The following is a 115,343-nucleotide window of genomic DNA, read 5'->3' on the forward strand; positions in this document are numbered from 1 at the left end:
GCCGGTACGTAGACGGTGTGGACCGGCTGCCAGGCGATCTCCCTGACCGGGAAACGCGCCTGCTGGGTCCGGTGGACGTTGTCGAAGCCCGCGACGTTGATCTCCACGAACCGACCCTAACCCCGGCCGATCACCCCCGGCCCATCGCCTCCAGCATGGCCGCCCGCCCCACCAGCTTGACCCGCTCGCCCCGGTCGAGGGTGCGGGCCAGCTTCTCCTCGGCCTGCTCGATCGCCAGCCAGTCGGGATAGGTGATCGGCCGCACGCCGCGCTCCCGCAGCAGGTCGTCGACCCGCGTCTGCCGAGGGCTCTCGGCCACCGAGGCCAGCAGGGTGCGCACGGTCTCGGCCGCGTCGGACTTGTTGGTGCCGATCACCCCGGTCGGGCCGCGCTTCAGCCAGCCCGCCACGAACTCGCGGTCGCGGACCCGCCCGGCCACGTTGGGCACGGTCATGGTCTCCTCGGAGAACGGCACGCTCGGCAGCGCCACGCTCTGGTAGCCGACCGAGCGCAGCACCATGTCGGCGGGGATCGTCTCGAACTCGCCCGTGCCCACGACGCGCCTGCCGTCGAGGCGGGTGCGCTCCAGGCGTACCCCCTCGACGTGGGAGACGCCGAGGATCTCGACGGGCCGCAACCAGAAGCGGACCTCCAGGCGGCGGGGCCGGTTCTCCGGCACCCGCGCCGACCACGACTGGAGCACGTCGACGTTGCCCCTGATCTGGCGGCTGAGCTCGGTCAGGTCTTCGCAGGCCACCTCGTCGGGGAAGGTCAGGATGTCGGCGTTCAGCAGGTCGCCGAGCTCGCGCAGCTCCTTCAGGGTGAACTTGGCGTGCTGGGCGCCCCGCCGGCCCACCATGTGGACCCGCTTGACCTTCGACTCGGCCAGCGCGGTCAGCACGTTGTGGGGCACGTCGGTGGCGCGCAGCTCGTCGGCGGTCTTGGCCAGGATCCGGACCACGTCGACCGCGACGTTGCCCACCCCGATCACCACGACGTCTTCGGCGTCGAGGGTGAACTCGGGGGCGTCGGGGTGGCCGCAGTACCAGTTCACGAAGTCGGTGGCCGCCACGCTGCCGGGAAGATCCTCCCCCGGTACGCCCATCCTCCGGTCGACCATCGCCCCGGTGCAGTAGACCACCGCGTCGTAGCAGGTCAGCAGGTCGTCGACGGACAGGTCGAGGCCGAGCTCGACGCCGCCGAGGAACCGCACGCCCGGGGCCTCCAGGACCCGGCGCAGGTAGGACGCGATCGACTTGATCGACGTGTGGTCGGGCGCCACCCCGTACCGGACCAGCCCGTAGGGCGTGGGCAGGCGCTCCAGGACGTCGACCTCGACCGGGCCGGGGGACTGCTTGACCAGAGCTTCGGCGGTGTAGATCCCGGCCGGGCCGGAGCCCACCACAGCCACACGCAGCGCCACGGGGATGCCTCCTTGCAAAGAAGCCGCTCTCCGGATTCTTTACCCATCCGGGGCCGGGTAGCCAGTGCGATATTGGGGGTTGCGCCACATCTGTTCCGCGATCACAGTTGGACCTCGTGGGCGGAGCGGGGAAACGGCGACGGCGCACCGGCGAAAATCCGGGTGCGGATGGCACGGGAGATGAAACGCTCCCCGACATGAGATTCCACCGCGACGAGATCGGCGCGCGGCGCTACGAGGCCTTCGGCCGCGTGATGGCCGCCTTCGCGACCGAGCCCGAGATGATGGAGACCTGCCGCGACCTGGGCTGGTGGCCCGGGACCGACGGCTGGGAGATCGAGTGGCGCGAGGGCCCCTTCGCGACCGAGGTCGCCGACCTGCTCATCGAGCGGGTGCGCGAGCCCGGCTTCCCCGGCCCCCTGGTCGGCCCGCTCGCTCCCGTGACCCAGCTCTGCGCCCGCCTCGACGTGATGGGCGTCAGCTTCGACCTGCGGGCCATCGACCCGCTCGGGCTCGACCGGATGCGGGCCCGTCCCGGCGTGTGGCGGTTGTCCGAGGCCCTCGACCCCTCCCGGCGCACCGGATCGCGCCAGCCCTGGGAAGAGCTCCTGGGCGGGTGATCCTTTTTGTCCGCTTATAAACTGAAAGTGCTGTACGCGGACATCGCTCGGGGGAATCGATGGTCTGGGCTTTCAGTCGGAGCAAACACGGCCCACTAGGCCCTGAACAGGAATTCATCGCACTCGACCGGCGCGATCGGCGCAGCCAGTGGTACCTGCTGGCGGCGCTGGCCGGCGGCGCCCTGGTGGGTTTCATCGGCGCCGGCCTCTCCGGCTCGGCGCCCTTCTGGCTCATGGCCGTGTACGACCCGTACATGATCATGGTGCTGGCCGTCGTCGTCGGCTCGGGCGCAGCCGGGTTCGGCTGGGCCTTCCTCAACAGCTGCCTGGCCGCGTTCGGGGCGCTGATCGGCCAGATCACCGCCGGCTCGGCGATCCACCACGACGCGCCCTTCGCCGGGCTCGGCTCCGCGCCCGGCGGCCTGGTCGTGGGCCTGGGCATCATCGCCGCGCTGGGCCCCCTCGGCTACGGCGCGACGCGGTGCGACCGCATCGGCGGCATCTGCTACGGCCTCACGGCGGGCGTGTTGTTGTCGATGACCGCCGAGGAACTGCTGGCCCTCTCGGACGAGTGGCCCTACGCCCTGACCACCTCGGCGGTGTTGTGGGCGGGCTTCCTGGTGCTCTTCCGCCGCCGCATCGGCGACCGCGTCTACGGGGCCGTGATCGGACTCGCCTACAGCGCCGGATACGGGTTGGTGCTTCAGGCGCTCTGATTCTCGGTAGCCTTTTACGACTACAGCAGCCCTATCGAGGAGTAGCCGTGCTTCTGCGGATGTCGACCCTGTTCCTGCGCACCCTGCGTGAGGATCCGGCGGACGCCGAAGTCCCGAGCCACAAGCTCCTGGTCAGGGCCGGGTACGTCCGCCGCGTCGCGCCCGGCATCTACTCGTGGCTGCCCCTCGGCAAGATCGTCCTGGAGAACGTCGCCAAGGTCGTGCGCGAGGAGATGAACGCCATGGGCGGCCAGGAGGTGCTCTTCCCCGCCCTGCTGCCCCGCGACTTCTACGAGGCCACCGGCCGCTGGACCGAATACGGCGACACGCTGTTCCGGCTGAAGGACCGCAAGGGCAACGACTACCTCCTCGGGCCCACCCACGAGGAGATGTTCACCGACATGGTGAAGGGCGAATACTCCTCCTACAAGGACTATCCGGTCACGCTCTACCAGATCCAGACCAAGTACCGCGACGAGGCCCGTCCCCGCGCCGGCATCCTGCGCGGCCGCGAGTTCGTCATGAAGGACTCCTACTCCTTCGACCTCGACGACGAGGGCCTCAAGCGCAGCTACGAGAACCATCGGGCGGCGTACATCAGGATCTTCGAGCGCCTCGGCATCGACGTGAAGATCTGCTTCGCGACCTCCGGCGCCATGGGCGGCTCGGCCTCCGAGGAGTTCCTCGCCCCCGCCCCCACCGGCGAGGACACGTTCGTGGCCTGCCGCACCTGCGGCTACGCCGCCAACGCCGAGGCCGTCACCACCCCCGCCCCCGCCGCCTTCACCGGCGAGCGCGCGGCCCTGACGGTGCTCGACACCCCCGACACGCCGACCATCGACACGCTCGTCTCCTACATGAACGAGCACCACGGTTTGCGGATCACCGCCGCCGACACGCTCAAGAACGTGGTCGTCAAGGTCGTCACGCCCGGCGCGAAGGAGCCCGAGACCCTGGTCATCGGCGTGCCCGGCGACCGCGAGGTCGACTTCAAGCGCCTGGAGGCCGCGCTGGCCCCCGGCGAGCCGGCCATCTTCGAGGCGGGCGACTTCGCCAGGCACCCCGGCCTGGTGCGGGGCTACATCGGCCCGCAGGTTCTCAAGGAGCTCGGCATCCGCTACCTCGTCGACCCCCGCGTGGTCGACGGCAGCGAGTGGGTGACCGGCGCCAACGAGCCCGGCAAGCACGCCGCCCACGTGGTCGCCGGCCGCGACTTCGTCGCCGACGGCACGATCGAGGCCGCCGAGATCCGCGCCGGCGACGCCTGCCCCGTCTGCGGCAGCGACCTGTCGATCGACCGCGGCATCGAGATCGGCCACATCTTCCAGCTCGGCCGCAAGTACGCCGACGCCGCCCAGCTCGACGCCCTCGGCCCCGACGGCAAGCCGATCCGGATCACCATGGGCTCCTACGGCGTGGGCGTCTCCCGCGCCGTGGCCGTCATGGCCGAACAGCGCCACGACGCCCTCGGCCTGGCCTGGCCCCGCGAGGTCGCGCCCGCCGACGTGCACATCGTCGGCACCGGCAAGGAGAACCAGATCGAGATCGCCACGAAGATCGCCGAAGAGCTGGAGGCCAGGGGCCTGCGCGTGCTCCTCGACGACCGCCCCCAGGTCTCCCCGGGCGTCAAGTTCAAGGACAGCGAGCTCCTCGGCCTCCCGACCGTGCTGATCGTCGGCCGAGGCGTCGCGAACGGCGTGGCCGAACTCCGCGACCGCGCATCGGGCGAACGAGCCGAAATCCCGCTCGACGAGGCCGTAGAGAAGGTCATCGCAGCCTGCGCCTAGCGCACACCGCCGCAGACTTGACGGCGGACGTGGCCACCGCCGAAGGTGCGGCCCTCCGACACAGCGAGGGGCGGCTCGTCACTATGGGGGGAGTGTGACGAACCGCCCGCTCACGCCCCCTTCCGCCTGAGCGGAGGGGGAGCTATCCGATCTAGCGGCGCCTCAGCGACCGCCGCCAGGAGAACCCACCAGGCAGGTCGACGCTGACCTGCTTTCCACCGTCGGCGCGCTTCGTGTACCGCACGCCACCCTTGCCGACGCTGTGGCCGACTCCGCCGCGCGAGAAATTGATCCGGAACGGACCGATCTTGATCGTTTTTCGGAAGCCCCAACTCATGACGTCCTGAACTACCCAAGAAATCGGGAATAAACGAGAACCGTCCCGAATCGCGAGAGCGGCACGACCGTCAGACTGAACTTTTCAGCCCGCCACGATCGACGCTCATCGGCCCCTCAAGCCGCCCAGCGTCAAGCCGCTCAGCCTCAGGGCGCTCAGCGTCAAGCCGCTCAGCCTCAGGGCGCTCAAGGGCGCCGGGCCTCAGGCGTCGGCCTCAGGCGTCGGCCTCAGGCGTCGGCCTCAGGCGTCGGCCTCAGGGCGCGTCGGACCTCAGGGCGCGTCGGACCTCAGGGCGCGTCGGACCTGAGGGCGCGTCGGACCTCAGGGCGTCGGGCCGGCTCCGGGGGCCGGGAGCATGGCCGGAGCCGTCGACTCCTGGGGTGGCGCCACCGGCTCGCCCGAGCTCGGTTTCATGGGCGTCGGTTCTGACACGGCGGGGCTGGAGACGGCGTGGTCGAGGCCCGGCATGCCCGGGAACGCGGTGATCTGCGGCTGCCAGCCGAAACCACGCACGGCGGCCTCCTGGGTCGCCAGCACCGCCAGCCGCCGCAGCCCGGGGTCGGTGTCGGCCGACAGTTCCACGTAGGCGGCGCAGACCCGCTCCTCGATGTAGGCCGCCAGCCGGGCCGCCTGGGCGGCGGTGGTGACCTCGAAGGGCAGCTGGTAGGTGCCCGGCTCGGCCGGGGTCTCGCCCCGGCGGCGCATCAGGGCGCGCAGTTGGTCGCGGCGGGCCCGGTGGGCGTCGAACCCGGTCGTGGCGCGGACCCGGAGCGCACCGCTCGTCTTGGCGCCGATGACACCGTAGGCGTACACGGCGGCGTGCTCGGCGGCCAGCGCCTTCGAGAGCGCGACGGAGGCGCTCACTTCAGCCGCCCGAGCGCCTGGGCGTGGACGGCCTCACAGGCCCCCATGCTGGCCACCAGCTGCGCCACGACGGGCTTGGCGGCGGCGGCCTGCTCGGGCCGCGCGGCCGCCGCGGCCCTCTCGGCCTCTTTCAGCGCTTCCACGGTCACCTCCGGGTTGACCACGGGGGTCGGGGTCGCGGCGGGGGAACCGGGTTCGGTCAGATGTCTGCGCAACGCGGCAAGGTGGGCCAGATGGCGCTGCTGGAACGGCAGCAGCACGGCCGCGATCGTGGGATCGGACAGGGCGGCCTGCTGATAGAGCGCGACCAGCTTCTCCTTGCCGCCGATGAGCCCGGCCAGCAGCGCCGCGTGTGGATCGGGCGAGGGCGAAGCCGCCGGTGACGCGGCCTCCTGCCCCTTCGCGCAACCCACCAGCACCAGGCCGGCCCCGGCACCCAGAAGGGTACGCCGGGACAGGTTCATACCGGACTCTCCCACAGGCACCCGCCCATGGTAGAGCGCTCCAGCAGGCACCCGACCCGAGCCACGCTGACGGGCCCGCGCTCTCGCGATGCGCAGACCGCTCCCGACGAGGCCGGACCAGAGCTACGGGTGACAGCCCGTATGGAGGACACTCCGGCGAGGACCCGCTGACGGGCCCGCGCTCTCGCGATACGCAGACCGCTCCCGACGAGGCCGGACCGGAGCCACGGTGACAGCGCGTGCGGAGGACACTCCGGCGAGGACTTGATGACGGGCCTGCGCTCTCGCGATGCGCAGACTGCTCCCGACTGGGCCGGACCGGAGCCACGGTGACAGCTTGTGCGGAGGACTCTTCGGCGAGGACTTGATGACGGGCCTGCGCTCTCGCCATGCGGAGACTGCTCCCGACCATAGCCACGGGTGACAGCCCGTGCGGGGACAACCTGTTGAGGACCCGATGACGGGTCCGCGCTCTTACGATGCGCAGACCGCTCCCGATGAGGCCCCACCCGAGCCACGGTGACAGGCCCGTGCGGAGGACACTCCGGCGCGGGCCCGGCCCGCGCGCGCCTGCGGGTGATCGTCACTGGGCCCGAGGGAGTAGACCGGTCCAGAGGAGACCCGGCCGTGTATGCGTTCGCGCGGCGCGGCGAGCGGTGCCGGTCTGTCGATAGGCTGTGGGCACGTTGGGCGAGGTACGCCCCCGATGGCCATTGGTAAGGAGGTCACCATGGGCGAATCCGCCCGACGCGACCGCCTCGTGGCGCTGCTCGCCCCGGTCGTCGAGGCCGAAGGTCTCGACCTGGAAGACGTGACGGTCACCCCCGCCGGCAAGCGCCGGCTGGTGCGCGTGGTCGTCGACCGTGACGGCGGCATCAGCCTCGACGACGTCTCAGAAGTCAGCCGTTCGGTCTCCGAGAAGCTCGACGCGAGCGACGCGCTCGGCAACAGCCCCTACGTGCTGGAGGTCACCTCTCCCGGCGTCGACCGACCGCTGACCGAGCCGCGCCACTGGCGGCGCGCGCGAGGCAGATTGGTGAAGGCGGCGCTGACCGACGGCGCCGCCGTCGAGGGCCGGATCGTCGAGGCCGACGACGACGGCGTCGAGATCGAGGCCGCCGGCCGTTTCGCGTACGCGGATCTGGCAAAGGGCAAGGTCCAGGTGGAGTTCCGCCATCTGGACGACGAGGACGAAGATGAAGAAGACATCGCAGACGGCGATGAGGGCTGAGGGGGAGCCTTGTGGACATTGACATGAGCGTCCTGCGCAGCCTGGAGCGGGAGAAGGACATCTCGTTCGACCTGGTCGTCAAGGCCATCGAGGACGCGCTGCTGATCGCCTACTTCCGCACCGAGGGCGCCGCGCAGAAGGCCCGCGCCCAGCTCGACCGCGTCTCCGGGCACGTGTCGATCCTGGCCGCCGAGATCGGCGAAGACGGCGAGATCCTCCGGGAGTACGACGACACCCCGGGCAACTTCAGCCGCATCGCCGCGACCACCGCCAAGCAGGTCATCCTGCAGCAGCTCCGCGACGCCGAAGACGAGATCAACTTCGGGGAGTTCGCGAGCCGCGAGGGCGAGCTGGTGGCGGGGGTGATCCAGCAGGGCAAGGATCCCCGCGTCGTGCTGGTCGACCTCGGCAAGATCGAGGCCATCCTGCCGCACAACGAGCAGGTCCCCGGGGAGGAGTACGTCCACGGGGAGCGCATCCGCTGCTACGTGGTCCAGGTGAAGAAGGGCAACAAGGGCCCTTCGGTGACCCTGAGCCGCACCCACCCGAACCTGGTGAAGAAGCTGTTCGCGCTGGAGGTCCCGGAGATCGCCGACGGCACCGTCGAGATCGCCGCCATCGCCCGCGAGGCCGGCCACCGCACCAAGATCGCGGTCCGCTCCCGCAAGCCCGGCGTCAACGCCAAGGGCGCCTGCATCGGCCCGATGGGCTCCCGGGTGCGCAACGTGATGACCGAGCTCCACGGCGAGAAGATCGACATCATCGACTGGTCGGAGGACCCCGCCGACTTCGTCGGGAATGCGCTGTCGCCGGCGCGGGTTTCCCGAGTCGAGGTCGTCGACGCCGACGGCCGGGTCGCCCGGGTGACCGTCCCCGACTACCAGCTGTCGCTGGCGATCGGGAAAGAAGGGCAGAACGCCCGGCTGGCCGCGCGGCTGACCGGGTGGCGCATCGACATCAAGCCGGATACTCATGAGGCACCGGCCGATCCCGCAGATGCGTCGGCAAGGTAAGCTGGAATACGGTGACCAGGCCGCCCCGCTGAGAACGTGCGTGGGCTGCCGGGTTCGCACGGCCAAGTCCGAGCTACTCCGACTGGTGGTGGCCGGGGATGTGATCATCCCTGACCTGCAGAAACGGCTCCCGGGACGCGGTGCATCACTGCACCCCTCCCTGACCTGCCTGCAGCTCGCAGATCGTCGCCGGGCGTTCACCCGCGCTTTCCGTGCGGAGGGAACGCTCGATCAGACGCGCTTGCGGGCCTACTTGTCGGACTTGACGAGGAAAGCCGCCGGGTGAATGGTTACCAACTGTTTCGTAGGACGCCGAGTTGATGGGCGGAGTCAGATTGCTATGAGCGCCTGATGAGCACGCGGCAATGAGTACGTCCAGGTAGCGACGGTCCGGCGGCACAGCCTCCCGGGCCGAGTTAGGGAGTGCAGTGGCGAAGGTCCGGGTATACGAGCTCGCCAAGGAGTTCGGTGTTGAGAGCAAGGTCGTCATGGCCAAGCTCACCGAGATGGGCGAGTTCGTTCGATCGGCGTCTTCAACGATTGAAGCGCCGGTTGTCCGCAAACTGACGGAGGCGTTCGGTAAGGGCGACTCCAAGGGGGGCAAGTCCCCTCGTCCGGCCCCACGGCCGGCACCCCGGCCGGTCGGCAACGACCAGGCCGGCAACGGCGCTCCGGCGCCCGCATCGCCTTCGGACTTCGGCAACCGGCCGATTCCGAAGCCGGGTCCGCGGCCGGCGCCGCGTCCCGTTCCCATGCCGCATCCGGCGCCGCAGCCCGCTCCCCAGAGCGAGGCCGCCCCGCGTCCCGCGGCTCCGCCCGCCCCGGCTCCGCGTCCTGAGACGCCCCGTCCGGCGGCTCCGAGTGCGCCCGCGGCCAGTGGCGGCCCCGGCGGCGGCCAGTCCGCGCCGTCCGGCCCGCGTCCCGGTCCGGGCCCGAAGCCGGGTCCCCGTCCGGCTCCCGGTCCGCGCCCGACCCCCGGCCCCGCTGCCGGCGGCGGTCGCGACGGGCAGCGTCCGGGTGGTTCCGGCGGTCCCAAGCCGGGTCCCCGCGGCCCGCGTCCGGGTAACAACCCGTTCTCTTCCAACGCCAGCGGCATGGGCCAGCGGCCCGCGCGTCCCGGCGACCGTCCCGACCGTGGTGACCGTCCCGACCGGGGCGACCACGCCGGTCCGCGCGGCGACCACGCCGGTCACCGCGGTGACCGGCCCGACCGCGGTCCTCGTGAAGACCGCGGCGACCGCGGGCCCCGCGAGCCGCGCCGTGAGGGCGGTCCGCGTCCGGGTCCCGGCGGTCCGCGTCCCGGTCCCGCCGGTGCGGGCGGTCCTCGTCCGGCCGGTGCCGGTCCTCGCCCGGGTCCGCCCGGCGCGGGTGGCCCGCGTCCGCCGGCGGGCGCCGGCGGTCCTCGTCCGGGTGGTCCCCGGCCGAACCCGTCGATGATGCCGCAGGGTCGTCCTGCCGGTCCCGGTGGCGGGCCCGGCGGCGGCGGTCGCGGTCCTGGTGGCGGCGGCGGTCGTCCCGGTGGCGGCGGTGGCCGTCCCGGTGGCGGCGGTGGCGGTCGTCCTGGTGGCGGCGGCTTCGCGCCGCGCGCCGGTGCCGCCGGTGGCGGTGGCGGCGGTCGTCCGGGTGGCGGCGGTCCCGGTGGTGGCGGCGGCGGCTTCGGCGGCGGTCGTCCCGGTCCCGGTGGCCGTGGTCGCGGCGGCGGCACGGCGGGCGCCTTCGGTCGTCCGGGTGGCCGTCCGACGCGTGGCCGCAAGTCCAAGCGCCAGAGGCGCCAGGAGTTCGACAACATGTCGGCGCCGGCGATCGGCGGCGTGCAGGCTCCCCGTGGCGGCGGTCAGACGATCCGTCTCCCGCGCGGCGCCTCGCTGTCCGACTTCGCCGACCGCATCGGCGCGAACCCGGCGGCGCTGGTCCAGATCATGCTCCACCTCGGTGAGATGGTGACCGCGACCCAGTCGGTGAACGAGGAGACGTTGCAGCTCCTCGGCGCCGAGCTCGACTACGTCGTGCAGGTCGTCTCGCCCGAGGAGGAGGACCGCGAGCTGCTCGAGTCCTTCAAGATCGAGTTCGGTGAAGACGAGGGCGACGAGGCCGACCTCGCGCCGCGTCCGCCGGTCGTGACCGTCATGGGTCACGTCGACCACGGTAAGACCAAGCTCCTCGACGCCATCAGGAACACCAACGTGGTGGCGCGGGAGGCCGGTGGCATCACCCAGCACATCGGCGCCTACCAGGTCCACGCGACCCACGAGGGCGAAGACCGGAAGATCACCTTCATCGACACCCCGGGTCACGAGGCGTTCACCGCCATGCGTGCCCGTGGTGCGCAGGCCACCGACATCGCCGTCCTGGTGGTCGCGGCCGACGACGGTGTGAAGCCGCAGACGATCGAGGCGCTGAACCACGCCCAGGCGGCCGAGGTGCCGATCGTGGTCGCGGTCAACAAGATCGACAAGGAGGGCGCCGACCCCACCAAGGTCCGCGCCCAGCTGACCGAATACGGCCTGGTGGCCGAGGAGTTCGGTGGCTCGACCCTGTTCGTCGACATCTCGGCGAAGCAGGGCCTGGGCATCGACAACCTGCTCGAGGCGATCATCCTGACGGCCGACGCGGAGCTCGACCTCCGCGCCAACCCCGACATGGACGCCCAGGGCCTGGCGATCGAAGCCCACCTCGACAAGGGCCGCGGCCCGGTGGCGACCGTGCTGGTCCAGCGCGGCACCCTGCGGGTCGGCGAGTCGATCGTCTGTGGCGAGGCCTTCGGCCGCGTCCGGGCGATGCTCGACGACAACATGCAGCCGGTCGAAGAGGCCGACCCGTCGCGTCCGGTCCGGGTGCTCGGCCTCACGGCCGTGCCCCGCGCGGGTGACAACTTCCTGGTCGTCAGCGACGACCGGATGGCCCGCCAGATCGCCCAGGAGCGGGCGGCTCGTCAGCGCATCGCGGAGATGGCCAAGGCCGGTCGCCGCCGTACGCTCGAAGAGCTGTTCAGCGACTACGAGAAGGGCAAGATCGACGAGCTCAAGCTCATCATCAAGGGTGACGTGTCCGGTTCGGTGGAAGCACTGGAAGACGCGCTGCTCAAGATCGATGTGGGCGAGGAGGTCAACCTCCGCGTGCTGCACCGCGCCGTCGGTGCGATCACGGAGTACGACGTCAACCTGGCGATCGCCGACGACAACGCGGTGATCATCGGCTTCAACGTGCGGCCGGAAGTCCGGGCGCGCGACCTGGCCGAGCGCGAGGGCGTCGACATCCGCTACTACTCGGTCATCTACCAGGCGATCGAGGAGATCGAGGCGGCCCTCAAGGGCATGCTCAAGCCGGAGTTCGAGGAGATCCAGACCGGCACCGCCGAGGTCCGCGAGGTCTTCAAGGTTCCGAAGATCGGCAACGTCGCGGGTACCCTGGTCCGCTCGGGTGTCATCACCCGGAACAGCAAGGCCCGGATCATCCGCGAGGGCGTCGTCATCGCCGACAACCTCACCGTCTCGTCGCTGCGCCGGTTCAAGGACGACGCGACCGAGGTCCGCGAGGGCTTCGAGTGCGGTATCGGCGTCGGTTACAACGACATCAAGATCGACGACGTCATCGAGACGTTCGAGATGCGGGAGAAGCCCCGCGACTAGGGGCTCGATCGACCCGGTTCCCGGCCTGTTCGCAGGCCGGGGACCGGTTTCCCTTAAGCAGACCTGCACACGACCCACGCGCCAGGGTCTATTGGCGCCACAACAACACATGTATGTCGGTGCTCTGACGTTGGACATCCTTCTCGGCGACGTTCACTCGCTGAAGGAGAAACGGTCCGTTGTCCGTCCCCTCATCGCCGAGCTGCGCCGGCGGTTCCCCGCGGTCGCGGTGGCCGAGACCGGCCATCACGAGCTGCACCGAAGAGCCGAGATCGGCGTCGCCGTCGTCTCCGGCTCGGCCGGGAACGTCGATGAGGTCATGAACGCGTGCGAGCGGGCCGTCGCCTTCCGCCCGGAGATCGAGCTGCTGTCGGCTCGGCATCGTTTGTTCAACGACGAGGAATAGACCGCCAGGTCGCAGCGTCAGCCGTACATCCGGAAGAAGGGGGAGCGCGCCCATGGACGCCGCGCGAGCCAGGAAACTGGCGGACCGAATCCAGCAGATCGTCGCCGAGATGCTGGAACGGCGGATCAAGGATCCGCGACTGGGGTTCGTCACCATCACCGACACCCGGGTCACCAACGACCTGGGCGAGGCGACGGTCTTCTACACCGTCTTCGGGTCGGACGCCGAGCGCAAGGACACCGCCGCCGCTCTGGAGAGCGCCAAGGGCATCATCCGCTCGGAGGTCGGCCGGCAGACCGGGTTGCGGCACACGCCCACCCTGACGTTCACCCACGACCCCCTGCCCGACTCGGCCCGGCACCTGGACGGCCTGCTCGCCGAGGCCAAGGCGCGCGATGCCGAGATCGCCAAGAAGGCCGAAGGCGCCGAGTACGCGGGCGACGCCGACCCGTACAAGAAGGACGACGACGAGCTCGACGACGAGTTCGAGGACGACACCGACGAGGTGTCCGAGCGAAGCGCGAAGTGACGCTCCCTGCCGAGGCCGAATGGGCGCGCGCGGTCGCGCTCATCGGTTCGCATGACTCGATCGCCCTGGCCTGTCACGTCATCCCCGACGGCGACGCCCTGGGCTCGATGCTGGCCTTCGGCCAGGCGCTGCGGCGGTCCGGCCGGCGCGTGGTCGCCTCCTTCGGCGACCACGGGCTGACCGTGCCCCGGCTGCTGCGTTTCCTCCCCGGCCAGGACCTCCTGGTCGACTCCGCGCGCTTCCCGGCCGAGCCGGACCTGATGATCACCTTCGACGCCGCCACGATCGAGCGGCTCGGCCTGCTCGTCCCGTCGGCCAAGGCGGCGCGGGAACTGGTGGTGCTCGACCACCACGCGTCCAACACCGGGTTCGGGACCGTCCAGCTCGTCGATCCCACGGCGGCGGCCACGGCCGTGCTGGCCGAGGAGCTGATCCAGCGGCTGGGGCTCCCGATCGACCGGGACATCGCGACCTGCCTGTACACCGCCCTGGTGACCGACACCGGGTCGTTCCGCTACAGCTCGACCACGCCCGCCGTCCACGCCCTGGCCGGGCGGCTGCTCGACGCGGGCCTGAACCCCGACGCCATCGCGCGTGAGCTGTGGGACCGGTCGCCGTTCGGCTACCTGCGGGCGCTCGGCGCCGCGTTGTCGCGGGCCGAGCTCGACCGGTCGGCCGTCGGCGGCGCCGGGCTGGTCTGGACGACCGTGACCCGGGAGGACCGGGCCCTGAACGCGCTGCCCTACGACGAGGTCGAAGGGATCATCGACGTCCTGCGCAAGGTCGACGACGCCGAGGTCGCCGTGGTCTTCAAGGAAGACGACGAGGGCGCCTGGAACGTGTCGACCCGATCGAAGGGCACGGCCGACGTGGGCCGTGCCTGCACCGCCCTGGGGGGTGGCGGGCACCCCGGCGCGGCCGGGTTCTCCTCCCGCGAGACCCCGCAGGAGACCGTCGCCCGCCTCACGGAGCTGCTCGCGTGACCAGACGCCCCCCGCCGCCGAGCGGGATCATCATCGTCGACAAGCCCTCGGGCTGGACCTCCCACGACGTCGTCGGCAAGATGCGCGGCATCGCCGGCACCCGCAAGGTCGGCCACGCCGGCACCCTCGACCCGATGGCGACCGGCGTGCTGGTCGTCGGGGTCGAGAAGGCGACCCGCCTGCTGGGCCACCTGGCGCTGACCGAGAAGGTCTACGAGGCGACCATGCGCCTCGGCGTCTCGACCAACACCGACGACGCCGAGGGCGAGGAGACCGGGCGGGCGTCCGCCGCCCACGTCACGGCCGACGACGTCCACAAGGGCGTCGAGGCGTTGACCGGGCTGATCATGCAGGTCCCGCCGCAGGTCAGCGCGATCAAGGTGAACGGCGAGCGGGCCTACAAGCTGGCGCGCCAGGGCGAGGAGGTGGCGCTCCAGGCTCGGCCGATCACGGTCCACGCCTTCGAGGTGACCTCCGTCGCCCTGGGCGAGTCCGTCGACGTGACGGCCGTGATCACCTGCTCCTCGGGCACCTACATCCGCTCCCTGGCCCGTGACCTCGGCGACGGCCTGGGCGTCGGCGGCCACCTGACGGCGCTGCGCCGCACCCGCGTCGGCCCCTACGCCGTCGAGAACGCCCTGACCATCGAGGCGCTCCAGAAGGAGTGCGTCATCCTGCCCATCGCCGACGCCGTCTCCCAGGCCTTCCCCCGCCGCGACGTCACGGAGGAAGAGGCCAAGCTGGTCTCCCACGGCGGCCGGTTGAAGGCCGCCGGCCTGGGCGAGGGCCCGATCGGCGTCTTCGCCCCGGGCGGCGAACTGCTGGCCCTGGTCGAGGAGAAGGGCGGAGCCGCCAAACCTCTGGCCGTCTTCGTCGGCTGATCTCTCATTCGTCACGGCGCCGCCCCGCCCTGGGCGCCTTCGTCGGCTGATGTCCTTACTTTCCGTTACGGCTCCGCCCACCCCGGCGCCGACCGCCGTCCCCGGTGCGCGCCGCATCCGGCGCTCCCCGGGCGCTCCCGCCCGCCGGGGGCGACGGCGTCCCGGGCGGCCATGCCGCCGCCCAGGTGTGCCGGGGGGTGTGGGACGCTTAGGACGACTTAGCTTCTCGCCTGCTGGGGGTCGACGTGCGTGGCTGGCTCGGACTTGACGACGTGCCCGCGGACTGGGGCCGGTCCGTCGTCACGATCGGGGTGTTCGACGGCGTCCACCGGGGTCACCAGACGCTGGTGCGCCAGGCCGTCGACCTGGCCCAGGAGCTCGGGGTCGCCTCGGTCGCGGTGACCTTCGACCCCCACCCCGACGAGGTGGTGCGGCCCGGCAGCCACCCCTCCCAGCTCTCCACCCCCCACCGGCGCATCGAGCTGCTCGGCGCCCTCGGGGTCGACGCGGTGCTGATCCTGCCGTTCACGCTGGAGTTCTCGCGCACCTCGCCCGAGGAGTTCGTGCAGATCGCCCTGGTCGACCGGCTCCACGCCGCCGGGGTCGTGGTGGGGGAGAACTTCCGGTTCGGCCACAAGGCCGCCGGCAACCTCGCCACCCTGCGTGAGCTCGGCGAGAAGTACGACTTCGTCGCCGTCGGGGTCCCGCTGGTCAGCAGCCTCGAAGACATCACGTCCTCGCTGATCCGCCAGCACCTGACCGACGGCGACGTGGCCGCCGCCGCCGACGAGCTGGGCCGCCTCCACCGGGTCGAGGGCGTCGTGGTCCGGGGCCACCAGCGCGGCAAGGCGCTCGGCTTCCCGACCGCCAACGTCGAGTCGGCCCCCCACACGGCGATCCCGGCCGACGGCGTCTACGCCGGCTGGCTCGAGTCGCCCGAGGAGCGCTGGCCCGCCGCGATCTCCATCGGCACCAACCCGACCTTCGAGGGCGCCGTCCGGACCGTCGAGGCCTACGCCCTCGACCGCGACGATCTCGATCTCTACGGCCTCCACGTCTCGGTCGACTTCCTCGCCCGGCTGCGCGACACCCTGAAGTTCGACTCGGTCGAGGCGCTGATCGAACAGATGCGCGCAGACGTCGACGAGGCCCGGAGACTGACCGTCTCGGCTGGTTAACGGGCGATGGTAGCCTTGTATGTCGGCTGAGTAATCACCGGCTTCTCGTCACGGCGACTGTAGGCACGCACGGTCGTTCGCGGGATCGCAATGGCTACGCGTGCCCAGGGAACAAAGGAGAAGCAGTGTCGCTCGACACCGCCACGACCAAGGCCATCGTCGCCGAATACGGCGCCAGCGAGGGCGACACCGGGTCCCCCGAGGTGCAGATCGCGCTGCTGAGCAAGCGCATCAGCGACCTGACGGAGCACCTCAAGACCCACAAGCACGACCACCACAGCCGCCGCGGCCTGCTCCTGCTGGTCGGCCGTCGTCGCCGTCTGCTGAAGTACCTGCAGGCGAAGGACATCACCCGCTACCGCTCGCTGATCGAGCGGCTGGGTCTGCGCCGATAAGGCGTCGGGAAGGGAGCGGCGACACACACGCCGCTCCCTTCCGCGTAACGACAACTGAATAACCACACACCACCCGTGAAACCAGTGCCCCGCGTCATTCCGCGGAAAAAGAGGGCCGGTCCTCGGTAGTGGCCCCCGGTCGACGCGACCGGGCGCTTCGATCGAAGACCGGCGCCGCACCTCCGGGAGCCGGCGACGTGGGGTGACCGACCCGACAAAGGAGGTCCCCCGTGGAGGGTGTCCACAGCACGGAAGCCGTCATCGACAACGGCTCCTTCGGCACGCGGACGATCCGGTTCGAGACCGGCCGTCTCGCGCGCCAGGCGGCTGGGTCCGCCGTCGTCTATCTCGACGACGAGACGATGATCCTTTCTGCGACCACCGCCTCGAAGAACCCCAAGGAGAACCTCGACTTCTTCCCGCTCACGGTCGACGTCGAGGAGCGCATGTACGCCGCGGGCCGCATCCCCGGCTCGTTCTTCCGCCGTGAGGGCCGTCCGTCCGAAGACGCGGTCCTGACCTGCCGGCTCATCGACCGGCCGCTGCGCCCCTCGTTCGTCAAGGGCCTGCGCAACGAGATCCAGATCGTCGCCACCGTCATGGCGCTCAACCCCGAGCACCTCTACGACGTCGTCGCGATCAACGCCGCCAGCCTCTCGACCCAGCTCGCCGGGCTGCCCTTCTCGGGCCCCATCGGCGGCGTCCGGGTCGCGCTGATCAGCGGCCAGTGGGTGGCGTTCCCGACCCACACCGAGCTTGAGGGCGCGACCTTCGACATGGTCGTGGCCGGCCGCGTGCTCGCCGACGGCGACGTCGCGATCATGATGGTCGAGGCCGAGTCGACCAAGGACACGTTGAAGCTGGTCGCCGAGGGCGCGGTCGCGCCCACCGAGGAGACCATCGCCCAGGGTCTCGAGGCGGCCAAGCCGTTCATCAAGGTCCTGTGCGAGGCGCAGTCGAAGGTGGCGCAGGTCGCCGCCAAGGAGACCGGCGAGTTCCCGATCTTCCTCGACTACCAGGAAGACGCGCTGGCCGCCGTCGAGGGCGCGGTGCGCAGCGAGCTCGCCGCCGCCCTGACCATCGCCGGCAAGCAGGACCGCGAGGCCGAGATCGACCGGGTCAAGGGCCTGGTCGGCGAGAAGCTGCTGGCCGACTTCGAGGGCCGCGAGAAGGAACTGTCGGCCGCCTACCGCAGCCTGACCAAGAAGCTGATGCGCGAGCGCGTCATCAACGAGGGCGTCCGCATCGACGGCCGCGGCCCGAAGGACATCCGGGAGCTCAACGCCGACGTCCACGTCGTGCCCCGCGTCCACGGCTCGGCCCTGTTCGAGCGCGGTGAGACCCAGATCCTGGGCATCACCACGCTGAACATGCTCCGCATGGAGCAGATGATCGACACGCTCAACCCCGAGCGCACCAAGCGCTACATGCACAACTACAACTTCCCGCCCTACTCGACCGGTGAGACCGGCCGCGTGGGCTCGCCCAAGCGCCGCGAGATCGGTCACGGCGCGCTGGCCGAGCGGGCGCTCATCCCGGTTCTGCCGAGCCGCGAGGAGTTCCCCTACGCCATCCGCCAGGTCTCCGAGGCCCTGGGCTCCAACGGCTCGACCTCGATGGGCTCGGTCTGCGCGTCCACGATGGCGCTGCTCGACGCCGGCGTGCCGCTCAAGGAGATGGTGGCCGGCATCGCGATGGGCCTGATCGGCGAGGGCGACCAGTACGTCACCCTGACCGACATCCTGGGCGCCGAAGACGCCATGGGCGACATGGACTTCAAGGTCGCCGGCACCAAGGACGTCATCACCGCCCTGCAGCTCGACACCAAGCTCGACGGCATCCCCGCCTCGGTCCTGGCCGCCGCGCTGAAGCAGGCGCGCGGCGCCCGCCTGGCCATCCTCGACGTGATGCAGGAGGCGATCGACTCCCCGGCGGAGATGAACCCGACCGCGCCGCGCATCATCACGATCAAGGTCCCCGTAGACAAGATCGGCGAGGTCATCGGCCCGAAGGGCAAGATGATCAACCAGATCCAGGACGACACGGGCGCCGAGATCACCATCGAGGACGACGGCACGATCTACATCGGCGCCACCGACGGCCCCTCGGCCGAGGCGGCCCGGAGCGCGATCAACGCCATCGCCAACCCGCACATGCCGGAGGTCGGCGAGCGCTACCTGGGCACGGTCGTCAAGATCGCCGCCTTCGGCGCGTTCATCAGCCTGATGCCCGGCAAGGACGGCCTCCTCCACGTCTCCCAGATCCGCAAGCTGCACGGCGGCAAGCGCATCGAGAACGTGGAAGACGTGATGGGCGTCGGCGAGAAGGTCCAGGTGGAGATCGCCGAGATCGACTCCCGCGGCAAGCTCTCCCTGGTCCCGGTCGAGGTCGTGGAGAAGGAGGCCGCCGAGAAGGCGGCCCGCGCCGAGGCCGGCGAGCCCGAGCCCGAGGCGGCCCCGGCCGAGCAGTCCGAAGGCCGTGGCGGCGACGACGAGCCGCGCCGCCGCCGCACCCGCAGCCGTTCCGGACGGGACGACCGCAACTCGTGATCACGACGACCCTGTTCGACGGAAAGGACGGTGCGGGGGTCATCCGCCGCACCGTCCTGCCCGGTGGGCTCCGCGTGGTGACCGAGACCATGCCGACCGTGCGTTCCGTCGCGGTCGGCGCGTGGGTCGGCATCGGCTCGCGCGACGAGGACCCGGAGCACACCGGAGCCACCCACTTCCTTGAGCACCTGCTGTTCAAGGGCACGCCCACGCGCGACGCGATGGAGATCTCCGCGTCGATCGAGGGCATCGGCGGCGAGATCAACGCGTTCACCGCCAAGGAGTACACCTGCTACTACGCGCGGGTCCTCGACGAGGACCTGCCGCTGGCGATCGACGTGCTGGCCGACGTGGTCACCTCGTCGCTGATCACGCCCGACGACGTCGAGTCGGAGCGGGGCGTGATCCTCGAGGAGATCGCCATGCACGACGACGACCCGTCCGACGTGGTCCACGAGGCGTTCTCCGAGCAGCTCTACGGCGACACCCCGATCGGGCGGCCGATCCTCGGCAACGACGACACGATCAACGCCCTCACGCGCGACCGCATCCACGAGTACTACCAGCGCTTCTACCTGCCGACCCACACCGTGATCTCGGTGGCCGGCAACGTCTCCCACGAGCACGTGGTGGAGCTGGTGGCCCGCGCCTACGAGCGCGCCGGGGCCCTGGGCGGCGACGCCGCCCCGATCCCGCCCCGCGTCGGCGGCGAGGGCCTGCCCGGCAACCGCGGCGTGAAGGTGGTCGACCGGCCGACCGAGCAGGCCAACCTCGTGCTGGGCACGACCGGCGTCAGCCGTACCGACGACCGCAGGTTCGCCCTCGGGGTGCTCAACGCGGCGCTCGGCGGCGGCATGTCCTCCCGCCTGTTCCAGGAGATCCGGGAGAAGCGCGGCCTGGCCTACAGCGCCTACAGCTACACCTCGCAGTACGCCGACACCGGCCAGTTCGGGGTGTACGTCGGCTGCCTCCCCTCGAAGATCGACGACGTCCTCAAGATCTGCCGCGACGAGATCGGGCGGGTCGTCTCCGGGGGCTTCACCGAGGAGGAGATCATGCGCGGCAAGGGCCAGATGCGCGGCGGTCTCGTGCTCGGCCTCGAAGACACCGGCTCCCGCATGTCCCGGATCGGCAAGAGCGAGCTCGTCTACGACCGGCTGATGTCCGTCGACGAGGTCCTCCAGCGCATCGAGGCCGTGACCGCGGCCGACATCGCCGAGGTCGCCGCCGACGTGCTCACCCGTCCGCTGACCCTGGCGGTCATCGGCCCGTTCGCCGGGAAGGACTTCTCGGCCGCGGTGAGCTGACCGCTAGCCTTAGCACGTGATCAAAGTAGGTGTGCTGGGCGCGCGTGGCCGCGTCGGGGTGGAAGTGTGCAAGGCCGTCCACGCGGCCGACGATCTGGAGCTCGTGGCGGCCGTCGACAAGGACGACGCCCTCGACCCGATCGCCGAGGCCGAGGTGGTGGTCGACTTCACCCACCCCGACGTGGTGATGGGCAACCTCCGCTGGTGCATCGAGCGGGGCGTCCACCCCGTCGTCGGCACGACCGGCTTCGACCCCGCCCGCCTCGACGAGGTCAGAGCCCTGCTCGCGGCCAACCCCGGCACCAACGCCCTGATCGCCCCCAACTTCGGCATCGCGGCCGTGCTGATGATGCACTTCGCCCAGCAGGCGGCCCGGTTCTTCGAGTCGGCCGAGATCGTCGAGCTGCACCACCCGAACAAGGCCGACGCCCCCTCGGGCACCGCCCGGCGCACCGCCGAGCTGATCGCCGCCGCCCGCGCCGAGGCCGGGGTGGGCCCGATGCCCGACGCGACCTCCCAGGAGCTCCCGGGCGCACGCGGGGCCGACGTCGACGGCGTCCGCGTCCACGCGGTCCGGCTGGCCGGCCTGATCGCCCACCAGGAGGTCATCCTGGGCGGCGACGGCGAGATCCTGACGATCCGCCACGACACCATGAACCGCTCGTCGTTCACGCCGGGCGTGCTGCTGGGGGTGCGGCGGGTGCGCGAGCTGCCCGCCGGGCTCACGGTTGGCCTCGACGCGCTGCTCGATCTCTAGGAGAGGCCACCGCGACCGGCTGGCGCCGGTCGCGGTGCTCCGCCCGGTGCGGCGGTCGGTGCCGGGGTAGGCGGAGCCGTAACGGAGAGAACGGCTTTTCAGGCCAGATTGACCGACAGGCCGATCGCGAAGAGCAGACCGAAGACGATCTGGAGGCGGCCGGTCTGCTGGAGGGTGGCGATGAGCGCGCGCCCTTCGAGGCCGTTCACGACCTCGCGGACCGGGCGGATGGCCAGCGGCAGCGCGAGCAGGCCCAGGGCCGCGAACGGGTGGGCGAAGGCCAGCGGGACCAGGCACGCGAACGGGACCAGCAGGCACGTCGCGTAGAGGAGCCTGGTGCGGCGTTCGCCCAGCACCACGGCGAGGGTGCGTTTCCCGGCGGGTTCGTCGGTGTGGATGTCGCGCAGGTTGTTCACCACGAGCAGCGCCATCGCCAGCAGCCCGACCGGCACGGCGACCCACACGGCGGTCCAGGTCCAGCCGGCCTGCACGTAGGCGGTGCCGATGACCGCCACCAGGCCGAAGAAGAAGAACACCGACAACTCGCCGAGCGCCCGGTAGCCGTAGGGGCGGGAGCCGCCCGTGTAGAACCAGGCCGCCAGGATCGACAGCGCCCCGAACGCCAGCATCCACCAGGCCGAGGTCGCCACGACGAGGGCCAGGCCGACCACGGCGGCGGCGGCGAAACAGGCCAGCGCGGCCGTCAGCACCGCCTTCGGGGTGGCCGCCTTCGAGCCGACGAGCCGCATCGGGCCGACGCGGCCGTCGTCGGTGCCCTTGACGCCGTCGCTGTAGTCGTTGGCGTAGTTGACGCCGACCTGGAGGACCAGCGCGACGAAGAGGGCGGCCAGGGCCGCCCACCAGACGAAGTGACCGGCGCCGATCGCGACGCCGGTGCCGGCCGCGACCGGGACGACCGCTGCGGGGAGAGTGCGGGGCCGCGCGCCGGCGACCCATTGAGCCGGGGTGGTCACGCGCGTGAGATGTCCGTCGTCATGCGGACCATCCGGATCGGACGGCCCATGTCGAGCACCCGTTCGGCCATGTCCTCGCCCCAGCCGGCCGACTCGAGGAAGCCGAGCATCGCGTAGTTCTCGGCGAACACCCAGGTCACCACCGAGCTGTAGCCGTCGTCGCGCAGGTGGTCGACGGTCGCGTTGAGCAGCCGGCTGCCGTGGCCGCGCCGGATGTGGTTGGGGTCGACCAGCAGCGTGAGCAGCTCGGCCGTGAACCCCGGATGCAGATCAGGGTCTTCCGCGGGCCCGTGGGAGGCGAGCCCGACGACCCGGTCGCTGGCCCGCTCGGCCGCCGTCGGCAGCGCCGCGAGAACTCCGCCGGGACCCAGCGCGTGCCACTCTTCGGTGTCGGGGACGACGCGTTCCACGGCGACGAGCACCCGGTGCCGGGGGGAGGGCGGCGACAGGATCGCCTCGTCCCACTGGCGCCGCCACATCTTCTCGGCGGCCTGACCGGTCATCTGCTCCAGCGGGCCGGGGGGCAGGAAATCGCGGTAACCGTGCTTCCACGCCCTGATCTGGGTGCTCGTCACCGCGTCGACATCTTCGAGACGGGCAGGTCTGACACCCATTTGGCCGGCTCCTTTCTGTGCCTATGACACCGTACTGGTCAGGCGGACATCCCCGGACCTTCAGCCTGACGTCGTGCCCTATATGTCCGGGTTTTCGTGCGATTTCCACACACGCGCATCGAGCACCAGGCGCGTGACCGGTTCTTCGACGCGTCGATGAAGGCCGCCTGGCAGGTGCTCTCGACGCACACCTTAAGGCGTGGCCAGGTCCCGTCGGCGTGCGCCGCAGCGATCATGGCCGCGAGTTCCGCCAGGCCGCGGTGGGCCGCGCCGTCGGCCGGCACGAGCCGGGGCGTGCCGCCGTCGAGGGCGACGCGCAGCGACAGCGCTACCAGCGCCGCCTCCAGAGGTTCGGGGGTCGTGTACGCCACCGCGTCGTGGTTGTGCCGCAGCCCCGCCCTCAGACCCTCTCGCAGGTTCCTGGCGAGCGCGAGATCGTCGGCGGGCTGGAGGCCGTGGCTCTCCAGCCACGCGCGCAGCGCCCGCGGGGAGGTCAGGTCGTCGGTATCGGTCTCGACGTCGTAGGTGTTGACGAAGTCGCGCAGCAGTTCGGCCGGGCCGGACACGGTGATCACCCCTTCCGGGGAACTCTAGCCGGGAATAAGAAGACACCCCCGTAACGCTTTAGCTGGTGTCACGAATTCCTGAAGGAGAAAGCCATGCATGTCAGCTACCTCGCCTACCTGGCCTTCCAGCAGAAGAAGCGGCGGGAGCGTCAGGCGCGAGTTCCCCGTAAGCCCTCGCGAGCCGAATGACCCCCTCGGCCAGCTCCGCACGATGGGAGGCGGCCGTGTGGGTGAGCCGCAACCACGGCCCCGGCGGCTCGGCCGCGTGGTAGATCCGCCCGGGGCTGACCAGCACGCCCGCCCGCTGGGCGCGTTCGACCAGCGCCGCCTCGTCGAGGGCGGGCGGGAGCCGTACCCACACGTGCAGCCCTCCCTTCGGCGCGAGCTCCACCCGCGCCCCGGGCAGATGCCGCGTCAGGCTCGCCAGCAGGATGCCCCGGCGCTCGTCGATCTCCGCCGCGACGGCGGCCCGGTGCCGCCGCCAGGCCGGGGCCGACACGAACTCCAGCGCCGTCTCCTGGAGCGGCCGGGCGACGAAGAACGACTCGACGATCTGCGCGGCGCGCAGCCGCGCGGCGGCCGGCCCCCGCGCGACCAGCCCGGCGACCCGGACGCTGGGCGCGGTGATCTTGCTGAGCGACAACACGTGCACGACCGTGCCGTGGGTGTCGAGCGCCACCAGCGGAGGCGGCGGGGGAGTGGTGGTCAGGTAGCGGGCGAAGTCGTCCTCGACGACGAACGCGCCCGCCGCCCGCGCGACGGCGAGCACCTGCCGCCGCCGCTCCAGTGACAACGTCGCCCCCGTCGGGTTCTGCAGCGTCGGCTGGCAGTAGAAGACCCTCGCCCCGGTGCGCGCGAACGCCTCGGCGAGCTGGTCGGGCCGCACCCCGCCCTCGTCGGCCGGCACCGGCACGACCCGCAGCCCCGCCGCCCGCGCGGTCGCCAGCGCCCCCGGATAGGTCGGCGTCTCCACCAGCACCGGATCGCCCGGCGCGGCCAGCCCGCGGAAGGCGTGGGTCAGCGCGGCCTGCCCGCCGCTGACGACGAGCACGTCGTTCTGCGTCGTCTCGGTCTCACCGGCGAACCAGGTGCGCAACTCGGGCACCCCCGCGCGCGGCGGCATCGACCAGGCGTCGGGCCGCTTCACCGCCCTGATGGCGGCGGCGCCGAGCTCCTTGGTCGGCCGCAGCACCGGGTTGAGGTATCCGCCGGTGAGCGGGATCACCCCCTCCTCGGGCTGCTGCAGGATCGACGTCAGCGGCGCCTCGTCGACGACCCGCTCGCCCAGCGCGACGGTCTGCCACGACGGATCGGTCTCCCGTGGACGCGGCGGCGAGGCCACGAACGCCCCGGCGCCCGGCCGGGTGGTGACCACCCCTTCGGCGACCAGCCGCGCGACCGCCTTGGAGACGGTGACGGGCGAGACCCCGTGGGCCTGGACGATCTCCCGGCTGGAGGGAAGCCGGTCACCCGGCCGCAGCGTGGCGGCCTGGGCTTTGAGGCTGTCGACGAGACGAGCGATACTGCTATCGTCGTTCATGAGAACCAAGAGTAGCGCTATCGCTCCGACTAAGGTAGCCAGTAGCAGATCCACTGAGCGGCTTGATAGCGCTGGTCTCGGCACCGCCCTCGCCGCCGTCGGCGTGCTCGCCTTCTCCGGCTCGATGCCCGCCACCGTGTACGCCATGCGCGGCCTCGACCCCTTCCTGGTCGCCATCGGCCGCGCCGTGCTCGCCCTGGTGGTGGCCCTGGGCTTCCTCCTGATCGCGCGGGCCCCGCTGCTGCCGCCCCGCCGCGACCTCGGGTCCTACGCCGTCATCGCCCTCGGCGTCGTCTTCGGCTTCCCCGTCTTCAGCGGCCTGGCCCTCTACGGGGGCGCGTCCACCTCCCACTCGGCCGTGGTCATCGGCCTGCTCCCGGCCGCCACCGCCGTCGTCGCGGTGCTGCGCGCCGGGGAACGCCCCCGGGCGGCCTTCTGGCTCGCCAGCGCCCTGGGGGCGTCGTCGATCACCGTCTTCACGCTGTCGCGCGGCGGCGGCCATTTCACCACGGCCGACCTGCTGCTCGTGCTGGCCCTCGGCTCGGCCGCCGTCGGCTACACCGAGGGGGCCCGGCTGACCCGGACCACCCCCGGCTGGCGGGTCATCTCCTACGCGCTCGTCGTGGCCGCCCCGCTGACGGTCCCGCTGACCGGCTGGCTCGCCCTCACGACGCAGCCGGTCTTCACGGGCGAGTCGGTCTCCGGCCTCCTCTACACCGGCCTCGTCTCCATGTACCTCGGCTTCATCCCCTGGTACGCCGGCCTCGCCCGGGGCGGGATCGCCCGAGCGGGCCAGACCCAGCTCGCTCAGCCGCTGCTGACGCTGGCCTGGGCGGTCCTGCTGCTGGGCGAACCCTTCGACCCCTGGACGATCGTGGCGGCCATGGCCGTGCTGGTCTGCGTGGCCGCCACCCAGCGCACCCGCGCTATTCGAGCGTGAACGTGGCGCTGCTCTGGAAGGCCGACGTGCCGTCGTTCTGCTCGACCCAGACCAGGCCCGACCGGTGGCGCAGGTAGTAGCCGGGGAAGTTGACCGACTCGTAGGAGACCCCGCCGCCGGTCAGCCCGGTGCGCCGGTAGAACGACGCGTCGGAGCGGAACAGCGAGGAGTTGTCGTTGCGCTCCACCCAGGCCTCGTGGTTGCGGTGCCGCAGGAAGTAACCGGGGAAGTTGGTCGACTCCAGCGACACCGTGCCCGACCCGGTCAGCCCGGTGACCTGCCGGAACTGGCTGTCGGCCAGCGGCGTCACGTTGGTCTCCAGCCTGACCCGGTACTCCCAGTGGCGAACCGCGTAGTTGCCCGACATGAGCCGCACCGGGGTGGCGCCGTCCGGTACGGGAATGCCGAAGTCGGGCGTGCCGTCGGCCCGCCAGTAGATCTTCTGCACCCGCGTCCGCCGGTTCGGGTCGTTCAGCGGATCGCCGGAGATGTTCTGGTACGACCGGTCGTGGTAGACGAGCAGGTCGCTCTGGCCGTCCTCCGAGACGGTGAAGGAGTTGTGGCCGGGGCCGTACTGGCTGGTCTGCGAGCTCGACACGAAGACCGGGTTGGCGCTCTTCGTCCACGACGCGGCGTTGAGGGGGTCGGCCGACGCCGAGGCGGTCAGCAGGCCGAGACAGTAGTTCGCGTCGGTGGCGCTGGCCGAATAGGTCATGAACAACCGCCCGTTGCGCTGGATCACCGACGGCCCCTCGGCCACCCGGTAGCCCCGGGTCTCCCACGACAGGGTCGGGATCGTCAGCCGGGTGGTGTTCCCGGTGATCTGCCACGGGTTGCTGCCCATGCGGGCGATGTACAGGTTGGAGTTGGTCGAGATGCCCGGCTCCGCCTGCGCCCAGATCAGGTAGCGGATGTTGTTGTGGACGAAGGTCGAGGCGTCGAGCGAGAAGGTGTCCCACGGAGTGTAGATGCGGCCGCGTTCGGTCCACGAGCCGGTCAGCGGGTTGGCCGCGGTGCTCTCCAGGACGTACATGCGGATGCGCCAGACGTCGTCGGTGCGGCCGGCGGCGAAGTAGACGTACCAGCGGCCGTTGATGAAGTGGATCTCGGGCGCCCAGATGTGCGCGCCCATCTCACCCGAGCTGTGCTTGCGCCAGATGACCGTCTCCGGCGCGCTCGCCAGCCCCTGGATGGTGGTCGCGCGGCGCAGCACGATGCGGTCGTACTCGGGCGCCGTCGCGGTGAAGTAGTAGTAGCCGTCGGTGTGCTTGAAGATGTGCGGGTCGGCGCGCTGCGCCGCGATCGGGTTGGAGTACTGCACGGCCGGGCTGGCCTGCGCCGGCAACGGCATCAGGAGCAGCAGCGTCGCCACGGCGACGACCAGGCGTAACAGGCGCATGACGGGTCCTCTCAGGCCAGCGGGCTGGTCACGGTGAACGCCGTGCCGGTCGAATCGAGCCGCAGGCTGCCGTTCAGGAACTTCCCAGGCAGGTTGTACGACTCCAGCAGCGCCCCCCGCGCGCAGAAGGTGGCGTCGCCGCGGAAGATCGCCGAGCCGTCGTTCCGCTGCAGGACCAGCTGCATGTTGTAGTGGCGCAGGTAGTAGCCCGGGAAGTTGATCGCCTGGAACGAGTAGCACCCGGAATGCGCCAGCCCGGATCCGACCGTGAACGTGGAGTCCTGCCGCGCCAGCAGCGCACTGCTGGAGGAGACGTTCTCCAGATAGGCGACGTAGTCGCGGTGCCGCACGTAGAGCGACCCCGCCCGCAGCGACCGGTTGCCGGTCGGCAGCGCGGTCGTGTCACCGGAGTCCTCCCGCAGCACGGTGAAGTGCCGGGCCGTCCCGGAGAGCCCGGACAGTTCGGTCCGGGACGAGAAACTCGACAGGTTGGAGCTGTCGGCGTAGTAGTAACGCCCGCCCGAATAGTTGTCGAAGTAGAGCCGCCACCGGTTGTCCGGCAACCGCACCAGCGCGGGCCCTTCGAGCCCCGACCCCCACCCGGCCCAGTTGCCTGTGCCGACGAACGTCCAAGGCCCGTTGAGACTGGTGGACGTGGCATGCTCGATGTACTTGGTCGTCTCGTTCTTCAGGAAATTGTGATAAACACCGTCGACCTTGACGATGAAACTGTCGATGTAATTGGCCGGAATTCCGAGCGCCGTCGCCGACGACCACGATGACAACGCCGAATTGGTGGCCGTGATGCGATAGGGCCGGAACTGGCCCGCCGTCCCGGTCGTCGACGCCGAGAAGACGACATGCACACTCCCGTCGGAGTCGCGGAACCACTCGGGCGCCCAGGTGCTGCCCGTCGACCCGTTCAGGCCCACGACGACGTTGCGCTGGAACGTCCAGGTCACGGCGTCGGCACTGCGCGCGAACCCGATCGTGTTGCCCGTCCAGCCGGTCGTGTAGACGAGGTGGTAGTAGCCGTCGGTGTGCTTGATGACGCTCGGGTCGCGGATCAGGCCTGACGGGGGTGTGTAGGCGTTGGCCCTGATCAGGTTGTAGTTGGCGGCGTTGTTGGAGTCGTAGACGTACATGTTCGACTCACTGGCGTTGGTGAAGGCCGTCATCAGGTAGTGCGGGGCGGGGCCGGCGGCGTTGGCCGGGGTGGGCTGGAGGACGACGGCGATGAGGAGGAGGGGGAGCAGCACTCTTCTGAGCATGTGGGGTCCATCTGTTATCGCTAACATTCGGATCTCATGGCTAACCCGGAGGGGCGGGCCTGTCAACGGGGACCTTGTGTATTTGCAGGTGGCGGGTGGGGTGGGCTTGAAACTTTCGCTGCGTGGTGTTGTCTGGGTGACATGTGCTGGATTTGAGGGGCGGTTTTCTCTTTGTGTGGCGGAATTGTTTCGTGCTGGGGTTTGGATCATTGGCGTTGTCGATAGTCGGAATATCGGTGGTGGCGATGCTTGGAGAGCGCGAACGGGGTGGGCGGCATTGTCGGCCCTGTGGCAGTTGTCAGGGGGGCACGCGCCCGCCGGGATGGGCGGTGCGGTTGCGATTCGCCCAATGGGGCTGTGCGGTCAGTGGCCCGCTGGATAGCTGGAAGGAACCCCCTGGCCCACCGCCCGGAACGGGCCTGCGCTTTCGATGAGTTCGGACTTCGGGCATCGGCCCCATCGCCGGAGCAAGCTGAGCCGAGCGGGGGCCGTTCGGGCCGGTGGTCGGCCACTTACCGGCGCACCCAGGGGATCACCTATTTCCGCGGCTGCTCCTCCGCTGGCGATGACCTGCTCGGGGTGTCAACTGGCGATGCTGAGGCACGATCACACCTGGGTCGCGCTCCGGTCGATCCCTGCGGCCAGCCCGGACGGCGTCTCCTTCTACGTGGTCCCGGATAAGGGGTCCTGGATAATTCGTCCGCGCACAAGAACTGGCGCATCCGCACCGGGGCCAGGCGCAACAAGGTCAAGTTGCTTCACCCCGACCCACGCCTCCGGGGCCAAGCCCATCGAGGCACACTTCGGGCCGCTACGCCAGTTCACCATCGCCGGCTCCGACCACAGCGTCCAGAGCCGGGCGCCGCACGCCTACCTGCGCCGGCGCAACGCCAACGCCCGCCACCCCGATGTCTTGGCCGCCCCACGCCGCGAACGCGCCCGCGTCCGCAGCGAGAAACGCATGCGATGAGGCAGCCGGCCACTGTCACCTGACCGCACGACTCCGGCCGACCTCTCCGGTCACGACACTGGCGGTGATGCCGTTGACCCTGCTCCGGCCCCAGGCCGTCAGGCGCGGTCGTGGAGGGTGACCTGGTAGCCGTCGGGGTCGGCGAAGGTGAACGTTCGGCCGAAGGGGCCGTCGATCGGCGCGGAGACGATGGTGTGACCGTCGGCGGCCAGAGCGTCGTGAATGGCCTGGACGTCGGTGGCGTGGAGCCAGATGGCGGCACCGATGCCGGGCTGGGCCACGGAGGCGAGATCGGTACCGGGAACGACGTCGCGGAGGGCGAACGCGATCGGCCTGGTCTCGAAGACGACGGCGTGCGGAGGCCCGGCCGGTGAGCGGACGAGGCCGAGGTATCGCTCGTAGAACGCCTGCGAGGCGCTGAGGTCGCGTGCTTGGAGCGAGATGAAATCGGGTCCGGTGACGGGCATGACGATGCTCCTCCATGTGTGTCAGTTTTCTGACACACGCCAATCTATGTCAGAATACTGACATGGGTCAAAACGGTGCCGGCGTCAACCTGGAGACGTCACTGGGCTACCTGCTGAAAGAGGCGTCGAATGCCCTCCGCGTAGCCATGGAAGAGGTGCTGCGGCCGCTCGGGATGAGCGTGACCCACTACTCCTGCCTCGAACTGCTGGCTCAACGACCGGGCCTGTCCAACTCCGAGCTCGCGCGCGGCGCGTTCGTGACACGGCAATCGATGAACGTGCTGCTCCAGGCCCTGGAACGAGATGGCTACGTGACCAGGCCCGCCGAGGCCCCCATCGGGAAGGCGCTCCCCGCGCGACTCACGCCCCGAGGCCGCCGGAGCCTCGAGAAGGCGACCGCGGCGGTCCGGGCGGTCGAGCTCAGAATGCTGGCCGGCATGACCGAGACCCAGCAGTCGGACGCATCCCGGCTCCTGAAGAGCATGATCGACTCTCTGCACAGCAGCGACGAGGCTACCTAGTGCGATGACGCAAACCTGTGCCGTGTCGTAGAAGCCGCTGCCGGCTCGTGACGATCAGGATCTAACTCGGCGAACCTTTCCGGTCACAGCTCTAGGAACAGGTCGTGCCGTCACACGCCCGCTGGGATAAGCGCGTGGTCACGCATCTGCCAGAGCGGGTTGCGCAGTCGCGTGCCCGTTGGGGTGAGCGGCGTGGTCATTCATCAGCGGAGGCTGGCCGTGTGGATGGCGACCCGCTGGGATGAGCGGCGTGGTCACTCATCTGCCAAGGCGGGCTGCGTGGTCGCGCGGCGGCTTGGGTGAGCGGCGTGGTCGTTCATCGGCCGAGGCGGGCCATGTAGATGGCGACCCGCTCGGATAAGCGGCGCGGTCACTCATCTGGCAAGCCGGCTTGAGCGGTCGCACGCACCCTGATCACTGGTGCGTTCGCTCATCTGCCAAGGCTGGCTGCGCGGTCGCGCGCCGCTTTGGTAAGCGGCGCGGTCGCTCATCTGCCAGAGCGGGTTGCGCGGTCGCGTGGCCGTTGGGGTGAGCGGCGTGGTCGTTCATCGGCCGAGGCGGGTCGTGTGGATCGCGACCCGCGAGGATAAGCGCGCGGTCGCTCATTTGCCAAGGGGGCTGCACGGTCGCGCGGCCGCTTGGGTAAACGGCGCGTCGACTCATCTGGCAAGCCGGCTTCAGCGGTCGCACACCAGCCTGATGACCGGTGCGTTCACTCACCCACCTGGGCAGGCGATGGAGACACCCGCCCAGGGTTGCTCGGCCGGTGCCGGTATCCGGAAACGCGTCTGTGAGCGTCCTGTTGTCACAAGCCGTTCTGGCGGGAGGCTGGAGTCGAGCGCTTCGGTTTGGGCCACTTCTCGCGGGCCGTCGCGTACGTCCCTCGATAGGGCACCGTGAACACGTACCCCTGTTTGCGCAGGGTCGCGATCGCCTGCCGCACGGTCGCCTTGGCCACGCCGTGTTCGGCCATCAGGGCTTTCTCGCTCGGCAGGGCGCGGTTGGCCGGGAACTCGCCTGAGCGGATCTTCTCCGACAGGACCTTCGCGATCAGCTGGTAGACGGGGAGCTCCGACCGCGGGGTGTCGGGCGTGCCCACGAAGGTGCCCTCTCCCTGGATCGTGTAGGCGAGGCCCTGGTCGCGCAGTTCGCGGGCCACCCGGCGGGCGGTCATGCGGGCGACGTTGTATTCGGCTTCGAGTTCCGCCTCGCTGGGGATGGCGTCGCCGGGGCTCAGCTCGCCTTCGGCGATCTTCCGCCGGAGCTCCTCGGCTATCTGCTTGTAGACCGGCACGGGTCCCTCTCGGTCGAGCATCTTCGTATCGTAGACCAAACAGTACGTATACCCACGAACCAGACACTTACTAAGTCTCTATAGACGGTGACTAGACCTATATGTAGATTGGAGATTAAGAAACACGGCGCCACTTGGTGTCGGTGACCACGAGGTGATCGAGGAAGGTGAGGCCAACGATGTCGGAAGCGTGCCGCAGGTGGTCGGTCGAGGCCACGTCGGCGGGGCTGGGCTCGATGGAGCCGCTCGGGTGGTTGTGTGCGACCCCGAACGCCGCCCCTCCCGAGGTCAGCACCGCCGTGATCACGTCGCGGACAGGCAGCGAGGTGTGGTCGCTCCCGCCCTCGGTGAGCACCAGCTGGCGGAGCACCCCGCCGGCGGCGTCGCACACGACCAGGACCAGGCGCTCCTTCGTCTGCTCCCGCAGGAGCGGGGCCACCAGGGCGGCGAGGTCGGCGGAGGAGGTGATGCGCAATGGGCCGGGGCCGGTTTGCGAGCGACGTACAAGATGAAAGGCGGCGGCGACCCGGGCGGCCTTGGCGGGCCCGACCCCCGGAACGCTGAGCAGCCGATGCGGCTCCGAACGCGCGAGTTCGCCGAGATCGCCGCAGTGGGAGATCACCCGCGAGGCGAGCTCGACGGCGCTCATGCCGCGGCTGCCTGATCCGAGAAGTATGGCCAGTAGTTCACGATCGGCCAGAGCGTTTCCTCCCTTCTCCAGCAAACGCTCACGTGGCTGATCGCCAGCCGCCATGTCCTTGACCCGCAACCCCATGACGCTCGTTTTACCATCACCCACCGACGTTCTTGCGGTGCCCGCATTTGTCCATCCGATTTGTGGCTGGAAGTGGTTGATGTCCCGGGCGTGGATGTGACGCGATTTCCCTGATTAGAACGACATTGTTCTACCAGGACGCCCTGTTGCCTCGTTCGCGATAGTATGTCTGCGTCACTACCGGCTGGGTCTGTTTGCGCTGTTCTCTGGGTGTTTCTGTACGACCTGGCTGAGGCCGGGAAGCTTGTCGCGCGCCGGCGTTGAGGGCATGAAGATGCTCTCCGCAAGGCTGAATTGACCGCCGAACCCCGTTATGTGGCGCTTTGGTTGAGTCTCGAGCGACGGGATCTATCGCCTGCAGAAAATGGACGCCGCCTTCGGTTCCCCTGCCTACTTCGGATGACTTTGCGCCTCTTTCGGGAAAATCGTATTTGTCGGTCTTCGTGAGCCACCTGCACAAAATCGTCAACCGCCTGTGTCGAATCGCCCCAAAGCACTCGCCGCCCCACATCGCCCCCACTCGTGGAGCGGCGAGCGGCCGGTCGCTGGAACGCACGAGGGATAGTTCCAGCGACCGGCACACCTCTTGCGACATCGGCGCAGGCTCGATGACGCTCGCTCGGTGCCGCCGAGTTGCTCGGCGGTGCCGAAGAGGAGGTCCTTCAGGCGCTCACCACCTGCCCTGCCTTGCCGGGTGGTGAGAGGGCCGGCCGCTGGAACGCAACGGCAGCTTCCAGCGGCCGGTTGACCTTCGGGTGGGGCCGTGGCTGAGGATCGATGGGTTCGCTGCGGCTCGGGGACTGGTGAGGAACTGGGTGGCCGGTTGTTGCTGAAGGTCCGAGGCGAACTGTCTGGAAGCTGAGAGCGCGGGTTAGAAGGGCGCACTGTAGAGGACGTCAACGGCCGGGCTCTGCTTTGTGGCGACACGTGCGTTCTGACGCCTGAGCTCACATTTCTCCGAAGCCCGCAACATCCGCAGCCATACGATCGACATCGGACACCGTGCTCTCGGCGGGAAGGTTCGGTAGGCGTGTAGTGCCTGCCAGAAGGCTCGACAGGCATGTCAGAAGCGGGTCGACGTGCACGCAGCTGCGCCCGGCTGGTTTGTAATGCCCGCGTGCTAGCTCGACCGGCAAGTCGAGGGGCTACGTGACAGACATGTGGGGGGTACCGTCGGGAGCGTCCCGCAGGCATGCATGACAGGGATGCAGCACAAGCGCACACGCTCGACAAAGGCGCTCGCCAGCCGTGCAGAACAGGTATGCGACGCCTGCACGCATGCTTGGTGAGATGCACGACTGGCATGCGTAGATCGCAGGGCCTTCCATGTGCCTATCGGCGGTATGGCCTGCACCATCCCTGGCGAGGCCGATGTGCGTGAGGGAGCAGCTCTGGCGATTAGGCCAGAGAAACTCGCTGCGGCTTCCCACGCCGCAGGCTTTCAGTTGCGACAGATGGCCAGGGTGAGGGGCTGGGGAACGCTCCGATCTGTTCGGCCTGGACCAGCGCGCCGCTTGTTGGAGCTTTCCTGTCGTTCGCTGGCGCTACATGCAGCCCCGTCGACGTGAAGGACTTCTTCTACGTCAGTTCCAAGCCCGGTGCTCCACCACAAGCTCTCACCGCTCGTGACTCCGTGCACTTGAGCGGTGAGGGGCCGGTCCCTGGTACCTATCGGGAGGTTCCGGCGACCGGCCGCATCAGCACACCTGGGCACGCTCGGCTGGGCCGATGAGGATGACAGTGCTTGCTCGGCGTGTCTCGATGCCGAAGTCTTCGAAGATCTGTTGACGGTTGTCATCCAGACCGACGAGGACTCACTGACGAATCGAACGGGACCATCCACTCGCGGCGTGCATCAACCGGAGATGCGGCCTCGAAGGAACAGATTGCGGCTGAGTTCGAACACGACTGCGCGGGCGGGTTGCGGTCTGCCAGCCATGATGTGAGCGAAGCCGCCATGCCTCAGTGTGCGGCTGGCCTTACCTGCACCCGCTACAGAGAGACCAAAGTCGCCTTGGGACGTCGAGTCTGTTGGCCGGTGCTGCCGAACGAATGGATCACGCGACCAAGGGCCCCGCGCGCTGAATCGCGCCACCCACCGACCGGCGTGCCAGCCCGCTCACGTTCGGCGAACCCACTCCCGTCCAAGCCGCCGAGATGCATCACCTCAAGAGAGGAGCACAACGAAGTCGCGGGAACCCCACCGAAGCAGGTCCCCGCGACCCCGTCGTACACATCCCCGAAACCCGTTGGAAGGAGGGCCTCAGCGGCTCGGTTGTTCCCCGTAAGGAGCAGGAAGGGTGTAGACAAGCCGGAACTGGTCGCACGGAATGATCACGTCGCTGGTCTCCACGGGTTTGTCGCCCGCCCAGTGGGTGCGTTCCACGTGAAGTACGTGGACGCCGGCCGGAAGGTCCAGGACGTCGCTTTCCACGGGCTGAGGGACCCGTGCGTACACGTGCTCGGTCACCTCGGTCAGCTTCAGGCCGTTGCCGCCTAGGCGGTGGGCGACCTGGGTGATGTCGTCGGTGCCGTCGTTGTAGACGATGGGTTCGTACGACACCGCGAGCTGCACGGGTTTGCCGTCGCTGCGATAGACGATGCGCGTTCTCGTGACGGGGGATTGGGCGGCGATGCGCAGGCGTACGGCGATGTCTGGCCTGGCCTCGGCGGAATCGGTCTTGACGTCACACGTCGGGCGGCGCCCGACGGCGTGCATGTCGGTCGAGAAGTGGGCCTGTGCACGGTGGAGCGGGAGCAGGTCCGGCCGTTGACGGACCCGATGGCCCGACCCGACGCGGCCGATGATCAGCCCTTCTTGGGCCAGCACTCGAAGCGCGTGGCGGGCGGCGGTTTCGCCGACGCCGTACTTCCGGGTGATCTGGTGCCGTGAGGGAATCGGCGCTCCGGGTTGCAACAGGCCTTCCGTTATCTGACGGCGGAGGTCTTCGACAACACGCAGGTAAACCGGATCGGAGTTGGCCACTTATCCATCCTTGGACTGTAAAGCGTTAATTCCGATCCTCCCGTATCCGATGCACAACCCAGAGTAATGGCCATCAGTTGTGATTCCAACTTTACTCTTGACCTGTGGAGGATCCTGTCGTGGATCGTCATACTTTGTCCCTGCCTGGACGCGCTTCGATGACCGCCGTGGCCAGGCTATTCGTCCGCCGCTACCTCGATGGGCACCCGCTCGCCGCCGATGCCGAGGTGGTCGTTTCCGAGTTCTTCTCGAATGCCATTCGCCATAGCAGAATCCCTAATGGCGGTATTGTCCGCATATGCGTTATTAAGCTGGAACGCTCCATTCGTATAGAGGTGACGGATCCTGGCGGCGGGGCGACCGTGCCGCACGAAAAACGCCCTTCGTCCGGAGACGAGCACGGCCGCGGTCTCGGGATCGTCCGCACGATGGCCACGGCGTGGGGTCACGAGGGTCTGGGAGATGTGTACGTCACCTCCTGGGCCCAGCTCGACGACCCCGACGCCCGGCTCCGTCCACTTCCGGAGATCGGGCCCGGCTGGTGCCTGCCCCTCTCGGTGCCCGTGGGGCCGATCTCCCCGGGAGACCCACAAGCCAGCACTGTCCATCGGATCCCGTCATGGGAGCCGTAGGGCAAAGGGGCGATCCGCGTCGCACCCCCGCGAGCTCACGCCAGGGTGGGCAGGGTTTCGCCCGTTTCCAGGTACGTCTTGAGGTTCGACAGGATCGCCGGCCACCCCTGGCTGATCTCCGGGAGGATCGCCGAGCCCTCCATGAAGTCGTCGTGGATCACCGTCAGCTTCACCAGTTCGCCCATCGGCTCCAGGCTGAACGTCACCTTCGACCTCGGCTCCGCCCGCCACGCCGTCAGCTTGTCTCCCGTCAGGCCGACCGCCGCCGCGAACTCGTCGGTCAGGGTGTGCCACGTGTAGGCCAGTCGCTCATGGGGCTTCGACTCCAGCACCACCTGCTGGGCGGGGTCGTCCATGCGCACCTCGCCCATGGCCCACGTCACCGGCGCGCCGACCTCCCAGGTCGACTCCAGTGACACACCCCAGTACCGGCGGGTGAACTCCGGGGTGGTCAGGGCCTCCCAGAGGCGTTCGGGGGTCGTCTTGATGTACGTCGTGTAGGCGAACGCGGTCGGGCTCATGGGGCGGTGCTCCAATGCGGTCTTGAGGTCGGCCAGGGCGCTCGCCCGGGCCCGGGTGTAGCGGCCGAGCCAGCGGTCGGCGATGGCGTTGATCGGTTCGGCGTTCAGGTAGTGGAGTTTTTCGCGGCCGCGCCGGGTCGTGGTGATCAGGCCGGCCGACTCCAGGACGGCCAGGTGCTTGCTCACCGACTGGCGGGCCATCGTCAGGCCGTCACACAGCTGACGCAGGGTCTGGCCGTTGGCGGCGTTCAGCCGGTCGAGCAACTGACGGCGGCTGGGGTCGGCCAGCGCACGGAAAACCTCGTCGTCCACGCCATCGCACGATAGGCAGCCAAACGGCTGCATGTCAACGCGGGAAAATAAGTTCCAAGAGTCTGTAACGCGGCCGTAAGACGGCTCGATTGAGGGATAGAGGCCGCTGATGTGTGTACCCCCGAGCACATATCGGCGGCCTCTTTCGTGCCTGCGGGCCCACCCGGTTATCCACAGGCGGGGTGGCGGGGTCCACCGTTTGGGCGGATCCGGGTACCGTTCGGTCTATGGCATCGCCAACTGGAACCTCTGACGCCCCCTTCGGCCGCATGCTGACCGCGATGGTGACCCCTTTCACCGTCGACGGAGCCGTCGACTACGACGCGGCGCAGCGCCTGGCCGGCTTCCTCGTCGACGAGCAGCGGAATGACGGCCTCGTCGTGAGCGGGACCACGGGTGAGAGCCCCACGACCACCGGCGAGGAGAAAGAGCTCCTCGTGCGCGCCGTGGTCGAGGCGGTCGGAGACCGGGCCTTCGTGGTCGCGGGTGTCGGCACCTACGACACCGCCCACAGCGTGAAGGCGGCGAAGGCGGCAGAGCGGGCCGGCGCCCACGGTCTGCTGGCGGTCACGCCTTATTACAGCCGTCCCCCGCAGGAGGGGCTCTATCGCCACTTCGCCTCGATCGCCGACGCGACCGGGCTGCCGGTGATGCTCTACGACATCCCCGGGCGGTCGGTCATCCCCATCGGGCGTGAGACGCTGATACGGCTGGCGCAGCATCCGCGCATCGTCGCGGTGAAGGACGCCAAGGGCGACTTCCACACCACGTCCGAGGTCATGCTCGCGACCGACCTGGCCGTCTACTCGGGCGACGACGCGGTCAACCTGCCGTGGTTGTCGGTCGGCGCGGCCGGGTTCGTGAGCGTCATCGGGCACGTCGCGGGGGTCGACCTCGCAGAGATGATCAAGCGGTATCGCCAGGGTGACGTCGCGGGAGCCCGCGAGATCCACCTGCGCCTGACCCCCGTCATTTCGGGGATCATGAACCAGGCCGGTGGGGCGATCATGGCGAAGGCCGCACTGAGACTTGTCGGCCAGGAAGCCGGTCCCATGCGGCTGCCGCTGGTCGAGGCAACACCTGAACAGATCGCGCTGCTCCGCGCCGACCTCGTCGCGGGCGGCCTGAAGGTCATAGGAGATTGAGTGCTGCTGGCAACACCCCATGATCACGGGGTGCGCGCATGAGTCATCCCCATCCGGAACTCGGTCCGCCTCCGCGGCTGCCCGAAGGAGGCTTGCGGATCGTCGCCCTGGGCGGGCTCGGGGAGATCGGCCGGAACATGGCGGTCTTCGAATTCGAAGGCCGTCTGCTGATCGTCGACTGCGGGGTGCTGTTCCCCGAGGTCGACCAGCCCGGGGTCGACCTGATCCTGCCCGACTTCGAATACATCCGCGATCGGCTCGACCACGTCGAGGCCGTCGTGCTCACGCACGCCCATGAAGACCACATCGGCGCGGTGCCCTACCTGCTGCGCGAGCGGCGCGACATCCCGCTCGTCGGCGCGAGGCTGACGCTCGGGCTGATCGAGGCCAAGCTCACCGAGCACCGCATCCAGCCGACGACCGTCGAGGTCATCGAGGGCGAGCGGCGCCGGTTCGGGCCGTTCGAGCTCGAGTTCTTCGCGGTCAACCACTCGATCCCCGACGCGCTCGCGGTCGCCGTGCGCACGCCCGCCGGGATCGTCCTGCACACCGGCGACTTCAAGATGGACCAGCTGCCGATGGACGGCCGGCTGACCGACCTGGGCGGTTTCGCCCGGCTCGGCGCCGAGGGCGTCGACCTGCTGATGTCCGACTCGACCAACGCCGAGGTGCCCGGGTTCGTCACCAGCGAGCGCGACATCGCGCCGGTGATCGACGACGTGATCCGGGTGGCCGACAAGCGCATCATCGTGGCGTGCTTCGCCTCGCACATCCACCGCGTGCAGCAGGTGGTCGACTCGGCCCAGAAGCACGGCCGCAAGATCGCCCTCATCGGGCGGTCGATGGTCCGCAACATGGGCGTGGCGCGCGAACTCGGTTATCTCAAGGTGCCGGCCGGGATCCTGGTCGACTCGCGCGAGATCGAGGAGTGGCCGCCGGAAGACGTCGTGCTCATCTGCACCGGTTCGCAGGGTGAGCCGATGGCGGCGCTGTCGCGCATGGCCAACCGCGACCACCCGATCCGCATCGCCGAGGGCGACACGGTGCTGCTGGCCTCGTCGCTGGTCCCGGGCAACGAGACCGCGGTCAACAAGGTCATCAACGGGCTGACCCGGTGGGGGGCTAAGGTCGTCCACAAGGGCAACGCGCTGGTCCACGTGTCGGGTCACGCCGCCGCGGGCGAGCTGCTCTACGTCCTCAACGCCACCAAGCCGTCGAACTTCATGCCTGTTCACGGTGAATGGCGGCACCTGCGGGCCCACGCGCGGCTCGCGCGGCTCACCGGGGTGCCCGACGAGAACGTCGTCATCGCCGAAGACGGGGTCGTGGTCGACCTGGTCGACGGGCAGGCGAAGGTTGTCGGCGCGGTCCCGGCCGGCTACGTCTTCGTCGACGGCACCTCCGTCGGCGACATCACCGAGGTGGCGCTGAAAGACCGGCGCATCCTCGGCGACGAGGGCTTCATCTCGATCGTGGTGGTCGTCGACTCGACCACCGGCCGTCTCACCGGCGGCCCCGAGATCACCGCGCGCGGATCGGGCATCGACCCCGACTCGCTCGACGCGGTGATCCCCCAGATCGAGAAGGCGCTCCAGGAGTCGGCCGCGGCGGGCGTGGCCGACGTGATGCAGATCCGCCGCGTCGTCCGCCGCACCGTCGGCCGCTGGGTGAGCGACACCTACCGCCGCCGCCCGATGATCATCCCGGTCGTCGTCGAAGCCTGACCTCCCCGCACAAGGCAAGGCCCTTCCCTCGGGAAGGGCCTTTCTTTTTCTCCGTTACGGCTCCGCCCACCCAACCCCGCCCACCGCCCCGGCACCCGCCGCACCCGGCGCCAAGCACCGCTCCACCTCGGCCCCCGCAACGACCGAACCATGGCCACACGAACACCCCGGCCGCCCACCGCGACTGGCACCCGCTCCTCGATGATCGAACTGGGGTCGTACACGAAGAAACGGCCCTTCCCCCGTGGGAGGGCCGTTGCTCCTGGTGTGTCAGCCGACCGGTTCCTCGACTCGGCCGGTGTCGTCGAGGATGACCTCGGGGATCTCCTTCGGGGTGCCGCGTAGCGACCAGAGGCAGGCGCCCGCCCGGACGATCATCGAGACGCCGCCCACGACGAGGGTCGCGTGCATCGAGTCGACGAAGGTGTGGCGGGCGGAGTCCAGGAGCTGGGCGCCTAGTGGGGTGGGGAGCTGGGAGGCCACGTGGAAGGCGCCGCCCAGGGACTCGCCGGCCACGTGGGCGGCCTCGGCCGGGACTCCGGCGGGTACGGCGAGGTTGGTGGTGTAGAGGCCGCCGAGCACGCTGCCCAGCACGGCGATGCCGAGGGCGCCGCCGACCTCGGTCGCGGTTTCGGAGATGGCCGAGGCGGCGCCGGCGCGTTCGCGGGGGACCGAGGCGATGATGGTGTCGTTGGTGACGGCGAAGGTGAAGCCCATGCCGAGGCCGGCGACGATCATCGGCATCAGCATGAAGGCGTAGCTGGTGTCGACGCCGATGAGGCCGTAGAGGAAGAAGCCGACCGAGGTCAGGAACAGGCCCAGGGCGACCGTCTTGGCCCGGCCGATCGCCATGATCAGGATGCCCGACAGGCCGCCGGCGATGGCCGCGCCGACGCCGCCGGGCAGGCCCGCCAGGCCCGAGATCAGCGGTGACCAGCCCCGCACGAGCTGGAAGTACTGGGCGAAGGCCACCGAGATCGACAACGTGCCGAAGATGACGGCCACGTTGGCGCCGACGGCTCCGGAGAAGGTGCGCACCCGGAACAGCCGCACGTCGATCAGGGGTTCGGCCAGCCGGGTCTGCCGGCGCACGAACGCCACCATCGTGATCAGGCCGAGCACGGCGGCGATCCAGACGGCGGGTTCGGCGATGCCGTCGTGGGCGGCGACCTTGACGGCGTACACGAAGGAGATGACGCCGACGATCGACAGGGGGACGCTGACGACGTCGAGGCGGCCCGGGTATGGGTTGCGCGACTCCGGCAGGACGAACGCGCCGAAGACGACCAGCGCGACCGTGATGGGGACGTTGATCAGGAAGACCGAGCCCCACCAGAAGTGGTCGAGCAGGGCGCCGCCGACCACCGGGCCGATGGCGAAACCGAGGGCCGAGACGCTGCTCCAGATGCCGACGGCGGTGGTGCGCTCCTTCGGATCGGTGAACACGTTCCGGATGATCGACAAGGTCGACGGCATGATCGTCGCCCCGGCCACGCCCAGCAGCGCCCGCGCGGCGATCAGCAGTTCGGGGGTCGGCGCGTAGGCGGTCAGCGCGGAGGCGGCGCCGAACGCCACCGTGCCGATCAGCAGGAGCTTCTTGCGCCCGACGCGGTCGCCGATGTTGCCGAAGGTGATCAGCAGACCGGCCAGGGCGAAGCCGTAGACGTCCAGGATCCAGAGCAGTTGGGTCGCGGACGGGGTCATGTCCTCGACCAGCTTCGGGGTGGCCAGGTGGAGAACGGTGACGTCAAGGGCGAGCAGCAGCATCGCGAGGCACGAGATGACCAGCGTGCCCCACTTCTTCCCGGCGGCGGCGGGGGTGGTGGAAGTCATGACCCCAGGCTGGGCCGGGCCGCTGACCCGCTGCTGACCACCCGCTGACGGCGCTGACGGCGCGCTGACCGGCCGCTGACGGCTCAGCCGGGCGGGGCGAGTTCCAGCACGACCGGGATCAGCCGGTCGCGCGGCATCAGCAGGCCGCGCGTGTGGGCGGCCGTGTAGCCGGCCTCGCCGAGGGCGGCCCGGCAGCGGGCGGCCAGGCGGATGGGGTCGGGTTCGTCGCTGGGCAGGCCCTCGCGCAGGGCGGTGCTGATGCCGAGCAGGGCCGCCGCGCCGACCGGGTCGTCGCGGAGGAAGACCGCGCCGGCCAGGCCCGCGGTCACGCGGGCGGCCTGGAGGCGGTTGCGCTGGACGTACACCGACGACAGGGCCTGGCGGTGGTGGTGTTCGGCGCGGTCGGGGTCGCCTTCGGCGTAGGCGACCCAGCCCAGGGTGAGGTGGGCGGCGACGCGGATCTCGTCGAGGCTGAACCAGTCGCCGCCGCAGTCGGCCAGGACCTGTTCGGCCAGTTCGCGGGCCTCGTCGAGAGAGCCGTGGAGGCGGGCCAGGTCGGCCAGGCCGATGCGGGCCCGGCCGATCATCTCGATCGCGCCGGCCTCGCGGGCCAGGTCGCCGGCGCGGGTGAAGTCGGCGTGGATCTCGGCGTGCGGGGCCGGGCCCGAACGTTCGGACAACACGAGCCGGTTCTGGGCCCGGCGGCACAGCAGTTCGGCGATGTCGACGGTGGTGCCGAGTGTCTTGAGGAGGTCGAGGGAGCGGTCGACGAGGTCGAGGGCCTCGGTGCGGCGGCCGGTCCACTCGGCGATCTCGGCCAGCCCGGTCGTCGCCATCGACATGCCCCAGCGGTCGCCGATCGCGGTGAAACCGGCCAGGGCCGGGCGGAGGCTCTGCTCGGCCCGCACGTGGTCGCCCTCGAACAGGGCCAGCAGGCCCCAGCCGAACCGCGACAGGGAGCGGGTCCACGGGTCGAGTTCGAGGGTCGCCTGGACGGCGATCAGGTCGTCGGCCAGCGCCGGGTCGGGCGGGCCCACGGCCTGCGACCAGAGCACCCAGAGCAGCGGCTGCCGGTGCGGCGCCCGGAAGCCGTCGAGCCAGTCGCCGACGCGGTCGAGGTGGGCGCGCAGCAGGGGGTCGTCGACGCCGCCGACGACCGCGCTCAGCACGCACACGGCGAACTCCTCGGACATCTCCGGCCGCGGGCCGAGCCGGGCCAGGAGTTCGAGGGCGGAGGCGATCGACTCGCTGCGCAGGCCGCGCAGCCACCAGTAGCCGGTCAGGCCGGAGTAGAGCAGCAGCGCGTCGGCGGGGTCGGCGTGGCGCAGGGCGGCCAGCATGTTCTCGTGGTCGGCGTCCATGCGGCGCAGCCATTCGAGCTGGTCGCCGGTGCGCAGGTGGGGGTCGGCGGTCAGCGCGAAGTCGCGGAACCAGGCGGCGTGGGCCTGCCGGAAACGCTCCTCCTCGCCCGCCTCGGCCAGCTGTTCGGCGCAGAACGCCCGGATCGTGTCGAGCATCCGGTAGTGGGTGCCGGCGACCTCGATGAGCGACTTGTCGGTCAGGCCCGCGAGCAGGTCGAGGACGTCGTGCCGGGGCAGCCCGCAGACCTCCTGCGCCGCCTTGAGCGTCGCGCCGCCGCGGAAGACGGTCAGGCGGCGGGCGAGGGTGCGTTCGTCGTCGTCGAGCAGGTCCCAGCTCCAGGCGATCACGGCCCGGAGGGTGCGGTGGCGCGGCTCGGCGGTCCGGTTCCCGCGCGCCAGCACCGCGAACGGGTCGGTGGCGTCGGCGATGTCGGTCACCGGCAGGGTGCGGACCCGGGCCGCGGCCAGCTCGATGGCCAGCGGCAGGCCGTCGAGGGCGCGGCAGATCCTGATGACGGCGTCGAGCTCGGCCGCCTCCGCCGACGCCCAGAAGCCCGGCCGCACGGCGGCGGCGCGGTCGGCGAACAGGCGTACGGAAGGGTAGGAGAGGGCGTCGGCGGGGTCGACCCCCGACGGCGGGAGGGCCAGCGGCGGGATCGGGCACAACCGTTCGGCGGCGATGGCCAGGGGCTCGCGGCTGGTGGCCAGGATGCGCAACCCCGGGCAGGCGGCCAGCAGCCGCGCGGCGAAGGCGGCGGCGGCCTCGACGAGGTGCTCGCAATTGTCGAGCACGATGAGCATCGGGCGGTCGCCGATCGCGGCCGCGATGCGGTCGGCCGGGTCGGCGACGGGCTGGGCGTCCTGCTTGAGCAGCCGGCCCTCGCGCAGGCCCAGCGTGCTGAGCACGGCCTGCGGCACCTCGCCCGCGTCGGCCAGCGGGGCGAGCTCGACGAAGTAGACGGGCCGGTCGGCGTGGGCGCACGCCTCGGCGGCCAGCCGCGTCTTGCCGGTGCCGCCGGGACCGGTCAGGGTGACCAGGCGGGCGGTCGCCATCATCTCCCTGATGGCGGCGAGCTCCGCTTCCCGGCCGACCAGCTCGGTGTACAACACGGGCACCCCGACGCGCTCGGGAATCGGGTCGTGAGAAGCCGTTTCAACGCGGGCCGCCGCTGAGAAACCCGCAGTTGAGTCCGCCGGCGTTCCTGGGGCCGCCGGTGGGGCGCCGCCGCGCAGCACCGACAGGTAGGCCGCCGTCAGTTCGGCCGACGGGGTCGCGCCGAGTTCCTCGTCGAGGAGGCGGCGGGCCTCTTCGTAGGCGGTCAGCGCCTCGGCCGGGCGGCCCGTGGCGGCCAGGGCCGTGATGTGGCGGGCCCGCAGGCCCTCGTGGAGAGGGTGGCGGGCGATCATCTCGGGCAGGCCCGGGACGGTGGCGGTGCCGGTCAGCAGGGCGGGGGAGCCGGGCTCGGCGTCGACCAGGCCCAGGTAGGCCGTCAGGTGGAGTTCCGTCAGCCGGGCGGCGGCGGTGCGCAGGGTCTCGGGGAGGCCGTCGAGGGCCGGGCCGCGCCACAACGCCAGGGCCTCGGTGAAGCGGTGTTCGGCGGTGAGGCGTTCGAAGCGGTGGGCGTCGACGTCGCCGGGGTCGGTGTCGAGGCGGTAGCCCGCGGGGGTGTGGGTGATGTGGCCGCCCAGGGCGGTGCGGAGCCTGCTGACCTGGGCCTGGAGGGCGTTGGCGGCCCCCGCTGGGGGTGTGGCGCCGTAGAGGACGTCGATGAGGCGGGAGGTCGGCACGACCCGGCCGGCGTCGAGGGCGAGGGCGGCGAGGAGGGTGCGTCCGCGCGGGCCGGTCAGCTCGACGGGCGTGCCGTCGTCGCGGCGCACGTCGAGGGGGCCCAGAATGGCGAAACGCATACCTCCGATTCTGTCGCACCTTCGGTTAGGGTCGGATGACGTGACGGACCTGGCGATCGTTTACCGCAAGTACGACGAATCCCTCCACTGGAACTTCCCCGGCGTCCTCCTCGGCGAAGACGAGCACGGCGTCTGGACGGGCCACCAGAAGGGGATCGTGGGCCGCAAGGGGCACGAACCGAAGTTCGTCTACGAGTTCCCGTTCGTCATGCTGTTCCCCCGTGACGCGTGGTGGGTGGCCTCGTTCAACGCCCACCCCCACGAGACCGAGGTCTACGTCGACGTGACGACCGTGCCGGTCGTCTCCGACGTCGACATCACCATGATCGACCTCGACCTCGACGTGATCCGCAAGACCAACGGGCGCATCTTCCTCGACGACGCCGACGAGTTCGAGGACCACCAGGTCCGGTTCGGCTACCCGCCCGACGTCGTCGAGCAGGCCGAACGGGCCGCCGAATGGCTCATGAAGGCGGTCACCGAACGGCGCGAGCCCTTCGGGCGCGTCCATCAGGGGTGGCTCGACAAGCTGGAGGGGCTCGTCACCCGCTGACCTCGGCGAGCCGCGATTCGAGGAACTCCCGCTCGGCCTCGTTGTCGGCCAGGGCGATGGCGGCGCGGTAGGCGTCGGCGGCCTCGCCGAACCGCGACAGGCGGCGCAGCAGGTCGGCCCGGACCGCCGGGAGGTAGTGGTATCCGGCCAGCCGGTCGTCGGCGGCGAGCCGGGCGACCTCGGCCAGCGCCTTCTCCGGGCCCTCCACCATGGCGACCGCGACCGCCCGGTTGAGGGCCACCACGGGGGAGGGCCAGATCCGCAGCAGGAGGTCGTACAGGCCGACCACCTGCGGCCAGTCGGTCGGGGTGACGGCGTGCAGGGAGGCGATGGCGGCCTGGACGGCGTACCGGCCCACCCGGCCGGTCCGGAAGGCGGCCACGGCCAGGTCGCGGCCCTCGGCGATGGCGGCGCGATCCCAGAGCGAGCGGTCCTGGTCTTCCAGGAGGACGAGCCGCCCCTCGGCGTCGGTCCGGGCGGCCCGCCGGGCGTCGGTGAGTAGCAGCAGCGCCAGCAGCCCGCGCACCTCCGGCTCGTCGGGCATCAGCGCCAGCAGCATGCGGGCCAGCTCGACGGCGCGGTCGACCAGGTCGGCGCGGACCAGCCCGGCGCCCGAGGGGGCGGTGTGGCCGGTCGTGTAGAGCAGGTGGATCACCGACAACACGGCGTCGAGGCGCTCGGGCAGGTCGGCCGCGCCCGGCACCCGGTAGGGGATGCGGGCCGCGGCGATCTTCTTCTTGGCGCGGGTCAGCCGGGCGGCCATGGTCGTCTCGGAGACCAGAAACGCGCGGGAGATGTCGGGCGTGGCGACCCCGCACACCAGCCGCAGGGTCAGCGCGACCTGGGCCTCGCGGGCCAGCGCCGGATGGCAGCAGGTGAAGATCAGCCGGAGCCGGTCGTCGGGGATCTCGTCGGGTTCGTCGGTCAGGCTCATGTCCGGGTCCGGTTCGACGTCCAGTTCGACAAGGAGGGGCAGCTTCGCGCGGAAGACCCTGTCCCTGCGCAGCAGGTCGAGGGCCTTGCGGGTGGCCGTCCGGGTCAGCCAGGCGCCCGGTTTCCCCGGTACGCCGTCGCGCGTCCAGGCGTCCAGGGCGGCGAGGTAGGCGTCCTGGACGCACTCCTCGGCGAGGTCGAGGTCGCCGGTGACACGCGCCGTCGCGGCGAGCACGAAGGCCCACTCGCGGCGGTGCGCGTCGGCGACCGCCTCCTCGATCTCGTTCACGCCCGGCCGTCGGGCGCCCACGCGAACAGCGGGCGCACCTCCACGCCTCCGTCGAGGCACGCCGGGTTGAGCTTGGCGACGGCGAGGGCGACGTCCAGGTCGGGGGCCTCCAGGACGAAGAAGCCGGCCACGACCTCCTTCGCCTCGGCGAACGGGCCGTCGGTGACGACGTCGCCGCGGACGGACGTGGCGGTGGTGCTCGCCTCCAGGGCGAAGCCGGCGATCTCCTTGCCGCCGAGTTCCTCGACCTGTGCGGGGTAGCGTTCGAGCAGCGCGAGGTAGTCGGGCGTCAGGGCCGCCGGGTCGGCTGGGGCGGGCGAGTGGATGATGACGGCGTACTGGGGCATCGCAAGCTCCTCGGTCGTGGTTCATCCATCCGACGTGCGGGGGCTGCCGGAATCGACAACCCGGCGCGAAGATTTTTCCGGCTCGCTGTATAAAAATGTTACATAGTACAAACCGGAGGATTTCGATGATCAACGAAGCCGCCCGCGCCGGGGAGGTCTGGCGCACCCGCCCGGCCGCCGAGCGGGCCGACGTGCTCGACCGGGTCGCCGACGCGCTGCTGGCCGCCGCCGACGACCTGTGGCCCGTGGCGGCCCGGGAGACCTCGCTCGGCGAGGTCCGGCTCCGCGGGGAGATCGCCCGGTCGGCGGTCCAGTTCCGGCTGTTCGCGGGGGTCCTGCGCGACGGCGGGCACGTGGAGGCGATCATCGACCACGCCGACCCGTCGGCGACCCCGCCCAAGCCCGACGTGCGGCGCATGTTCCAGCCGGTGCCGGGCGTGGTGGGGGTGTTCGCCGCCTCCAACTTCCCGTTCGCGTTCTCCGTCGCGGGCGGCGACGTCGCCTCCGCCCTCGCGGCGGGCTGCGCGGTCGTGGTGAAGGCCCACCCCGGGCACCCGGAGCTCTCGCGGCGGGTCGCCGAGGTCATGCGCGCCGCGCTGCCCGACCCCGACCTGCTCGGCCTGCTCGAAGGGTTCGAGGCCGGCAAGGAGCTCGTGCAGCACCCGCTCGTGTCGGCGGTCGGCTTCACCGGCTCGCTGCGCGGCGGCAAGGCGATCCAGGCGCTGATCGACGAACGCCCCGACCCGATCCCGTTCTACGGCGAGCTCGGCAGCGTGAACCCGGTCGTCGTGCTGCCGTCGGCGCTGGCCGACCCGGTCGGCCTCGCCGAGGGCTTCGCCGCCTCCCTCACGCTGGGCGTCGGCCAGTTCTGCACCAACCCCGGCCTGCTGTTCGTGCCCGACGACGCCGACCTGCTCAAGGCGATCACGGCCGCCGTCTCGGCCACCACCGGCGGCACCATGCTGACCCCCGCCATCTGCGAGGGCTTCGAATCGGGCGTCTCCCGCCTCGACGAGCGCCTGACCGAACTGGCCCGCGGCCTGGCCGGCTCTGCCGAGGGCGCCGTCGCGCCGCGCGTCTACACCGCCGACCTGACCACGTTCTCGCTGGGCCTGCCCGAGTTCGCCGAGGAGACGTTCGGGCCGTCGGCGATCGTGGTGACGTACAAGGAGATCACCGACCTCCCCGAGGTGCTGCGCAACCTGCCCGGCTCGCTGACCGCGACCCTGCACTCGGCTGACCCGGTCGAGGCGGCCCCGCTGGTGCCCGAGCTCGCCCGGCTGGCCGGCCGGGTGATCTGGAACGGCTGGCCGACCGGCGTCGCGGTGACGTGGGCGATGCACCACGGCGGACCGTGGCCCGCCAGCACCACGCCGATGCACACCTCGGTGGGCGCGACGGCGATCCGGCGCTGGCAGACGCCGGTCGCCTACCAGGACCTGCCCGAGCCCCTGCTGCCTCTTGAGCTGCGCGACGACAACCCGCTCGGCATCCCGCGCCGGGTCGACGGCGCTCTGTCGGTGGGGTAGGGCATGCTGCGCGGGTGACGTCGTTACGCCGCCTGCGCACCGAGCTCTACGTGCAATACGGGTCCATCTGTCTCTACGGCTCCGACCGGCTGGACATCAGGACCGATGAGCCCGACTACCACCTGAGGGCCACCTTCGACCTGGAGGCCTGGGAGGACGAACCGCCCCCGCCGGAGGGCTCCTGGACTCTCGTCGACGACGGGAGGCTGACGGCGGAGACGGGGGTCGTCCAGGTCGGCGTCTTCGACGACAGCGGTCCCGACTTCCTGATCGGGCCGCCCTGGTTCGAATACGGCCTGACCGTCCACCTCGGCGATCCGGACATCGACCAGTGGCTGATCCGCTTCTGGCCGCTGCGTGACGTCTTCGACCCCGTCGTCCACGCGAAGCCGCGCGAGACCACGGCGCTGCCGCCGCCGCGGCCCCGGCGGGCCGAGGTCCCGGTCACCACGGCCGGGCAGTGGGCGGCCATGCGGCCGAACCGGCATGTGGAGTGGCCGGGCGTCCAGCCGGAGATCCGGTCGGACCTCCAGTCGGTCTACGAGATGATCCGCCTCCAATCGGCGCCCGTCGACCTGGTCGCGACGGCGTTGAACCCCGACCGGGCGACCACCTTCCAGCTGGGCTCCGACGCGATTCACTCGGGCGAGCCCGGCGGCAGCCACCGGGCGTGGCGGTGGGAGTGGGAGACCGCCGACGGCGTCCCGGAAGACGGGAACATGCGGGTCGGGCGGGTCGTGCACGCCCACGACGCCGCCGCCCGCCGCGTCTTCGCCTCGGGCGTCGTGACGGTTCTGGCCAGTTCCGGTTCGGACTACACGGTCCGCGACGCCCAGCCCCACGAGGCCGCGCGGGTGTTGTGCGCCGAGCAGGTCTGGGGAGGGCCGTGAGGCGGCGCCGTGCCCCCCGCAAGCAGGGGCGCGGCGCCGCCGGTCTAGGCGAGTTCGCCTGCGCCCGCGTGTCTCGACACGTCCTTGTGGACCTTCGACGCCGGGTCGACGCCCGTGTGCAGGGTGGGGGTCCAGCCCGCGTCGGCGCCCAGGTCGGGGTCGTTGGCCGCGTTGTACGCCGCTATCGGGTCGAACGGGGTCACCGTGCCGCCGACCCGGAGCAGGTCGCCCTTCGCCGTGAGGGTCGTGCCGCCCCAGTTGTAGAGGATCTTCGCCGGGTCGACGCCCCGGCCCAGGCGGTAGAAGTTGTTCTCGCTGTAGATCTGCGACTGCACGCCGACCCCCAGCGCGTAGACGAACGACGCCGGGTCGTAGGCCTCGTAGTAGTTGTTGTAGACGTGCACCTGGCCGAACCTGACCCGGGGCAGCCGTTGCAGGGTGTTCTCGAAGTGGTTGTGGTGGACGGTCACCCGGAGTTTCCCGAGGTCCTGTGACGGGTTGTTGGTCGAGCCGATCAGCATCGTCTTGTCGTGGCCGGTGAAGCGGTTCCACGACGCGGTCACCAGGTCGCTGCCGTTGGTGATGTCGAGCTGGCCGTCGTGGACCTGCCACGGGCGGCCGAAGTAGACCGGCTGGGCGCTGTCGGGGTTGGCGCCGTCGGTGAAGGTGTTGTGGTCGACCCACACGTGGGTCGAGCCGGTCAGCGAGATGTTGTCGTAGAGGGAGTTCCAGTTGCCCTCGGCGCCGTCGAGCGGGTCCCACTGGGGGAAGCAGTCGTGGGCGTCCTCGAACGTGAGGTTGCGGATGATCACGTTGTCGGCCTTGTCGACGTGCAGGTTCACGCCTTTGATCCGGGCGTGTCTCCCCTCGCCGACGATGGTGGTGTTCGAGCCGACCTTGAGCTTGATGTGGGCGGTCTGCCGGGCGGCGGAGGCCGCGCGGGCGTCCTCCAGCGGGCCCGACGGGTCGACGCGGCCCCAGGTCGCGGGGTCGTACGCCGCGAGGTAGGCGTCCAGGGAGTAGCCGCCGGTCGTGTACGAGGAACAGGGCAGGTTGCCGTCGATGACGCCCCTGACCTTGATGATCTTCGGGCCGGGGGCGGTCAGGGCGGCGACCAGCTGGTCGCGGGTCGAGACGGTGTGGACGCCGGCGGCGGGCGCCGCCGAACCGCCGGTGGTGCCGGAACCGTGGGAGCCCCAGCCGTCGCCGGCTCCGAGCGTCTGCCGGGCCGGATCGGGGGCGGGCCCCGCCAGCGCGCCCACCGTGAGGGCGAAAACGAGCATGCTGCGCATACGCGTGTCTCCTAGAGGAACAGGGCCCGTACGGCTCCCGCCAGGTCAGGGGGCGGGAGACGTACGGGAGAACGAGGTCAGCCGCCGTTGCGCTGCTTCCACTTGGCCTGCGCCTCGGTCAGCGCGGCGGCCATGCCGTCGAGGAACTCCTTGGCCGGCAGCTCCCCGAGGAGCACCTTCTGGAAGTTCGGCTCGGCGTCGGTCTTGGTGATCGCGTTGAACTCCGGCAGGTGGTAGGGCATCTGCACGACCGCCGTGGCCGGGTCGTTCAGCACCTCCAGCGCCGCCGACACGTGCTGGCGTTCCTTGATCCACGGCTCGGAGTTCACCTCGGTGTTGGCGGGCAGCACGCCCGTCTTGTCGGCCCAGTAGCTGTTCATCGCCTTGCTCGCGGCGAAGGTGGCGAACGCCAGCGCGGCGTCCTTCTTCTCGCCGCTCGCGAACAGGCCGATCCCGGCGATCGGGTTCGAGAGCACCGCGCGGGGCGCGCCCTCGGCCGGGCGGAAGACGGGCAGCGCGGCGACCTTGTCGGCGCCGAGGGTCTTCACGTGGTCGTTGTAGGAGCCCAGGTTGTGCTGCATGACCGCGATGGAGCCGCCGTCGAACTGGGCGACCATCTTGGCGTAGTCGTTGGTCGCGTCGGCCTCGGGCGTGTTCGTCTTGAACAGCCCGGCGAGCTTCTCCAGCGCGGCCACGTTCTTGGGGTCGTTCACCGTCGAGACGCCGCTCGCGTCGAACATCTGGGGGATGCCCGACTGGCCGTACACGACCTCCAGGGCCTGGGCGATCGAGCCCGCGCCGCCGCGGATGGTGAAGCCGTAGCGGTTCTGGCCCTTGTCGGTCAGCGCGCCGACCGCGTCGAAGAACTGGTCCCACGTCTCGGGCGGGGTGAGGTTCTTCTCCTTGAACCAGTCGGTGCGGTACCAGAAGACGCCCATGTTGGTGGACATCGGCATCATGTACGTCTTCCCGTCGGGCACCGTCGACTTGACCGAGTTCACCACCTGCTCGTTCAGCGGCAGGCCGGTCAGGTCGACCGGGTCGAGCGCCTTCTGCGCGACCAGGTTGGCGAGCATCGCCGTCGAGACGCCGCCCACGTCGGGCAGGCCGCCGCCGGCGATGGCGGTGTCGTACTTCTGCTGCACCTGGGCGATGGGGATGCCCACGTACTCGACCTTGATCTTGGGGTTGGCCTTCTGGAACTCGGCGATGATGTGCTGCCACACCGGGGTGCGGGCGGGGCCGCCGTTGTCGTCCCAGAAGGTGATGGTGGTCGTGCCGTCGCCGGAGGGGGCGGGGTCGCCGCCGCATCCGGTCATGGTCAGACCGGCGCCTATCAACAGGGCACACAGCAGGCGTCTGGCCATCGTGTCTACCTTTCTCGTTGGATGTCCCCGAGGTCTGTGACCAGAGCGGCGGCCTCGGCGGGGGTGAGGCGGCCGTCGGCGATGACGGTGACGACGCGGCGGGTCAGGCCGCGCTCGACGACGAGCGGGTGCTCCCAGGCCAGCGCCGGTCCGGCGCCCGGATATTCGTCGATCCGGACGAACCACGGGTCGGCGTCCTGGACGAACACCAGCGTCCAGTCGTCGCCCGACATGGCCAGCCAGGGCGCGCGGCTGCCGTGCGGCTCGTCGTTCCACGCGGTGAACGCGGTCCGGTCGGCCGACGCGCCGGGGGCCCGCCAGAAGAAGCCGCCGTATCCGGCCCCGGCGCGGCCCTTGGTGGCCGAGCTCTCGATCGTGAGCGGCTCGCGGGTGAGGTTGGTGAGCGTGAACTCCACGTCGAGGGCCCAGCCCCGGCGCAGTGGGCGGGCCGTCACCCGGCGGCTCTCCTCGATCAGGTCGAGGCCGTCGACGCCGGTCCAGCGCAGGGTCTCGGTGAAGGCGTGCTCGTCGCGGCGGGTGAAGGCGACGTGGTTCTGCACGCCGTGGTTGTTGAGCCAGGTCGGGCCGCGGCCCCGGACGTAGGTACGGCCGCCCCAGAAGTTGCGGCCGCAGATGTCGGCGACCGCGATCGAGGCCCCGAGGTGGTGGACGTGGTCGGCCGGGTTGACCTCGGTCACCGCGACGCCGCCCAGCGTGCGCACCGGGTGGAGGTAGGGGCGGGGTGACAGCGTGGTGGCCAGTTCGGGCCGCCAGTTGTACTCGGCGACCGCCCTCCCGGCCACCTTCAGCACCGCACGCGGGGCCGCCCACGGCACGTCGAGCTCGGAGAACAGCGCCAGGTGCTCGGCGCTGCGCGCGGTCAGGTTGGCGACGCCGGGGATGGTGCGCCGGACCACGACGCCGTTCTCCTGCTCGATCTCCTGGTGGACGTCGGGGATCGGCAGCGGGTCGGGCGCGAGCCGGATCTCCTCCAGCACCCGCATGAACGCGCCCGTCCGGCGCAGCGGCACCAGCAGCGGCACACCCTCTCTGACGTGGGAGACCAGGTTCTCCAGCAGGTCGGCGCGGGCGTAGGTGGTGGTGGACACGCCGCGCGCCCGGCTCTCCACCCGCACCCGGTCGAGGGTGTACGTCAGCGTGATCCGCCCCTCGGTGCCGTGGACGGTCACGTAGGGCTCGTGCCTGCGGTCGGCCGTCAGGGTCACCGCGATCGTGATCGGCGGCCCGTCAGACAGGTGGATGCGCAGGCAGGAGGTGTCGTCGGCCTCGATCGGGTTGGCGTGGAAGAGCTCCGCGTCGACGCCGGCGACGTCGTCGGCGGTGTCCTTCCCGGCCACGGCCAGGGCGGTCGCGACGGCGTGCGCGAACGGGTTGGTGAGGGCGCCGTCCATGACGTCGACCCGCCCGGCGCGGCGTCTGCCCGCCCACGCCGAGCGGGTGAAGTAGGCCGAGGGGCGCTCCCAGGCGCCGGCGACGCCGATGCCGTGCACCCGGCCGATGACGCCCTCGGCGACCAGGCGGCGGATCGCGGGGATCGCCGCCGAGCCGAGGCTCTGGAAGCCGACCTGACAGGCCAGGCCGGTTCTCCGTACGGCCGCCTCGATCTCCCCGAACCCCGCCAGGGTCGAGGCGGGCGGCTTCTCCAGCAGCAGGTGCGACCCGGCCTCCAGCGCGCGGATCGCCAGGTCGCGATGGGTCTGGATGGGCGTGACCAGGATGGTCACCTCGGCGCCGGTCCGTTCGACCAGCCGCCCGAGGTCGGTCGACCACTCGGGGACGCCCAGCCCGCGCAGCAGGCCGGGCTCGATCTCCCGTACGTCGCAGACGCCCGCCAGCCTGACCTGGCCGCCCTCGGTGAGGCGGCGCAGGTTCTCCAGGTGCCACCAGCCGTGGCCGTAGACCCCGGCCAGGACCACCGGGACGGTGCGCGTGGTGGTGCCGTTCATCATCGGCCCTCCAAGGTGGGAAAACGCAGGCCATGGCCCAGATGGGGGCCGACCCGGGCGCCGCCGGGGCCCAGTTCGACCGGCGGCGGCCCGTCGAGGAGGCCGAGCGCGGCCAGGGAGGCGTCCTCGACGTCCTCGACCATGCACGGCAGCGGGAGCGCCAGGGCGAGCTGCGCCGACAGGTCGGGCAGCAGGTGCGGGAAGACGGGCACGCCCTGCACGCGGGCGAGTTCGGCGATCCGCAGCAGCGGGGTGATCCCGCCGACCCTGACGACGTTGGGCTGCACGACGTCGACGGCGTCGAGCAGCCGGCGGAAGTCGTGGACGGTGGACAGGCTCTCGCCGGCGGCGATCGGGACGCCGACCGATTCGCGCAGCCGCCGCAGGCCGTCGAGGTCGTCGGCGGGCAGCGGCTCCTCGACCCAGGTGAGCCCGAACGGCTCCAGCTCCCGGATCATGGCGCGGGCCCGGAACAGGTCCCAGCGCTGGTTGGCGTCGACCATCAGCAGGGTGGCGGGGCCGAGGACCTCCCTGACGGCGGCCACCCGCTCGACGTCGTCGTCGCGGCCGACCTTGATCTTCACGGCGGGGTAGCCGATCCAGCGGCGGGCCTGGTCGACCAGTTCGCTCAGCGGGTAGTGCCGGTTGACCCCGCTCGCGTAGACCGGCACGGCGTCGCGCCGCCGCCCGATCGTGTCGGCGAGGCCGAGCCCCTGGGCGGTCGCCCGCAGGTCCCATAACGCGATGTCCACCGCCGCCATCGCCATGGTCGTGATCCCGCCGCCGCCCGCCTCGCGCAGGTGCCTCCACAGGTGGTCCCAGACCACCTCGGGGTGGGCGGGCAGGCCCTTCACGGCGGCGGCGATGTCGTGGTCGAGCAGGGCGGCCACCGCCGCCGCCCCGATGGAGGGCGTCCAGGAGAAGCCGGTGCCGGTGCGGCCGTCGTCCAGGACGAGCGTGCAGGCGATCACGTGCTGGTACGGCACGTCGGGCCCCCACGGCCGGGGCAGGTCCGCCCGCAGCGGGAGCGTGTGCAGGCCCGCGATCCGCGTCATGTCAGATCCAGCCCGATCTTGATCAGCCGGTCGAGCTCGGCCAGGTCGTCGGGCGCGAGGTCGGCCAGCGGCGGCCGGACCGGCCCGGCGTCCAGGCCGCGTAACCGCACCCCGGCCTTGACCAGCGAGACGGCGTACCCGGGCACCTTCGACCGCAGTTCCACGAGGGGCGCGTAGAACTCGCGGAGCAGCCGCTCGTTCCCGCGCAGGTACGCCACCGCGATCTCCGGCGCGAAGGCGAACACCGCCGAGGAGTACAGGCCGACCCCGATCGCCCGGTAGGCGGGCATGGTCAGCTCGGCGGTCGGCAGCCCGTTGAAGAAGGTGAAGCCGCGCCCCTCCATCGCCCGCACGATCCGCGCCATGCGGTCGATGTCGCCGACGCCGTCCTTCAGCCCGATCACGCCCGGGATGTCGGCGAGTTCCCGCACCTCCCGGGGCGAGAGCACCAGGTGGTCGCGGGCGTAGAGGACGACCGGCACCCCCTCGGCCGCGACCGCCCGCACGTAGTCGGCGTAGCGCGGGCCCCGGGCGGCGGGCGGCAGCAGCAGCACCCCGTCGGCCCCGGCCTCCCGCGCGGTGCGGGCGTGCCGGAGCGCGCTTCCGAGCGGCCCGCCCGCCCCGGCGAACAGGGGCACTCGTCCGGCGGTCTGCGCGGCGGCGACCGCGACGACCCGCGCGTGCTCCTCCTCCGACAGGGAGGCGAACTCGCCGGTGCCGCAGGCGGCGAACACCGCGCCCGGCCCGTGGGCCAGGCCCTTGCGCAGGTGCTCGGCCAGCACGTCCTCCGCCAGCCCGCCGTCGGCGTCGAAGGGGGTGACGGGGAAGAACAGAACCCCGCTGAGGTCCATTTCAGAGGTCTCCCATCTCGGTACGCCAGCTCCGCTTGGCCTGCCAGCCGAGCAGCCGCCCGGCCTTGGCCGCGGAGAACGCGGGGGAGGTGCCCGTCAGCGCGGCGGCGTGGCCGGCCGTCGACGGGATCACCCGGGGGAGCAGGTCGGCCAGCGGTTCCCTGGCCAGCGCGTCGGGCGCCCCGGCGAAGAACACCTCGCCGCTGGGCACCTCGTGCAGCCGGTCGACGAGGGTCAGCACCAGGCCTGCGGCGTCGCGCGCGTCGACGTAGTTGAACAGCGACACCCCGGCGACGTCGGGCCGGTCGAGCCGCTCCCTGATCGTGTGCCCCGACTGCGTCGGCGCGCCCTCCCACTCCTCGGGGGCGACCACGAAGCAGGGCCGGACCGCCGCGAAGCGGGTGGCGGCGCCCGACCGGGCGAACGAGGCCATCACCTGCTCGGCCACCAGCTTCGACACCGCGTAGGCGTTCCACGGCCGGGCGGGGTGGTCTTCGTCGATCGGCAGGTAGGAGGGCGTCCAGCCGCCGGGCGCGCCGTAGCCGACGACGGTCGGGCTGGAGGCCACGACCACCCGCCCGACCCCGAGCGCCGTCGCCGCCTCGCAGACGTTGAAGGCCAGCTGCGTGTTGACCCGGAAGGTCAGCCCGTCGGTCCGCGAGAACGGCGTCGCGACGGCGGCGAGGTGCACGACGGCGTCGGGCCGGAACCGGCTCATCACCCCGAACGCCTCGCCCGGATCGGTGAGGTCGGCGGGCAACCACACGGCCGGCGGGGGAGTGCCCGCGACCGTGTCGATGCCGACCACCTCGTGGCCCGCCTCGGCCAGCGCCGCCACCACGCTGCGCCCGAACCGCCCGGCGCTGCCCGTCACCAGTACTCTCATCAGCCCTTCACCGCCCCCGCCGACAGGCCCTGCACGAGATAGCGCTGGATGACCGCGAAGACGAGCACGACCGGCACCGCCGCGACCACGCCGCCGGCGGCCAGCGCCCCGAAGTCGGCGCTGAACTCGCCGATCGTGAACGCCAGCCCGACCGGCAGGGTGAACTTGTCCTGCTCGTTCACGAACATCAGCGCGAAGAGGAAGTTGTTCCAGGAGTGGATGAACGCGAACGACCCGACCGCCACCAGCGCGGGCCGGAGCATCGGCAGCACGACCGCGAAGAAGCCGCGCAGCCGCGAGCAGCCGTCGACCCAGGCCGCCTGTTCGAGCTCGATCGGGATGTTCTTCACGAAACCGCTGATCAGGATGAGCGACAGCGGCAACTGGAAGACGGTCTCGGCGATCACCAGCGCCCACAGCGAGTTGACCAGGCCGAGCGTGCGGAAGATCTCGAACAGCGGGATCAGCATCATCGCGCCCGGGATGAACTGGGTGCAGAGCATGCCGACCAGGAACAGCTGCCGGCCCCGGAAGTCGTAGCGGGCCAGCGCGTAGCCGCCCGCCAGGGCGATCACCGTGGTCGAGACGAGCGAGGCCACGCCGACCAGCAGCGAGTTCTGGAAGAAGACCGAGAACCCCATGCCGGTCCACACGTGCTCGAAGTTGTCGAGCGTGACCGGCCACGGCAGCAGCGAGTTCGAGCCGCGCGGCCGGAAGGCGAAGACCACCATCCAGTAGAAGGGCACCAGCGTGAACAGCAGGTAGAGGCCCAGCGGCAGGTAGATCTGCCAGCGGCTCACCCGGTTCACGGGTTTTCGGCCGACCGGCGGCGCGGTCCGCGCGACGGGCCGGGTCAGGGTCGTGGTCACGTGCGGGCTCCGAACTTGCTCAGCCTCAGGTAGGCGATCGAGAAGAAGGTCAGCACCACGAACGCGGCCGTCGTCAGCGCCGAGCCGTAGCCGAAGTCGTGCGACTGCACGGCCTTGGCGGCGACGTAGAGCGGCAGGGTCGTCGTCTGGTGGGCGGGGCCGCCGCCGGTCAGCGTGTAGAGCAGGTCGACGTTGTTGAACTCCCACACCGCCCTGAGCAGGGTGGACAGGATGATCGCGTCTTTCAGGTGCGGCAGCGTGATGTGCACGAACCGCCTGATCCGGCTCGCGCCGTCGACCGACGCGGCTTCGTACAGGTCGCCTGAGACCGTTTGCAGGTCGGCGAGCAGCAGGATCGCGAAGAACGGCACCCCGCGCCACAGCTCCGCGACCACCGCGGCCGTGAACACGGTCGACGGGTCGGCCAGCGGCGCGGTGTCGTAGGTGCCGATGCCGAGGTCGGCGAGGTAGCGGAAGATCCCGGTCGAGGGGTTGTAGAGCAGGATCCAGATGCCGGTCGTGAGCACCCCCGACACCGCCCAGGGCGAGAACACCAGGGCCCGCGAGACGGCGCGGCCGATGAACGTCTCATTGACGATCAACGCCAGCGCCAGCCCGAAGAGCAGCTGGAGCACGACCTCGACGACCACCCACTTCACGCTGAAACCGAGGCTCTGCCAGAAGAGCGGGTCCTCGAACAGCAGGACCCGGAAGTTCTCCAGGCCGGCGAAGCCGTTGTCCCAGGGCTGGGTGACGTCGTAGTGCTGCAGGCTGTAATAGACCACGCTGCCCATCGGGTAGACGAGGAACCCCAGCATCGCGACCACCGCCGGGGCGATCAGGACATAGGGGGTGCGCGGCGACCGTGCGACACGCATGGCCGTGACTCCTTATAACGGGGGAGTGGCTGCAACCGGTTGCACGAAACATTCCCTTCACTCGCCAGAAACGTCAAGGGGTCAATTTCCAGAAGGCTTTTTCGTCTTGACACTCGTGCAACCGTTTGCATTAATCATCGGCAGGCAATCAGGAGAGGAGCTCCGTGGCAGCGACGATCCGTGACGTGGCGCAGGCGTCCGGGGTACATGTGTCGACCGTCTCGCGCACGTTCTCGGCGCCGCATCTGGTCAACACCGAGACCAGGAACAGGGTCCTGGCGGCGGCGGAGGATCTCGGCTACCGGCCCAACCGGGCCGCCCGCGCCCTGACCACCGGGCGCACCCACAACCTCGGGCTCATCGTGGCCGACATCGCCAACCCGTTCTTCTCCCACCTGATCAAGGGCGCCCAGGCCCACGCCCGCACCCGCGACTACCACGTGTTCGTCGCCGACACCGACGAAGACCCGCAGGTCGAGGAGGAGCTCATCCAGACCCTCGCCAAGCAGGTCGACGGCGTGCTGCTGTGCTCCCCGCGACTGTCCAACCGGGTCATCGAGAAACTGCGCGAAGACGTGCCGTTCGTGGTGGTCAACCGGCGCATGAAGGGCATGTCCAACGTCCTGATGGACGTCGGCAGCGGCGCCCGCGAGGCCATCGGCCACCTGATGTCGCTCGGCCACCGCCGGATCGCCCTGCTGGCCGGCCCGGCCGGGTCGTGGACGTCCAGGGAGATCACCGACGCCGCCCACGCGGTGCCCGGCATCGACCTGACCGTCTTCGGCCCCAACTCCCCGACCGAGCACGGCGGCCTGGCGCTGGCCGAGGCGGTCGCGGCGGCCGACGTCACGGGGGTGCTGGCCTACAACGACCTGATGGCGATCGGCCTGGTCGAGGGGCTGACCGCGCTCGGCGTCGCGGTGCCCGACCAGGTGAGCGTGGTCGGCATAGACGACATCGTGGCCGGGCGGGTCAGCCGGCCCAAGCTGACCACCGTCGCCATGCCCGCCGAAGCAGCCGGGCGGACCGCCGTCGACCTGCTGCTCCAGCTCGTCGGCGCGGGGGAGACGGCCACCCCGGCGCTCGCCACCCTGGCCACCAACCTGATCATCCGCGACTCGACGGGACCGGTGCGGCATGGACTTCGGACAGACCCCTGAGGGCGAGAAGGTCGAACGGCACGTGCTGACCGGCGGCGGGCTGACCGCCGCGATCCTCACCTACGGCTGCGTGATCCAGTCGCTGGAGGTCGACGGCGTCGACGTGGTGCTCGGCTGCGACACCCTCGCCGACTACCTGACCCGCAGCCGCTACTTCGGCGCGGTCGTCGGCCGCTACGGCAACCGCATCGCCGGGGGCCGCTTCGACCTCGACGGCACGACCTACCGGCTGGCGCGCAACAACGGCACGGCCGCCCTGCACGGCGGCCAGCGCGGGTTCGACAAACGGGTCTGGTCGGCGTCGGCCGCCTCCGACAGCATCACGCTGCGTTATCTCAGCCCTTCGGGCGAGGAGGGCTACCCGGGGGCGCTGTCGGTGGCCGTCACCTACACCCTGGCCGACCGCGCCCTGCTGATCCGGTACGAAGCCGTCACCGACGCCCCGACCGTGCTGAACCTGACCAACCACAGCTACTTCAACCTCGCGGGCGGCGGCGACGTGCTCGGCCACGTGGTGACCATCGACGCCGACGCGTACACCCCGGTCGACGAGCACAAGATCCCCACGGGCGAGCTCGCCCCGGTCGAGGGCACCCCGTTCGACTTCCGCGCCCCCGTCGCGGTCGGCGCCCGCATGAACGGCGCGTACGACCACAACTACGTGCTCAACCCCGGCGGCCGGATGCGGGTCGCGTGCGGCGACCGGGTCATGGAGGTCACCACCGACCAGCCCGGCGTGCAGTTCTACACCGGCGGCATGCTCTCGCCCGAGCTCACCCCCTACGGCCCCCACGCCGGGCTCTGCCTGGAGACCCAGCACTTCCCCGACTCGCCGAACCGGCCCGGCTTCCCGTCGGTGGTGCTCCGGCCGGGCGAGGAGTTCCGGTCGTGGACGGAGTACCGCTTCCCCACACCCTGAAAGGAAGCGCCATGGACGTCCGGTCTGGCCGTGGACGGCGGCCGGCCGGCCCGCTAGTAGGCTCAGGGCGTGGTCAGGGAAGGCAGTTCCATCGACAAGGCGCTCGCGGTCCTCGAGGCGATCGCCGAGCATCACCGGATCACCGACATCGCGGCCGCCACGGGTGTCTCGAAGTCGACGGTGCACCGCATCCTCCAGTCACTGGTGGAGTGGGACTTCGCCCGCACCGACGGCAACGGCGGCTACGAACCGGGCCCCCGCATCCTGACCCTGGCCGGGCGCGTGATGAGCCGCTTCGACCCGGCCCGCCAGGCCGCCACGGCCCTGCGCGCCCTCCACGACCGCACCGGCTTCACCACCCACTTCGCCATCCGCAGCGGCGACGAGGCCGTCTACGTCGAGAAGCTGGAGGGCCGCCGCCCCTACCAGATGCCCTCGCGCGTGGGCATGAGCCTGCGCCTCTACTCGACGGCCATCGGCAAGGCGGTGCTCGCCCAGCTCGACGACGACGAGGTCCGCGCCATCGTGGCCCGCACCCAGCCGGTCAAGCTGACCCCCAACACCGTCGTGGGCGAAGAGGAACTGCTCGCCCACCTCGTCGGCGTCCGCGCGGTGGGTTACGCCGTCGACGACGAGGAGAACGTGCCGGGCATCCGCTGCGTCGGCGCGGCCGTCTTCGACCACACCGGCCAGGTGCTCGGCGGCATCTCCATCTCGACCCTGGCGATGGACCTGGAGCCCGACGCGCTGAAGGAACTGGCCCCCGACATCGTGTCGGCGGCCCGCGAGGTGTCGCTGGCGCTGGGCGCCCCGACCACCCTCACCCGCCGCTGACCGGGTCTCCCAGCAGGTCCTCGATCTCGGCCGCCGCCGCGACCCGGCCCGTCCCGCCGCGTCCGGCCAGCGACAACGACGCCGCGGCGGTGCCCGCCCTGACCGCCTCCGGGAGCGACGCGCCTCTGGCCAGCCAGGCCGCCATCGCCCCGGTGAAGTTGTCGCCCGCGCCCGTCTGGTCGACGACCAGCGGCGCGGGCACGGCCGGGATCTCGAGCAGGTGGCCGCCCTCCGCCAGCAGCACCCCGTCGGCCCCCATCGTCACGGCCACCGCGGGGGCGCCCAGGTCGCGCACGCGCCGCGCCGTCTCGGCCGGGTCGGCGGTGCCCACGAGGGCCAGGCTGTCGGCGGGGGCTGAAAGTTTCACGATCGCGGTGTGCGGGGCGACGGCGCGCAGGGTCGCGGCGGCGGTCTCCGGGGCGGTCAGGCGGGCCCGGAAGTTCGCGTCGTAGACGACCTGGCCGGTCGCCTGCTCCGACGCCGATCTGACCGCCTGGTCGCAGGTCGCCGACAGGGCCGCGGTGATGCCGCTCAGCACCAGCACGCGGGCCAGGGCCGCGGGGGAGTCGAGCAGGTCGGCGGCGGTCAGGCGGGAGGCGGCCGAGCCCTGGCGGAGGTAGGCGAAGGCGCGTTCGCCCGAGGGGTCGGCGCCCACGACGTAGGCGCCCGTCGGGCCGGGGCCCGGAGTGAGCCAGCGGGTGTCGACGCCGTGGCGGGCGGCGAACCGGATCAGCCGTTCGCCGAACTCGTCGTCGCCGAGCCGGGACACCAGGGCGGTGCGGGCCCCGGCGGCGGCCGCGGCGACGGCCACGTTGAGGGCGTCGCCGGAGAAGGACAGGCGGAAGGTCTCGGCCTCGGTCAGCGGGCGGTCGGCGGAGAATTCGACCAGCGGTTCGCCTGCGACGACCACATCCATGCGCACCTTCTTCTGTTGTTCCATGTAGCGGAATATGGTCTTATTCTACGCAACGCCTAGGGGGGACGTCATGCCTGACATCACCGTGGAACCGCTGTCCGGCCGGACCATGGACCAGCGCGGCTACTGGGAGATCGAGAAGCCGGACGTCGCCGACGGCGGGGTCCCGGAGCCGGACCGCTAGAAGAATAGTGAAGGCCCCCACCGCGCCATGGGGGCCTTCCCCCTCAGGTACGCGCGGAATCGCGGTCGTCGTTCAGCGAGTCGATCAGGTCGTCGCGGTCGCGGGTGCGCTCGGGGCGCAGGAGGCCGACGGCGACGTACAGGACCAGAGAGGTGACGAGGGGCACGCCGACCACCACGGCCTGGTCGGTCGAGCCGGCGATCCACTTCACGTAGGCCCACACGCCGAGCCCGGCCGCCCACGAGACGACGGCCGCCATCGGGCCGCTGCGGCGGAACCAGGGCAGCATGCCGAGCATCAGCGGGATCGAGATCGGGCCCATCGTCGCCGCCACCAGGTCGACCACGATCTTCAGCACCACCCCCTGGCCCTCGGTGGTGATCGCGATGACCATGCTGATCAGCACGAACACGAAGGTCGTCACGCGGGCGAAGGTGAGCTGCGCGGCGTCGGCCAGGCGGCGTAACCGGGGCATCAGCACCGGCGCGATGTCCCGGGTGATCACCGAGGAGATCACGTTGGCGTCGGAGGAGACCATCGCCATCGTGTGGGAGAAGAACCCGGCCAGCACCAGCCCGATCACCCCCTGCGGCAGCAGGGTCTGCGCCAGCTTCACGTACGCCTCCTCGGCGTTCGCCAGGCCCGGCACGATGAGCGGCGCGGCGAACATCGGGATGAACAGGATCAGCGGCCAGACCAGCCAGAGCGCGCTCGACAGCAGCGCCGACCGCTTCGCCTCGCTGCCGCTCGGCGCGGCCATGTAGCGCTGCGCCAGGTTCCACATCCCGCCGTTGTACTCGAAGGTCTTGATGAACAGCAGCGCCAGGAAGAACGTCACCGTGTACGGCCCCGCGAACGGGTCGCGCTGGCCTTCGGGCAGCCGGTCCCACATCGTCCAGAGCGTCGGCAGCCCGTCGAGGTGGCTCAGCACCGCGAAGAACATCGCGATCCCGGCGACTCCCTGGATGACGAACTGCCCGAAGTCGGTCAGCACGTCGGCCCACAGGCCCCCGGCCGTGATGTAGACCATGGTGACCAGCCCGGTGACCAGGATGCCCCAGAAGATCGGGATGCCCGCGAACCCGCGCAGCAGGATCGCGATGGCCACCCACTTGGCCGCGATGTCGACCACCTTCAGCAGCGCGCCGCTGTAGGCGAGCACCTGCTGGGCGGGCAGGTTGTAGCGCCGGGCCAGGTATTCGAGCGGCGAGGCCACGCCGTGCACCGCCCGCAGCCGGTTCCACCGGGCCGCCCACAGGAACGCCCCGATGCCGACGCCGATGCCGATGGTGAGGGCCCACCAGACGTACATGGCCAGGCCGTAGTTGTAGGCCACCGCCGCGAACGCGACGAACATGATCGCGCTGTAGCCGGACATGTGGTGCGAGATCCCCGCGAGCCACCAGGGGATGCGCCCGCGCGCGGTGAAGAAGTCGATGACGGTGTGGACGCGGCCCTTGGACCAGACGCCGATGCCGATCATCACGACGAAGTAGGCGGCCAGGACCGACCAATCGAGTGCAGACATGCCTGGAGATTCCACTACATAGAACGGCGTGTCAACACATGAAAAGTCGTTCCACCACATGAAACTTTCACCGGCTTTTTCATGTACGCCCATGTCGCGAAGATCGATCTGACCTCACCGTTTCACTACATGAAACGTGCGCTTATGGTGTGCACCGACCTTGAGAGAGGAGCTTCACACGTGTCCAGATCGAGTGTCAGAAGACGGTGGCCGGCCGTCGTCGCCGCGGCCGTCCTGGCCGTCGCCGGCGTCGTGGTCCCGCTGACCACCAGCGCCCACGCGGCCCCCGGCGCCGGTACGTACTCCGTGGTCAACCGGGGCAGCAACCTCTGCCTCGACGTGCTGAACTTCAGCACGGCCGACAACGCCGGGCTGATCCAGTACGCCTGCACCGGCACCACCAACCAGCGCTTCACCCTCACCTCCCAGAACGGCGGCTACCGCATCACCGCCGGGCACAGCGGCAAGTGCCTGGGCGTCCAGGACAACAGCAGCTCGGCGGGCAAGGCGATCGTCCAGCAGACCTGCAACGGCTCCGCCTCGCAGACGTGGACGTTCTCCGACGCCGCCAACGGCACCCGCATCGTGAACGGCAACGGCGGCAGGTGCGTGAACACCCGCGACAACTCCACCGCGTCGCTGGCCGTGATCCAGCAGAACTCCTGCGACAACACGATCACCAAGCACTGGACGTTCACCCCGTCGAGCGGCCCCCAGCCCACGCCCACGATCACCCCCACCCCGAACCCGACCCCGACGACGGGCCCGCCCGGCGGACTGGTCGGCTGGGCCACCCAGGGCGGCGGCACCACCGGCGGCGGCAACGCCTCGGCCACCACCGTGACCAGCTCGGGCGCGCTGACCAGCGCGATGTCCGGCACCAACGCGGCCGTCATCCGGGTCTCCGGGACGATCTCCTGTTCCGGCATGCTCCGGGTCGGCTCCAACAAGACGATCATCGGCAACTCCGGCGCGGTCATCCAGGGGTGCGGCCTGAACGTCAACGAGGCCAGCAACGTGATCATCCGCAACCTGACCTTCCGGAACTGGAACGACGACGCGATCAACGTCCAGTACTCCACCCGGGTCTGGATCGACCACAACACCCTGTCGAACGGCTACGACGGCGCCATCGACGTCAAGCGGGCCAGCGACTACGTGACGATCTCGTGGAACCGCATCTACGACCACGACAAGTCGATGCTGCTCGGCCACGACGACGACAACGGCTCCGAGGACCGCGGCCGGCTCCGGGTGACCTACCACCACAACTGGTTCGACGGCACCGGCCAGCGCCACCCGCGCGTCCGGTTCGGCAACCCGGTCCACGTCTACAACAACTACTACGGCGGCGTGACCAGCTACGGCGTCGCCTCCACCGAGGGCGCGGGCGTGCTCGTCGAGGGCAACTACTTCGAGAACACCGACGACCCCTACCACCTGGGCGAGGGCGACTCCGGCCCCGGCACCCTGGTGGCCCGCAACAACCACTTCGTCAACTCGGGCGCCGGCCAGTCGGGCGGCAGCGTCGGCTCGATCCCCTACTCCTACTCCGTCGACACCCCCTCCAACGTCAAGTCCATCGTGACCGGCGGCGCCGGCGCGGGCCGCATCAACATCTAGCCCCTCACCCGGTTACCTGACCTGACCGGGCGACGCGCGAAAGAGAGCGCCCGTCCCCACCATGGGGGCGGGCGCTTCTTCAAACCGATGCCGCACCCGGCCGACTTGCCCGACGCACGTCGAAGCCGATTCGCCGCGTGCAGAAACCGCCGCGCGGAGAAGAAGCCGCGGAAAGGACCGCGTGAAGGGGCCGTGTGAAGAAGGAGTGCGGGCCCAAGCCGGTCGGGTGGCCGGCCAGGCGGAGCCGTAACGGAAGAAGGCTTTTCAACCGGCGACGGCGAGAGCGTCGGTGCGGTGCGTCCGACACGCGAGGGAAATCCCGGGCATTGTCGGGGTTGCGCAATACCGTGACCATCATGGCCACCCGTGCGTCCTCCGGTGGGAAGCGGCCGACGTCTCGGCAGACGCCACGTCCCGCCCCCCGCCCGACCGTCAAGAAGAAGGCGCCCCCGCCCCGCCGGAGGCCGGCGCCGCCCAAGCGGCCGATCGGGACCGGGAACGACCCGCTGTCGTGGGTGTTCCTGATGATCGGCAAGCTCGTCGTCGGCATCTGGAGCCTGATCGCCAACGCGATCGGCGGGGCGGCGCGGGCCATCGGCAACGGCGCCCGCGACCTCGACCCGGCTCACCGGCGCGACGGCCTCGGGCTGGCGGTGCTGGCGGGCGCGATCGTGCTGGCCGCGATGACGTGGCGGACCAGCAAGGGCTCGGTGGCCACGGTGGTCGACGCGGTCGTGCGCGGCACGGTCGGGTCGCTCTTCTGGTCGATCCCGCTGATCATGGGCCTGATCGCCTGGCGGCTGCTGCGCCACCCCGACCAGAACGGCGAGACCGGCCGCATGCTGATCGGCTTCACCGCGCTGGCGGCCGGCATCCTCGGCATCGTGCACGTCGCGCACGGCACCCCTTATCCGGCGGGCACCGTCGACGACGGCATGGACAAGGTGTCGGCCGCCGGGGGCATGCTCGGCTTCATCGTGTCGGCGCCGCCCGACAGCATCCTGCCGTCGTTCATCACGATCCCGCTGCTGCTGATGCTGGCCGGGTTCGGCGCGCTGGTGGTCACCGCCACGCCGATCCACCGGGTGCCCGAGCGGTTCGGCGAGATCAAGGTGCTGCTGTTCCAGAAGCCCTTCGAGAACTCGGGCGACAAGAAGCCGAAGAAGAAGCAGCAGCGCCCCGAGCCCGGCGACAACGTCAAGCCCTACGACACGCCGATACTGCGCGAGAAGCCGACCGACCACTCGCCGGAGATCGTGCCTGGCCTCGTCGACGACGAGCCGCTGCCGCCGCCCGTCGACGAGCCGCCCGCGCCTCAGCAGACGCTGCCGCCCGAGCCCACCCCGGCGCCCCGCAAGGTCGAGCAGCTCATGCTGTCGCCGCAGGCCGGGCCCTACACGCTGCCCGACGCCCAGATGCTGCGCCCCGGCAGCGCGCCGAAGGCCGAGACCAAGGCCAACAAGACGGTCGTGAACGCGCTGACCAGCGTGCTGGAGCAGTTCGCCATCGACGCCCAGGTCACCGGCTTCACCCGCGGCCCGACCGTGACCCGCTACGAGATCGAGCTCGGCCCGTCGGTCAAGGTCGAGAAGGTCACCGCGCTCACCAAGAACATCGCCTACGCGGTCAAGTCGGCCGACGTGCGCATCCTGTCGCCGATCCCCGGCAAGTCGGCGATCGGCGTGGAGATCCCCAACGTCGACAAGGACCTGGTGTCGCTGGGCGACGTGCTGCGCTCGCAGGTGGCCCAGGCCGACCACCACCCGATGATCGTCGGCCTCGGCAAGGACGTCGAGGGCCGCACCATCGTGGCGAACCTGGCCAAGATGCCGCACATCCTCATCGCGGGCGCGACCGGCGCGGGCAAGTCGACGTGCATCAACGGCCTGATCACCTCGGTGCTGATGCGGGCCACCCCCGACGAGGTCCGGATGGTCCTGGTCGACCCCAAGCGGGTGGAACTGTCGGCGTACGAGGGCATCCCCCACCTCATCACCCCGATCATCACCAACCCGAAGAAGGCCGCCGAGGCCCTCGAATGGGTCGTGGGGGAGATGGACCGCCGCTACGACGACCTGGCCGCCAGCGGCTTCCGGCACGTCGACGACTTCAACAAGGCGGTCCGCGCCGGCAGCCTGGTCGCCCCGCCGGGCAGCGAGCGGGTCTACCAGCCCTACCCCTACCTGCTGGTGATCGTCGACGAGCTGGCCGACCTGATGATGGTCGCCCCCCGCGACGTCGAAGACTCGATCGTGCGCATCACCCAGCTGGCCCGCGCCGCCGGCATCCACCTGGTGATCGCCACCCAGCGGCCCTCGGTCGACGTCGTCACCGGCCTCATCAAGGCCAACGTGCCGTCGCGGCTGGCGTTCGCCACCTCCTCGCTGGCCGACTCGCGGGTCATCCTCGACCAGCCGGGCGCCGAGAAGCTGGTGGGCCAGGGCGACGCGCTGTTCCTGCCGATGGGCGCCAGCAAGCCGATGCGGCTGCAGAACGCGTTCGTGTCGGAGAAGGAGATCGCCGAGGTCGTCGGCCACTGCAAGACGCAGATGCAGGTCGAATACCGCTCCGACGTCGCCGCCCAGGCGACCGCCAAGAAGGAGATCGACGAGGAGATCGGCGACGACCTCGACCTGCTGGTGCAGGCCGCCGAGCTGATCGTGACCACCCAGTTCGGCTCGACCTCGATGCTCCAGCGCAAACTGCGGGTCGGGTTCGCCAAGGCGGGCCGCCTGATGGACCTGCTCGAATCGCGGAACGTGGTCGGCCCGAGCGAGGGCTCCAAGGCCCGTGAAGTGATGGTGAAGCCGGACGAACTCGCCGGGCTGCTCGCAGATCTCCGGGGTGGTGACCCCGGCGCTACATCATAGTGTTGTTACTGATTGAATGTAACTCACTACTCAGCGTCGGGATGGGCGGGGGGCCGCAGATGTCCATCGGTGGAACGATCTCGGAGTCGCGGGAGCAAAGGGGGCTCTCCGTAGCCGACCTGAGCCGGCGCACCCGGATCCGCGAAGCGATCATCACCGCGATCGAAGGCGACGACTTCTCCGCCTGCAACGGAGACTTCTACGCGCGGGGCCACCTGCGGGCCCTGGCCCGCGAGCTGGGCCTGGAGGGCGACGCCCTGGTCCGCGAGTACGACGCCCTGACGGGAGGCCCACGCCCCGGCGTGGGCGCGATGTACCCGATCGACAAGGGCATCAAGCTGCGCGAGCGCCGCACGCCCAACTGGACCCTCGCGATGGCGGTCGCGCTCGCGATCGTGGCGGTCTTCGGCGTCGGCCGCATCATGGGCAGCGCGATCAAGTCGCCCGAGAAGCAGTCGGTCAAGGTCGACTCGGCCCCGGCGGCGGCCAAGGCGGCGCCGCCCGCGGCCGCTCCGGCGGCCCCGGCGAAGAAGGCCAGCCACGTCACGGTGAAGATCACCGCGACCAGCGAGGCGTGGATCCAGGTGCGCGACGCCAAGAACAAGAGCGTCTTCATGGGCGTGATCCCGAGCGGCGACAGCCGCAGCTTCCGGATCAAGGAGAAGGCGCGCCTGACCTTCGGCAACGCGGGCTCGGTCCAGCTCAACGTGAACGGCCGCGACCTGGGCGCCCCGGGCCGCGCGGGGGAGACGGTCAAGCGGACGTACGGGGTCGAGGTCCCGAGTCCCCGGTAGTGGCCGATCCCCGATACCGTAGCTTCATCATGTCTTCACGCCGAACCGTTTCCATGATCACGCTGGGCTGCGCCCGCAACGAGGTCGATTCAGAGGAGCTCGCCGCGCGCCTGGAATCCGCCGGCTGGGCGCTGGGCGACGACGACCCCGACGTGATCGTGGTCAACACCTGCGGGTTCATCGAGTCGGCGAAGAAAGACTCGATCGACACCATCCTCGCGGCGGCCGACTCGGGCGCGAAGGTCGTGGCCGCCGGCTGCATGGCCGAGCGCTACGGCACCGAGCTGGCCGGGGCGCTGCCCGAGGCCGCCGCGGTGTTGTCCTTCGACGACTACACCGACATCGGCGCCCGCCTCGACGACGTGCTCGAAGGGCGGTCGCTGACCGCCCACACGCCGCGCGACCGGCGGGCCCTGCTGCCCATCAGCCCGGTCGAGCGGCACGCCGCGCCCGTCGCGGTGCCCGGCCACGGCGACCTGCCGTCGGGCCTCGCGCCCGCCTCCGGCCCGCGCACGCTGCGCAAGCGGCTGACCGGCGGGCCGGTCGCCTCGCTGAAGCTGGCCTCCGGCTGCGACCGGCGCTGCACCTTCTGCGCGATCCCGGCCTTCCGCGGCGCCTACGTCTCGCGCCGCCCCGACGACCTGCTCGCCGAGGCCGTCTGGCTGGCCGGTGAGGGCGTGCGGGAGCTCGTCCTGGTCAGCGAGAACTCCACCTCCTACGGCAAGGACCTGGGCGACCTGAGGGCGCTCGAGAAGCTGCTGCCGCAGCTGGCCGCCGTCGAGGGCATCGACCGCGTCCGGGTCAGCTACCTGCAGCCCGCCGAGCTGCGGCCCGGCCTGCTCGACGTGATCGCCGGCACCGAGGGCGTCGCGCCCTACTTCGACCTGTCGTTCCAGCACGCCAGCAACCCGGTCCTGCGGCGCATGCGGCGCTTCGGCGACCCGGCCCAGTTCCTCGGCCTGCTGAAGCAGATCCGCGAGCGGGCCCCCGAGGCGGGCGTGCGCTCCAACTTCATCGTCGGCTTCCCGGGCGAGACCGAGGAACAGTTCGGCGAGCTGGTCGCGTTCCTCGAAGAGGCGCGTCTCGACGTCATCGGGGTGTTCGGCTACTCCGACGAAGACGGCACCGAGGCCGCCGGCTTCGACGACAAGCTCGACCAAGACCTGGTCGACGAGCGGGTGGCGATCCTCACCGAGCTGGCCGAGGAGCTCACCGCCCAGCGGGCCGAAGAGCGCATCGGCACCGAGTTGTCGGTGCTGGTCGAAGACGACCTGGGCGACGGCGGCTACGAGGGCCGCGCCGCCCACCAGGGCCCCGAGGTCGACGGGTCGGTCACCGTCCAGGGCATCGGCCTGGTGCCGGGGCAGATCGTCCGCGCCGTCGCGGTCGACTCGGAAGGGGTTGACCTGATCGCGAGGATCAAGGCCACGACGTGACCCAGAGCAACGACCCGCCACGGGATTCGGCCCCGTCGGTCATGGCCGACGCCGCTCCCGAGCGGCTGGTGGTGACCGAGCCGGTCGAGCCGGCCGCGCCTCCCGTGAGCGCCTGGAACATCGCCAACGCGCTCACGGTGATGCGGCTGCTGGTCGTTCCCGCGTTCATCGTGTTCCTGTTCCTCGACGGCACCGGCTGGCGGCTGGCCGCCCTTGGCGTCTTCATGTTCGCCTCGATCACCGACCAGCTCGATGGGTTCCTGGCGCGTAAATACGGCCTGATCACCGACTTCGGCAAGATCGCCGACCCGATCGCCGACAAGGCGCTCATCGGGTCGGCGCTGGTCTGCCTGTCGCTCCTCGGCGAGCTGCCCTGGTGGGTGACCGTCGTGATCATCGCCCGTGAGCTGGGCGTGACCGCGCTGCGGTTCGTGGTGATCCGGTTCGGCATCATCCCCGCCAGCACCGGCGGGAAGATCAAGACCGTCCTGCAGATCTTCGCCGTCGGCTTCTTCCTGGTGCCGGGCCTGCTCGACGTGGTGCGCTGGGCCACCATGGGAACGGCCGTACTGGTGACGGTGGCGACCGGCGTCGACTACGTTGTGCGGGCAGTCCGACTCCGTCAGGTGGCCCGGAGGGAACAGGTGTGACCGACTCGACCGCCGCGAAGGTGATCTCCCTGCTCGCGGAGCGGGGTGAGACTTTCGCCGTGGCCGAATCGCTGACTGGTGGGCTCATCGGGGCCACCGTGACCGGTGTGGCCGGCTCGTCGGCCGCCTTCGTCGGCGGAGTGATCAGTTACGCCACCGATGTGAAGGCCCGGCTGCTCGGCGTCCCGGCCGAGCTGCTGGCCCGCGAGGGCGCCGTCCATCCCGACGTGGCCGCCGCGATGGCCGCCGGTGTGCGGAAGCTCACCGGCGCGACCTGGGCGGTCGCCGTGACGGGCGTGGCCGGTCCCGAGCCTCAGGACGGCAGGCCCGTCGGCACCGTCTTCTGCGGCCTGAGTGGTCCGGGAGACGTCTCGAAAGTCGTTGACCTGCGATTGACCGGAGACCGCCAAGCCATCCGTATCCATACGTGTGAGATGGCTTTGGATCTACTTCTAGGTGTTGTGCTGGCCAATTCGGGGGAACATTCGGGGTGATTACCGCGTTACGTCCCCAGCGAACATGCTCACCATGGTCTGCCGTGGTGTCGCTCGATACAGGTACGGTGGAGCTGTGAGTGAGGTCCGTGAGCCATCGGCGATGAGCAAGTCCACGACGCGCCCGGCGCAGGGGCCGAGCGAGTCACTGATGACGGCGAGGAGTATGTACGAAGGGCGCGGAAAGAACGGGCGATATGAACCGAAAGCGCGGAGCGTCGTGACGGCTCCCGCGCCGGGAAGGGAGCGACAGATGGTCCTGCTGCGTCAGCTTCTCGGCGACGTCCTGCGGCGGCTACGGGTGCGGCAGAGCCGCACACTGCGCGAGGTCTCCACGCTGGCACGGGTCTCCCTCGGTTACTTGTCCGAGGTGGAGCGTGGTCAGAAGGAGGCGTCGTCCGAGCTGCTCGCCTCGATCTGCGGTGCGCTGGGCGTGCCGTTGTCGCAGGTGCTGCGGGAGGTCTCCGACCAGTTCGCGCTCGCCGAGCTTCAGCACGCGCCTGTCTTGGCCGACGTGCCCGAGCGTGAGCGTCTGCCCATTGCGGAGACCGTGCCCTCCGGGCCGGAGTTCGACGGTTTCCCCGAAGTCAAGGACATGGTGGCCGCCTAGCCCCGCTGGCAGCGGGGGCACCAGTAGATCAACCGCTGCTGCGGTTGTGATCCCGTCTCTCCACGTTCGATGATCGTTCCGCAGACGCGGCAGGGAAGGTGTGCCCTGCCGTAGACGAACAGCGCACGACCCGGTCTCGGGTCGCCGGTCGTGACCGGTCCATGTTCGTTCTTGTTCTCCACCAGCAGGCGGTGGGCCGTTTCGGCCAGCCCCGCCAGATCCGCCACGTCACCGGTGCGCCGCCACGGCCCGACCCGGGCGACGAAGAGCGTCTCCGCACGCCATATCGTGCCGATCCCCGCAAGGTTGCGCTGGTCGAGCAGCGCGTCCCCGATCGTGCGGTCGGGATCACCCATCAGGTTGGCGACGGCCGTGCCGGTGTCCCAGTCGGGGCCGAGCAGGTCGGGGCCCAGATGCCCGACGACCCGGTCCTCCTCGGCGGTCGGCAGCAGGTCGACCACGCCGAGCTTGATCCCGGCGGCCTGCCAAACACCGTTGGCCAGCACCACCCTGACGACGTCGCCGCCCCGCAGCGGGCTGCCCGCCCTGGTGACCCGCCACGAGCCGTCCATGCGCAGATGGGTGTGCAGGGTCACGCCGCCCTCGACCCGGGTGAGCAGGTTCTTCCCCCGGCTCACCGTGGTCAGCACCCGCCGCCCGCGCAGATCGGCGGTGGCGTAGCGGGGCACCCGGAAGTCGGAGCGGGTCAGCTCCCGGTCGTCGAGCGCCTCCCGCAACCGCCTCGCCGTGCGATAGACGGCGTCGCCCTCGGGCATCAGACCGGGGCGTTGGGGGAGTCCCAGGCGGAGGGGTCGTCGGACAGGTCGGTGACGCGCTTCGGGAGGTCGCCCGTAGCGATCTGGTCGAGGGTGACCTCTTCGAGGATGGCGCGTTCGCTGGCGCGCAGGGCGATCCAGACCTGCTGGAGGGCCTGGGCGGCGCCGGTGTAGCCGACGTGCTCGGGGCGTTCGCCGCGGACGTTGGCCAGCGGGCCGTCGACCGCGCGGATCACGTCGGCCAGGGAGATCTGGTTGGCCGGACGGGCCAGGACGTAGCCGCCCTCAGGGCCTCGCTGGCCGCGGACCAGCCCGGCCCGGCGCATCTGGAGCAGGATGTTCTCCAGGTATTTGGGCGGCATCTCCTGGCCCTTGGCGAGTTCGCCCACCGTGGTCGGGCCGTCGCCGGACGCGGCCAGTTCGGCGGCCGCCCGCAGGGCGTAGTCGACACGCGCAGAAAGTCGCATGTAAACGATTATCCCGCCTGGTTGGCACTGGTTGACCTGGGTCCCCCATGTCAGTCGACGCGGATGCGCACGACCACGGGCAGATGGTCGGAGAACGGCACCCCCGGGACCTCGGCGGACACGGCCGTCAGCCCCGGGCTGAGCAGCACGTGATCGATGCGTTTGACCGGATTCTCGGCGGGCGAGGTCGGCGGGTCGCCGAACGCCTTCAGGGGGTCGGTCAGGCCGGTCCGGCGCAGCAGCTCGGCGAAGGCGGGGTCGTCGGGCGTCAGGTTGAGGTCGCCCGCGAGCAGCGCGGGCGCGGCCGGCAGCAGGGCGGGCAGGTCGGCGCTCTGGCGGTCGGGCGACTGCAGATGGGTGTTCAGCACGCCCACCCGGTGCTCCCCGACCTCGATCGTGAACGTCTGGGCCTGCGCGCCGGTCGGGTAGCCGTAGCTCTTCAGCGGGTGGCTGGTGAGCAGCGACACCGGCAGGTTGGTCAGCACCGCGTCGCCCCACAGTTCGTCGGCCGCCGGGGCGAAGTGGTAACTCATGCCGAGCCTGGCGGCGATCCGGTCGAGGTCGTCGTGGCCGCCGTTGAGGAACCAGCCCCGGTCGACCTCGCTGAGCAGCACCACGTCGGGGTCGCGCGACCGCGCCCAGTCGCCGATCGCGTCGAGGTCGAGGGTTCCCGTGGTGCCGAACCCCATTCTGATGTTGTACGCGATCAGCGTGAACTCGTCGCCCTCGATGGGCTGCCGGGCCGCCGCCGGGGCCCCGGCCTGGGGGAGCAGCAGCGCCAGGGCGATGGCCGCCACCGCCGCCACGGCGGCCTTCCAATCGGGCAGCTCCCGGGCCACGGCCACCCCGGCGACCAGCAGGCCCATGACGAGCACGACCAGGCCGTTGGGGAAGCCCAGGTTCATGTCGTAGGCGGCGTAGTAGACGAACGTGCCGACGAAGAACGTGACCATCCCGCCGAGGAGGGCGCCGCCCGGACGGCGGGCGGCGCCGCTCCCGGCCAGGCGCAGGCAGGCGCCCAGGCCGATCGCGAAGATCAGCATGCTGCCGGCGTCGAGGCGGCCCTGGAGGTGGGCGAACGCGACCCCGACCAGCAGGGCGAGCGGGCCGAGCAGCCCGAACCGGCCCGCCTGCGAGGCCGCCACCAGCGCCGCGAGCGCGACGAGCAGCATCACGGCCGACCACGGGCCGCCGTCGTCGATCAGGGCCGACGGGCCCAGGAACATGCCGGTCAGCAGCAGCGCGGGGCCGAGGGCGAACCACAGGCGGCCGGGTGCGGGCTCGGCCGTCTCGGTGACGCCGAGCACGGCCCACCCGAAGGCCACTACGGCCAGCACCGTGGGGATCCAGGGGAGGAGTCCGTCGCGCCAGACCAGGTCGAGGTGGCCGATCGACAGGTGGAGGGCGGGCGACAGCGCCAGTCCGAGGGGGAGGGCCAGGCGGGCGTGCGGACCGGCCACGAGCTTGGCGGAGCCGTACAGGAAGACGATGGCGGCGGTCACCGAGACGGCGCTGACGTAGAGCTGGGGGAGGCCGCCGTCGGTGGCCTGCAGGGCCACCCGGCCGGCGGCCAGCACGGCCGCGCCGCCGAGCAGCGCCCAGCGCGGCGAGATCAGCAGCGCCAGGACGGGGAGGACGAACCACAACGCCGCGAACAGGCCCAGCTGCTCGGGCGGGGTGTCGCCCGCCTGGCCGTAGATGGTGATCAGGGAGGGGAGCAGGACACGCACGGCGTCCATGAGGAGGAGCAGGCCTAAGGTCACCGCCGCGACAGGACGCATGAACTGATCCTTCCGCCCGGATGGGAGCGGTATCAAGGGTCGATTTCCGGGAGCTCGTATAGTCGCTAAGCTGGCCGGAAAAGTTTGTTGACAGTTTTCGCGGGGGCGATCATAGAAAGCAGGAGCATGGAGCGACGTCCTGGCGTGCCCAGGTTGCTCCGGGAGATCAACGACCGGGCCGCCCTCGAACTTCTGCTGGCCTCCGGGCCGCTGACGCGCGGCCAGATCGGCGACCTGACCGGTCTGTCCAAGGTGACCGCCTCCCAGACGCTGTCCCGCCTCGAGGAGCGGGGGCTCGTCGAGGTCGTCGGCGAGCAGGCCGGCAACCGGGGGCCCAACGCGGCCCTCTACGGCGTGATCGCCTCGTGCGCCTACGTGGCCGGGCTCGACGTCGGGCCAGAACACGTCACCGCGGCCATCGCCGACATCAAGGGCGACGTGGTCGCCGAGGTCGTCGCGACGCCGAACGGCGCCGACGACCCCGTGTCGATGGTGCACAACGCGGTCGTGAAAGCCTGCCGGTCGGCCAAGGTCGCGCTGTCGCGGCTGAAGGGCGTCGTGATCGGCACGCCCGGCGTCGTCGACCCGCGCACCGGCGACGTGCAGTTCTCCTTCGACCTGCCCCACTGGCACGAGGGCATCCACGAGGCGCTGGCGCGCGACCTCAAGCGGTCGGTGCGGATCGAGAACGACGTGAACCTGGCCGCCATCGCCGAGCGGTCGAACGGCGCGGCCCGGCGAGCCGACGACTTCGTGCTGCTGTGGGTCGGGCGTGGCATCGGCCTCGCCGTCGTGCTGGGCGGGCGGCTGCACCGCGGCCGTTCGGGCAGCGCGGGCGAGATCGGCTACCTGCCGGTGCCCGGGGTGCCGCTGGCCGAAGACGTGCGCTCGGAGCCGGGGCGGCTGCCCTCGCTCGCGGGCGGGCTCCAGTCGCTGGTGAGCTCCGTGGCGGTGCTCGACCTGGCCCGCGACCTCGGGTTCGAGGGCGCGACGGCGGCCGAGTGCGTGACCGCCGCCGTCGACGCCGGCGACCAGGGCGACCGGCTGCTCGACGAGATCGCCTCCCGGCTGGCGCTCGGGGTGGCGTCGGTGTGCGTGGTGCTCGACCCCGGGCTGGTCGTGCTCGCCGGCGAGGTCGGCCTGGCCGGGGGCGTGTCCCTGACCGGCCGGGTCGAACAGGCGGTGGCCCGCATCTGCCCGATCCGGCCGCAGGTCGTGACGTCCGAGGTGCAGGGCAACCCGGTGCTGCGCGGCGCGGTCATCGCCGCTTTAGAACAGGCGCGCGAGGAGATCTTCGCCTCCTGAGCGGCCGTCAGGCCGTCAGGAGTTCCACCGCCGCCTGCGCGTTGGCGCGGGCGGCGCCGTAGGTGGCGATGTGCACGCCGTGGTCGGGCCGCCAGATCGGCAGGCCCATCTCCATGACGATGCTGTCGGGGCGGGCCGAGACGAGCTCGGTCACCAGTTCGCGGCTGGCGGGGTAGCGGTGGGCGTCCTTGACGACCACCACCAGCGACCGGCCGCGCGCCCGTGACAGCAGGTCGTCCGCGCGGGCGTCCTCCGGCTTGACGCGGACGATCTCCGCCTCCGGCAACCACGGCGCCACGCCCCACGGCACGTTGCCGACGGCGATCGTGGGCGGGGTGTCGATCTCCACCACGAACGGGTTCCGCAGCGGCAGCGTGGCCCCGCTGATCCTGACCGCGCGCCGGGCGGCCTGCAGGCCGACGACGGTGTCCTCGGTGTGCTGGCCCCGGGTCTCGCGGGCCCAGTCGCGCAGCCGCTGCGCGCGGGCGACGGCCTGCTCCAGGCGCTCGACCGCGAGGTCGCCCGACCTGACCGCCGACACGATGGCCGTGATGACGGCCTCGGTCTCCTCCTGCGTCGGGATCGACCCCATGCACAGCAGGTCGGCGCCCGCCTTCAGCGACAACACCGCGCCGCCGCCCAGGCCCACGCTCTTGGTGATGGCGTGCATGTCCAGGGCGTCGGTGACGACCACGCCGTCGTAGCCGAGCTCGCCGCGCAGCAGCGTGGTCAGCGCCTTCGGGCTGAGCGTGGCCGGGGTGTCGCCGGTCAGCGCCGGGACGGCCACGTGTGCGGTCATGATCGACCGGGTGCCCGCCTCGATCGCCGCCCGGAACGGGGCCAGCTCGCGCTCGCGCAGCAGCTCCAGGGAGGCGTCCACGACCGGGATGGACAGGTGGGAGTCCTCCGTGGTCGCGCCGTGGCCGGGGAAGTGCTTCACGCAGGCGGCCACGCCGAGCGACTGCAGACCGCGCACGGCGGCGACGGTGTGGCGGGACACCAGCGCGGGGTCGGCGCCGAACGAGCGGGTGCCGATCACCGGGTTGTCGTCGGCGGTGTTGACGTCGGCCGACGGGGCCATGTCGAGGTTCACGCCGGCCTTCACCAGGTCGCCCGCGATCGAACGGTAGACCCGCTCGGTCAGGTCGACGTCGTCGACCGCGCCCAGGGCCGCGTTGCCCGGGTATTCGCTGCCGACGTGGTAGGCGAGCCGGGTGACGTCGCCGCCCTCCTCGTCGAGCGAGATCACCGGGTCGCCGGCGTTCGTCAGGCTCGACGTGAGGGTGGCGACCTGGCCGGGGCCTTCGACGTTGAAGCCGAAGAGGCAGACGCCGCCGAGACCTCCGGACAGCCCGTCCAGCACCCAGTCAGGCGCGGTCAGGCCCCGGAAGGTCACGAGCAGCGTGCCGGCCGCGAGACGGCGCAGCCCCCGATCGCTGTGGCTCGCGGGTACTCCAGGCATGGGAATTCATGACTCCGATCATGGACATGGGAAGGTACGGCCCCGGATCCCGGGGCCGTACCCGCACAGGGATTGAGGGCGGTCAGCCCTTGACGGCGCCCGCGACGAGGCCGGAGACCATGCGCCGCTGCACCAGGAGGAAGAACACGACGACGGGGATCGTCATCAGGGTGGAGCTGGCCATGATGGCGCCCCAGTCGGTTCCCCGCTGTCCGAAGAAGAACTGCAACGCGACGGGCATGGTGTAGCCGTCGGGGCTCATCAGCACCAGCGCGAAGATCAGCTCGTTCCACGCGGTGATGAAGGAGAAGATACTGGTCGCGACCAGACCGGGCGCCACCAGGGGGAACAGTACCTTCCAGAACGCCGTCATCCGGCTCGCGCCGTCGATCCACGCCGCCTCTTCCAGCGACTTCGGCACGGCCGCCACGAAGGTGCGCAACATCCAGATGCCGAACGGAAGCGTCAGGCCGACGTTGATCACGATGAGGCCGAGCAGCTGGTCGATCAGGCCCAGTCTCTTGACGCTCAGGAACAGCGGGATCAGCAGCGCCTCGGCCGGGATCATCTGCACGACCAGCAGCGTGATCAGGAACGAGGTGCGGCCCTTGAACTTGAAGCGGGCCACCGCGGTGGCGGCCAGCAGCGAGAAGATCGCGCCCAACGCGACCGTGCCGAGGGCGACGATCGCGCTGTTGCGCAGGTAGAGCCAGATGGAGTTGCCCGCCACGCCTTCGGTGAGCACCCGGTCGAGATGCTCGAAGGTGAAGCTGGTCGGGAACGGGATGAACTCCGTGGTGAAGATCTGGTCGTTGGTCTTGAACGCGGTCGAGACCATCCAGTAGACGGGGAACATCGCGATGAGGAACACCAGCGTCGCGGTGCCGTTGAGGGCGATCTTGCGCAGCCGCTTGCGCGTCCTGGCCGCGTCGCGGCCTCGCTTGACCCCGGGGGTCGTCAGAGTGGTCACCGCAACTCCTCCGACTTCAGCATCTGGCGGACGTAGAACGCGGTCACGATCAGCAGGATGATCGTGAGGATCACCGCGATGGCCGCGCCGGAGCCCATCTTGGGCGGAGCCTTGAAGGCCTCCGAGAACGAGAAGACCGACAGGTTGAACGCCTCACGGACGGTGGGACCGTTCATCAGGGTGTAGAGCTGCGAGAAGACCTTGAAGTCCCAGATGATCGACAGGATCGTCAGGACCGCGAAGACGGGCTTCAGCAGCGGGAACGTGATCTGCCAGAAGGTCCGCCACGGGCTCGATCCGTCGACCCGGGCCGCTTCGTAGAGCTCGGTGGGGATGCCCTTGAGGCCGGCGAGCACCGAGACGGCGACGAACGGGAACGACGACCAGAGCACCATCAGGATCAGGATCAGGTAGATGGTGAAGGCCTCGTTGGTCCACGGTTCGCCGGTCCAGTCGGCCCGCCCGAACAGGGCGTTGGACAGGAAGTCGGGCAGCAGGTTCAGCGCCCAGTTGATGATCCCGGCCTCGGCGTCGAACAGCCAGCGCCAGATCACGCCCTGCGCGACCGGCGGGACCGCCCAGGCGGACATGATGCCGACGATCACGAGCGTGGACATGCGCTTGCTGAGCTGGTTGAGCAGCACACCGACGGCGGTGCCCACGGCCAGCGTGAGGGTCACCGCGATCACGGCGAACGAGACGGTGTTGCGGAGGGACGACCAGAAGATGTCGTTCTCGAAGACCTTGGTGTAGTTCTCCCAGCCCACCCAGTCGGCCGGCTTGGGATTGACGTCCCGGATCTGCGGGATCCCGACCTTCTGAAACGAGATGACGAACACCTGGATCATCGGGTAGAGCAGCAGCGCCGCGATCACGGCGAGGCCGGGGATCAGCAGGACGTACGGGATGAGTTTCGGGTTGAGGCCGGAGGCCTTCTGCGGACGGTGAGAGCGGCGGGGGCGCCCGCTCGGGGCGGAGGCAGAGCCTCCGCCCCGGCGGGCGATCGACGTGTCGGTCATCGTCGCTACTGGTTGAGGATGTCTTCGAGTTCCTTGTTGGCCGTCGCGAGCGCCTCATCGGCCGAGGCCTTGCCCTCGATGACCGAGCGGGCCGCGTTCTGCAGCACCGCCTTGGTCTCGCCCGCCTCGGTCCAGTTCGGGTCGGCCGGGAAGCTCCGGGCCTTGGCGAACGCGGCCGCGAACGGGGCCTGGACCGGGTCGCTGGCCAGCGAGGCCAGGGTGTCCGGGTAGACCGGGAGCAGACCGCCGTCCTTGGCGTAGCGGTCGGCCCACTGCTTGCTCGTGGCGAGCTTGATGTACTCGCCCGCCAGCTCGGCGTTCTTGGTGGTGCCCCAGACGGCGATGTCGTTGCCGCCGAAGAACGCCGGAGCCTCACCGCCGGTCTTGGCGGGGAGCGGGAAGAAGGCCAGCTGGTCGGCCTTCACCTTGCCCTTGGAGTCGGTCTCGATGCCGGGGATGTCCCACGACGCGGTCAGGTACATGCCGACCTTGTCGTTGGCGAAGCGGGTGCGGATGTCCACGGTGTTCTGGGTCAGCCGCGACTTGCCCGACAGGCCGCCGGTCACCAGGCTCGTGTACGTCTCGAAGCCGGCCTTGAAGGTCGGGTCGGTGAGCTTGCCCACCCACTTGTCGCCTTCCTTGACGGCGTAGTCGCCGCCCTCGGACCAGGCCATGGCGCCGAGGAGGTGGTTGGCGTCGGAGCCGCCGTTGAAGGCGAAGCCGTCGACGTCCTTGCCCTTCTCGTCCTGGATCTTCTTGGCGGCGGCGGTGACCTCGTCCCAGGTCTTCGGCACCTCGATCTTCAGCTCGTCGAACCAGTCCTTGCGGTAGAGGACCGCGCGGGTGCCGGCGCCCCACGGCACGGCGTAGACCTCGCCGTCGATGGTCTCGAGGCCGAAGAGGTTCTTCGGGATCTGGGCCTGGTCGCCCGCGCTGGTCAGCGGGGTGATCGGGCTCAGGGCCTCCTGGCTGACCCACAGCGGCACCTGGTCGTTGCCGATCTCGGTGACGTCGGGGCCGGCGCCGCCCGCGGCGGCGGCGGTGAACTTGTCGTTCACCTGCGGCCACGGGATCCATTCGAGCTTGACCGTGGCGCCGGTGACCTTCTGGAACTCGGCGTTCAGGTCGTCCATGTAGGCCTGGGCCGGCGGGTTCGAGTCGCCGAGACGCCACATGGTCAGGGTCTGACCGGCGAACTTGGGACCCGCGGCGGCGGGGGCCGATTCGGCGGCGGAGGCGGCGGGTGCGGGCTCGGCGGTCTCGCCACCACCACAAGCGGCGACACCCAGGGCGAGGGCGGCTGTTACGCCGGCGATCTTCACGATCTTCACGTTGGGGGTTCTCCCTTCCCGGCTTCTCGTCTAGGCAAGTTGAGGTGTCGGCGGGCCGCGCACCTTGGGGTTTGCTGACGGTCGGCGTTTGTGGCACCTCAGAGGCTTGATCGCTTGCCTATGGGGTGACTGCCGTTAAACTAACAAGAAACTTTCTTAAAAAAAACCCGCGTTAGCGGATCGTGACGAGAAGGGAGACAGCGGTGGCCCGACGTCCCGGCACGCCCCGGCTGCTCCGGCAGATAAACGACAGATCGGCCCTGGAGCTCCTTCTCCTGCAGGGCCCCCTCACCCGCGCTGAGCTGGGCGAACTCACCGGATTGAGCAAGGTCACCTCGGGTCAGCTGCTGGCCCGGCTGGAAGATCGCGGCTTGGTCACGACGGCCGGCGAACGGGCCGGCGGTAGAGGTCCGAACGCGGCCCTCTACGCCGTCAACCCCGAGTCGGCGTACGTCGCCGGGCTGGAGGTCTCGCCCGACAGCGTCACCGCCGGGGTCGCCGACATCACCGGCCGGGCCATCGCCGAGGTGACCGTCGACCCCAGCGAGGCCCCCGACCCCGTCAAGCTCGTGCACAACGCCCTGTTCCGCGCCTGCGAACGCGCCGGGATCGTGCTCGACCAGCTCAGCGGCCTGGTGATCGGCACGCGCGGCGTCGTCGACCCCCGCAGCGGCGACGTGCGCTACTCCTTCGACCTGCCCGCCTGGCACTTCGGCGTGCTCGCCGAACTGCGCGCCGACCTGGGCCGGGCGGTCCGCATAGAGAACGACGTCAACCTCGCCGCCCTGGCCGAACAGGCCCACGGGGCCGCGCGCGGCCTCGACGACTTCGTCATGATGTGGGCCGGAATAGGGCAGGGCCTCGGCGTCATGCTCGGCGGCCGGCTGCACCGCGGCATCACCGGCGGCGCGGGCGAGATCGGCTGGTTGCCCGTCCCGGGCGAACCCCTTCCCTCCGATGTACGCGACCCGCAGTCCGGCTCCTTCCAGCGACTGGTCGGCGGCGACGCCCTGCACGGCATGGCCCTGGCCCACGGCATGGGCCCGGAGGAGACCCCTGTGGCCGAACTGGTCGCCACGGCCGTCGCCGAGGGGAACGGGAGCTTCCTCGACGAGCTCGCCGGCCGCCTGGCCGTGGGCGTCGCGGCCGTGGCGGTGGTCCTCGACCCGGGCCTCATCGTCCTGTCGGGCGACGTCGGCCGGGCCGGCGGGCACGAGCTGGCCGACCGGGTGGAGGACGAGGTGGCCCGCGTCTGCCCGTCGCGGCCCCGGGTGGCGGTGACGGAGGTGGACGGCAACCCGGTGCTCCGGGGGGCGCTGGTCGCGGCCCTGGAGGAGGCGAGGGAGCAGGTCTTCTCGGATACGGTCTGACGGTGACTCATCCGCCCCCGAACGAGGCGGCTTCTCGCTAAGCCGCTTCCACGACCGCGCGAAGGGCAAGCCCTGCCCTGAGGATGTTGATGGCCGCGTTGACGTCGGCGTGAGCGGTGTGCCCGCACGCCGTGCACGCGAACTCTGCTTGTGTGGGGCGGTTCTCCTTCGCGCGGTGCCCGCAGCGGGCACACGTGCGAGAGGTGCCGGAGGGGTTCACCGAGATCAGCTCGCGACCGGCGCTTTCAGCCTTGTCCGCCAGGATCGTCAGGAACACCCCCCAGCCCGCGTCCAGGATGCTTCGGTTGAGACCGGACTTGGCTCCCACGTTCCGCCCCGGGAGCCCAATGGTGCCGGCGGCCGAGCGGGTCATACCGGTGATGGGCTTACCTGTCGTCTGCGGGCCAGGTCTCGTTGGGCGTCGGCCACACGGTCGGCGGAGGCGGCCAGGTAGCGCTGGTTGACGACGTGGTCGCCGTCGGAGGTCGTGAGGAAGGAGGCGACGCCCATGTCGATTCCGGCCATCGCACCCGTTGCGGGCAGTGGTCGCGCCGGTACGTTGTCGCAGGAGAGCACCACGTACCAGCGGGACCCTTCCCGCTTCACGCTGATCGTCTTCACCTCACCTTCGCGGTGGGATGGTCGGGCTGGGAGTTCCACCGGCAGCCGTTACCGTTTTGGGGCCACTCGACGGAGTCGAATCGGCCCCGGCCCCTGAACCGGGGGAAGCCGGGAGCCTGCCCGGCTCTGACACGGGCGAAGAACGCGCGGTATGCCTTGTCCAGACGGCGCAGCGTGGCCTGCTGGGAGGAGAACGACCAGCGGCCCTGCCCATCGAGATCGTCCGAGCGGATGTGCTTCAACTCCGCCGACTGGTCGCCGTAGCGGACCGTCACTCCCGCCCTGCGGTAGGCGGTGCGGCGGTGTTCCAGGGCCGCGTTGTAAAGCTGCCGGTGATCCTCCAGGCACGCGGCGAGAGCGACGGCCTGCTTGGAGGTGGGACGCAGCAGGTACTTGAACGACCTACGCACGGACGCCCGGCCGCCGCATCGGCGTGGAACCGGATCCTTCTGACAGCACCACGCGTCCGACGAGCAGGAACCGGAGATCTGGCGCGCCAACCTGCAGGATCGGGGCAGGCTCAGGCTGAGTCGACCCTCCCGGCCCCCGGTTTCCTCGTCGCCCGGGGCGACGGTACTTTCGGGACATCATGATTGGTGACGTCATTCTGATTTCCGACCCCCGGGTGACCTCCATACCGGTGATCGATTGCCTGGAGCCGCTCGTCGACGTTCGCGCTTTCCTCCGCGTCGACCTGCGTTTGGCCGACCCGGGCGGGGCGTTCGCGCACCTGCGCGAAGGGGTGGCCGAGCGGTTGCGGCGGGTGGTGCTGCCGCTGGGCGTGCACCTCATGGTCGTCGAGGGGTACCGGCCGGTGTCGTTGCAGCGGGCGTGGTTCGAGGAGTACCGGGAGACGTTGCGTACGACATTTCCGGACATGTCGAGTGACGAGCTGCACGTGGCGGCCAGCCGCTTCGTCTCGCCCGTCGAGGTCGCGCCCCACACGGCCGGGGCCGCCGTCGACCTGACCCTGTGCGACGACGACGGCGTGGAGCTCGACATGGGCACCGAGGTCAACGCGACGCCCGAGCAGAGCGACGGGGCCTGCTACACCGCCTCCACCGCCATCTCGGCGGAGGCGATGCAGAACCGCAAGGTGCTGTCGACGGCGCTGGAGGCCGTCGGGCTGGTCAACTACCCGACGGAGTGGTGGCACTGGTCCTACGGCGACCGCTACTGGGCGATGACCCGGGGGCGTGGTTCGGCGGTCTACGGGCCGGTCGAACTCTGACCCGAGCCGAGGCCGGCTTCATGGTCTGCCGAAGCGCGTATCGCGCCACCGCAACGGCCGGCCCGGGGCCGTGGTGACGAAGCGGCCCGCGTGGGCGGTGAACGTCGTCGTGCCCTCCGGCAGGGCGCCCGCCGGGTGCCAGGTGTCCGTCGCGTCCGGGCGGCGGGTGACCAGGGTGCCCTCGCTCGTCAGGGCGTAGAGGCGGCCGTTCATGCCGCTCATCGCGACCGCGTCGCAGCCGCCCCGGTCGAGCCACTCCTCGCCGGTGAACGGCAGCGCCCACAGGCGGCCCGAGGCGGTCGCGGCCCAGAACGTGCAGTCGGCGACGGCCAGGGCCACCGTGCCCTCCGGGCAGCGGGCCTCGTCGGTCCAGGGGGAGGGCCCCTCCACGGCCGCCCGGGAGCGCAGCGTGCCGTCGGGGGTGACGCCGTAGAGGAGCACGCCGCGGCGTCCCGCCGCCTCCCGGGGGGTGTCGAGGCAGGTCACGTCGCCGGCCCAGCCGATGGGGCGCCACGGGAGGTTCTGGCCGCACAGTTCGCGGCTGACCAGCGCTCCGTCGGACGTCACGCCGTAGAGGACGCGGGCGTCGGCGGCCAGGGCGCGGACGTCGGACGGTTCGCCGATCACGTCCCAGCCGTCGTACGGCGCGCTCAGGCGGGTCAGGACGTTGCGGGTGATGCGGTCGACGACCGGGTCGTGGAGGGTGTTGCCCCAGTTGACCGTGGCGGCGTTGAAGACGGTGCCGAGGCCCGAGGTGAAGACGCCCATGGTCGCCCAGCCGCCCTGGCCGCCGCTGCGCCAGTGCCGCAGGTCGGCGGTGGCGAGCACGGTGAACGACGGCGGGGTGCCGTCGCGCGAGGTCACCCGGGGGACGCCGCCGACTTCGACGAACTCGGCCGCGTCGGTCTCGTAGCCCAGCGCCCCCTGGGCGAACTTGTCGCCCTCGGTCAGGCCGGTGCCCTCGAAGACCCAGTGGCCGGCGAAGCGGGTGACGTACGACTCCTCGTTCATCAGCGGCATCGACGGGCCCCAGGTGCCCGCGCCCGCGCGGAACGAGACGCCCGTCAGGGTGTTCTCCGGGCGGCCGACGGTCGACCACTCGGCGGTGACCAGCGACGGGTCGCCGACGGGGTCGGTGAAGGGGTCGCGGTGGCAGACCAGGGTGCGGCCCTCCAGGCGGGCCTGCCACCAGGCGGTGTTGCCGGCGAAGATCGCCATGTTGCCGCCCCGCCGCACGAACTCCTCGCAGGCGTCGCGCATCTCGCGGGTCCAGTACTCGTCGTGGCCGTTGACCACCAGCAGCCGGTAGCCCCGCAGCAGGTCGGGAGACAGGTCGAGGCCGTCGCAGAAGTCGGCGTCGTAGCCCGCCGGGCGCAACCAGCGCAGGAAGCCGTCCTCCCAGCGTTCGGGCGACGGGCCGCCGCCCGGCCGGTCGAAGGTCACCTCGGCGGCCCGCGACGGGTCCTCCGTCCAGTAGAGGCCCTCGCCGGGCACCCCGGCGCGGTTGTACGCCTGCCAGGTCCCGAACGGGACCGACACCAGGATGTCCTTCTTCGGCCCCGACGGCGTGACGACGAAGTAGACCTCGTCGTCGCCGGACACCCCGGCGCCGGGCAGCTCCCCGGTCGCCCTCGGCACCTCCGACGACGGCGCGTCGGTGAAGTGGGCGCGGTAGAGGGAGCTCGGCCAGTGGGCGGGCACGACGAGCGTCCAGCGCGGGCCGGTGGCGCGGGTGGTCAGCACGTGGGCGCCCGTGGTGGCGTCGTGGACGTGCACGCCGCTGTCGCCCTCCAGCCGGAAGGTCAGCGGGCGGCCCTGGGGGCACGAGGTCGACTCGGCGTAGGCGATCACCGCAGCGCCGCTTCGACCAGCATCGTCTCCAGGCCGTGCAGGAAACGCTCCATGTCGGCTCTGGACAACCAGCGGGTGTCGGCGGTCACCGACACGTCCATGGTGCCGCTGAGGTGGACGCAGAACCGGCAGTTCAGCTGGTCCTGCGACATCGGCCAGCTGAGCGTGCTCTCGCCGAGCGCCCGGCGGATCAGCGCGTCGTCGCGGTAGACGGGGTTGTCGGCGAAGCGCATGTCGTTGAAGCAGCACCACGGGTGCACGACCGTGCCGCGTTCGGCCGCGACCCGCTCCAGCGCCGCCGACCGGTCGGCGGGGTCGTGGTAGGCGCTCCGGTACGCCCGCAGCGCCGCCGGCCCGGCCAGGCCCAGCAGTTCGTCGAACCGCACCTTCTCCAGGTCCAGGACGAACAGTCCCTCCTGCGACATCGTCGTCACCGCGGTCCGGGTGTCGGCCCGGAACCGGTTGCCCACGATCGGCAGCATCGCCACCGTCTCGTGCCCGGTCATCTCCGACACCAGCGCGGTCACCGCCGTCAGCAGGACCGTCGAGGTGCTGGTGCCGTGCTTGACCGCGATGCGCTGCGCGGCCAGGTCGACGGCGGGGGAGCGCAACGACGCCCGCCAGATCGGCGGCGTCTCCCCGGCGCCCGAGGGCACGTGGAACATCGTCGGCGGGATGCGCCGGTGGGCGTCCTCCCAGTACGCCGCCGCCTCGGCGGCCACCCGGCGGCCCGCGTCGGAGCCCTGCCAGCGGGCGATGTCCATCGGCTGGGGCGGCCGGGACGCGGGCGCGCCGCCGCGCAGGAGCAGCAGGCGCAGGTCGCGGATGGCCTGCTCTGCTCCCAAGCCGTCGGCCGCCAGATGGCAGAACACCAAAACCAGATGGGTGACCTCGCCCCGGCCGGACAGCACCAGCCCGGCGCGCAGCGGCCACTCCTCCGCGTAGGCGAACGGGGTCGCCGCCAGCTCGGCCAGCAGGGCGCCGGGGTCGTCGCCGACGCGCACGGTCAGCTCCCCGCCGGCCTTGAGCACCTGGCCGCCGTCGCCGACCAGGGTGCGCAGCGACTCGTGCCGTTCGACCAGGCGGCCCAGCGCCCACAGCGCCGACGACACCGACGCCGGGCGCGCGCCGAGCGGCAGCACCCGGCCGAAGTTGAAGTAGTGGTCGTCCGGCCGGGTGCGCTCGATCGCCTCCCAGATCGCGCGCTGGCCCCAGGTGAACGACGCCGTCCCGGTACGCCCGCCCGAGAACACGGCCCGCGTCATGCGGGTGACCGGGCGGCCTCGACCCAGGCCGCCAGCCCGTCGACGCTGTCGAGGAACGTCACGTCGCCGCTCAGATCGACCTCGACGCCGTATTCGCGTTCGACGGCGTCGATGAGCCGCATCTGCGCCAGCGAGGTCACGCCGAGGTAGGCCAGCGGCACGGTCGCCGCCAGCACGTCGGCCGGGGTGAGCTCGCCGTCACACGACTCCGACACCAGTTCGGCCAGTCTTTCCTTCATTCCGCACCTTCCGTTCCAGCCCGACCAGGTCGTCGGGGGTGGCGTCGGGGACCGCGTCGTCGAACCGGGCCAGCCTCCTGGTGAGCAGCGCCCCGGCCACGACCAGCAGGATGAATCCGGCGAAGACGGCGTACATCAGGGAGACGTCGCCGAGGAGCCCGGTGCCCACGGGAGCGATGATCCCGACGCCGATCGGGATGGTCGACCAGGCGACCATCTGGTTGAGCGCGAACACCCGGCCGTGGAACCGCTGCGGCACCTTGACCTGGATGATCGTGTTGTAGACGCCGTTGACCAGGGCCAGGCCGAAGCTGACGCCGAACGCGCCGACGCCGACGACGACCAGGTCGTCGCGGAGCGCCACGACGCCGCACGACCCGGCGATGACCAACGTGAGCAGCAGCATGCCGCGCATGCGGCGCCTGGACGGGCCGCCCCACAGGCCCATCGTGAGCCCGCCGACGACCGCGCCCGACCCCGCCACCAGGGCGATGACACCGGCGTCCTGGACGGTGCCGAACTCCAGCACCAGCGGCGAGTACATCATGAAGACCGGCGACAACCCGAGCGACAGGAACGCGAAGAAGACGACCATCGCCCGGAAGTACGGGTTGCCGAACGAGATCTTGAACCCTTCGGCGATCTCCCGGCCGACCGTCTCGCGGCGGCGCATGGCCAGCGCGGCCGGGAAGGCCACCAGGGCCAGCACGGCGATGGTGAAGACGTGCCCGACGACGTCCAGGATGAGGATGCCCTTCAGCCCCCAGACCGCCATCAGCCCCACGGCCGCGAGCGGCGCGACGAACTGCGCCATGCCGAGCGCGGTCTGGGCGATGCCGTTGGCGTGGCCGAGGTAGCGCTTGGGCACCAGCTGCGGCACCGCCGCCGTGAACGCCAGCCGTTGCGTGGTCAGCGCGACCGACAGCAGCGGCAGCAGCAGGTAGAGGGTCCAGACGTGCAGGTTCCCGGTCCACACGAGCACGCCCGTCGCGGCCTGGACGGCCAGCGCCGCCGCGTTCCCGCCGATCATCACGGCCCGTTTGGACGACCGGTCGACCAGCGCCCCGGCCAGCGGCGCGGCCAGCACGCCCGGGATGACGGCCAGGACCTGGAGCAGGGCCAGCTGGGTCATCGACTGGTGCTGGAGATAGACCCAGAGGGGCAGCGCGAACTCGGTCAGCGTCGACCCGGCCAGGCAGACCATCTGGCCGAACGCGACCAGCAGGAACCGCCTGACCGAGGGCGCGAGCCCGGCCGGAGCCGGGGCGGCGCGGGGGACGACGGGAGCGGGGGCCGGAGCCGTGATGATTTCGGCCAGTTCGTCGGGGCGGTACTTCAGGAAGTAGTGGCCCGCCTCGTCGAGCACGACCAGCCGGGTGCGCTCGGCGATGAAGCCCCACTCCGCGAAGCGCTCCTCGTAGTAGTCGGTCGCGGGGTCGTACTCGCCGACGACGGACACGATCGGGGCCTTGAGCTTGGGCGCGCCGCTGTCCATCAGGGCGGTGAAGTAGTCCTCGGCCGCGCGGGCGTCGTGGCGCATGTTCCCGATGACGAACGCCTTCTGGGCGTCGTCCAGGTCGGAGAGGTCCGCGCCGAGCGCGGTGAGCCAGTTGAGCTGGCCCTTGTCGCTGCGGAACCGCTCCAGCCGCGAAAGCCCGGCCCAGCGCCCGAGCACGCCCCTGGTGGGGCGGGCGAACGGGAAGATGCCGCCGAGGTAGACGGTGTCGACCGCGCGTCCGGCCGCTTCGAGGCGGCGGGCGATCTCGACGGTGAGCGCGCCGCCGACGCCGCAGTGGCCGTAGAGGGTGATCGGGGCCTCGACGCGCAGGATCTCCTCGACGCAGCGGCGGGCCACCTCCTCCAGCGGTTGCGACTCCTCGGGCAGCCCGAGGTCGTGGCCGGGCACCGCGACCGACCAGAGCTCCCACTCCGTCGGCAGGGCGTCGGCGAGCGGCTGGTAGACCACCGCGCTGCCGCCGCCGTAGGGGACGCAGACCAGGGCCTTCTCGCCCGGCCCGGTGAGCCGGTAGAGCAGCGGCCGGGGGCCGGACGCCGACCGGGCGACGGCGGCCAGAGCGCGGACCGTGGGGTGCTGGAACAGGTCCATCAGGGCGACGGGCGAGGAGCCCTCGGGCAGGGTCCGGCGCAGCCTGGCCACGACGCGGGTCGCGAGCAGGGAGTGGCCGCCCAGGTCGAAGAAGTCGTCCAGCACGCCCACCCGCTGGAGCCCCAGCACCTCGCACCAGGCGGCGGCGACGGCCTCCTCCCAGGCGTCGGCCGGAGGTTCGAACGGCACGTCCTCGGCGCGGACGTCACCGGGGGCGGGCAGCGCCGCCCGGTCGACCTTGCCGTGCCCCTTCAGCGGGAGCTCGTCGAGGAACACCCAGCGGGTCGGCACCATGTACTCCGGCAGCCGCTCGGCCAGCGTCCGGCGCAGGTCGCCGATCGCGGGCCGGGGGTCGGCGACGACGTAGCCGACCAGTTCGCCATCTCGGGCGTCGGTGACGGCGTGGGAGACGCCGGGCACCAGGCGCAGCGCCTCGTCGATCTCGCCGAGCTCGACCCGGTAGCCGCGGATCTTGACCTGGAGGTCGCGGCGGCCCAGGAACTCCAGGTCGCCGGTCGGCAACCAGCGGGCCAGGTCGCCCGAGCGGTAGAGGCGGCCGTGGACCGGGTGGTCGACGAACTTCTCGGCGGTCAGCTCGGGGCGGCCCAGGTATTCGCGGGCCAGCCGGCCGCCGATGCACAGTTCGCCCGCCACGCCGGCCGGGACGGGCGCGAGGTGCTGATCCAGGACGTACAGCACCGAATGACCCAGCGGTTTCCCGATCGGGGTGATCGGGCCGGTCGGCGCGGTGGACGGGGAGACGCGGTAGGTCGAGACGCCGACGATGGCCTCGGTCGGGCCGTAGTGGTTGACGACCGGCACCCGCCGGGCGAGGTCGCGGGCGAACTCCCAGCTCGACCCCTCGCCGCCGAAGATGAGCAGCTTGCGCGGCAGTAGGTCGGCGACGTCGTCGACGTCGGCGGCGAGCGCGCCCAGGTGCGACGGGGTGAGCTTGACGTAGTCGATGCCGCGCATGCGCTCGGCGAGTTCGGGGCCGGAGACGCGGGCGGGCAGCAGGTGCAGGGTGCCGCCGGTGCTCAGGCACAGATAGAGGATCGTGATGCCGAAGTCGAAGGCGAGCGACTGGAGGAGGGCGTATTCGGCGTCGTCCGCCACGGCGAAGCGCTGCTTCGCGTCGGCCAGGTAGCGCAGGATCTCGCGGTTGCCGACCGCGACGCCCTTCGGCTTCCCGGTCGAACCCGAGGTGTAGATGACGTAGGCGAGGTCGTCGCCGCCGCCCAGGGGCTCCAGGTCGTCGGCCTCGGCGTCGTCGATCTCGGTGAGCAGCAGCGCCGCCCCGGAGTCCTCGACCATGAAGGCGCGGCGTTCATCGGGATACTCGGGGTCGATCGGCACGTAGGCCCCGCCCGCCTTCAGCACCGCGAGCAGCGCGACGGCCAGGTCGATCGACTGCTCCATGCAGACCGCCACCCGCACCCCCGGGCCGACGCCGCGCTCCCGCAACCGCCGCGCGGTGCCCGCGACCCTCCGGTGCAGTCTCCGGTACGTGATCGCGTCGTCCCCGTGCCGGATCGCGACCCGGTCGGGGGAGCGGGTGGAGATCACCTCGCCGAGGGTCTCCTGGGTGGGCGCGACCGGGTCGTCGGGCCCCTGCGACCAACCGGCGAGCAGCTCCCGCTCGGCGGGTGAGACGAGGCCGAGGCGGGACACCGGCTGACCGGGGTCGGCGACGATCGAGCGCAGCAGCGTCTCGAAGTTGGCCGCGAACCGTTCGACCGTCTCGGGGTGGAACAGGTCGGCCGAGTAGACGAAGAAGGCGTCGAGCCCCTCGGCGGCCGGGGTGACCTCCAGCGACAGGTCGAACTTGGCCTGGCGGAAGTCGGGGTCGACCGGTTCGGCGACGAGTCCGTCGAGGTGGAGGCGGGTGCCGGCCTCGCTGCGGAGGCTGAACTGGGTCTGGAAGACGGGCGTGCGGCTCAGGTCGCGGGCCACGCCGAGGTCCTGCACCACCCGGTCGAACGGCGTCTCCGCGTGGGTGAACGCGTCGATCGCGGTGCGGCGGGTGCGCTTCAGCAGCTCGCGGAAGGTCGGATCTTCAGTGAGGTCGGCGCGGAGCACGACGGTGTTGAGGAAGAACCCGATGAGCCGTTCGAGGTCCTCGTCGGGCCGGGCCGCGACGGGGGTGCCCACCGCGAAGTCGGCGGCCCCCGTGTAGCGGTGCAGCTGGGTCTGGAAGGCGGCCATGAGCAGCATGAACAGGGTGACGCGCTCCTTGCGGGCGAGCACGTTCACCTGGTCGGCGAGCTCACGGGGCAGCCTGCGGGCGACGACCGCGCCCCGGGAGGTGCGGATCCTCGGCCGGGGCAGGTCGGCGGGCAGGTCGAGCACCGGCACGCGGTCGAGCCGGTCGCGCCAGTAAGAGGTGTCGATCGGCTGCTCACGCTGCCTGCGGGCGTGGTCGCCGTACTGCATCGGCAGGTCGGGCAGGTCGCCGCCGGAGTAGAGGGTGGCGATCTCGTCGTACAGCAGGCCGAGCGACCAGCCGTCGCCGGCGATGTGGTGCAGGACGATGACGAGCGTCTGGTCGTCGGTCAGACAGGCCCTGACGACGGGGCCGTTCGCCAAGTCGAACGGCCGGTTGGTGAGGTCGGCCAGCGGCACGCCCGAAACGATTTCGAGGGGGAGCGTGCGGTCCTCGACCAGCGCGACCGGATTGCCGTCGACGGCGGGGTAACGCGTCCGCAATACCTCGTGCCGCCGCATGACCGTGTCAAGTGCCCGCTGTAAGGCGGCCACGTCGAGATCGCCGACGAGCCGTTCGGTCACACAGATGTTGTACGACGCGTCGTCGGGGTTGAGCTCGTGCAGGAACCAGAGCCGTTCCTGTCCGAGCGAGAGCGGATTGGCCGGTGTGACGGCGAGCATCTTCCCTCAAGTGATCGGACGAATGCAGCACGAAGAGGCCAAACGCCTCAGCCGGGGAAGCTAACTGGAAAGGTTCTTTGCAATTAGCGGACGGCGTCAGTCTGGCACGCCCCGCCGCCTCTCACAAGCTCTAAACGTGCCTAACCCATTGGGGCGGTGGAGCCCGATACCCCTTGTGACGAGCGTCCGGACCGTGCCACACTGGCGACTGATCTAACTGGAAAGAATCTTTTCAGTAATGGCATGCTCGGGCAGTATTCATCCGATCTTTGAGGAAGTCCAATGACGCTCTCGGATCTGCTGGCGGGCCGCGCCGCCGCCGAGCCTGACGGCGTCGCCATGATCGTCCACGGCGTGGGGGAACTGACCTACGCCGGCTGGGACAGCCGCGCCGACGGTCTGGCGAACCTGCTGATCACCGAAGGTGTGCGCCCCGGGGAACCGGTGGGACTGGTCTACCCCCACGCCGGGTGGCTCGACTACGCGGTGGCGTTCATGGGGGTGCTGCGGGCGGGGGCCGTCGCGGTGCCGATCTCCGACCGGACGCCGGAGGGAGAGATCGGACATCTTGCGGAACGTGTCGGAATGACACGGATTCTGCGCAATGAAAGTTTCATGACAGGACCCTTGACAGAGGTCCGACGGGTGTCCCCGACAGACCCGGCGCAGATCCTGTTCACCTCCGGCACGACCGGCGCGGCCAAGGGCGTCACCGCCACCCACGCCAACCTCGCCCACGGCCTGCCCCGCGACCCGCGCCGCCGGGCCTTCCGGCACTCCCGGCACCTCGCGCACGCGTTCCCGATCGGCACCAACGCCGGTCAGATGATGCTGGTGAACGCCATCGCGGCGCACCCGACCGTCGTCACGGTGCCCGTCTTCACCCCCGGCCGGTTCGCCTCGCTCATCGCGAAGTACCAGGCCGGGACGGTGTTCCTGGTGCCCGCCATGGCCATCGAGATGTTGTCGGGCACGCCCGAGCCGCTCGACAGCGTGCTGCTGCTCGGGTCGGCCGCCGCGCCGCTGCCCTCGGCCGTGGCGGTCCGGCTGGCCGGGCTGTTCCCGGCCGCGATGATCACGAACTACTACACCTCGACCGAGGCCGCCCCCGCCCAGACGATCATGGTCTTCGACCCCGAGCGTCCCGGGTCCGTGGGCCGGGCGGCGGCGGGCGGATCCGTCCGGATCACCTCGGGCGACGGAACCCCGGCCGGGCCCGGCGAGGTCGGCGAGGTGTGGATGCGCTCGGCCGCCGCGCCGCGCGCCTACCTCGGCGAGACCGAGTCGGACACCTTCCGCGACGGATGGGTGCGGATGGGCGACCTCGGCTACGTCGACGAGGAGGGCTACCTGTTCCTGGTCGACCGGACCGGCGACGTCGTCAAGTCGGGCGCCCACAAGGTCTCCACGCTGAAGGTCGAGGAGGCGCTGCACGCGCACCCGCTGGTCGTCGAGGCCGCCGCCTACGGGGTGCCCCACCCGGTGCTCGGGACGGTGGTGGCGGCGGCTCTGGTCGTACAGGAAGAGATCCCGCTCGCCGACCTGCGGGCGTTCCTGCTCGACCGGCTCGCCCCGCACGAGCTGCCGGCGAAGGTCACCACGATGGACACGCTGCCGCGCAACCGGGGCGGCAAGGTCGACAAGAAGGCGCTGCCATGACCGAGGCGTCGTTCGCGCAGACCGGGATGTGGATCACCGAGCGCATGGGACGGGCCCGCACGGCCTACCACATGCCGCTGGTCGTCGACTTCGAAGGGCCGCTCGACGCGTGCGCGCTGCACGCGGCCTGCGAGGCGGTCGTCCGGCGGCACGCGGTGTTGTCGAGCGCGGTCGCCGAGGTCGACGGCCTGCCCGTGATGGTGCCCGGGGCGCGCCCGCCGATCCTGCTCACCACCACCGACGACCTGCCCGCGCTCGTGCGGGAGGAGACCCTGCGGCCGTTCGACGTCGAGAACGGGCCGCTCGCCCGGTTCACGCTGGCCCGGCTGAACCCCGGGCGGCACGCCCTGGTCTTCGTGGCGCACCACCTCGTGTTCGACGGCGAGTCGAAGGACATCCTGGTCAGAGACCTGGCCGACTTCTACAACGGGGTGTCGCGGCCCCGGCTCGACGTGTCTTATGCCAGCTTCGCCGACGGGGAGCGGGAGCGGGTCCGCGACGACCTCGACGAGGCGAAGGCGTACTGGTCGGCCCGGCCGCCCGGGGAGGCGACGGCGCTGCCCGGCCTGACCTCGGCCGGACGGGGGGCCGCCGAGGGCGCGGTGTACACCTTTCGCGGCCGGATGCCCGACGTGCCGGGCGTCTCCCGCTTCGAGCTCTTCCTGGCCTCCGTGCACACCCTGCTGCACCGCTACGGCGACCCCGCGCCGACCGTCGCCGTCGACCTGTCGACCCGCGTCCCCGAGGTGCGCGACAACCTCGGCCTGTTCGTCAACGAACTGCCCGTCACCGTCACGCCCGAGGGGACCGTCGCCGACGTCGCCAAGGCCCTGCACCACGACCTGCGCACGATGTACCGCTTCCGGCACGTCCCCTACGCCCGCGCCGTCAGGGGGGTACGCCCGCGCACCGCCCTCGCGCAGGTCTCGGTCAGCTACCGCAAACGCCGCCCCGACCCCGTCTTCACCGGCGTGACGACCACCGTCGACTGGGCGGTCTTCAACCATTCCGTCCGCAGCACCCTGCACCTCCAGGCCGTCGACCACCCCGACGGCCTCTACGTGATCATGCAATACGGCGCCGGCTCCGCCACGGAGCCGGACGTCGCCCGGATAGCGGAGGACCTTCTCACCATCATGAACAACCCCGAAAGCCCCGTGGACGCCACCCCGCAGGCGACCGGCCTCGACGACGCCGTCCGCGAGATCTGGCAGGACGTCCTGGGCATCGACGAGATCGGCGACGACGAGGACCTGTTCGACCTCGGCGGGCACTCCCTCACCATCACCCAGATCATCGCCCGCATGCGCAAGCGGCTCGGCGTCGAGGTCCCCCTGGACGTCTTCTTCGACACCCCGACCATCGCGGGCGTCGTCCAGGCGATCCGCGAGGCGGAACCGGCCGTCAGGTGACCACCGACCTCGACCGGCTGCTGCTCATCCGCCACTTCGAGCGCGCCCTGCTCGACCTGTTCGCCAAGGGCGAGCTCAACGGCACCACCCACACCTGCCTGGGCCAGGAGATCGTGCCGGTGGCGCTGGCGCCGCTGCTCGGCCCCCGCGACCACGTGTTCAGCAACCATCGGGGGCACGGCCACTACCTGGCCCGCTTCGACGACCCGGCCGGCCTGCTGGCCGAGATCATGGGCCGCGAGGGCGCGGTCTGCGACGGGGTCGGCGGCAGCCAGCACATCCTGCGCGAGGGCTACCTGTCGACGGGCGTCCAGGGGGAGAGCCTGCCGGTCGCGGCCGGCGCCGCCCTGCACCTGCGCGGCTCGGGGGCGCTGGCCTGCGCGTACATCGGCGACGGCACGTGGGGCGAGGGGGCGGTCTACGAGGCCCTGAACCTGGCGGCCCTGTGGTCGCTGCCGCTGCTGGTCGTGGTCGAGCACAACGGCATCGCCCAGACCACCCCGACGTCGCTGGCGATGGCGGGCGACATCGGGGCCCGCTGCGCGGCCTTCGGCGTCCGGCACGCGGCGCTGCCCGCCGACGACGTCCTGGAGATCCGCGACCGGCTCGCGCCGTTGATCGCCTCGGTCCGCGACGGCGCACCGCTGGTCGTGGAGTTCGCGGTCAACCGCCTGGGCCCGCACAGCAAGGGCGACGACACCCGGTCGGGCGTCGCGGACCTGCGCGACTGGTACCGCGAGATGGTCGGCGTGCCCGGCTTCGCCGACGCGGACGCCCGCGCCCGGGACCGGGTCGAGTCGGTGGTGCGCGACGTGAAGGCCCGCCCGCCGTCGACGTGGGGCCAGGACAGCGCTGACCCGCGCCTGTTGCACGGAGCCAAGCCATGAGGCGGGACGTATGCGAGTCGTAGAGAACCTCAACCACGCGCTGCACGAGGTGCTCGCCGCGGACCCGAGGGCCTTCCTGCTGGGAGAGGACCTCCTGGACCCCTACGGCGGCGCGTTCAAGGCCACCCGCGGTCTGTCGACGCGGTTCCCGGCGCAGGTCGTCACCACCCCGATCAGCGAGTCGGCGATCACCGGCGTCGGCGCGGGCCTCGCGCTGTGCGGCGACACCGCGATCGTCGAGATCATGTTCAGCGACTTCGTCACGCTGGCGTTCGACCAGATCGTCAACTTCGCCGCCAAATCCGTCTCCATGTACGGCTCCCGCGTCCCGATGCGCCTCATCGTCCGCCTGCCCACCGGCGGCGGTCGCGGCTACGGCCCCACCCACAGCCAGAGCCTGCAGAAACACTTCATCGGCGTGCCCGGCCTCGACGTCTACGAGATGTCGCCGCTGCACGACAACCGCGCCGTCTTCGCCGAGATGATCGCCGCCGAGCGCCCCTGCGTCTTCTTCGAGGACAAGATCCTCTACACCAAGCGCATGCACGAGGTGGACGACCTGTTCACCTGGGACCTCACCGGCGGCCTGGCCCGCGTCCACGTCGACACACCCCCCGACTGCGTGATCATCGCCCCCGGCGGCGTGACCCACCGCGCCCTGGCCGCCATGCGCCGCCTCCTGCTCGAACAGGAGATCGTCTGCACCCTGCTCGTCCCCTCCCGCCTCCACCCTCTGGACGCCGCCCCGCTGGTGGCCGTCGCCCGCGAGGCCCGATCGGTCGTCGTCGCCGAGGAGAGCACCGCCGGAGGCACCTGGGGCGCCGAAGTGGCCCACGCCCTGCACCGCGAGCTCTGGGGCGTGCTGCGCAACCCGGTAGCGCTGGCCCACTCGGCCGACAGCATCATCCCGACGGCGAGCCACCTGGAACGTGCGGTCCTGCTGACCGAGACCACCATTTACGACACCGTCCTGGAGTCCCTGAAGTGAAGGTCCCCAAGCTCAACAACAACGACGACACCTACGTCCTGGTCGAATGGCTGGTGGCGACGGGGACCGAGGTCAAGGAGGGCGACCCGATCGCCGTCCTGGAGACCTCGAAGTCGGCCGAGGAGGTGCCCGCCGACGCGACGGGAGTGCTGCGGCAGGAGATCGCCCTCATGGCCGACTGCGCCCCCGGCGACCTCCTCGCGACCATCGGCGCGGCGGCCCCCGCGTCACCCGCCGCGGTCGCCTCTCCTGTGGCGTCGCCGACGGGCCCGGTGATCACCGCCCCGGCACGGGCGGCCATGGACGAACTCGGCGTGACCGAAGCCCAGATCGCGACCCTGGGCGTGAACGTCGTCCGCCGGGCCGACGTGGAACGCCTCGCGGCGGAGACCTCCACCCGGACCGCCCCGCTGTCGAAGGTCCAGCAGGCCGTCGGCCGGGCGGTCACCCTCTCGCACTCGACGATCCCGGCCGCGTACGCGGTCCTGGACATGGCCCTCGACGAGGAACTCGCGGCGACCCGGCGGCTGACGAAACAGGTCCGCCGGCCTGTCGGCCTGGCCGAGCTCTTCGTGATGGGCGTCGCCCGGCTCCACGCGGAGTTCCCCCTGTTCTTCGCGACCCTCGGCTCCGGCGGCACCCAGGCGGTGCTGTCGGAGGCCGCCAACGTCGGGGTGACCTTCGACACCGGCGACGGGCTGTACGTGCCGGTGGTCCACGACGCCGGGGCGAAGACGCTGCAGGAGGTGGCGACGCGGCTGATGGAGTATCGCGTCGCGGCGATGAAGGGCGACTTCAGCGCGGCGGACCTGGCCGACGCGAACATCGCGGTGACCCTCCACCACGACGGCGGGATCACGCTGGCGATCCCGTTCATCTTCCCGGGGACCGTGTGCGCACTGGCCGTCACCGCGCCTCAGGAAGTGCTCTACCTGGACGGCGGGGAGGTGCGGTCGCGGCAGGTGGCCCACATCGGGCTGGCCTACGACCATCGGCTCATCAACGGGCGGGACGCGGCGCGGTTCCTCAACGCTCTCCAGCGGGAGGTCCGGGCGCTGGTCGCCACGGAGTGACAGTCTGGCCGTCCCCCGTCGTCGAGGGTTTCGGAGAAGGTCCAGCGGTGACCGGCGAAATCCTCGGCGGCGTCTTGGCGTTCGCCGGCATCTTGCTGATTCGTCACGTGGAGCTGCACCAGCACTCCGCAACGCTGCCAAGAGTTCTGGCTCAGTGAAGGCAGCGCGCGGCCAGTTCGCAGCCCGTTGGCCGTGTCGCCTTGATTGAGCTGGGACAACCCGCAGGACATCGGTGCAGGTGAAAGTGGGCGGGCCGGTCGGCGCCAGGGGCGACCCTGGCTTATTGGGGCCGAAAGTCCAGGGTGAACGGATCTTTCGGCGGCCCGCAGAATGACGGTGTCGTCTCAGGTCTGACAAGGAGCTCGGTTATGCGCTCAGCACTCTTACGCGCGCTGATGGCGGTGGTCATCGCCCTGGCAGCGGTACTCGTCCCGGCGGGGCCCGCGTCCGCGGGCATCTGGCAGCTCTCCGACAGCTTCGAACCGGTGTCGAACCCGGCCTCCCGGTGGGCGTTCACCGACCAGGGCGACTGCGAGGCCCCGTACTTCCAGAGCGACGGGATCGCCTCTCCCCGTACGGGCACCGGAATGGCCGGTCTGCGCGTGCACAACACCGGCGGCTGGTGCTCGCTCAGCCGGACCATCTTCCTCAGCCCGGTGCCCCTCCACCCTGGTGCCCGCTGCAGTGCGGGCGTCTGGCTGGACCTGCGCAACGCCGCGGCAACCTTCAATCTGGAGGTCATCAACCCGGCCAACTGGACCTACATCGCCCTGAAGACGGTGCCGGTGGACCAGACGGTGGCTTCAGCCTGGCGCCTGCACACGGTGAGCTGGACCGCGCAGCGCTCCGACGTCGTGCTGCGGCTGACCGTGGGAAAGGCCTTCAACCACACGTTCGCCTCACGCGCCGAACTCGACGACGTCGTCGTCCAGTGCGCCTACTGACCGTCCTGGCTGGGCTGAAGCGGATTCGAGGGGATGCTCGTCCCGGGACACCAGGTCGCGGAGGTTCTGACGGGTCGCTGAAGGCGGCTCGCAGGCCTTCGGTCGTGCCACCCCGCTGGGGCGCGAGAGCCTCGACTGTCACTGTCTGGCGCGGGTGCGTTGCTCGGGTGCTGCTCCGCCGTTTGATGCGGCCGCGCCGTCGGGTGCTGCTTCGCCGTGCGCGGGGCGTCGCGTGTCAGTCGTCGATGAGCCGCCGACGCGCACGTTCCGCCGCTTGTCAGGCGAAGCTGTAGCGCACCCCCGTCAGCTGTTCCGACTCGTCCCACAACCGGCGGGCCGCTCTCTCGTCATGGGAGGCCGCGCTGCTGGAGACCAGTTTCGGGTACCCCCGCATCTCCCCGCGCCCGTCAGGCCCGTAGTACCCTGCGGGCGGCACCCCGGGCGCCGTGGCCGCGTACAGCTGTGGCAGGACCCCCATCTCCGCCCGCTGCGCCATGAGCCTGTTTCCCACCCGCATGAGCAGCCCCTGCAGCGGACTCCCCGTCATCCGGGGACCCGCCTCCTGGAGGCCGGTCGCCGAATAGCCGGGATGTGCGGCCAGCGACAGCAGGGGAGTGGCCGCCGCGCGGCGCTGGAGTTCGTAGGCGAACAGGAGGTTCGCCAGCTTCGACTGCGAGTAGGCCCCGTAGGGCGAGTAGTTCCGGCTTCCGTGCAGGTCGTCGAAGTCGACGCGCCCCCGCTTGTGCATGTTGGAGCTGACCGTCACCACCCGGGGAGCGGGTCGCAGCAGCAGGGACGACAGCAGCAGCCCGGTGAGGGCGAAATGTCCCAGGTGGTTGGTGGCGAACTGCGTCTCGTAGCCGTCGACCGACAACTTCCGGGGCAGGGCCATGACGCCGGCGTTGTTCATCAGGAGGTCGAGCCCGTTGGGGAACACCTCGGGCATGCGCCCGGCGAAGTCGCGCACGGACGACAGGTCGGCCAGGTCGAGCCGCGACACCACGATCTCGGCCTTGGGGGCGGCGGCGCGGACCCGTGCCGCAGCGGCTTCGCCCCTGGTCACGTCGCGGACCGCGAAGACGACCTTCGCGCCGCGCCGGGCCAGTTCACCCGCCGCGAGGAGCCCGAGGCCGTTGCCGGCGCCGGTCACGATCGCGCCCTTGCCCGACAGATCGGCGATGTCCGCAGCCGTCCATGCCATTACGCCTCCTCGCCTCGAACGCCCACCCTAAGCGGCGATCACCCCCGTATCCTCAGCCCTCGCGGGGTCGGGTGGAAACCCGCCGCTTCCAGCGCCGCCGCCAGGGGTGAGTCGTTGATCGCCGTGCCGTCGGCCCGCTCGACGGTGAGCCGCCCCAGTGCTCCTTCCCGTACGGCTCCCGCCAACGCCCCCACCGCCACGGTCAGATGGTCGTCCTCCCCGAACGACAGCAGCGTCTTGCCGCCCCGTTCGACGTAGAGCACCAGCTTCCCGGCCACCGTCACCACCAGCGCCCCGGCCTTGCGCCCCGGACGGTGCCCGGCGTCGCCGCCCCGGTCGGGCCACGGCAGCGCCGCACCGAAGGGGTTGGCCGGATCGGCCGCCGCCATCACCGTCGCCTTGGGCGCTTCGCGTTCGGCCTCCTGGGGACGCCAGACCGTCCACGGATCGACGTAGTCACCCTCGGCCGGAGCCGGAGCGGGGGTCTCCTTGCGGTCGGACGCCCGCAGCCGGTCGACCGCTCCCGGCAGCGCGAACTGCGCCCCGCCCAGCCCTTCGACGAAGTAGCCCCGGCGGCACCGCCCGCTCTCCTCGAACGCCCGCAGCACCTGGTAGACGGCCGCGAACCCGCCCGGCAGCCGCTCGGCGGTCACCCCGCCGCGCGTCACCACGCCGTGGCGTTCGAGCAGCATCTCGGCCTGCGCCTGGGCCCGCAGGGTCACCTCGCCCGACGGCTCGGGCAGCAGCCACCACCGCCCGCCGACCGTCGGCGGCCCCGACCGCGTCGGCAGCACGGCGCGGCGACGCCGTGACGGCGACGCCGGACGATGGGCCGGTTTGCCGGTCCCGAGCGTGGCGCGCAGCGGGGCGAGGGTGTCGCCGGTCACCCGCCCCGACCAGACCAGATCCCACAACGCCGCCGCCAGCGTGGCGTCGTCGGGCAGGCCGTCGTGGACCACCCGGTTGGACAGGTCGCGGAAGAACAGCGCCCCGCCGCCCGCGAGCACGTCGAGCACGGCCTCGTGGACCGGCGTCATGGTGATCTCGGCCGGCGCGGGCATCAGCAGCGGCGCGGTGTCGGCGAAGAAGAGCGACACCCACCCGTCGCCGCCGGGCAGCGCCCCCTGCCCCACCCAGAGCAGCTCGCCCGACGAGGTCAGTTCGTCGAGCAGCGACGGCGAGTATCCGGGCACCCGCCCGGGCAGCACGAGCGTCTCCAGCGCCGACGCCGGAACCGCCGCCCCCTGGAGCCGTTCGACCGCGGCGACCAGCGAATCCATCGCGCGATGCGAGGAGGCCGAGCCCGGCCGGGCCCACGGATCGGGGGTGTCGGAGCGGCCCCTCGACCGCATGACGCGCCCGTCGCCGCCTGGCGGTTCGTACGCCGTGATGCCGTGCCAGCGCGGCAGGAACATCGCCAGCGCCTCGGGCGGCACCGGCTCGACCTCCTTGCGCAGCCGGGCCAGCGACCGCCGCCGCAGCAGCCGCAGCACCCCGGCGTCGCACCACTCCTCGCCCCGCCCGCCGGGCCGGAACTCGCCCGACACCACTCGCCCGGACGCCGCCAGCCGGGCCAGCCCGTCGGACACCACCGCGATCCCCACTCCGAACCGCGCGGCGGCGGTCGAGGCCGGGAACGGCCCGCGGGTGCGGGCGTGACGGGACAGCAGGTCGCCCAGCGGATCGGGCCGGGCGGACGTCTCGGGCGCGTCGAGGAACTCCAGCGGCACCCCCACCGGCAGCGGCGCGCCCAGCGCGTCGCGCAGCCGCCAGGCGTCTTCGACCGCCGCCCACTGCGTCACCCCCGCGACCCGCACCTGGATCGCCCGCCGCGACCGCTCCAGCTCGGTCAGCCAGCCGGGATCGCCCTCGCGGATGGCCACGTCTTCGGTGAGCAGCGGCCCGTGGGAGCGGAGCAGGTCGGCCAGGTCTTCGAGGTCGCGCAGCGGCCGGTCGAGCCGGGCCAGCTCGCGCTCGGTCTCGGCGATCACGTCGGGGTCGAGGAGTTCGCGCAGGTCGGCCTGGCCGAGCAGCTCGGCCAGGAGAGAGGTGTCGAGCGCGAGAGCCTGGGCCCGGCGTTCGGCGAGGGGGGCGTCGCCCTCGTACATGAACTCGCCGATGTAGTTGAACAGCAGCGACGCCGCGAACGGCGACGCCTGCCGGGTCTCCACCTCGACCACCCGGATCCGCCGCGCCGAGATGTCGCGCATCAGCTGCACCAGGCCGGGCACGTCGAACACGTCCTGCAGGCACTCGCGCATCGTCTCGAGCACGACCGGGAACCCGGCGTACTTGGCCGCCACGCCCAGCAGCGACGCCGACCGCTGCCGCTGCTGCCACAGGGGGCTGCGCCGCCCGGGGGTGCGGCGCGGGAGCAGCAGCGACCGCCCGGCGCACTCGCGGAACCGGGCCGCGAACAGCGCGGAGCCGCCGAGTTCCTCGGTGACGATCTGCTCGATCTCCTCGGGGTCGAACGCCGCGACGTCGCTCGGCGCCTCGTCGAGGGTGTCGGGCACACGCAGGATGATCCCGTCGTCGGAGTGGACGGCCTGGACGTCGACCCCGTAGCGCTCGCGCAGCCGCCGCCCGATGGCCAGCGCCCAGGGCGCGTGCACCCGGGCCCCGAACGGCGAGTGGATGATCACCCGCCAGTCGCCCAGTTCGTCGTGGAACCGCTCGACCAGCAGGGTGCGGTCGTCGGGCACGTAGCCGGTCGACTCCCGCTGTTCGGCGAGATAGCCGATGAGGTTCCCGGTCGCGAACTCGTCGAGCCCGGCCGCGCGGACCCGCTCGGCGGCCGCCGGACCGGCCCCGGCCAGCTCCCGGACGAACGCGCCGATCGCCCGCCCCAGCTCGGCCGGGCGCCCCTGCGGGTCGCCCTTCCAGAACGGCAGCTTCCCCGGCAGGCCGGGGGCGGGGGAGACGAGCACCCGGTCGGCCGTGATGTCCTCGATCCGCCACGAGGTGGCGCCGAGGACGAAGACGTCGCCGACGCGGGACTCGTACACCATCTCCTCGTCGAGCTCCCCGACCCGGGACGCCTTCTCCCCGACGAGGAACACGCCGAACAGGCCCCGGTCGGGGATGGTGCCGCCGTTGGTGACGGCGAGCCGCTGCGCCCCGGGACGGCCGCGCAGGGTGCCGGTCACCCGGTCCCACACCAGGCGGGGCCGCAACTCGGCGAACTCCTCGCTCGGGTAGCGTCCGGCCAGCATGTCGAGGGTGGCCTCCAGCGCCGAGCGCGGCAGCGTGGCGTAGGGCGCGGCGCGGCGGATCACGGTCTCGAGCTCGTCGACGGTCCACTCGTCGAGCGCGGTCATCGCGACGATCTGCTGCGCCAGCACGTCGAGCGCGTTGCGCGGGTAGCGCATCTCCTCGATCTGGCCGCTCTTCATGCGCTCGGCCACCACGGCGGTCTGCACCAGGTCGCCCCGGTATTTCGGGAAGATCACCCCACGGGAGACGGCCCCCACCTGGTGCCCGGCCCGCCCGACCCGCTGCAGCCCGCTGGCCACGCTCGGCGGCGCCTCGACGCACGCCACCAGGTCGACCGCCCCCATGTCGATGCCCAGCTCCAGACTGGACGTCGCCACGACCGCCGGCAGCCGCCCCGACTTGAGCGCCTCCTCGATCTGCGACCGCTCCTCCTTCGACACCGACCCGTGATGGGCCCGCACGACCTCGGGGATCGCCCCCTTGGACGCCCCGGCCTGGGCCATCATCTCGGCCGGTACCCCCGAGGGCATCGGCTCGGACGTGCCTCTCTCATATGCGAGCTCGTTGAGGCGGCTGCACAGACGCTCCGACAGCCGCCGTGAGTTGGCGAAGACGATCGTCGACCGGTGGGCCTCGATCAGATCGAGCAGGTGCTCTTCCACGTGGGGCCAGATGCTGCGCCGGTTGGGCTCGTTGTCGTCACGCGAGGTGATCTCGGCCATGTCTTCGACCGGCACGACCACGTCGATCTCGATCTGCTTCTCGGACGGCGGCTGCACCACCTTGGCCGGCCGCGCGCCCCCGAGGAAGGCCGCCACCTCGGAGACCGGCCGCACGGTCGCCGACAACCCGATCCGCTGCGCGGGCCTTTCGAGCAGCGCGTCGAGCCGTTCGAGGCTGAGCGCCAGATGTGCCCCCCGCTTGGTGCCCGCCACCGCGTGGACCTCGTCGACGATCACCGTCTCGACCCCGCGCAGCGCCTCGCGCGCCTGCGAGGTGAGCAGCAGGAACAGCGACTCGGGCGTGGTGATCAGGATGTCGGACGGCTTGGACGCGAACCGCCGCCGATCCTCCGCCGGGGTGTCGCCCGACCGGATCGCCACCGAGATCTCGGGCACGGTCACCCCTGTGCGCCGCGCCGTCTGCCGCACGCCGGTCAGCGGCGCCCGCAGGTTGCGTTCGACGTCGACCGCCAGCGCCTTGAGCGGTGAGACGTAGATGACGCGGCACTTCTTCTCGGGGTCGCCGCGGGTGGCCAGCCGGTCGATCGACCACAGGAACGCCGCCAGGGTCTTGCCGGAGCCGGTCGGGGCCACCACCAGCGTGTTGTCGCCGTCGGCGATGGAGTTCCAGGCGCCTTCCTGGGCGGCGGTCGGTTCGGCGAAGGCGCCGGTGAACCACTCGCGCGTCACCGCTCCGAACCTGCTCAGCGCGCCTTTCACCATGTCCCTCCACCTCCTCCGCACATCATGCCTCCGGCGACCGACAGTTCTCGCCGGGTCTGATGTGGTTCATCTGCGGTCAAAGCGACAATCATGAGAACCATGGACATCGACTACGAGGCCATCGAAGCCACCCGTGCCTCCATAAAAGAACGTCATCTGAACGAGCGCCGCCCCCCGAGCAGTGCGCGCGGCCTCCACCACTTCGCCCTGCTGTCGTCGAATGTCGAACGCACGATCGAATTCTACCAGGACCTTCTGGAGTTCCCGCTCACCGAGATCTTCGAGAACCGCGACTACAGGGGCTCCAACCACTTCTTCTTCGACATCGGCAACGGCAACCTGCTGGCCTTCTTCGACTTCCCCGGCCTCGACCTCGGCCCCTACAAAGAGGTGCTCGGCGGCCTCCACCACATCGCCATCTCCGTCGACCCCGTCGTGTGGGAGCGCCTGCGCGGGAAGCTGGAGGCCGCCGGAGTGCCGTACATCATGGAGAGCGGCGCCTCCATCTACTTCAGCGACCCCGACGGCGCCCGCCTGGAACTCCTCGCCGATCCCCTCGGTGAGATGTACGGCTCCCGCGTGCTCTGACCACCCCCGACATCCGGCCATACTGGGGGCCATGCGACTCACGGAATTCTGGAACCGCATGTCCCGCCATTTCGGCGAGACGTACGCCGAGTCCTGGGCGAAGGACTACGTGATCGCAGGACTCGGCGGCCGGACCGTCGAACAGGCCCTGGCCGACGGCTTCGCCGCCAAGCAGGTCTGGCAGGCGGTCTGCCAGGTCGTCGACGTCGACCCCCGCCTCCGCTGACCAGGAGAGACATGACCCCCCTCACGGCAGACGAGAAGCGCCGCGCCGAGGCGAACTTCGTCCCGATGGTCGCCGAGCACCTGACCGCCAGCGGCCGGTTCCGGATCAGCGCCGACACCCCCGACCTGGTGGAGATGTTCCAGAACGTCGCCCATTCGGTCGGCGAACTGCTGGGCCGTCGCGTGGTCGGCTATGCCAACGGCAGATACATGGTGATCACGTTCGCCGAGGCCGGGAGCCTCGTCGTCGCGGAGCCGCGCCCGCTGGAGGACTGAGCCGGCTTCAGACGATGAGCCCGCCGGTCGCCCTCAGGTTCTGCCCGGTGATCCACTGTGAGTCGGGCCCGGCCAGGAACGCCACCACGTTGGCGATGTCGGCCGGTTCGCCCAGCCGCCGCAGGGCGGTCTTGGCGGTGACCCCGTCGAACGTCTCGTCGGCGCTCGCCCCCGACGACTCGCGCATCAGCTCGGTGTCGGTCACCCCGGGCGAGACCGCGTTGACGGTGATCCCGCGCGCGCCCAGCTCCCGGGCGGCCACGGCGGTCAGCAGCTCCAGCGCCGCCTTGCTGGCCAGATAGAGCGACAGCCCCTCGGCGGGCGCACGGGTGCCGAACGAGGAGATGTTCACGATCCGCCCGCCCGCGCGCAGAATGCGGGACGCCGCCTGGATCGCCAGGAAAGGGCCCTTCGCGTTCACGCCCATCACCCGGTCGAAGTCGTCGGCGGTGGCGTCGATGATGCGCCTGATCGGGTTGATCGCCGCGTTGTTGACGAGGATGTCGAGGGCGCCGAGCCGGCGTACCGTCTGCTCGAAAAGCAGTTTCACGTCGTCGGGGCAGCCCATGTCGGCCCGCACGGCGTGCGCGGTGCCGCCGAACCTGGCCACCTGCGCGACGACCTCCTCGGCCGCCGAACGGTTTTCGTTGAAGCTGAAGACCACATGGGCGCCTTCACGGGCCAGTTTCTGTACGACGGCCCGCCCGATCCCCCGCGATCCACCCGTCACCAGAGCCGCTTTCGCCTCCAGTGCGCCCATGTGTCGTCTCCTCACCGCTGGGGCCCAACGGATCAGCGTGCCACACATTTGTGGAGAAGGGGTGTCAAGCGGCCTGAGAGAGCAGTTTCTCCAGGGTGTCGGCGGCGACGTCGGGATCGGCGGCCTCTGCCTGGCCGTCGGGCGACCAGAGGAACAGCCACCCCCCGGCCGACTGGGTGGCGAAGACGATCGTCTGCCGGTTGGTCCGGGGATGCCAGATCCACAACACGGGCTCGCCCCCGCCGAGCATCCGGCCCTGGAGCCCCCGGCCCGGAAGCCGTTCGGCGAGCGCTTCGAGGAGAGTACGGCGTTCGTTTTCGGTCGACACGGCGCCGCCTTCTCACTCGCGGTCTGGTCTGGCTGATTCGCCCGTCTCCTCCAGGATCGCCGCAGGTCAACGGCATGGCAACACCCTGATCACAATGCCCGCGAATGTGACCTTCCGGATGGGTTCCCTTTCCCGAAACGATGGGCCGTTCGAGGTGTGATCGAACAGCCGTTCGGCTATATTTGTGGCTGCCGCCCTGGAGGCAGCGTCTCCAGAAAATGTCAGTGGCACCCCATAGCGTTCCGTTGACCGGAACAACCCACGACCCTCACAGGGGGCACCCCAATGGCAGTGAACGACCGCGACAAGGCCCTCGAGACCGCCCTCGCCCAGATCGAGCGGCAGTTCGGCAAGGGCTCCGTCATGCGCCTCGGCGAAGACGCACGCGCCCCCGTCGAGGTCATCCCGACGGGTGCGATCGCCCTCGACGTCGCCCTGGGCATCGGCGGCTTCCCCCGCGGCCGGATCGTCGAGGTCTACGGCCCCGAGTCCTCCGGTAAGACCACCGTCGCCCTCCACGCGGTGGCCAACGCCCAGCGCCAGGGCGGCATCGCCGCCTTCATCGACGCCGAGCACGCGCTCGACCCCGAATACGCCAAGAAGCTCGGCGTCGACGTCGACGCCCTCCTGGTCTCCCAGCCCGACACGGGCGAGCAGGCCCTGGAGATCGCCGACATGCTGATCCGCTCCGGCGCGATCGACATCATCGTCATCGACTCGGTCGCGGCCCTGGTGCCGAAGGCCGAAATCGAGGGCGAGATGGGCGACAGCCACGTGGGTCTCCAGGCCCGCCTGATGTCCCAGGCCCTCCGCAAGGTCGCCGGCGCGCTCAACAACACCGGCACCACCGCGATCTTCATCAACCAGCTCCGCGAGAAGATCGGCGTCATGTTCGGCTCGCCCGAGACCACGACCGGTGGCAAGGCGCTGAAGTTCTACGCCTCGGTCCGCCTCGACGTCCGCCGCATCGAGACCCTGAAAGACGGCACCGAGCCGGTCGGCAACCGCACCCGCGTGAAGGTCGTCAAGAACAAGATGGCCCCGCCCTTCCGCACGGCCGACTTCGACATCCTCTACGGCTTCGGCATCAGCCGCGAGGGCGGCCTTATCGACATGGGCGTGGAGCACGGCTTCGTCCGCAAGGCCGGCGCCTGGTACACCTACGAGGGCGACCAGCTCGGCCAGGGCAAGGAGAACGCCCGCAACTTCCTGAAGAACCACCCCGACATCGCCAACGAGATCGAGAAGAAGATCAAGGAGAAGCTCGGCGTCGGCCCCCGCCTCGACGCCGCTCCCGAGGCCCCCGCGGTCCCCGTCGCGGCCCCCGCCCCGACCGGCCGCGGCTCGAAGGCGTCGGCCACCCCCAAGCCGGGTGACGTCTGACCGATCCGGTGCACCCCTGGAACGACGACGACCGCGGCCGCCCCGGCTGGCCGTACGACGACGACCGATGGTCCGACGAGCGCGACTCCGACCCCCCGGGATGGGGCTTCCCGGATTCGCGCTCGGAATGGACCACGGGCGGCTCGACCTGGTCCGAGATCGACCCGGAGACGGTCCGAGACGGCGGCGGCACATGGCCCGGCGCCGCTCCGGGCGGGCTGAGCGGTGACGCGCCTGACGACTGGTTCTCCGGCTGGCGACGCGAGCCGTCCGCTGACGGTGAGCGGTCGCCTGAGCGTGACGCCCGAGAGGGCGCCGGCTCGGCTTCCGACGACGGCGAACCGGAGAGCCCCACTGGGGAGTCCGGCCGCAGTCGGCCGCGCAAGGGCCGGTCTTCCGCGCGGGGGCGATCCCGCCTGCCTGCGGAGGGGGACGACCAGGAGGCACGGTCGTCATGGGGTGATCGGCGGGGGCACCTCAGCCGGCCACCCGAGGATGATGCGCAATCAGATGAGGGCCCGCCCGGATGGGATCTTGAAGGTGAGCCATCCGGCAGCAGCCTGCGCCGGCGATCCGGCCTGCGGCCTGGCAGTGATGAGCACGAAGACGTAACCCCGCCTTCGTCGGATGGCCGATGGAGCCGCCGTAGCCGTAGGTCCGAGGAGGGTTCACCGGGGCTCGCAGATGATCGGGGTAGGTCTCTTCGCGATCGGTATGACGGTGACGACGGCTCACTGGAACTGTCAGATGGCCGGAACAGGCGTCATGGCGGTCGGTCTGCTCGTGATGAGCAGGAAAGCGTGACCCCGTCCCCTTCAGATGATCAACTGGAGAGTCTCGGTCGGTCGTCAGGTAGTGAGGCCGGTGGGAACGCCGACTCGGTTCTCGGTGAAGACGCGGTGGAGGACTTCGCGCGGTCTTCCGGCCAGGGCGACCATGGGCGATGGCCTACTCCGGTTTCGGACGGTGATGAGCCATGGCCTGGGGTCTCGCACTCCCATCGTGAAGAAGACCAGCCCCCGCCTCTCGGCCAACCGTCTGACGATGACGAGGCGAGGTCCTCTGGCCTGCCTATCACCAGTGACGGCCGGGAACCTCTTGGTGGCTCGCCTGGTGATGAGGGGCTAGGGGGAGGGTCGTCTGAGGCGTCTTCTGGTGCCGATGGTCGGGGCAAGGCGGGCCAGGCTCTCGACGGGCCGGATCACGCGGATCGATTCCCTGGTGATGATGGGGGCGACGGAGCGACAGGGTCTTCGAACCGCCAGGCAGCAGCCGATGATCGCCCGAATCCCCTGGACTGGGGTGGTCGGCCTGATGAGGAGCCCTCTGGTCGCGGCGGACGCGGGCGTAGATCAAAGACCGGCAGAGCAGGCCGGCGTACTTCGCGTCGTGACGACCCATTTGACGGCGACCCCGCCGATGGTGATGGGCTGTTCGACAGCGGCAGCGGCTTCCGTGATGCCTCTGACAGTCGCACCTCTGGGAATCGTGCCTCCGGAAACCGCAGCTCAAGCAGTCGCGGCTCCAAGAGCGGTGGCTTCGGGGACGGTGACTCCGGTGGTCGGTCGAAGCGGCGCAATCCCTTCTCCGCGGAGCAGAGTTCCGATCCCGAAGCCCGGGCCCGAGGCATCTGTCTCCGCCTTCTGACCCTCGCCCCCCGCACCCGTGCCCAACTCGCCGAAGCCCTCCTGAAGCGGGAGATCCCGGCTGAAGTCGCCGACCGTGTCCTTGAACGCTTCTCCGAAGTCGGACTGATCGACGATCAGGCGTTCGCCGCCATGTGGGTGAGTTCGCGTCACCACGGCCGGGGGCTCGCGCGCCGGGCGTTGGCGCAGGAGTTGCGGCATCGCGGGGTCGAGGAGGAGATGGTCAAGGAGGCCGTCGAGCAGCTCGATCCCGAGGAGGAGGTCGAGACGGCGCGGCGGCTCGTGGCGCGGAAGCTGGGCTCGACCAGGGGCGCCGATCCGCGTGCCCGGACCCGCAAGCTGGTGGGCATGCTGGCGCGTAAGGGGTATCCGGCGGGGCTGGCTTTCCGGATCGTCAGGGAGGCTCTGGAGGCCGAGGGGGAGGAGGCGTCCGGGGAGGACGAGGGCTACCTGGAGTGACGACGAGTCGTCCGGTTTCGGGGGTCCGCGTGTCTTGACGCCGAGTATGACCGGCCCCGTGCTCAAATGATCCTGATCGCATTTCTTGGGTGCATCTGGGGCCTCGCCGTGACGCCGTCTTCGTGGCATCGGGGGCGCATCGCCCATGACGTACAGAAATGGATCAAACCCGGTCTGTCATCGGGTGCCCCGTCCGGCTCGTCCGGAAACCGGGAAATGATGATCGAGAAAAACTCGCCACCTGCCGCGTCTTTGCTTGCTCGTTACCCGAATGACGCTTAACCTCGACCGCAGTGAGGAGTTACTCCGCGCAGCGCGGATTGCCATAACGGTGAACCACGGCCCCGATCGTTTCGGGGTACGAATATATGCCCTGGTGGTGCCACCAGGTCTCTTCGTGCTGTGCTGGTGACCCCTTGTCGGCTTGACGCTAGAAGGGGTGGGTGCGCATGGACATGACGATCGTGATCGTGCTGGCAGTGGCGGTGCTGCTGCTTGCCTTCGCGGCGATTGCGGCCCTCCTGATCATTTTGCTCCGTCGTACCGCCCCGAAAGAGCTCGGTCCGAGTCAGGAGCAGCTTGACCAGATCCGCCTGGAGCTCAGCGAGAGCCTCCGGGAGAAGGAACTGGAGAGGGCGCGCGAAGAGGCCGCGGAGATCCGCGACAAGGCCGAGAACGACGCCGGGGAGATCATCCGCAAGTCCGAGGCGCTCGTCGAAGGGGCGGCGTCGATGCGGCGGGAGGTCGAGGAGGAGTCGCGCGTCCTGAAGAACGAGCTCAAGGAGCTGCGCGCCGACCTCGAACGGCGGGAGAGCCGGCTGGCCGAGCGGGAGCGGCGGCTCGACGAGGAGGGGCGGGCGCACGTCGAGCGGGCCGGGAGGCTGGCCGAGAGCGAGACCGACCTGGCCGGTCGCCGGGCCGAGCTCGACAAGATGGGGGAGCAGCGGCGGGAGATCCTCGAACGGCTGGCGGGGCTGACCGCCGACCAGGCCAAGGGCGAGCTCGTCAAGGACATCGAGAACCAGGCGAAGCGCGAGGCGGCGCTGATCGTGCGCGAGATCGAGAGCGACGCGCGCAAGGAGGGCGAGAAGCGGGCCTGCAAGATCGTGACGCTGGCGGTGCAGCGGGTCGCGACCGAGCAGACGGCCGAGTCGGTCGTGAGCGTGCTGCATCTGCCCGGCGACGAGATGAAGGGGCGCATCATCGGGCGCGAGGGCCGCAACATCCGGGCCTTCGAGTCGACGACCGGCGTGAACCTGATCATCGACGACACGCCCGAGGCGGTGCTGCTGTCGTGTTTCGATCCGGTGCGCCGCGAGACCGCCCGGCTGACGCTCGAGAAGCTGGTCCTCGACGGGCGCATCCATCCGCAGCGCATCGAGGAGGCCTACGAGCGCAGCCGCGCCGAGGTCCGCGACCTGTGCGTGCGGGCCGGTGAAGACGCGCTCGTCGAGCTCGGCATCACCGAGATGCACCCCGAGCTGATCACCCTGCTGGGCCAGCTGCGTTACCGCACCTCCTACGGCCAGAACGTGCTCAAGCACCTCATCGAGTCGGCCCACATCGCCGGGATCATGGCCTCCGAGCTGCGGCTCGACCGCGACCTCGTCAAGCGCTGCGCGCTGCTCCACGACATCGGCAAGGCCCTCACCCACGAGGTCGAGGGCAGCCACGCCCTCATCGGCGCCGAGATCGCCCGCCGCTACGGCGAGCACGACGACGTCGTCCACGCCATCGAGGCCCACCACAACGAGGTCGAGGTGCGTACCGTCGAAGCGGTTCTCACCCAGGCCGCCGACGCGATCAGCGGCAGCCGCCCGGGGGCGCGCCGGGAGAGCCTGGAAGCCTACGTGAAGCGCCTGGAGCGATTGGAGGAGATCGCCCAGGGCCACGAGGGCGTCGAGAAGGTCTTCGCCATGCAGGCGGGCCGCGAGATCCGCGTCATGGTCCGCCCCGACAACGTCGACGACATCCAGGCCCAGGTCATCGCCCGCGACGTCGCCAAGCAGGTCGAGGAGGAACTGACCTACCCGGGCCAGATCCGCATCACGGTGGTCCGCGAGTCCCGGGCGACGGAGTTCGCCCGCTGACCGTGGGCGGGGGAGCCGCTCGCCGTCGTGGGCAATCGCCGCTTTTCGAGATTCGTTACGGCTTCGCCCACCCATTCACCCCACGTGCCACGTGACCGGCTCCCGAGATCGCGGGCAAGGACTACGAACATCACATGATTCGCCGGCCACGTGGTCCGGCTGACGATGAGCGGGTCGTCGACGACTCCGAGGAGCAATGATGTCCCGCTTACTGAAATCACTCATGGCCGCCTTCCTGCTGGCCGGTCTCACCGTCGCCACTCCTGCGCAGGCCGGGAGCACGCCCAAGCCGAAGCCGAAGCCCACCGTCGTGCTGGTCCACGGCGCCTTCGCCGACTCCAGCGGCTGGAACGACGTGGCGGGGCGGCTGATCGCCAAGGGGTATCCGGTGGCCGCGTTCTCCAACCCGCTGCGGGGGCCGCTGTCCGACGGTGAGTACCTGCGGAAGTTCCTGGCGACGGTCGAGGGGCCGGTCGTGCTCGTCGGGCACTCCTACGGCGGGGCCGTCATCTCCAACGCCGCCACCGGGAACGCGAACGTGAAGTCGCTGGTGTTCGTGGCCGCCTACGCGCTCAACGAGGGCGAGAGCGTGTCGGACGCGAACCACCTCGACGGCGGCGAGACCGAGGTCACCAACCACCTGAAGACCAAGCCGTTCCCGGGCGCGCAGGGCCAGGACGCGGACGCGTACATCGACCCGGCGCACTTCCACCGTCTGTTCGCGCAGGACCTGCCGCGTTCGACGGCCGCGGTCATGGCCGCCACCCAGCGGCCCGGCGCGCTGGCGGCGCTGGTGACGCCGTCGGGGCCGGCGGCGTGGAAGACGATCCCGAGCTACTTCGTGGTCGCCAAGCAGGACAACATCATCCCGACCGTGGCGGAGCGGGCGATGGCCAAGCGCGCCAAGGGCGTCATCGTCGAGGTCAACAGCTCGCACGTGCCGATGATGAGCCACCCCGACCTGGTGACCTCGCTGATCGTGAAGGCCGCCTCGCGCTGACGTCCAGGAGCAGTGAAGGGCCCGCCCGCCAGGCGGGCCTTCCGCGTTCTTGACCCGTTCCGGGTGGCGTTCGATACCCGGCGCCTTGTATCACTCTGAGTTGTTGAAAGACCACTTTCCGGCTCAGAGAAAGCTTGGTGCGATGACCTTGTCCTCCCAGCCCGCCACCGCTCGTGTCCGGGCCCGGGTCGAGCGGTTCCACCAGGAGAGGGTCGGGGGGGAGTGGGGCGGCCGGGACCTGCTGTCGGGGCGGCCGCCCGGCCCCGGCGACGTCGTGGTCGACAAGAATGACTACCTGGCGCTGGCCGGTGACGAGCGGGTCGCCAAGCAGATGGCCGACTGCCTGCTCGACGGGGGCGGGCCGCCGCAGCACGTCCTGGAGCGGGATCTCGCCGACTACATGCACGCCACCGCCGGGGTGTTGTGCCAGTCGGGCTGGGACGCGAACCTGGGCCTGCTCCAGGCGGTCTCCGACGTGCACACGCCGGTGTACGTCGACCAGCTCGCCCACATGTCCCTGGCGGCCGGGGCGAGGC

99 protein-coding genes (2 of these 99 only partly in view) are annotated in these 115,343 nt (G+C 70.7%); 51 read left to right on the forward strand and 48 right to left on the reverse strand.

The window, feature by feature from the left end; translation table 11 throughout:
* Window positions 1-107 carry the 5' end (the start) of a DUF6986 family protein gene (locus AW274_RS34445; RefSeq protein WP_062441799.1) on the reverse strand. It extends 1,027 nt beyond the left edge of the window, so 107 of the gene's 1,134 nt are visible here — the first part of the coding sequence; it begins with the start codon at window positions 105-107; the stop codon falls past the left edge of the window.
* Between the two features lie 23 nt (window positions 108-130).
* Window positions 131-1,423, reverse strand: a complete 1,293-nt coding sequence (locus AW274_RS34450; RefSeq protein ID WP_083975328.1) for an FAD-dependent oxidoreductase — start codon at window positions 1,421-1,423, stop codon at window positions 131-133.
* Between the two features lie 197 nt (window positions 1,424-1,620).
* On the opposite strand from AW274_RS34450, the gene AW274_RS34455 reads away from it, so the two are divergent.
* Genes AW274_RS34455 through AW274_RS34465 form a run of 3 tightly spaced genes read left to right on the forward strand, consistent with a single transcriptional unit; the run spans window position 1,621 to window position 4,546 of the window.
* A complete protein-coding gene (locus AW274_RS34455; protein WP_232320621.1) occupies window positions 1,621-2,043 on the forward strand; it encodes a hypothetical protein in 423 nt (140 codons plus the stop codon).
* Window positions 2,044-2,102: 59 nt separating this feature from the next.
* The gene (locus tag AW274_RS34460) at window positions 2,103-2,759 is read left to right on the forward strand and encodes a hypothetical protein (RefSeq protein WP_062441804.1); all 657 of its coding nucleotides are present in this window, start codon (window positions 2,103-2,105) and stop codon (window positions 2,757-2,759) included.
* A 47-nt stretch (window positions 2,760-2,806) separates the two neighbouring features.
* Window positions 2,807-4,546 carry a proline--tRNA ligase gene (locus tag AW274_RS34465; protein ID WP_198169548.1) on the forward strand — a complete coding sequence of 580 codons (1,740 nt, stop codon included), beginning with the start codon at window positions 2,807-2,809 and terminating at the stop codon, window positions 4,544-4,546.
* 151 nt (window positions 4,547-4,697) lie between these two features.
* Here the strand turns inward: AW274_RS34465 and AW274_RS39805 are convergent, their stop codons facing one another.
* The 3 genes from AW274_RS39805 to AW274_RS34475 all read right to left on the reverse strand — a co-directional run bounded on the left by AW274_RS39805 (window position 4,698) and on the right by AW274_RS34475 (window position 6,211).
* Entirely contained in the window at window positions 4,698-4,883 is a 186-nt protein-coding gene (locus AW274_RS39805) for a DUF4236 domain-containing protein (protein WP_030450894.1), read from the reverse strand.
* A gap of 321 nt (window positions 4,884-5,204) precedes the next feature.
* Window positions 5,205-5,747: a ferritin-like domain-containing protein gene (locus AW274_RS34470; protein WP_063813852.1), complete on the reverse strand. Its 543-nt coding sequence runs from the start codon at window positions 5,745-5,747 to the stop codon at window positions 5,205-5,207.
* Window positions 5,744-6,211 (reverse strand): hypothetical protein, encoded by a 468-nt coding sequence (locus AW274_RS34475; protein ID WP_062441809.1) that lies wholly within the window; start codon window positions 6,209-6,211, stop codon window positions 5,744-5,746. The genes AW274_RS34470 and AW274_RS34475 overlap by 4 nt, the downstream gene beginning before the upstream one ends.
* A 730-nt stretch (window positions 6,212-6,941) precedes the next feature.
* Here AW274_RS34475 and rimP point away from each other — a divergent pair.
* From rimP to dapB, 13 genes are all read left to right on the forward strand, one after another.
* Window positions 6,942-7,442: a ribosome maturation factor RimP gene (gene rimP, locus AW274_RS34480; RefSeq protein ID WP_062340752.1), complete on the forward strand. Its 501-nt coding sequence runs from the start codon at window positions 6,942-6,944 to the stop codon at window positions 7,440-7,442.
* A 23-nt stretch (window positions 7,443-7,465) separates the two neighbouring features.
* Window positions 7,466-8,455 (forward strand): transcription termination factor NusA, encoded by a 990-nt coding sequence (gene nusA / locus AW274_RS34485; RefSeq protein WP_197038487.1) that lies wholly within the window; start codon window positions 7,466-7,468, stop codon window positions 8,453-8,455.
* A complete protein-coding gene (locus AW274_RS39810; protein ID WP_083975330.1) occupies window positions 8,439-8,741 on the forward strand; it encodes a YlxR family protein in 303 nt (100 codons plus the stop codon). The genes nusA and AW274_RS39810 overlap by 17 nt, the downstream gene beginning before the upstream one ends.
* Before the next feature lie 142 nt (window positions 8,742-8,883).
* Entirely contained in the window at window positions 8,884-12,084 is a 3,201-nt protein-coding gene (gene infB / locus AW274_RS34490; protein ID WP_062441812.1) for a translation initiation factor IF-2, read from the forward strand.
* Window positions 12,085-12,193: 109 nt separating this feature from the next.
* Complete coding sequence (locus AW274_RS34495; RefSeq protein WP_062348285.1) at window positions 12,194-12,490, forward strand: DUF503 domain-containing protein; 297 nt, start codon at window positions 12,194-12,196, stop codon at window positions 12,488-12,490.
* 52 nt (window positions 12,491-12,542) lie between these two features.
* On the forward strand, window positions 12,543-13,019 hold the full coding sequence (rbfA, locus tag AW274_RS34500; protein WP_062441815.1) for a 30S ribosome-binding factor RbfA: 477 nt from the start codon (window positions 12,543-12,545) through the stop codon (window positions 13,017-13,019).
* Window positions 13,016-14,002, forward strand: a complete 987-nt coding sequence (locus tag AW274_RS34505; protein WP_062441818.1) for a DHH family phosphoesterase — start codon at window positions 13,016-13,018, stop codon at window positions 14,000-14,002. Before rbfA ends, AW274_RS34505 begins: the two co-directional genes overlap by 4 nt.
* A complete protein-coding gene (gene truB, locus AW274_RS34510; RefSeq protein ID WP_062441822.1) occupies window positions 13,999-14,883 on the forward strand; it encodes a tRNA pseudouridine(55) synthase TruB in 885 nt (294 codons plus the stop codon). The genes AW274_RS34505 and truB overlap by 4 nt, the downstream gene beginning before the upstream one ends.
* Before the next feature lie 245 nt (window positions 14,884-15,128).
* The gene (locus AW274_RS34515; RefSeq protein WP_062441825.1) at window positions 15,129-16,061 is read left to right on the forward strand and encodes a bifunctional riboflavin kinase/FAD synthetase; all 933 of its coding nucleotides are present in this window, start codon (window positions 15,129-15,131) and stop codon (window positions 16,059-16,061) included.
* A 125-nt stretch (window positions 16,062-16,186) separates the two neighbouring features.
* Entirely contained in the window at window positions 16,187-16,456 is a 270-nt protein-coding gene (rpsO, locus tag AW274_RS34520; RefSeq protein ID WP_030450882.1) for a 30S ribosomal protein S15, read from the forward strand.
* Between the two features lie 230 nt (window positions 16,457-16,686).
* A complete protein-coding gene (locus AW274_RS34525) occupies window positions 16,687-19,005 on the forward strand; it encodes a polyribonucleotide nucleotidyltransferase (protein WP_062441829.1) in 2,319 nt (772 codons plus the stop codon).
* The gene (locus tag AW274_RS34530) at window positions 19,005-20,312 is read left to right on the forward strand and encodes a M16 family metallopeptidase (RefSeq protein ID WP_062442172.1); all 1,308 of its coding nucleotides are present in this window, start codon (window positions 19,005-19,007) and stop codon (window positions 20,310-20,312) included. The genes AW274_RS34525 and AW274_RS34530 overlap by 1 nt, the downstream gene beginning before the upstream one ends.
* Before the next feature lie 16 nt (window positions 20,313-20,328).
* Window positions 20,329-21,069, forward strand: coding sequence for a 4-hydroxy-tetrahydrodipicolinate reductase (gene dapB / locus AW274_RS34535; protein WP_062441831.1), 741 nt, complete (start codon window positions 20,329-20,331; stop codon window positions 21,067-21,069).
* Window positions 21,070-21,167: 98 nt separating this feature from the next.
* Here the strand turns inward: dapB and AW274_RS34540 are convergent, their stop codons facing one another.
* From AW274_RS34540 to AW274_RS34555, 4 genes are all read right to left on the reverse strand, one after another.
* A complete protein-coding gene (locus tag AW274_RS34540; protein WP_062441835.1) occupies window positions 21,168-22,043 on the reverse strand; it encodes a 1,4-dihydroxy-2-naphthoate polyprenyltransferase in 876 nt (291 codons plus the stop codon).
* Window positions 22,040-22,657, reverse strand: a complete 618-nt coding sequence (locus AW274_RS34545) for a GNAT family N-acetyltransferase (RefSeq protein WP_062340742.1) — start codon at window positions 22,655-22,657, stop codon at window positions 22,040-22,042. The genes AW274_RS34540 and AW274_RS34545 overlap by 4 nt, the downstream gene beginning before the upstream one ends.
* Window positions 22,658-22,695: 38 nt before the next feature.
* On the reverse strand, window positions 22,696-23,232 hold the full coding sequence (locus tag AW274_RS34550) for a CGNR zinc finger domain-containing protein (RefSeq protein WP_232320622.1): 537 nt from the start codon (window positions 23,230-23,232) through the stop codon (window positions 22,696-22,698).
* Window positions 23,233-23,323: 91 nt separating this feature from the next.
* Window positions 23,324-24,763: an aminotransferase-like domain-containing protein gene (locus AW274_RS34555; RefSeq protein WP_062441839.1), complete on the reverse strand. Its 1,440-nt coding sequence runs from the start codon at window positions 24,761-24,763 to the stop codon at window positions 23,324-23,326.
* On the opposite strand from AW274_RS34555, the gene AW274_RS34560 reads away from it, so the two are divergent.
* Window positions 24,762-25,703 (forward strand): DMT family transporter, encoded by a 942-nt coding sequence (locus tag AW274_RS34560; RefSeq protein WP_083975333.1) that lies wholly within the window; start codon window positions 24,762-24,764, stop codon window positions 25,701-25,703. The two genes, AW274_RS34555 and AW274_RS34560, sit on opposite strands and share 2 nt — an antisense overlap.
* Here the strand turns inward: AW274_RS34560 and AW274_RS34565 are convergent.
* The 3 genes from AW274_RS34565 to AW274_RS34575 form a co-directional block, all read right to left on the reverse strand.
* On the reverse strand, window positions 25,690-27,102 hold the full coding sequence (locus AW274_RS34565; RefSeq protein WP_083975335.1) for a family 43 glycosylhydrolase: 1,413 nt from the start codon (window positions 27,100-27,102) through the stop codon (window positions 25,690-25,692). The two genes, AW274_RS34560 and AW274_RS34565, sit on opposite strands and share 14 nt — an antisense overlap.
* An 11-nt stretch (window positions 27,103-27,113) precedes the next feature.
* On the reverse strand, window positions 27,114-28,373 hold the full coding sequence (locus tag AW274_RS34570) for an AbfB domain-containing protein (protein ID WP_198169549.1): 1,260 nt from the start codon (window positions 28,371-28,373) through the stop codon (window positions 27,114-27,116).
* Window positions 28,374-29,441: 1,068 nt separating this feature from the next.
* Window positions 29,442-29,810 (reverse strand): VOC family protein, encoded by a 369-nt coding sequence (locus AW274_RS34575; protein WP_062441849.1) that lies wholly within the window; start codon window positions 29,808-29,810, stop codon window positions 29,442-29,444.
* A gap of 62 nt (window positions 29,811-29,872) precedes the next feature.
* Here AW274_RS34575 and AW274_RS34580 point away from each other — a divergent pair, with 62 nt between their 5' ends.
* Complete coding sequence (locus tag AW274_RS34580) at window positions 29,873-30,331, forward strand: MarR family winged helix-turn-helix transcriptional regulator (RefSeq protein WP_062441853.1); 459 nt, start codon at window positions 29,873-29,875, stop codon at window positions 30,329-30,331.
* A gap of 805 nt (window positions 30,332-31,136) precedes the next feature.
* On the opposite strand, the gene AW274_RS34585 is transcribed toward AW274_RS34580, so the two are convergent.
* The 3 genes from AW274_RS34585 to AW274_RS34595 all read right to left on the reverse strand — a co-directional run bounded on the left by AW274_RS34585 (window position 31,137) and on the right by AW274_RS34595 (window position 35,386).
* The gene (locus AW274_RS34585; protein ID WP_062441858.1) at window positions 31,137-31,646 is read right to left on the reverse strand and encodes a GntR family transcriptional regulator; all 510 of its coding nucleotides are present in this window, start codon (window positions 31,644-31,646) and stop codon (window positions 31,137-31,139) included.
* A gap of 94 nt (window positions 31,647-31,740) precedes the next feature.
* Window positions 31,741-32,400: a JAB domain-containing protein gene (locus AW274_RS34590; protein ID WP_232320623.1), complete on the reverse strand. Its 660-nt coding sequence runs from the start codon at window positions 32,398-32,400 to the stop codon at window positions 31,741-31,743.
* Between the two features lie 2,263 nt (window positions 32,401-34,663).
* Complete coding sequence (locus tag AW274_RS34595; protein ID WP_062441861.1) at window positions 34,664-35,386, reverse strand: GntR family transcriptional regulator; 723 nt, start codon at window positions 35,384-35,386, stop codon at window positions 34,664-34,666.
* Window positions 35,387-35,490: 104 nt separating this feature from the next.
* Between AW274_RS34595 and AW274_RS34600 the strand changes: the two genes are divergently transcribed.
* Complete coding sequence (locus AW274_RS34600; protein WP_157520895.1) at window positions 35,491-36,018, forward strand: ATP-binding protein; 528 nt, start codon at window positions 35,491-35,493, stop codon at window positions 36,016-36,018.
* Between the two features lie 35 nt (window positions 36,019-36,053).
* On the opposite strand, the gene AW274_RS34605 is transcribed toward AW274_RS34600, so the two are convergent.
* Window positions 36,054-36,851: an ArsR/SmtB family transcription factor gene (locus AW274_RS34605; RefSeq protein WP_232320624.1), complete on the reverse strand. Its 798-nt coding sequence runs from the start codon at window positions 36,849-36,851 to the stop codon at window positions 36,054-36,056.
* Window positions 36,852-37,078: 227 nt separating this feature from the next.
* On the opposite strand from AW274_RS34605, the gene dapA reads away from it, so the two are divergent.
* Complete coding sequence (dapA, locus tag AW274_RS34610) at window positions 37,079-37,996, forward strand: 4-hydroxy-tetrahydrodipicolinate synthase (protein WP_083975337.1); 918 nt, start codon at window positions 37,079-37,081, stop codon at window positions 37,994-37,996.
* A gap of 38 nt (window positions 37,997-38,034) precedes the next feature.
* Window positions 38,035-39,720 carry a ribonuclease J gene (locus AW274_RS34615; protein WP_062441874.1) on the forward strand — a complete coding sequence of 562 codons (1,686 nt, stop codon included), beginning with the start codon at window positions 38,035-38,037 and terminating at the stop codon, window positions 39,718-39,720.
* A gap of 270 nt (window positions 39,721-39,990) precedes the next feature.
* Here the strand turns inward: AW274_RS34615 and AW274_RS34620 are convergent, their stop codons facing one another.
* Both AW274_RS34620 and AW274_RS34625 read right to left on the reverse strand, forming a co-directional pair.
* Window positions 39,991-41,553, reverse strand: coding sequence for a DHA2 family efflux MFS transporter permease subunit (locus tag AW274_RS34620; protein WP_062441877.1), 1,563 nt, complete (start codon window positions 41,551-41,553; stop codon window positions 39,991-39,993).
* An 83-nt stretch (window positions 41,554-41,636) separates the two neighbouring features.
* The gene (locus AW274_RS34625) at window positions 41,637-44,822 is read right to left on the reverse strand and encodes an AfsR/SARP family transcriptional regulator (protein ID WP_063813856.1); all 3,186 of its coding nucleotides are present in this window, start codon (window positions 44,820-44,822) and stop codon (window positions 41,637-41,639) included.
* A 40-nt stretch (window positions 44,823-44,862) separates the two neighbouring features.
* Here AW274_RS34625 and AW274_RS34630 point away from each other — a divergent pair, with 40 nt between their 5' ends.
* Window positions 44,863-45,375 (forward strand): DUF402 domain-containing protein, encoded by a 513-nt coding sequence (locus AW274_RS34630; protein ID WP_062441879.1) that lies wholly within the window; start codon window positions 44,863-44,865, stop codon window positions 45,373-45,375.
* Here AW274_RS34630 and AW274_RS34635 read toward each other — a convergent pair.
* Both AW274_RS34635 and AW274_RS34640 read right to left on the reverse strand, forming a co-directional pair.
* Complete coding sequence (locus AW274_RS34635) at window positions 45,365-46,618, reverse strand: RNA polymerase sigma factor (RefSeq protein WP_232320625.1); 1,254 nt, start codon at window positions 46,616-46,618, stop codon at window positions 45,365-45,367. The two genes, AW274_RS34630 and AW274_RS34635, sit on opposite strands and share 11 nt — an antisense overlap.
* Entirely contained in the window at window positions 46,594-46,944 is a 351-nt protein-coding gene (locus AW274_RS34640) for a YciI family protein (protein ID WP_062441881.1), read from the reverse strand. Before AW274_RS34640 ends, AW274_RS34635 begins: the two co-directional genes overlap by 25 nt.
* Before the next feature lie 125 nt (window positions 46,945-47,069).
* Between AW274_RS34640 and AW274_RS34645 the strand changes: the two genes are divergently transcribed.
* Both AW274_RS34645 and AW274_RS34650 read left to right on the forward strand, forming a co-directional pair.
* Complete coding sequence (locus AW274_RS34645) at window positions 47,070-48,473, forward strand: aldehyde dehydrogenase (NADP(+)) (protein WP_062441883.1); 1,404 nt, start codon at window positions 47,070-47,072, stop codon at window positions 48,471-48,473.
* 14 nt (window positions 48,474-48,487) lie between these two features.
* A complete protein-coding gene (locus tag AW274_RS34650; protein WP_062441885.1) occupies window positions 48,488-49,363 on the forward strand; it encodes a hypothetical protein in 876 nt (291 codons plus the stop codon).
* A 44-nt stretch (window positions 49,364-49,407) separates the two neighbouring features.
* On the opposite strand, the gene AW274_RS34655 is transcribed toward AW274_RS34650, so the two are convergent.
* The 8 genes from AW274_RS34655 to AW274_RS34690 form a co-directional block, all read right to left on the reverse strand.
* Window positions 49,408-50,655, reverse strand: a complete 1,248-nt coding sequence (locus AW274_RS34655) for a pectate lyase family protein (RefSeq protein WP_062441888.1) — start codon at window positions 50,653-50,655, stop codon at window positions 49,408-49,410.
* 77 nt (window positions 50,656-50,732) lie between these two features.
* Window positions 50,733-52,022 (reverse strand): ABC transporter substrate-binding protein, encoded by a 1,290-nt coding sequence (locus AW274_RS34660; RefSeq protein ID WP_062441893.1) that lies wholly within the window; start codon window positions 52,020-52,022, stop codon window positions 50,733-50,735.
* Between the two features lie 5 nt (window positions 52,023-52,027).
* Entirely contained in the window at window positions 52,028-53,992 is a 1,965-nt protein-coding gene (locus tag AW274_RS43095) for a DUF6807 family protein (RefSeq protein ID WP_063813858.1), read from the reverse strand.
* Window positions 53,989-55,044, reverse strand: a complete 1,056-nt coding sequence (locus tag AW274_RS34670; protein ID WP_062441897.1) for a mandelate racemase/muconate lactonizing enzyme family protein — start codon at window positions 55,042-55,044, stop codon at window positions 53,989-53,991. The genes AW274_RS43095 and AW274_RS34670 overlap by 4 nt, the downstream gene beginning before the upstream one ends.
* Window positions 55,041-55,895 (reverse strand): 5-dehydro-4-deoxyglucarate dehydratase, encoded by an 855-nt coding sequence (locus AW274_RS34675; RefSeq protein ID WP_062441902.1) that lies wholly within the window; start codon window positions 55,893-55,895, stop codon window positions 55,041-55,043. Before AW274_RS34675 ends, AW274_RS34670 begins: the two co-directional genes overlap by 4 nt.
* A gap of 1 nt (window position 55,896) precedes the next feature.
* Window positions 55,897-56,781, reverse strand: a complete 885-nt coding sequence (locus AW274_RS34680) for an NAD-dependent epimerase/dehydratase family protein (protein ID WP_062441905.1) — start codon at window positions 56,779-56,781, stop codon at window positions 55,897-55,899.
* Window positions 56,781-57,650 (reverse strand): carbohydrate ABC transporter permease, encoded by an 870-nt coding sequence (locus AW274_RS34685; RefSeq protein ID WP_083975340.1) that lies wholly within the window; start codon window positions 57,648-57,650, stop codon window positions 56,781-56,783. Before AW274_RS34685 ends, AW274_RS34680 begins: the two co-directional genes overlap by 1 nt.
* Complete coding sequence (locus AW274_RS34690; RefSeq protein ID WP_062441909.1) at window positions 57,647-58,528, reverse strand: carbohydrate ABC transporter permease; 882 nt, start codon at window positions 58,526-58,528, stop codon at window positions 57,647-57,649. The genes AW274_RS34685 and AW274_RS34690 overlap by 4 nt, the downstream gene beginning before the upstream one ends.
* A 164-nt stretch (window positions 58,529-58,692) precedes the next feature.
* Between AW274_RS34690 and AW274_RS34695 the strand changes: the two genes are divergently transcribed.
* The 3 genes from AW274_RS34695 to AW274_RS34705 all read left to right on the forward strand — a co-directional run bounded on the left by AW274_RS34695 (window position 58,693) and on the right by AW274_RS34705 (window position 61,441).
* Window positions 58,693-59,688, forward strand: a complete 996-nt coding sequence (locus AW274_RS34695; RefSeq protein WP_062441913.1) for a LacI family DNA-binding transcriptional regulator — start codon at window positions 58,693-58,695, stop codon at window positions 59,686-59,688.
* A complete protein-coding gene (locus AW274_RS34700) occupies window positions 59,666-60,607 on the forward strand; it encodes an aldose epimerase family protein (RefSeq protein ID WP_062441916.1) in 942 nt (313 codons plus the stop codon). The genes AW274_RS34695 and AW274_RS34700 overlap by 23 nt, the downstream gene beginning before the upstream one ends.
* Before the next feature lie 69 nt (window positions 60,608-60,676).
* Window positions 60,677-61,441, forward strand: coding sequence for an IclR family transcriptional regulator (locus AW274_RS34705; protein WP_062441920.1), 765 nt, complete (start codon window positions 60,677-60,679; stop codon window positions 61,439-61,441).
* Here the strand turns inward: AW274_RS34705 and AW274_RS34710 are convergent.
* The gene (locus AW274_RS34710) at window positions 61,428-62,381 is read right to left on the reverse strand and encodes a sugar kinase (protein WP_198169550.1); all 954 of its coding nucleotides are present in this window, start codon (window positions 62,379-62,381) and stop codon (window positions 61,428-61,430) included. The genes AW274_RS34705 and AW274_RS34710 overlap by 14 nt on opposite strands.
* 203 nt (window positions 62,382-62,584) lie before the next feature.
* Window positions 62,585-64,069: a sodium:solute symporter family protein gene (locus tag AW274_RS34715; RefSeq protein WP_062441927.1), complete on the reverse strand. Its 1,485-nt coding sequence runs from the start codon at window positions 64,067-64,069 to the stop codon at window positions 62,585-62,587.
* A 180-nt stretch (window positions 64,070-64,249) separates the two neighbouring features.
* Here AW274_RS34715 and AW274_RS34720 point away from each other — a divergent pair, with 180 nt between their 5' ends.
* From AW274_RS34720 to AW274_RS34750, 7 genes are all read left to right on the forward strand, one after another.
* Complete coding sequence (locus AW274_RS34720) at window positions 64,250-65,692, forward strand: pectate lyase family protein (protein WP_232320626.1); 1,443 nt, start codon at window positions 64,250-64,252, stop codon at window positions 65,690-65,692.
* A gap of 356 nt (window positions 65,693-66,048) precedes the next feature.
* Window positions 66,049-68,562, forward strand: a complete 2,514-nt coding sequence (locus AW274_RS34725) for an FtsK/SpoIIIE family DNA translocase (RefSeq protein ID WP_062442202.1) — start codon at window positions 66,049-66,051, stop codon at window positions 68,560-68,562.
* 59 nt (window positions 68,563-68,621) lie between these two features.
* Entirely contained in the window at window positions 68,622-69,356 is a 735-nt protein-coding gene (locus AW274_RS34730; protein ID WP_198169551.1) for a helix-turn-helix domain-containing protein, read from the forward strand.
* Window positions 69,357-69,385: 29 nt separating this feature from the next.
* Window positions 69,386-70,792: a 30S ribosomal protein S12 methylthiotransferase RimO gene (rimO, locus tag AW274_RS34735; RefSeq protein ID WP_062442206.1), complete on the forward strand. Its 1,407-nt coding sequence runs from the start codon at window positions 69,386-69,388 to the stop codon at window positions 70,790-70,792.
* A gap of 41 nt (window positions 70,793-70,833) precedes the next feature.
* Window positions 70,834-71,442, forward strand: coding sequence for a CDP-diacylglycerol--glycerol-3-phosphate 3-phosphatidyltransferase (pgsA, locus tag AW274_RS34740; protein ID WP_062442209.1), 609 nt, complete (start codon window positions 70,834-70,836; stop codon window positions 71,440-71,442).
* A complete protein-coding gene (locus AW274_RS34745; protein WP_062441941.1) occupies window positions 71,439-71,936 on the forward strand; it encodes a CinA family protein in 498 nt (165 codons plus the stop codon). Before pgsA ends, AW274_RS34745 begins: the two co-directional genes overlap by 4 nt.
* Before the next feature lie 253 nt (window positions 71,937-72,189).
* Window positions 72,190-72,546, forward strand: coding sequence for a helix-turn-helix domain-containing protein (locus tag AW274_RS34750; RefSeq protein WP_062441945.1), 357 nt, complete (start codon window positions 72,190-72,192; stop codon window positions 72,544-72,546).
* Here the strand turns inward: AW274_RS34750 and AW274_RS34755 are convergent.
* Genes AW274_RS34755 through AW274_RS34765 form a run of 3 tightly spaced genes read right to left on the reverse strand, consistent with a single transcriptional unit; the run spans window position 72,543 to window position 75,570 of the window.
* The gene (locus AW274_RS34755; RefSeq protein ID WP_062441948.1) at window positions 72,543-73,322 is read right to left on the reverse strand and encodes a DNA-formamidopyrimidine glycosylase family protein; all 780 of its coding nucleotides are present in this window, start codon (window positions 73,320-73,322) and stop codon (window positions 72,543-72,545) included. The genes AW274_RS34750 and AW274_RS34755 overlap by 4 nt on opposite strands.
* Window positions 73,322-73,789, reverse strand: a complete 468-nt coding sequence (locus tag AW274_RS34760) for an RrF2 family transcriptional regulator (protein WP_062340711.1) — start codon at window positions 73,787-73,789, stop codon at window positions 73,322-73,324. The genes AW274_RS34755 and AW274_RS34760 overlap by 1 nt, the downstream gene beginning before the upstream one ends.
* Before the next feature lie 50 nt (window positions 73,790-73,839).
* On the reverse strand, window positions 73,840-75,570 hold the full coding sequence (locus tag AW274_RS34765; RefSeq protein WP_062441951.1) for an endonuclease/exonuclease/phosphatase family protein: 1,731 nt from the start codon (window positions 75,568-75,570) through the stop codon (window positions 73,840-73,842).
* Between the two features lie 126 nt (window positions 75,571-75,696).
* On the opposite strand from AW274_RS34765, the gene AW274_RS34770 reads away from it, so the two are divergent.
* The gene (locus tag AW274_RS34770; RefSeq protein WP_062441954.1) at window positions 75,697-76,875 is read left to right on the forward strand and encodes an ROK family transcriptional regulator; all 1,179 of its coding nucleotides are present in this window, start codon (window positions 75,697-75,699) and stop codon (window positions 76,873-76,875) included.
* Between the two features lie 7 nt (window positions 76,876-76,882).
* Here the strand turns inward: AW274_RS34770 and AW274_RS34775 are convergent, their stop codons facing one another.
* The 4 genes from AW274_RS34775 to AW274_RS34790 all read right to left on the reverse strand — a co-directional run bounded on the left by AW274_RS34775 (window position 76,883) and on the right by AW274_RS34790 (window position 81,657).
* Complete coding sequence (locus AW274_RS34775) at window positions 76,883-78,337, reverse strand: glycoside hydrolase family 3 protein (protein ID WP_062441957.1); 1,455 nt, start codon at window positions 78,335-78,337, stop codon at window positions 76,883-76,885.
* Between the two features lie 82 nt (window positions 78,338-78,419).
* Window positions 78,420-79,307: a carbohydrate ABC transporter permease gene (locus AW274_RS34780; RefSeq protein WP_232320627.1), complete on the reverse strand. Its 888-nt coding sequence runs from the start codon at window positions 79,305-79,307 to the stop codon at window positions 78,420-78,422.
* A complete protein-coding gene (locus AW274_RS34785; RefSeq protein ID WP_062441959.1) occupies window positions 79,304-80,326 on the reverse strand; it encodes a carbohydrate ABC transporter permease in 1,023 nt (340 codons plus the stop codon). The genes AW274_RS34780 and AW274_RS34785 overlap by 4 nt, the downstream gene beginning before the upstream one ends.
* 5 nt (window positions 80,327-80,331) lie before the next feature.
* A complete protein-coding gene (locus AW274_RS34790) occupies window positions 80,332-81,657 on the reverse strand; it encodes an extracellular solute-binding protein (RefSeq protein WP_062441962.1) in 1,326 nt (441 codons plus the stop codon).
* 203 nt (window positions 81,658-81,860) lie between these two features.
* On the opposite strand from AW274_RS34790, the gene AW274_RS34795 reads away from it, so the two are divergent.
* Window positions 81,861-83,027: an ROK family transcriptional regulator gene (locus AW274_RS34795; RefSeq protein ID WP_062441966.1), complete on the forward strand. Its 1,167-nt coding sequence runs from the start codon at window positions 81,861-81,863 to the stop codon at window positions 83,025-83,027.
* Between the two features lie 37 nt (window positions 83,028-83,064).
* On the opposite strand, the gene AW274_RS42445 is transcribed toward AW274_RS34795, so the two are convergent.
* From AW274_RS42445 to AW274_RS42455, 3 genes are read right to left on the reverse strand one after another with little or no spacing between them, the layout of a single operon-like run.
* Window positions 83,065-83,400 carry an RNA-guided endonuclease InsQ/TnpB family protein gene (locus AW274_RS42445; protein ID WP_232320628.1) on the reverse strand — a complete coding sequence of 112 codons (336 nt, stop codon included), beginning with the start codon at window positions 83,398-83,400 and terminating at the stop codon, window positions 83,065-83,067.
* Window positions 83,397-83,648, reverse strand: a complete 252-nt coding sequence (locus tag AW274_RS42450; RefSeq protein ID WP_232320629.1) for a hypothetical protein — start codon at window positions 83,646-83,648, stop codon at window positions 83,397-83,399. The genes AW274_RS42445 and AW274_RS42450 overlap by 4 nt, the downstream gene beginning before the upstream one ends.
* Entirely contained in the window at window positions 83,645-84,058 is a 414-nt protein-coding gene (locus AW274_RS42455) for a helix-turn-helix domain-containing protein (protein WP_232320630.1), read from the reverse strand. Before AW274_RS42455 ends, AW274_RS42450 begins: the two co-directional genes overlap by 4 nt.
* Window positions 84,059-84,288: 230 nt before the next feature.
* On the opposite strand from AW274_RS42455, the gene AW274_RS34805 reads away from it, so the two are divergent.
* Complete coding sequence (locus AW274_RS34805; RefSeq protein ID WP_232320631.1) at window positions 84,289-84,879, forward strand: M15 family metallopeptidase; 591 nt, start codon at window positions 84,289-84,291, stop codon at window positions 84,877-84,879.
* Between the two features lie 18 nt (window positions 84,880-84,897).
* On the opposite strand, the gene AW274_RS34810 is transcribed toward AW274_RS34805, so the two are convergent.
* Genes AW274_RS34810 through AW274_RS34825 form a run of 4 tightly spaced genes read right to left on the reverse strand, consistent with a single transcriptional unit; the run spans window position 84,898 to window position 93,227 of the window.
* The gene (locus AW274_RS34810) at window positions 84,898-86,730 is read right to left on the reverse strand and encodes a N,N-dimethylformamidase beta subunit family domain-containing protein (RefSeq protein WP_157520896.1); all 1,833 of its coding nucleotides are present in this window, start codon (window positions 86,728-86,730) and stop codon (window positions 84,898-84,900) included.
* Complete coding sequence (locus AW274_RS34815; protein WP_062441970.1) at window positions 86,727-87,995, reverse strand: condensation domain-containing protein; 1,269 nt, start codon at window positions 87,993-87,995, stop codon at window positions 86,727-86,729. Before AW274_RS34815 ends, AW274_RS34810 begins: the two co-directional genes overlap by 4 nt.
* On the reverse strand, window positions 87,992-88,234 hold the full coding sequence (locus tag AW274_RS34820; RefSeq protein WP_061294331.1) for an acyl carrier protein: 243 nt from the start codon (window positions 88,232-88,234) through the stop codon (window positions 87,992-87,994). Before AW274_RS34820 ends, AW274_RS34815 begins: the two co-directional genes overlap by 4 nt.
* On the reverse strand, window positions 88,194-93,227 hold the full coding sequence (locus tag AW274_RS34825; protein ID WP_062441974.1) for a non-ribosomal peptide synthetase/MFS transporter: 5,034 nt from the start codon (window positions 93,225-93,227) through the stop codon (window positions 88,194-88,196). The genes AW274_RS34820 and AW274_RS34825 overlap by 41 nt, the downstream gene beginning before the upstream one ends.
* 282 nt (window positions 93,228-93,509) lie before the next feature.
* Between AW274_RS34825 and AW274_RS34830 the strand changes: the two genes are divergently transcribed.
* From AW274_RS34830 to AW274_RS34855, 6 genes are all read left to right on the forward strand, one after another.
* A complete protein-coding gene (locus AW274_RS34830; protein ID WP_062441977.1) occupies window positions 93,510-94,886 on the forward strand; it encodes a class I adenylate-forming enzyme family protein in 1,377 nt (458 codons plus the stop codon).
* The gene (locus tag AW274_RS34835; protein WP_062441981.1) at window positions 94,883-96,298 is read left to right on the forward strand and encodes a condensation domain-containing protein; all 1,416 of its coding nucleotides are present in this window, start codon (window positions 94,883-94,885) and stop codon (window positions 96,296-96,298) included. Before AW274_RS34830 ends, AW274_RS34835 begins: the two co-directional genes overlap by 4 nt.
* Window positions 96,295-97,185 (forward strand): thiamine pyrophosphate-dependent dehydrogenase E1 component subunit alpha, encoded by an 891-nt coding sequence (locus AW274_RS34840; protein ID WP_062441985.1) that lies wholly within the window; start codon window positions 96,295-96,297, stop codon window positions 97,183-97,185. The genes AW274_RS34835 and AW274_RS34840 overlap by 4 nt, the downstream gene beginning before the upstream one ends.
* A gap of 10 nt (window positions 97,186-97,195) precedes the next feature.
* Complete coding sequence (locus AW274_RS34845) at window positions 97,196-98,173, forward strand: alpha-ketoacid dehydrogenase subunit beta (protein WP_062441990.1); 978 nt, start codon at window positions 97,196-97,198, stop codon at window positions 98,171-98,173.
* Window positions 98,170-99,246 carry a 2-oxo acid dehydrogenase subunit E2 gene (locus AW274_RS34850; RefSeq protein WP_062441994.1) on the forward strand — a complete coding sequence of 359 codons (1,077 nt, stop codon included), beginning with the start codon at window positions 98,170-98,172 and terminating at the stop codon, window positions 99,244-99,246. Before AW274_RS34845 ends, AW274_RS34850 begins: the two co-directional genes overlap by 4 nt.
* A 368-nt stretch (window positions 99,247-99,614) precedes the next feature.
* Window positions 99,615-100,190, forward strand: coding sequence for a hypothetical protein (locus AW274_RS34855; protein WP_157520897.1), 576 nt, complete (start codon window positions 99,615-99,617; stop codon window positions 100,188-100,190).
* Window positions 100,191-100,467: 277 nt separating this feature from the next.
* Here the strand turns inward: AW274_RS34855 and AW274_RS34860 are convergent, their stop codons facing one another.
* Both AW274_RS34860 and AW274_RS34865 read right to left on the reverse strand, forming a co-directional pair.
* Window positions 100,468-101,391: an oxidoreductase gene (locus tag AW274_RS34860; RefSeq protein WP_062442001.1), complete on the reverse strand. Its 924-nt coding sequence runs from the start codon at window positions 101,389-101,391 to the stop codon at window positions 100,468-100,470.
* A gap of 38 nt (window positions 101,392-101,429) precedes the next feature.
* The gene (locus tag AW274_RS34865) at window positions 101,430-106,052 is read right to left on the reverse strand and encodes an ATP-dependent helicase (RefSeq protein WP_062442005.1); all 4,623 of its coding nucleotides are present in this window, start codon (window positions 106,050-106,052) and stop codon (window positions 101,430-101,432) included.
* A 99-nt stretch (window positions 106,053-106,151) separates the two neighbouring features.
* Between AW274_RS34865 and AW274_RS34870 the strand changes: the two genes are divergently transcribed.
* Genes AW274_RS34870 through AW274_RS34880 form a run of 3 tightly spaced genes read left to right on the forward strand, consistent with a single transcriptional unit; the run spans window position 106,152 to window position 107,141 of the window.
* Window positions 106,152-106,640 carry a VOC family protein gene (locus AW274_RS34870; RefSeq protein WP_062340692.1) on the forward strand — a complete coding sequence of 163 codons (489 nt, stop codon included), beginning with the start codon at window positions 106,152-106,154 and terminating at the stop codon, window positions 106,638-106,640.
* A 31-nt stretch (window positions 106,641-106,671) separates the two neighbouring features.
* The gene (locus tag AW274_RS34875) at window positions 106,672-106,866 is read left to right on the forward strand and encodes a DUF3046 domain-containing protein (RefSeq protein WP_030450812.1); all 195 of its coding nucleotides are present in this window, start codon (window positions 106,672-106,674) and stop codon (window positions 106,864-106,866) included.
* Window positions 106,867-106,877: 11 nt separating this feature from the next.
* Window positions 106,878-107,141 carry a hypothetical protein gene (locus AW274_RS34880; RefSeq protein ID WP_062442010.1) on the forward strand — a complete coding sequence of 88 codons (264 nt, stop codon included), beginning with the start codon at window positions 106,878-106,880 and terminating at the stop codon, window positions 107,139-107,141.
* A 7-nt stretch (window positions 107,142-107,148) separates the two neighbouring features.
* On the opposite strand, the gene AW274_RS34885 is transcribed toward AW274_RS34880, so the two are convergent.
* On the reverse strand, window positions 107,149-107,901 hold the full coding sequence (locus tag AW274_RS34885) for an SDR family NAD(P)-dependent oxidoreductase (RefSeq protein ID WP_062442013.1): 753 nt from the start codon (window positions 107,899-107,901) through the stop codon (window positions 107,149-107,151).
* A 64-nt stretch (window positions 107,902-107,965) separates the two neighbouring features.
* Window positions 107,966-108,229 (reverse strand): hypothetical protein, encoded by a 264-nt coding sequence (locus AW274_RS34890; protein WP_062442016.1) that lies wholly within the window; start codon window positions 108,227-108,229, stop codon window positions 107,966-107,968.
* 285 nt (window positions 108,230-108,514) lie between these two features.
* On the opposite strand from AW274_RS34890, the gene recA reads away from it, so the two are divergent.
* The 5 genes from recA to cqsA form a co-directional block, all read left to right on the forward strand.
* Complete coding sequence (recA, locus tag AW274_RS34895; protein ID WP_062340688.1) at window positions 108,515-109,612, forward strand: recombinase RecA; 1,098 nt, start codon at window positions 108,515-108,517, stop codon at window positions 109,610-109,612.
* An 899-nt stretch (window positions 109,613-110,511) separates the two neighbouring features.
* Entirely contained in the window at window positions 110,512-111,717 is a 1,206-nt protein-coding gene (recX, locus tag AW274_RS43100) for a recombination regulator RecX (protein ID WP_369408690.1), read from the forward strand.
* Between the two features lie 449 nt (window positions 111,718-112,166).
* A complete protein-coding gene (rny, locus tag AW274_RS34905) occupies window positions 112,167-113,807 on the forward strand; it encodes a ribonuclease Y (RefSeq protein WP_062442020.1) in 1,641 nt (546 codons plus the stop codon).
* 199 nt (window positions 113,808-114,006) lie between these two features.
* Window positions 114,007-114,807, forward strand: a complete 801-nt coding sequence (locus AW274_RS34910; RefSeq protein WP_198169552.1) for an alpha/beta fold hydrolase — start codon at window positions 114,007-114,009, stop codon at window positions 114,805-114,807.
* Between the two features lie 142 nt (window positions 114,808-114,949).
* Window positions 114,950-115,343, forward strand: partial view of an alpha-hydroxyketone-type quorum-sensing autoinducer synthase gene (cqsA, locus tag AW274_RS40865; RefSeq protein ID WP_062442027.1) — the start only. It continues 740 nt past the right edge of the window; 394 of the gene's 1,134 nt are visible here — the first part of the coding sequence; it begins with the start codon at window positions 114,950-114,952; its stop codon lies off the right edge, out of view.

Origin of the sequence: Herbidospora daliensis (assembly GCF_001570585.1) — a bacterium.
Lineage (GTDB): Bacteria > Actinomycetota > Actinomycetes > Streptosporangiales > Streptosporangiaceae > Herbidospora > Herbidospora daliensis.

What these genes read in the sequence shown, in the direction of transcription:
- AW274_RS34455 (WP_232320621.1), top strand. Translation starts at nt 1,621, where the DNA reads ATGAGATTCCACCGCGACGAGATCGGCGCGCGGCGCTACGAGGCCTTC.
- AW274_RS34460 (WP_062441804.1), top strand. Translation starts at nt 2,103, where the DNA reads ATGGTCTGGGCTTTCAGTCGGAGCAAACACGGCCCACTAGGCCCTGAA.
- AW274_RS39805 (WP_030450894.1), bottom strand. Translation starts at nt 4,883, where the DNA reads ATGAGTTGGGGCTTCCGAAAAACGATCAAGATCGGTCCGTTCCGGATC.
- AW274_RS34475 (WP_062441809.1), bottom strand. Translation starts at nt 6,211, where the DNA reads ATGAACCTGTCCCGGCGTACCCTTCTGGGTGCCGGGGCCGGCCTGGTG.
- rimP (WP_062340752.1), top strand. Translation starts at nt 6,942, where the DNA reads ATGGGCGAATCCGCCCGACGCGACCGCCTCGTGGCGCTGCTCGCCCCG.
- nusA (WP_197038487.1), top strand. Translation starts at nt 7,466, where the DNA reads ATGAGCGTCCTGCGCAGCCTGGAGCGGGAGAAGGACATCTCGTTCGAC.
- AW274_RS39810 (WP_083975330.1), top strand. Translation starts at nt 8,439, where the DNA reads ATGCGTCGGCAAGGTAAGCTGGAATACGGTGACCAGGCCGCCCCGCTG.
- AW274_RS34495 (WP_062348285.1), top strand. Translation starts at nt 12,194, where the DNA reads ATGTATGTCGGTGCTCTGACGTTGGACATCCTTCTCGGCGACGTTCAC.
- rbfA (WP_062441815.1), top strand. Translation starts at nt 12,543, where the DNA reads ATGGACGCCGCGCGAGCCAGGAAACTGGCGGACCGAATCCAGCAGATC.
- AW274_RS34545 (WP_062340742.1), bottom strand. Translation starts at nt 22,657, where the DNA reads ATGGGTGTCAGACCTGCCCGTCTCGAAGATGTCGACGCGGTGACGAGC.
- AW274_RS34560 (WP_083975333.1), top strand. Translation starts at nt 24,762, where the DNA reads ATGAGAACCAAGAGTAGCGCTATCGCTCCGACTAAGGTAGCCAGTAGC.
- AW274_RS34555 (WP_062441839.1), bottom strand. Translation starts at nt 24,763, where the DNA reads ATGAACGACGATAGCAGTATCGCTCGTCTCGTCGACAGCCTCAAAGCC.
- AW274_RS34565 (WP_083975335.1), bottom strand. Translation starts at nt 27,102, where the DNA reads ATGCGCCTGTTACGCCTGGTCGTCGCCGTGGCGACGCTGCTGCTCCTG.
- AW274_RS34570 (WP_198169549.1), bottom strand. Translation starts at nt 28,373, where the DNA reads ATGCTCAGAAGAGTGCTGCTCCCCCTCCTCCTCATCGCCGTCGTCCTC.
- AW274_RS34575 (WP_062441849.1), bottom strand. Translation starts at nt 29,810, where the DNA reads ATGCCCGTCACCGGACCCGATTTCATCTCGCTCCAAGCACGCGACCTC.
- AW274_RS34580 (WP_062441853.1), top strand. Translation starts at nt 29,873, where the DNA reads ATGGGTCAAAACGGTGCCGGCGTCAACCTGGAGACGTCACTGGGCTAC.
- AW274_RS34585 (WP_062441858.1), bottom strand. Translation starts at nt 31,646, where the DNA reads ATGCTCGACCGAGAGGGACCCGTGCCGGTCTACAAGCAGATAGCCGAG.
- AW274_RS34590 (WP_232320623.1), bottom strand. Translation starts at nt 32,400, where the DNA reads ATGGGGTTGCGGGTCAAGGACATGGCGGCTGGCGATCAGCCACGTGAG.
- dapA (WP_083975337.1), top strand. Translation starts at nt 37,079, where the DNA reads ATGGCATCGCCAACTGGAACCTCTGACGCCCCCTTCGGCCGCATGCTG.
- AW274_RS34615 (WP_062441874.1), top strand. Translation starts at nt 38,035, where the DNA reads ATGAGTCATCCCCATCCGGAACTCGGTCCGCCTCCGCGGCTGCCCGAA.
- AW274_RS34620 (WP_062441877.1), bottom strand. Translation starts at nt 41,553, where the DNA reads ATGACTTCCACCACCCCCGCCGCCGCCGGGAAGAAGTGGGGCACGCTG.
- AW274_RS34625 (WP_063813856.1), bottom strand. Translation starts at nt 44,822, where the DNA reads ATGCGTTTCGCCATTCTGGGCCCCCTCGACGTGCGCCGCGACGACGGC.
- AW274_RS34640 (WP_062441881.1), bottom strand. Translation starts at nt 46,944, where the DNA reads ATGCCCCAGTACGCCGTCATCATCCACTCGCCCGCCCCAGCCGACCCG.
- AW274_RS34645 (WP_062441883.1), top strand. Translation starts at nt 47,070, where the DNA reads ATGATCAACGAAGCCGCCCGCGCCGGGGAGGTCTGGCGCACCCGCCCG.
- AW274_RS34655 (WP_062441888.1), bottom strand. Translation starts at nt 50,655, where the DNA reads ATGCGCAGCATGCTCGTTTTCGCCCTCACGGTGGGCGCGCTGGCGGGG.
- AW274_RS34660 (WP_062441893.1), bottom strand. Translation starts at nt 52,022, where the DNA reads ATGGCCAGACGCCTGCTGTGTGCCCTGTTGATAGGCGCCGGTCTGACC.
- AW274_RS43095 (WP_063813858.1), bottom strand. Translation starts at nt 53,992, where the DNA reads ATGATGAACGGCACCACCACGCGCACCGTCCCGGTGGTCCTGGCCGGG.
- AW274_RS34670 (WP_062441897.1), bottom strand. Translation starts at nt 55,044, where the DNA reads ATGACGCGGATCGCGGGCCTGCACACGCTCCCGCTGCGGGCGGACCTG.
- AW274_RS34675 (WP_062441902.1), bottom strand. Translation starts at nt 55,895, where the DNA reads ATGGACCTCAGCGGGGTTCTGTTCTTCCCCGTCACCCCCTTCGACGCC.
- AW274_RS34680 (WP_062441905.1), bottom strand. Translation starts at nt 56,781, where the DNA reads ATGAGAGTACTGGTGACGGGCAGCGCCGGGCGGTTCGGGCGCAGCGTG.
- AW274_RS34690 (WP_062441909.1), bottom strand. Translation starts at nt 58,528, where the DNA reads ATGCGTGTCGCACGGTCGCCGCGCACCCCCTATGTCCTGATCGCCCCG.
- AW274_RS34700 (WP_062441916.1), top strand. Translation starts at nt 59,666, where the DNA reads ATGGACTTCGGACAGACCCCTGAGGGCGAGAAGGTCGAACGGCACGTG.
- AW274_RS34710 (WP_198169550.1), bottom strand. Translation starts at nt 62,381, where the DNA reads ATGGAACAACAGAAGAAGGTGCGCATGGATGTGGTCGTCGCAGGCGAA.
- AW274_RS34715 (WP_062441927.1), bottom strand. Translation starts at nt 64,069, where the DNA reads ATGTCTGCACTCGATTGGTCGGTCCTGGCCGCCTACTTCGTCGTGATG.
- AW274_RS34725 (WP_062442202.1), top strand. Translation starts at nt 66,049, where the DNA reads ATGGCCACCCGTGCGTCCTCCGGTGGGAAGCGGCCGACGTCTCGGCAG.
- AW274_RS34730 (WP_198169551.1), top strand. Translation starts at nt 68,622, where the DNA reads ATGTCCATCGGTGGAACGATCTCGGAGTCGCGGGAGCAAAGGGGGCTC.
- rimO (WP_062442206.1), top strand. Translation starts at nt 69,386, where the DNA reads ATGTCTTCACGCCGAACCGTTTCCATGATCACGCTGGGCTGCGCCCGC.
- pgsA (WP_062442209.1), top strand. Translation starts at nt 70,834, where the DNA reads ATGGCCGACGCCGCTCCCGAGCGGCTGGTGGTGACCGAGCCGGTCGAG.
- AW274_RS34750 (WP_062441945.1), top strand. Translation starts at nt 72,190, where the DNA reads ATGGTCCTGCTGCGTCAGCTTCTCGGCGACGTCCTGCGGCGGCTACGG.
- AW274_RS34755 (WP_062441948.1), bottom strand. Translation starts at nt 73,322, where the DNA reads ATGCCCGAGGGCGACGCCGTCTATCGCACGGCGAGGCGGTTGCGGGAG.
- AW274_RS34760 (WP_062340711.1), bottom strand. Translation starts at nt 73,789, where the DNA reads ATGCGACTTTCTGCGCGTGTCGACTACGCCCTGCGGGCGGCCGCCGAA.
- AW274_RS34765 (WP_062441951.1), bottom strand. Translation starts at nt 75,570, where the DNA reads ATGCGTCCTGTCGCGGCGGTGACCTTAGGCCTGCTCCTCCTCATGGAC.
- AW274_RS34770 (WP_062441954.1), top strand. Translation starts at nt 75,697, where the DNA reads ATGGAGCGACGTCCTGGCGTGCCCAGGTTGCTCCGGGAGATCAACGAC.
- AW274_RS34775 (WP_062441957.1), bottom strand. Translation starts at nt 78,337, where the DNA reads ATGCCTGGAGTACCCGCGAGCCACAGCGATCGGGGGCTGCGCCGTCTC.
- AW274_RS34785 (WP_062441959.1), bottom strand. Translation starts at nt 80,326, where the DNA reads ATGACCGACACGTCGATCGCCCGCCGGGGCGGAGGCTCTGCCTCCGCC.
- AW274_RS42445 (WP_232320628.1), bottom strand. Translation starts at nt 83,400, where the DNA reads ATGACCCGCTCGGCCGCCGGCACCATTGGGCTCCCGGGGCGGAACGTG.
- AW274_RS34815 (WP_062441970.1), bottom strand. Translation starts at nt 87,995, where the DNA reads ATGACGCGGGCCGTGTTCTCGGGCGGGCGTACCGGGACGGCGTCGTTC.
- AW274_RS34820 (WP_061294331.1), bottom strand. Translation starts at nt 88,234, where the DNA reads ATGAAGGAAAGACTGGCCGAACTGGTGTCGGAGTCGTGTGACGGCGAG.
- AW274_RS34825 (WP_062441974.1), bottom strand. Translation starts at nt 93,227, where the DNA reads ATGCTCGCCGTCACACCGGCCAATCCGCTCTCGCTCGGACAGGAACGG.
- AW274_RS34830 (WP_062441977.1), top strand. Translation starts at nt 93,510, where the DNA reads ATGACGCTCTCGGATCTGCTGGCGGGCCGCGCCGCCGCCGAGCCTGAC.
- AW274_RS34835 (WP_062441981.1), top strand. Translation starts at nt 94,883, where the DNA reads ATGACCGAGGCGTCGTTCGCGCAGACCGGGATGTGGATCACCGAGCGC.
- AW274_RS34845 (WP_062441990.1), top strand. Translation starts at nt 97,196, where the DNA reads ATGCGAGTCGTAGAGAACCTCAACCACGCGCTGCACGAGGTGCTCGCC.
- AW274_RS34855 (WP_157520897.1), top strand. Translation starts at nt 99,615, where the DNA reads ATGCGCTCAGCACTCTTACGCGCGCTGATGGCGGTGGTCATCGCCCTG.
- AW274_RS34860 (WP_062442001.1), bottom strand. Translation starts at nt 101,391, where the DNA reads ATGGCATGGACGGCTGCGGACATCGCCGATCTGTCGGGCAAGGGCGCG.
- AW274_RS34865 (WP_062442005.1), bottom strand. Translation starts at nt 106,052, where the DNA reads ATGGTGAAAGGCGCGCTGAGCAGGTTCGGAGCGGTGACGCGCGAGTGG.
- AW274_RS34870 (WP_062340692.1), top strand. Translation starts at nt 106,152, where the DNA reads ATGGACATCGACTACGAGGCCATCGAAGCCACCCGTGCCTCCATAAAA.
- AW274_RS34875 (WP_030450812.1), top strand. Translation starts at nt 106,672, where the DNA reads ATGCGACTCACGGAATTCTGGAACCGCATGTCCCGCCATTTCGGCGAG.
- AW274_RS34880 (WP_062442010.1), top strand. Translation starts at nt 106,878, where the DNA reads ATGACCCCCCTCACGGCAGACGAGAAGCGCCGCGCCGAGGCGAACTTC.
- AW274_RS34885 (WP_062442013.1), bottom strand. Translation starts at nt 107,901, where the DNA reads ATGGGCGCACTGGAGGCGAAAGCGGCTCTGGTGACGGGTGGATCGCGG.
- recA (WP_062340688.1), top strand. Translation starts at nt 108,515, where the DNA reads ATGGCAGTGAACGACCGCGACAAGGCCCTCGAGACCGCCCTCGCCCAG.
- rny (WP_062442020.1), top strand. Translation starts at nt 112,167, where the DNA reads ATGGACATGACGATCGTGATCGTGCTGGCAGTGGCGGTGCTGCTGCTT.
- AW274_RS34910 (WP_198169552.1), top strand. Translation starts at nt 114,007, where the DNA reads ATGTCCCGCTTACTGAAATCACTCATGGCCGCCTTCCTGCTGGCCGGT.